This is a genomic window from Curvibacter sp. GW821-FHT01G03, assembly GCF_059422285.1.
The window spans coordinates 1-99,920 of sequence record NZ_JBWKWP010000021.1 but is presented as its reverse complement, the minus strand read 5'-3'; the positions used below and the strand labels follow the sequence as shown (position 1 = coordinate 99,920).

Annotated in this window: 88 protein-coding genes and 3 pseudogenes; 63 read left to right on the top strand and 28 right to left on the bottom strand. The window is 63.7% G+C overall.

Annotated elements, in window-relative coordinates:
- Nucleotides 1-482 precede the first annotated feature (482 nt).
- On the bottom strand, nucleotides 483-1,058 hold the full coding sequence (locus AC07VS_RS24815; RefSeq protein WP_019575970.1) for a 5-formyltetrahydrofolate cyclo-ligase: 576 nt from the start codon (nucleotides 1,056-1,058) through the stop codon (nucleotides 483-485).
- A gap of 9 nt (nucleotides 1,059-1,067) precedes the next feature.
- On the opposite strand from AC07VS_RS24815, the gene AC07VS_RS24810 reads away from it, so the two are divergent.
- Nucleotides 1,068-3,086 (top strand): lytic transglycosylase domain-containing protein, encoded by a 2,019-nt coding sequence (locus AC07VS_RS24810; protein ID WP_494752309.1) that lies wholly within the window; start codon nucleotides 1,068-1,070, stop codon nucleotides 3,084-3,086.
- A gap of 123 nt (nucleotides 3,087-3,209) precedes the next feature.
- A complete protein-coding gene (locus AC07VS_RS24805) occupies nucleotides 3,210-4,982 on the top strand; it encodes an alkaline phosphatase D family protein (protein WP_494752308.1) in 1,773 nt (590 codons plus the stop codon).
- A 10-nt stretch (nucleotides 4,983-4,992) separates the two neighbouring features.
- Here the strand turns inward: AC07VS_RS24805 and AC07VS_RS24800 are convergent, their stop codons facing one another.
- Together AC07VS_RS24800 and AC07VS_RS24795 are read right to left on the bottom strand one after the other, a co-directional pair.
- Nucleotides 4,993-5,910: an MBL fold metallo-hydrolase gene (locus AC07VS_RS24800; protein ID WP_494752307.1), complete on the bottom strand. Its 918-nt coding sequence runs from the start codon at nucleotides 5,908-5,910 to the stop codon at nucleotides 4,993-4,995.
- Nucleotides 5,911-5,924: 14 nt separating this feature from the next.
- On the bottom strand, nucleotides 5,925-7,619 hold the full coding sequence (locus AC07VS_RS24795) for an AMP-binding protein (protein ID WP_494752311.1): 1,695 nt from the start codon (nucleotides 7,617-7,619) through the stop codon (nucleotides 5,925-5,927).
- Between the two features lie 177 nt (nucleotides 7,620-7,796).
- Here AC07VS_RS24795 and AC07VS_RS24790 point away from each other — a divergent pair, with 177 nt between their 5' ends.
- Entirely contained in the window at nucleotides 7,797-8,708 is a 912-nt protein-coding gene (locus AC07VS_RS24790) for an esterase/lipase family protein (protein ID WP_494752306.1), read from the top strand.
- A gap of 152 nt (nucleotides 8,709-8,860) precedes the next feature.
- Here AC07VS_RS24790 and hppD read toward each other — a convergent pair whose 3' ends face one another.
- The gene (gene hppD / locus AC07VS_RS24785; RefSeq protein WP_492348849.1) at nucleotides 8,861-9,997 is read right to left on the bottom strand and encodes a 4-hydroxyphenylpyruvate dioxygenase; all 1,137 of its coding nucleotides are present in this window, start codon (nucleotides 9,995-9,997) and stop codon (nucleotides 8,861-8,863) included.
- 125 nt (nucleotides 9,998-10,122) lie between these two features.
- Between hppD and AC07VS_RS24780 the strand changes: the two genes are divergently transcribed.
- The 4 genes from AC07VS_RS24780 to lnt all read left to right on the top strand — a co-directional run bounded on the left by AC07VS_RS24780 (nucleotide 10,123) and on the right by lnt (nucleotide 13,999).
- Nucleotides 10,123-10,596 carry an Lrp/AsnC family transcriptional regulator gene (locus tag AC07VS_RS24780; protein ID WP_492348850.1) on the top strand — a complete coding sequence of 158 codons (474 nt, stop codon included), beginning with the start codon at nucleotides 10,123-10,125 and terminating at the stop codon, nucleotides 10,594-10,596.
- A gap of 93 nt (nucleotides 10,597-10,689) precedes the next feature.
- The gene (locus AC07VS_RS24775; protein ID WP_494658555.1) at nucleotides 10,690-11,421 is read left to right on the top strand and encodes a GNAT family N-acetyltransferase; all 732 of its coding nucleotides are present in this window, start codon (nucleotides 10,690-10,692) and stop codon (nucleotides 11,419-11,421) included.
- 104 nt (nucleotides 11,422-11,525) lie between these two features.
- Complete coding sequence (locus tag AC07VS_RS24770; RefSeq protein WP_492348852.1) at nucleotides 11,526-12,401, top strand: CorC family transporter; 876 nt, start codon at nucleotides 11,526-11,528, stop codon at nucleotides 12,399-12,401.
- A gap of 17 nt (nucleotides 12,402-12,418) precedes the next feature.
- Complete coding sequence (lnt, locus tag AC07VS_RS24765) at nucleotides 12,419-13,999, top strand: apolipoprotein N-acyltransferase (RefSeq protein WP_494752305.1); 1,581 nt, start codon at nucleotides 12,419-12,421, stop codon at nucleotides 13,997-13,999.
- Between the two features lie 31 nt (nucleotides 14,000-14,030).
- Here lnt and AC07VS_RS24760 read toward each other — a convergent pair whose 3' ends face one another.
- Complete coding sequence (locus AC07VS_RS24760; protein WP_494752304.1) at nucleotides 14,031-15,977, bottom strand: serine protease; 1,947 nt, start codon at nucleotides 15,975-15,977, stop codon at nucleotides 14,031-14,033.
- A 297-nt stretch (nucleotides 15,978-16,274) separates the two neighbouring features.
- Between AC07VS_RS24760 and glyQ the strand changes: the two genes are divergently transcribed.
- The 8 genes from glyQ to AC07VS_RS24720 all read left to right on the top strand — a co-directional run bounded on the left by glyQ (nucleotide 16,275) and on the right by AC07VS_RS24720 (nucleotide 23,821).
- A complete protein-coding gene (gene glyQ / locus AC07VS_RS24755; RefSeq protein ID WP_492348855.1) occupies nucleotides 16,275-17,180 on the top strand; it encodes a glycine--tRNA ligase subunit alpha in 906 nt (301 codons plus the stop codon).
- An 18-nt stretch (nucleotides 17,181-17,198) separates the two neighbouring features.
- Nucleotides 17,199-19,319: a glycine--tRNA ligase subunit beta gene (gene glyS, locus AC07VS_RS24750; protein WP_492348856.1), complete on the top strand. Its 2,121-nt coding sequence runs from the start codon at nucleotides 17,199-17,201 to the stop codon at nucleotides 19,317-19,319.
- A gap of 40 nt (nucleotides 19,320-19,359) precedes the next feature.
- Entirely contained in the window at nucleotides 19,360-19,932 is a 573-nt protein-coding gene (gene gmhB / locus AC07VS_RS24745) for a D-glycero-beta-D-manno-heptose 1,7-bisphosphate 7-phosphatase (protein WP_492348857.1), read from the top strand.
- Between the two features lie 30 nt (nucleotides 19,933-19,962).
- Nucleotides 19,963-20,709, top strand: a complete 747-nt coding sequence (locus tag AC07VS_RS24740) for a lysophospholipid acyltransferase family protein (RefSeq protein ID WP_494752303.1) — start codon at nucleotides 19,963-19,965, stop codon at nucleotides 20,707-20,709.
- 20 nt (nucleotides 20,710-20,729) lie between these two features.
- Nucleotides 20,730-21,710 carry a M48 family metallopeptidase gene (locus tag AC07VS_RS24735; protein WP_494658560.1) on the top strand — a complete coding sequence of 327 codons (981 nt, stop codon included), beginning with the start codon at nucleotides 20,730-20,732 and terminating at the stop codon, nucleotides 21,708-21,710.
- An 88-nt stretch (nucleotides 21,711-21,798) separates the two neighbouring features.
- Nucleotides 21,799-22,170 carry a CidA/LrgA family protein gene (locus tag AC07VS_RS24730; protein ID WP_494752302.1) on the top strand — a complete coding sequence of 124 codons (372 nt, stop codon included), beginning with the start codon at nucleotides 21,799-21,801 and terminating at the stop codon, nucleotides 22,168-22,170.
- Nucleotides 22,167-22,904, top strand: coding sequence for an LrgB family protein (locus tag AC07VS_RS24725; RefSeq protein ID WP_494752301.1), 738 nt, complete (start codon nucleotides 22,167-22,169; stop codon nucleotides 22,902-22,904). The genes AC07VS_RS24730 and AC07VS_RS24725 overlap by 4 nt, the downstream gene beginning before the upstream one ends.
- Nucleotides 22,865-23,821 (top strand): class I SAM-dependent methyltransferase, encoded by a 957-nt coding sequence (locus tag AC07VS_RS24720; protein ID WP_494752300.1) that lies wholly within the window; start codon nucleotides 22,865-22,867, stop codon nucleotides 23,819-23,821. Before AC07VS_RS24725 ends, AC07VS_RS24720 begins: the two co-directional genes overlap by 40 nt.
- Nucleotides 23,822-23,852: 31 nt before the next feature.
- Here the strand turns inward: AC07VS_RS24720 and AC07VS_RS24715 are convergent, their stop codons facing one another.
- The 4 genes from AC07VS_RS24715 to AC07VS_RS24700 form a co-directional block, all read right to left on the bottom strand.
- Entirely contained in the window at nucleotides 23,853-24,626 is a 774-nt protein-coding gene (locus AC07VS_RS24715) for an SDR family oxidoreductase (RefSeq protein ID WP_494752299.1), read from the bottom strand.
- A gap of 45 nt (nucleotides 24,627-24,671) precedes the next feature.
- Nucleotides 24,672-25,631 (bottom strand): NAD(P)H-dependent flavin oxidoreductase, encoded by a 960-nt coding sequence (locus tag AC07VS_RS24710; protein ID WP_494752298.1) that lies wholly within the window; start codon nucleotides 25,629-25,631, stop codon nucleotides 24,672-24,674.
- A 115-nt stretch (nucleotides 25,632-25,746) separates the two neighbouring features.
- Nucleotides 25,747-26,241: a DUF6691 family protein gene (locus tag AC07VS_RS24705; RefSeq protein ID WP_494752297.1), complete on the bottom strand. Its 495-nt coding sequence runs from the start codon at nucleotides 26,239-26,241 to the stop codon at nucleotides 25,747-25,749.
- A gap of 28 nt (nucleotides 26,242-26,269) precedes the next feature.
- Nucleotides 26,270-26,695: a YeeE/YedE family protein gene (locus AC07VS_RS24700; RefSeq protein ID WP_494658566.1), complete on the bottom strand. Its 426-nt coding sequence runs from the start codon at nucleotides 26,693-26,695 to the stop codon at nucleotides 26,270-26,272.
- A gap of 92 nt (nucleotides 26,696-26,787) precedes the next feature.
- Here AC07VS_RS24700 and AC07VS_RS24695 point away from each other — a divergent pair, with 92 nt between their 5' ends.
- Together AC07VS_RS24695 and AC07VS_RS24690 are read left to right on the top strand one after the other, a co-directional pair.
- Entirely contained in the window at nucleotides 26,788-27,042 is a 255-nt protein-coding gene (locus AC07VS_RS24695; protein WP_494752296.1) for a metal-sensing transcriptional repressor, read from the top strand.
- Between the two features lie 111 nt (nucleotides 27,043-27,153).
- Nucleotides 27,154-28,263, top strand: coding sequence for an MBL fold metallo-hydrolase (locus AC07VS_RS24690; RefSeq protein WP_494658568.1), 1,110 nt, complete (start codon nucleotides 27,154-27,156; stop codon nucleotides 28,261-28,263).
- A 27-nt stretch (nucleotides 28,264-28,290) separates the two neighbouring features.
- Here AC07VS_RS24690 and AC07VS_RS24685 read toward each other — a convergent pair whose 3' ends face one another.
- The 3 genes from AC07VS_RS24685 to AC07VS_RS24675 form a co-directional block, all read right to left on the bottom strand.
- On the bottom strand, nucleotides 28,291-29,094 hold the full coding sequence (locus AC07VS_RS24685; protein ID WP_494752295.1) for a galactosyltransferase-related protein: 804 nt from the start codon (nucleotides 29,092-29,094) through the stop codon (nucleotides 28,291-28,293).
- Between the two features lie 118 nt (nucleotides 29,095-29,212).
- Entirely contained in the window at nucleotides 29,213-31,105 is a 1,893-nt protein-coding gene (locus tag AC07VS_RS24680; RefSeq protein WP_494752294.1) for a hypothetical protein, read from the bottom strand.
- A 56-nt stretch (nucleotides 31,106-31,161) separates the two neighbouring features.
- A complete protein-coding gene (locus AC07VS_RS24675; protein WP_494752293.1) occupies nucleotides 31,162-32,514 on the bottom strand; it encodes an acyltransferase family protein in 1,353 nt (450 codons plus the stop codon).
- A gap of 179 nt (nucleotides 32,515-32,693) precedes the next feature.
- On the opposite strand from AC07VS_RS24675, the gene AC07VS_RS24670 reads away from it, so the two are divergent.
- From AC07VS_RS24670 to AC07VS_RS24620, 11 genes and pseudogenes are all read left to right on the top strand, one after another.
- The gene (locus AC07VS_RS24670) at nucleotides 32,694-34,418 is read left to right on the top strand and encodes a GspE/PulE family protein (protein ID WP_494752292.1); all 1,725 of its coding nucleotides are present in this window, start codon (nucleotides 32,694-32,696) and stop codon (nucleotides 34,416-34,418) included.
- A complete protein-coding gene (locus tag AC07VS_RS24665) occupies nucleotides 34,411-35,649 on the top strand; it encodes a type II secretion system F family protein (protein WP_494752291.1) in 1,239 nt (412 codons plus the stop codon). The genes AC07VS_RS24670 and AC07VS_RS24665 overlap by 8 nt, the downstream gene beginning before the upstream one ends.
- Before the next feature lie 23 nt (nucleotides 35,650-35,672).
- A complete protein-coding gene (gspG, locus tag AC07VS_RS24660) occupies nucleotides 35,673-36,104 on the top strand; it encodes a type II secretion system major pseudopilin GspG (protein ID WP_494752290.1) in 432 nt (143 codons plus the stop codon).
- A gap of 7 nt (nucleotides 36,105-36,111) precedes the next feature.
- Entirely contained in the window at nucleotides 36,112-36,588 is a 477-nt protein-coding gene (locus AC07VS_RS24655) for a pilus assembly FimT family protein (protein WP_494752289.1), read from the top strand.
- Entirely contained in the window at nucleotides 36,585-37,004 is a 420-nt protein-coding gene (locus AC07VS_RS24650) for a type II secretion system protein (RefSeq protein WP_494752288.1), read from the top strand. Before AC07VS_RS24655 ends, AC07VS_RS24650 begins: the two co-directional genes overlap by 4 nt.
- Nucleotides 36,928-37,110 (top strand): annotated as a pseudogene (locus tag AC07VS_RS24645) (prepilin-type N-terminal cleavage/methylation domain-containing protein); the annotation flags it as partial. The gene AC07VS_RS24650 and the pseudogene AC07VS_RS24645, both read left to right, overlap by 77 nt.
- 123 nt (nucleotides 37,111-37,233) lie before the next feature.
- Nucleotides 37,234-37,728 carry a hypothetical protein gene (locus tag AC07VS_RS24640; RefSeq protein WP_494752312.1) on the top strand — a complete coding sequence of 165 codons (495 nt, stop codon included), beginning with the start codon at nucleotides 37,234-37,236 and terminating at the stop codon, nucleotides 37,726-37,728.
- 62 nt (nucleotides 37,729-37,790) lie between these two features.
- Nucleotides 37,791-38,588, top strand: coding sequence for a type II secretion system protein GspK (locus AC07VS_RS24635; RefSeq protein ID WP_494752287.1), 798 nt, complete (start codon nucleotides 37,791-37,793; stop codon nucleotides 38,586-38,588).
- A gap of 40 nt (nucleotides 38,589-38,628) precedes the next feature.
- On the top strand, nucleotides 38,629-40,080 hold the full coding sequence (locus tag AC07VS_RS24630) for a PilN domain-containing protein (protein ID WP_494752286.1): 1,452 nt from the start codon (nucleotides 38,629-38,631) through the stop codon (nucleotides 40,078-40,080).
- Nucleotides 40,077-40,634, top strand: coding sequence for a type II secretion system protein GspM (gspM, locus tag AC07VS_RS24625; protein WP_494752285.1), 558 nt, complete (start codon nucleotides 40,077-40,079; stop codon nucleotides 40,632-40,634). The genes AC07VS_RS24630 and gspM overlap by 4 nt, the downstream gene beginning before the upstream one ends.
- Complete coding sequence (locus AC07VS_RS24620) at nucleotides 40,631-41,140, top strand: hypothetical protein (RefSeq protein ID WP_494752284.1); 510 nt, start codon at nucleotides 40,631-40,633, stop codon at nucleotides 41,138-41,140. Before gspM ends, AC07VS_RS24620 begins: the two co-directional genes overlap by 4 nt.
- A gap of 221 nt (nucleotides 41,141-41,361) precedes the next feature.
- Here AC07VS_RS24620 and AC07VS_RS24615 read toward each other — a convergent pair whose 3' ends face one another.
- On the bottom strand, nucleotides 41,362-41,640 hold the full coding sequence (locus AC07VS_RS24615; protein WP_494752283.1) for a hypothetical protein: 279 nt from the start codon (nucleotides 41,638-41,640) through the stop codon (nucleotides 41,362-41,364).
- A gap of 17 nt (nucleotides 41,641-41,657) precedes the next feature.
- On the opposite strand from AC07VS_RS24615, the gene gspD reads away from it, so the two are divergent.
- From gspD to AC07VS_RS24575, 8 genes are all read left to right on the top strand, one after another.
- On the top strand, nucleotides 41,658-43,946 hold the full coding sequence (gene gspD / locus AC07VS_RS24610; RefSeq protein ID WP_494752282.1) for a type II secretion system secretin GspD: 2,289 nt from the start codon (nucleotides 41,658-41,660) through the stop codon (nucleotides 43,944-43,946).
- Between the two features lie 35 nt (nucleotides 43,947-43,981).
- Nucleotides 43,982-44,422: a hypothetical protein gene (locus AC07VS_RS24605; RefSeq protein ID WP_494752281.1), complete on the top strand. Its 441-nt coding sequence runs from the start codon at nucleotides 43,982-43,984 to the stop codon at nucleotides 44,420-44,422.
- A 200-nt stretch (nucleotides 44,423-44,622) separates the two neighbouring features.
- Complete coding sequence (locus AC07VS_RS24600; protein ID WP_494752280.1) at nucleotides 44,623-46,497, top strand: cell surface protein; 1,875 nt, start codon at nucleotides 44,623-44,625, stop codon at nucleotides 46,495-46,497.
- A 152-nt stretch (nucleotides 46,498-46,649) separates the two neighbouring features.
- Complete coding sequence (locus AC07VS_RS24595) at nucleotides 46,650-47,558, top strand: peptidylprolyl isomerase (RefSeq protein WP_494752279.1); 909 nt, start codon at nucleotides 46,650-46,652, stop codon at nucleotides 47,556-47,558.
- A 56-nt stretch (nucleotides 47,559-47,614) separates the two neighbouring features.
- Nucleotides 47,615-48,433 carry an ABC transporter permease gene (locus AC07VS_RS24590; protein WP_494752278.1) on the top strand — a complete coding sequence of 273 codons (819 nt, stop codon included), beginning with the start codon at nucleotides 47,615-47,617 and terminating at the stop codon, nucleotides 48,431-48,433.
- A 95-nt stretch (nucleotides 48,434-48,528) separates the two neighbouring features.
- Complete coding sequence (locus tag AC07VS_RS24585; RefSeq protein WP_494752277.1) at nucleotides 48,529-49,734, top strand: ABC transporter ATP-binding protein; 1,206 nt, start codon at nucleotides 48,529-48,531, stop codon at nucleotides 49,732-49,734.
- A complete protein-coding gene (locus AC07VS_RS24580; protein WP_494752276.1) occupies nucleotides 49,731-50,633 on the top strand; it encodes a lysophospholipid acyltransferase family protein in 903 nt (300 codons plus the stop codon). The genes AC07VS_RS24585 and AC07VS_RS24580 overlap by 4 nt, the downstream gene beginning before the upstream one ends.
- A 51-nt stretch (nucleotides 50,634-50,684) precedes the next feature.
- Nucleotides 50,685-51,761, top strand: coding sequence for an acyltransferase family protein (locus AC07VS_RS24575; protein WP_494752275.1), 1,077 nt, complete (start codon nucleotides 50,685-50,687; stop codon nucleotides 51,759-51,761).
- A 4-nt stretch (nucleotides 51,762-51,765) separates the two neighbouring features.
- Here AC07VS_RS24575 and AC07VS_RS24570 read toward each other — a convergent pair whose 3' ends face one another.
- Nucleotides 51,766-55,521 carry a methyltransferase domain-containing protein gene (locus tag AC07VS_RS24570; RefSeq protein WP_494752274.1) on the bottom strand — a complete coding sequence of 1,252 codons (3,756 nt, stop codon included), beginning with the start codon at nucleotides 55,519-55,521 and terminating at the stop codon, nucleotides 51,766-51,768.
- A 335-nt stretch (nucleotides 55,522-55,856) separates the two neighbouring features.
- On the opposite strand from AC07VS_RS24570, the gene AC07VS_RS24565 reads away from it, so the two are divergent.
- The 7 genes from AC07VS_RS24565 (at nucleotide 55,857) to AC07VS_RS24535 (ending at nucleotide 62,363) form a co-directional block, all read left to right on the top strand.
- Nucleotides 55,857-56,576: a SapC family protein gene (locus AC07VS_RS24565; protein WP_494752273.1), complete on the top strand. Its 720-nt coding sequence runs from the start codon at nucleotides 55,857-55,859 to the stop codon at nucleotides 56,574-56,576.
- Nucleotides 56,577-56,646: 70 nt separating this feature from the next.
- Nucleotides 56,647-57,750: an MraY family glycosyltransferase gene (locus tag AC07VS_RS24560; RefSeq protein ID WP_494752272.1), complete on the top strand. Its 1,104-nt coding sequence runs from the start codon at nucleotides 56,647-56,649 to the stop codon at nucleotides 57,748-57,750.
- A gap of 121 nt (nucleotides 57,751-57,871) precedes the next feature.
- A complete protein-coding gene (gene argB / locus AC07VS_RS24555) occupies nucleotides 57,872-58,762 on the top strand; it encodes an acetylglutamate kinase (RefSeq protein WP_492348890.1) in 891 nt (296 codons plus the stop codon).
- A 37-nt stretch (nucleotides 58,763-58,799) separates the two neighbouring features.
- Nucleotides 58,800-59,504 carry a response regulator transcription factor gene (locus AC07VS_RS24550; RefSeq protein WP_492348891.1) on the top strand — a complete coding sequence of 235 codons (705 nt, stop codon included), beginning with the start codon at nucleotides 58,800-58,802 and terminating at the stop codon, nucleotides 59,502-59,504.
- A 5-nt stretch (nucleotides 59,505-59,509) separates the two neighbouring features.
- On the top strand, nucleotides 59,510-60,937 hold the full coding sequence (locus tag AC07VS_RS24545) for a sensor histidine kinase (RefSeq protein WP_494752271.1): 1,428 nt from the start codon (nucleotides 59,510-59,512) through the stop codon (nucleotides 60,935-60,937).
- 52 nt (nucleotides 60,938-60,989) lie between these two features.
- The gene (gene slmA, locus AC07VS_RS24540) at nucleotides 60,990-61,685 is read left to right on the top strand and encodes a nucleoid occlusion factor SlmA (protein ID WP_494752310.1); all 696 of its coding nucleotides are present in this window, start codon (nucleotides 60,990-60,992) and stop codon (nucleotides 61,683-61,685) included.
- 84 nt (nucleotides 61,686-61,769) lie between these two features.
- Nucleotides 61,770-62,363, top strand: a complete 594-nt coding sequence (locus AC07VS_RS24535; protein ID WP_494752270.1) for a hypothetical protein — start codon at nucleotides 61,770-61,772, stop codon at nucleotides 62,361-62,363.
- Between the two features lie 119 nt (nucleotides 62,364-62,482).
- On the opposite strand, the gene AC07VS_RS24530 is transcribed toward AC07VS_RS24535, so the two are convergent.
- Nucleotides 62,483-62,752, bottom strand: coding sequence for a hypothetical protein (locus AC07VS_RS24530; protein ID WP_494752269.1), 270 nt, complete (start codon nucleotides 62,750-62,752; stop codon nucleotides 62,483-62,485).
- Nucleotides 62,753-63,143: 391 nt separating this feature from the next.
- On the opposite strand from AC07VS_RS24530, the gene AC07VS_RS24525 reads away from it, so the two are divergent.
- Nucleotides 63,144-64,007, top strand: a complete 864-nt coding sequence (locus tag AC07VS_RS24525; protein WP_492348894.1) for a fumarylacetoacetate hydrolase family protein — start codon at nucleotides 63,144-63,146, stop codon at nucleotides 64,005-64,007.
- A 61-nt stretch (nucleotides 64,008-64,068) separates the two neighbouring features.
- On the opposite strand, the gene AC07VS_RS24520 is transcribed toward AC07VS_RS24525, so the two are convergent.
- From AC07VS_RS24520 to AC07VS_RS24510, 3 genes are read right to left on the bottom strand one after another with little or no spacing between them, the layout of a single operon-like run.
- Entirely contained in the window at nucleotides 64,069-65,064 is a 996-nt protein-coding gene (locus tag AC07VS_RS24520; RefSeq protein ID WP_494752268.1) for a Bug family tripartite tricarboxylate transporter substrate binding protein, read from the bottom strand.
- Between the two features lie 33 nt (nucleotides 65,065-65,097).
- Nucleotides 65,098-65,916, bottom strand: coding sequence for a beta-keto acid cleavage family enzyme (locus AC07VS_RS24515; protein WP_494752267.1), 819 nt, complete (start codon nucleotides 65,914-65,916; stop codon nucleotides 65,098-65,100).
- Nucleotides 65,917-65,955: 39 nt separating this feature from the next.
- Nucleotides 65,956-66,921, bottom strand: a complete 966-nt coding sequence (locus AC07VS_RS24510) for a 3-hydroxyacyl-CoA dehydrogenase family protein (RefSeq protein WP_494752266.1) — start codon at nucleotides 66,919-66,921, stop codon at nucleotides 65,956-65,958.
- A 104-nt stretch (nucleotides 66,922-67,025) separates the two neighbouring features.
- Here AC07VS_RS24510 and AC07VS_RS24505 point away from each other — a divergent pair, with 104 nt between their 5' ends.
- Complete coding sequence (locus tag AC07VS_RS24505) at nucleotides 67,026-67,964, top strand: LysR family transcriptional regulator (protein WP_494752265.1); 939 nt, start codon at nucleotides 67,026-67,028, stop codon at nucleotides 67,962-67,964.
- Between the two features lie 4 nt (nucleotides 67,965-67,968).
- Here the strand turns inward: AC07VS_RS24505 and AC07VS_RS24500 are convergent, their stop codons facing one another.
- A complete protein-coding gene (locus tag AC07VS_RS24500; RefSeq protein WP_494752264.1) occupies nucleotides 67,969-68,478 on the bottom strand; it encodes a CreA family protein in 510 nt (169 codons plus the stop codon).
- 80 nt (nucleotides 68,479-68,558) lie between these two features.
- On the opposite strand from AC07VS_RS24500, the gene AC07VS_RS24495 reads away from it, so the two are divergent.
- A complete protein-coding gene (locus AC07VS_RS24495; RefSeq protein WP_494752263.1) occupies nucleotides 68,559-69,347 on the top strand; it encodes an SDR family oxidoreductase in 789 nt (262 codons plus the stop codon).
- 3 nt (nucleotides 69,348-69,350) lie between these two features.
- Nucleotides 69,351-69,626 carry a 2Fe-2S iron-sulfur cluster-binding protein gene (locus tag AC07VS_RS24490; RefSeq protein WP_494752262.1) on the top strand — a complete coding sequence of 92 codons (276 nt, stop codon included), beginning with the start codon at nucleotides 69,351-69,353 and terminating at the stop codon, nucleotides 69,624-69,626.
- Nucleotides 69,627-69,679: 53 nt separating this feature from the next.
- Here AC07VS_RS24490 and cphA read toward each other — a convergent pair whose 3' ends face one another.
- Entirely contained in the window at nucleotides 69,680-72,247 is a 2,568-nt protein-coding gene (gene cphA / locus AC07VS_RS24485; protein WP_492348903.1) for a cyanophycin synthetase, read from the bottom strand.
- A gap of 41 nt (nucleotides 72,248-72,288) precedes the next feature.
- Nucleotides 72,289-74,508 (bottom strand): cyanophycin synthetase, encoded by a 2,220-nt coding sequence (locus AC07VS_RS24480; RefSeq protein ID WP_494752261.1) that lies wholly within the window; start codon nucleotides 74,506-74,508, stop codon nucleotides 72,289-72,291.
- A 183-nt stretch (nucleotides 74,509-74,691) separates the two neighbouring features.
- Between AC07VS_RS24480 and AC07VS_RS24475 the strand changes: the two genes are divergently transcribed.
- The 10 genes from AC07VS_RS24475 (at nucleotide 74,692) to mdtD (ending at nucleotide 83,105) form a co-directional block, all read left to right on the top strand.
- Nucleotides 74,692-76,995: a cyanophycin metabolism-associated ABC transporter gene (locus tag AC07VS_RS24475; protein WP_494752260.1), complete on the top strand. Its 2,304-nt coding sequence runs from the start codon at nucleotides 74,692-74,694 to the stop codon at nucleotides 76,993-76,995.
- A gap of 9 nt (nucleotides 76,996-77,004) precedes the next feature.
- The gene (locus tag AC07VS_RS24470; RefSeq protein WP_494752259.1) at nucleotides 77,005-77,478 is read left to right on the top strand and encodes a cyanophycin metabolism-associated DUF1854 family protein; all 474 of its coding nucleotides are present in this window, start codon (nucleotides 77,005-77,007) and stop codon (nucleotides 77,476-77,478) included.
- 35 nt (nucleotides 77,479-77,513) lie between these two features.
- Complete coding sequence (queC, locus tag AC07VS_RS24465; RefSeq protein WP_492348907.1) at nucleotides 77,514-78,218, top strand: 7-cyano-7-deazaguanine synthase QueC; 705 nt, start codon at nucleotides 77,514-77,516, stop codon at nucleotides 78,216-78,218.
- A 148-nt stretch (nucleotides 78,219-78,366) separates the two neighbouring features.
- The gene (locus AC07VS_RS24460) at nucleotides 78,367-78,822 is read left to right on the top strand and encodes a hypothetical protein (RefSeq protein WP_494752258.1); all 456 of its coding nucleotides are present in this window, start codon (nucleotides 78,367-78,369) and stop codon (nucleotides 78,820-78,822) included.
- A gap of 260 nt (nucleotides 78,823-79,082) precedes the next feature.
- Nucleotides 79,083-79,511: a 50S ribosomal protein L13 gene (rplM, locus tag AC07VS_RS24455; RefSeq protein ID WP_019575878.1), complete on the top strand. Its 429-nt coding sequence runs from the start codon at nucleotides 79,083-79,085 to the stop codon at nucleotides 79,509-79,511.
- A gap of 9 nt (nucleotides 79,512-79,520) precedes the next feature.
- Nucleotides 79,521-79,913: a 30S ribosomal protein S9 gene (rpsI, locus tag AC07VS_RS24450; RefSeq protein ID WP_492348909.1), complete on the top strand. Its 393-nt coding sequence runs from the start codon at nucleotides 79,521-79,523 to the stop codon at nucleotides 79,911-79,913.
- 93 nt (nucleotides 79,914-80,006) lie between these two features.
- Nucleotides 80,007-80,714 (top strand): DUF6776 family protein, encoded by a 708-nt coding sequence (locus tag AC07VS_RS24445; protein WP_492348910.1) that lies wholly within the window; start codon nucleotides 80,007-80,009, stop codon nucleotides 80,712-80,714.
- Nucleotides 80,715-80,753: 39 nt separating this feature from the next.
- Nucleotides 80,754-81,149 (top strand): bactofilin family protein, encoded by a 396-nt coding sequence (locus tag AC07VS_RS24440; protein WP_492348911.1) that lies wholly within the window; start codon nucleotides 80,754-80,756, stop codon nucleotides 81,147-81,149.
- Between the two features lie 59 nt (nucleotides 81,150-81,208).
- Nucleotides 81,209-81,574: an iron-sulfur cluster insertion protein ErpA gene (gene erpA / locus AC07VS_RS24435; RefSeq protein WP_027476533.1), complete on the top strand. Its 366-nt coding sequence runs from the start codon at nucleotides 81,209-81,211 to the stop codon at nucleotides 81,572-81,574.
- A gap of 79 nt (nucleotides 81,575-81,653) precedes the next feature.
- Nucleotides 81,654-83,105, top strand: coding sequence for a multidrug transporter subunit MdtD (gene mdtD / locus AC07VS_RS24430; protein WP_492348912.1), 1,452 nt, complete (start codon nucleotides 81,654-81,656; stop codon nucleotides 83,103-83,105).
- Nucleotides 83,106-83,185: 80 nt separating this feature from the next.
- Here mdtD and AC07VS_RS24425 read toward each other — a convergent pair whose 3' ends face one another.
- Both AC07VS_RS24425 and AC07VS_RS24420 read right to left on the bottom strand, forming a co-directional pair.
- Nucleotides 83,186-84,316, bottom strand: a complete 1,131-nt coding sequence (locus AC07VS_RS24425) for an anhydro-N-acetylmuramic acid kinase (RefSeq protein ID WP_494752257.1) — start codon at nucleotides 84,314-84,316, stop codon at nucleotides 83,186-83,188.
- Nucleotides 84,317-84,372: 56 nt separating this feature from the next.
- A complete protein-coding gene (locus tag AC07VS_RS24420) occupies nucleotides 84,373-85,728 on the bottom strand; it encodes a peptidoglycan DD-metalloendopeptidase family protein (RefSeq protein WP_494752256.1) in 1,356 nt (451 codons plus the stop codon).
- A gap of 202 nt (nucleotides 85,729-85,930) precedes the next feature.
- Here AC07VS_RS24420 and tyrS point away from each other — a divergent pair, with 202 nt between their 5' ends.
- The gene (tyrS, locus tag AC07VS_RS24415; protein WP_494752255.1) at nucleotides 85,931-87,166 is read left to right on the top strand and encodes a tyrosine--tRNA ligase; all 1,236 of its coding nucleotides are present in this window, start codon (nucleotides 85,931-85,933) and stop codon (nucleotides 87,164-87,166) included.
- Nucleotides 87,167-87,227: 61 nt separating this feature from the next.
- Here the strand turns inward: tyrS and AC07VS_RS24410 are convergent, their stop codons facing one another.
- On the bottom strand, nucleotides 87,228-88,223 hold the full coding sequence (locus AC07VS_RS24410; protein WP_494658874.1) for a LysR substrate-binding domain-containing protein: 996 nt from the start codon (nucleotides 88,221-88,223) through the stop codon (nucleotides 87,228-87,230).
- A 128-nt stretch (nucleotides 88,224-88,351) separates the two neighbouring features.
- Here AC07VS_RS24410 and AC07VS_RS24405 point away from each other — a divergent pair, with 128 nt between their 5' ends.
- Nucleotides 88,352-88,897, top strand: a complete 546-nt coding sequence (locus AC07VS_RS24405) for a DUF2917 domain-containing protein (RefSeq protein ID WP_494658875.1) — start codon at nucleotides 88,352-88,354, stop codon at nucleotides 88,895-88,897.
- A 30-nt stretch (nucleotides 88,898-88,927) separates the two neighbouring features.
- Here the strand turns inward: AC07VS_RS24405 and AC07VS_RS24400 are convergent, their stop codons facing one another.
- The gene (locus AC07VS_RS24400; RefSeq protein ID WP_494752254.1) at nucleotides 88,928-89,848 is read right to left on the bottom strand and encodes a DUF6279 family lipoprotein; all 921 of its coding nucleotides are present in this window, start codon (nucleotides 89,846-89,848) and stop codon (nucleotides 88,928-88,930) included.
- Here AC07VS_RS24400 and glmU point away from each other — a divergent pair.
- Nucleotides 89,847-91,256, top strand: a complete 1,410-nt coding sequence (gene glmU, locus AC07VS_RS24395; protein WP_494752253.1) for a bifunctional UDP-N-acetylglucosamine diphosphorylase/glucosamine-1-phosphate N-acetyltransferase GlmU — start codon at nucleotides 89,847-89,849, stop codon at nucleotides 91,254-91,256. The genes AC07VS_RS24400 and glmU overlap by 2 nt on opposite strands.
- Nucleotides 91,256-92,020, top strand: a complete 765-nt coding sequence (locus AC07VS_RS24390) for a sensor histidine kinase (RefSeq protein ID WP_492348920.1) — start codon at nucleotides 91,256-91,258, stop codon at nucleotides 92,018-92,020. Before glmU ends, AC07VS_RS24390 begins: the two co-directional genes overlap by 1 nt.
- A 31-nt stretch (nucleotides 92,021-92,051) precedes the next feature.
- Here AC07VS_RS24390 and AC07VS_RS24385 read toward each other — a convergent pair whose 3' ends face one another.
- On the bottom strand, nucleotides 92,052-92,546 hold the full coding sequence (locus tag AC07VS_RS24385; RefSeq protein ID WP_492348921.1) for an Lrp/AsnC family transcriptional regulator: 495 nt from the start codon (nucleotides 92,544-92,546) through the stop codon (nucleotides 92,052-92,054).
- 158 nt (nucleotides 92,547-92,704) lie between these two features.
- Here AC07VS_RS24385 and glmS point away from each other — a divergent pair, with 158 nt between their 5' ends.
- Together glmS and AC07VS_RS24375 are read left to right on the top strand one after the other, a co-directional pair.
- The gene (gene glmS / locus AC07VS_RS24380) at nucleotides 92,705-94,606 is read left to right on the top strand and encodes a glutamine--fructose-6-phosphate transaminase (isomerizing) (RefSeq protein ID WP_492348922.1); all 1,902 of its coding nucleotides are present in this window, start codon (nucleotides 92,705-92,707) and stop codon (nucleotides 94,604-94,606) included.
- A 397-nt stretch (nucleotides 94,607-95,003) separates the two neighbouring features.
- Nucleotides 95,004-98,645, top strand: coding sequence for an IPTL-CTERM sorting domain-containing protein (locus tag AC07VS_RS24375; protein WP_494752252.1), 3,642 nt, complete (start codon nucleotides 95,004-95,006; stop codon nucleotides 98,643-98,645).
- A gap of 431 nt (nucleotides 98,646-99,076) precedes the next feature.
- Here AC07VS_RS24375 and AC07VS_RS24370 read toward each other — a convergent pair.
- Nucleotides 99,077-99,301 (bottom strand): annotated as a pseudogene (locus tag AC07VS_RS24370) (acetyl-CoA C-acyltransferase); the annotation flags it as partial.
- Between the two features lie 322 nt (nucleotides 99,302-99,623).
- Nucleotides 99,624-99,920, bottom strand: a pseudogene (locus tag AC07VS_RS24365) (MBL fold metallo-hydrolase); the annotation flags it as partial.

Below are 99,920 nucleotides of genomic sequence, written 5' to 3'. Positions count from 1 at the left end.
AAAGGCGGGTGCGGGCGGGCTTGCGAAGGCACTGGCGAAATCAGTGAACCTTGTGCATCCAGCGGCGCTGGTGAGTCGGTGTTGGTTGTGTCGGGCAGAGCGTCTGTGCGGCCCCGCGCTGCGAAGCAGCCGCGCCCTCCGAGTGAAACGAACAGGCGCCGCTGCGCAGCAGCAGCCGTCGGTTCCCGACCCCCACCTCCCGTTGGGCACGGCGAGCAGCGCAGACTTGGGCGGAAAAAGGGCTCGCGTCTGTTTGAGCGTAGCGAGTTTAGCGAGACCCCGCCCAAGTTGAGCAGCGCAGCGGACCCTGCGCAGCAGGGCGTGCACGTCGGGTCGCCTTTCTTTGCTTACTTTCTTTGGCGAGACAAAGAAAGTGAGGCGCCCGCCGGGGCGCAATCCCGGCCTCCGACCTTCAACAAAGAGCAGAAGGAACAGAGCGCAGCGGCACCACAAGATCCCTCACGGCGCCTGCAGCAAACCCCTTACCCCACCGGCCAAACCACCCCGTTGTCATTCAAGATCGCATCCAGCGGCTGGTCATGCGCCTCGGGCTCGAAGTCGGGCAGAAAGCCCTGGGTGTAGCCCAGGCCCACCGTCACCGGGCGGGGCTCCAGGGCGGCCAGGGTGCGGTCGTAGAAGCCGCCGCCGTAGCCCAGGCGGTAGCCGCCAGGGCCGTAGCCCACGCAGGGCACGAACAGCAGGGTGGGCACGATCAGCTCGGTGTCCTTCGGCTTGGGAATGCCGTAGGCGTCTTCTTCCATGGGGCAGCCCGGGTACCAGGCGTGGAAGGTCAGCGTCTTGTGCACCTTGTCCACCACCGGCAGGCCGATGCGGCGCAGCTGGGGCTCGCCCTGCAGTTCGCCGTCTTCCTTCCAGCGGTGCAAGGCGGGCAGGGGGTCGAATTCGCCCTTGATGGGCCAGTAGGCCCCAATGACCTGATCGGTGCGACCAACCAGCCAGATGCGCATCACGCGCTGCAGCAACTCGGCGCGCTGTAGCCTGTCTGGCAGGTTCAGTCGTTGCTCAATGAGTGCCTTGCGAACCGCTAACTTGTCCATAATTCCCTCATGTATCTAAAGAAGATTTTGACACCGCTTCTGGTGTCTCTGGTTTTGAGCTGTTCAGCCGCTGGGGTCTGGGCGCAAACCGGGGGCCTGGCAGGGGCCTCGATGGCGGGCCAGAACCGGGCCGATGACGTGCTGGTCGACATGAGTCAGGCCTTTCGCAAAGGGGATCGCAAGAAGCTGGCCCAGTTGCTGCCGTTGGCACGCGGCCACGCGCTGGAACCCTGGGCCGCCTACTGGGAGCTGCGTGCCCGTCTGAACGAGGCCAGCGCCGATGAAGTTGAGGCCTTCATGGCGCGTTATGTCGGCACTTACCAGGAAGACCGCATGCGGGCCGACTGGTTGCAATTGCTGGGCCAACGGCGCGACTGGGAGGGCTTTGCGGCGCAATACCCGCTGTACCGCATGGGTGACGACCGCGAACTGCGCTGCTATGCGTTGGCGGTGGACTACCTCAAGGGCGTGGCGGCACCCGGTGCGGCCGAAGAGGTGCGGCGCCTGTGGCACGGCCTGCGCGAGGCCGAAGATGGCTGCACCCTGGCAGCGGACCGCTTCTATGCCGGCAAGCGTTTGACTGCGCTCGATATTTGGCGCAAGGCACGCCTGGCCACCGAGGCCAACCGGCCTCGCGCCGCCCGCAACGCGGTGGGCGTGGTGGCGCCCGAGGTCTTGCCCGAACTGGGCCTGATCAACGACAGCCCGGTGAAGTTTTTGGCCAAGCGTGCCGCGGCCCCGAGCCGGGTACGGCAAGAGCTGGTGGTGCTGGCCCTGATCAAGATCGCGCTCAGCGACCCCGACGCCGCCGCCACCCTGTTGGAAACCCGTTGGGCCGTGCAGCTGTTGCCCGAAGAAGAGCACTGGGTGCTGGGCGTGATCGGCAAGCAGGCTGCGCTCAAGCTCGATCCGTCGGCCGCGCGCTACTTTGGCAAGGTGAACCGCGACACCGACCTCAACGATGATCTGCTGGGCTGGAAGGTGCGCGCCGCGCTGCGGGCCGGCCAGTGGCGCCAGGCCCTGGGCGCTTTGCGGGCCATGAGCGAAGAGGCGCGCCAGGAAAGCATCTGGGTCTACTGGCGGGCGCGGGCCCAACTGGCCCTGGCGCGCAACGAGGCCGAGCGCCGCGAGGCCTTGCAGCCCCTGCAGGCCATTGCCGGCCCCCGTGGCTTCTACGAGCAACTGGCGCTCGATGAGCTGGGCCAGAAGCTGGTGCTGCCACCGGCACCTGTGCCCTTGTCGCCCGAAGAGAAAGAGGCGGCGCGCAACAACGCCGGCTTGAACCGGGCCCTGTACGCCATCGCCATTGGCCTGCGCTCCGAGGGCAACCGCGAATGGAACTACAGCACCAACCTGCACAGCCCGGGGGGCATGGCCGAGCGTGACCTGCTGGCCGCTGCCGACCTGGCCTGCCAGCGCGAGGTGTGGGACCGCTGCATCAACACCAGCGAACGCACCCGCAGCGTGTTCGATGCCAGCCAGCGCTACCCCATGCCTTTCCGGGACCAGGTGCTGCGGCGCGGGCGCGAGATCAACCTCGACCCCGCCTATGTGTATGGCCTGATCCGCCAGGAAAGCCGCTTCATCATGGACGCCCGCTCGGGCGTGGGCGCCTCGGGATTGATGCAGGTCATGCCGGCCACCGCACGTTGGACGGCCAAGAAGATCGGCCTGGCGGGCTTCACCCCCGACCAGCTCTCTGACCGTGACACCAACATTGCCATCGGCACGGCCTATCTGAAGCTGGCGCTGGACGACTTTGGTGGCTCGATGCCCATGGCTGCCGCGGCCTACAACGCCGGGCCGGGCCGGCCGCGCAACTGGCGCAACGGCCCCATGCTGGAGGCCGCGATCTGGGCCGAGAACATCCCCTTCACCGAAACCCGCGACTACGTGAAGAAGGTTCTGGCCAATACCACGGTGTACGCCGCCTTGATCACCGGGCAGCCCCAATCGTTGAAAGGTCGGCTGGGCCTGGTGGGCCCGCGTGACCAAGGCGTGCCCGACCCCAGTACTGATCTGCCCTGAGCGCGGGCCTGCGCGCCCGTGCCCTGGCGGGGGGCGGAACCTCCGTCCATCTGTCTGGTTTCACGCACCTGTCATCGCAGGCATCCATGCTGCGTGCTCATTCCATCTTCAAGAGCACCTCCCATGGATCGCCGCCAATTCCTGTCCCGTTCTGCCTTCTTCACCGTGGCTGCCGCCTCCCTGACCGCCTGTGGCGGGGGCGGTGGGAGTGAAGGGGTTGGCACTTACCAGTTTCCCCAGGGGGTGGCCAGCGGCGACCCGCGTGAAAGCAGCCTGGTGTTCTGGAGCCGCTGCGTGCGCGCCACGGGGGCTGGCGCTGACATCAACGTGCGTCTGCAGGTGTCTACGTCGGCCCAGTTCATCAACTTGCTGGCCGATCTGCCCCTGGTGGCCAGCGCCACCTACGACAACACGGTGCGCGCCAAGGTCACCGGCCTGCCAGCGGCCACGCCGCTGTACTACCGGTTCCTGGCCGGCAATGACGTCAGCGCCGTGGGCGTGGGCAAGACCGCCCCGGCCAGCACGGCCACGCTGGCGCAATTGCGCTTTGCCTGGTTCACCTGTCAGGACTGGAGCGTGAACCACTGGGCTGCCATGAGCCTGTTGGCGGCCGAGGACCTGGACTTTGTGGTGCACCTGGGTGACTACATCTACGAGACCGTGGGGGCCGCCTTCCAGAGTGGCGCGGCCGAACCCGCGCACGCCCGCATCAGCCTGCCCGACGGCACCAAGCTGAGCGACGGCACGGTGTATGCCACCACGTTGGCCGACTACCGCACCCTCTACAAGACCTACCGCGGTGATGCACGCCTGCAGGCCATCCATGCCAAGTTTCCCATGATCGCCACCTGGGACGACCACGAGTTCAGTGACGACTGCTGGCAGGACCACCAGACCTACACCAACGCCAACCTGCAGCAGACGGCCCGCCGCCGTGCTGCCAACCAGGCTTGGGTGGAGTACCTGCCGGTCGACTTCGGCGATGTGTCTTTCGACAGCGCCAATGCGGCTTTCAACAACCTGCGCATCTACCGTGACTTCCGCTTTGGCACGCTGATGCACCTGGTGATGACCGATGAGCGCCTGTACCGGGACGACCATGTGGTGGACGAGGCCACCATTGCCGCGGCCCAGGGGCACGACCCCATCAATGGCAGCGACTCGATCGGGGCCCGTTACTTTGTGCAGGTGCCGGTGCTGCAGCAATTCGAGGCGCTCAAGACCCAGGCGATGGGGCGCGTGCCGTCCATCCTCGGCACCCCCCAGACCGCGTGGTGGAAGCAGACCCTGTCGAGTTCCAGTGCCACCTGGAAGGTGTGGGGCAACGAAGTGATGCTGAGCCGGCTTTGGCTGGATCTGCGGGCCAGCGCGCCGGCCCCGTACAACGCCCAGTACGTGGTGAACTGTGACGGCTGGGATGGCTACCCCAGCCACAAGGCCGATCTGCTGGGCCACATCACCAGCAACAACATCCAGAACGTGGTGGCCATCACCGGTGACCTGCACGCCTTCCAGTGCGGTGTGGTGCGCGACAAGCCCGACACCAGCACCGGTACGCCTGCCGTGGTCGATTTTGTGAGCGCCGGCATCAGCAGTTCCAGCTTCTACAGCTATGTGAAAGCCGGTGCGGGAACCACCCCTTTGGCGGCCCTGGTCACCTCGCCCGCCGTGTTTGACGCCGTGCTCAAAGGCAACAACCCCGACTTCGCCTATGTGGATCACGACGCCCAGGGCTATGCCTCGGCCACCCTCACGGCCAGCAGCCTGCAAGTGATCTACACCAAGATGAAACCCCTCACCAGCAGCGGCACGGTGCCCGACAGCCCAGTGCTCAAGCGCACCCGCATCACCCTGGCCGCGGGCAGCAAGACGCCGGTGGTGACGGACAACATCTGAGCGCGCTGGCTCAGGCGTTGAGCAGTTGCTGCCCTTGCAGTCGGGCGGCCCCCGAGGCCACCAGTTGGTCGACCAGGTCGGACAGCCAGGCCTGCGCGGAGGTGCCCCCACCGTGCCTGGCGGCTTCGGCCATGTAGGGGGTGTGCTCCATCCATTGGCGCAACTCGGTGAGGCTGATCTCCTGCCACTCGAGCAGCTTGAACTTCAGCAGCACCTTGGTGGCGTATTGCTGGTGGCGCTCAGGGGTGCGCACAAAGCCGTCCAGCCGTCGGCGTGCCGTGGCCAGTGCGCTCGTCACGTCGTGGAAGACGGCCCCATGCCCCGGTATCACGGTGCGGGGAGTCAGGCGCTCGATCAGGTCCAGGGTGGCGGCCACTTCGTCAAAGGCGGGCACGCCGTCGAGTTCGGGGAAGACCACGCCAAAGCCGTTTTCCCAGAGCGCATCCGCCGAGATCAGGGTGGCGCTGGCGGGCTCGAACAGGATCACCGAGTGCGGGTCATGCCCTGGCGCCGCATGCACCTGCCAGGTCTGCAGGCCCAGCACCCGTTCGGTATCGGGTTGCAGCAGGCCGTCAAAGCCGAAGCGCGGGCATTGCTGGCCGGTGTGCTGGTAGCTCAGTCGGTTTTCGTCCCAGCTGCGCACGGCCTCGGCTTCGCCGGGTGGGATCCAGGTCTGCAAACCCGGGTATCGGGCCTGCAGCGCTGCATTGCCGCCGCAGTGGTCGCTGTGCAGGTGCGTGTTGAGCAACTGCACCAAGGGGCGCGGGCCCAGCGTCGATTCGACTAGGGCCACCGTCTGGTCGCTGTGGCTGGCGTAGCCCGTGTCGACCAAGGTGGCCCCATCGGGCCCGTCAAGCAGGATGTTGTTGGCCGACAGCCAGCCGCGCTCGAATACGCTGACGCCCGGGGGCAGGGTGGGGCCCTCCATGGGATGCCTCGGGCTCAATGGGCCGCAGCGCTGCTGCGCAGCTCGCGTCGCAGGATCTTGCCCACATTGGTCTTGGGCAGCTCGGTTCGGAACTCGATGTACTTGGGGTGCTTGTAGCCGGTGAGGTTCTCGCGGCAGTAGCGGGCCACATCGTCTTCGGTCAGCGCCGGGTCGCTGCGCACCACGAAGACCTTGATCGATTCGCCCTGCTTGGCGTCGGGCACGCCGATGGCGGCACATTCAAGCACGCCGGGGCACATCGAGATCACTTGCTCCAGTTCGTTGGGGAACACATTGAAGCCGCTGACCAGGATCATGTCCTTCTTGCGGTCGATGATGCGGGTGTAGCCCTTGTCGTCCATCACGCCCACATCGCCGGTGCGCATGAAGCCGTCGCTGGTGAAGGTTTTGGCGTTCTCGGCGGGCTGCTGGTAGTAGCCCGTCATCACATTGGGCCCCTTGATGCAGATCTCGCCCGATTCACCTTGCGGCACGGTGTTGCCGGCGTCGTCCTTGATGGCAATGTCGATGCTGGGCAGGGGCAGGCCGATCGAGCCTGAAAACACGGTGCTGTTGACTGGGTTGTTGGTGCCGATGGCGCAGGTCTCGCTCATGCCCCAACCTTCGATCATGGCCGAGCCCGTGGCTTGCTGCCAGGCCTTGGCCGTGCCCTCGGCCGCGGCCATGCCGCCGGCCTGCGAGATGCACAGGTGCGAAAAATCAAGGGTCTTGAACTCGGGGTGTTGCAGCAGGGCGTTGAACAGCGTGTTCACCGCCGGCAGCATGTGGAAGGGGCGCTTCTTCAGCTCCTTGATGAATTTGCCGATGTCGCGCGGGTTGGGAATCAGCGTCAGGTGCGAGCCTTGGCGGATGGCCAGCAGGCACAGGGTCAGCGCGAAGATGTGGTACAGCGGCAGGGCGGCAATGCCGTTGATCTGGGTCGGGTCGCCAATGCGGGCCAGCGCCGGTTTGAACCAGGCATCGGCCTGCAGGGTGGCGGCCACAATGTTGCGGTGGGTCAGGGTGGCGCCTTTGGACAGGCCGGTGGTGCCGCCGGTGTACTGCAGAAAGGCGATCGAGTCGAGGTTGCTGTTGGCAGGTTGCAGCTTCAAGCCGCGTCCCTCGGCCAGGGCTTGGCTGAAAGCCACCACGCTGCGGCCGGGCGTCAGCGGGATCTGATAAGGCGGCACCATCTTGGCCAGGTGGCGCACGGCAAAGGTGATCCAAGCGCCCTTGAGGCCGCCCAGCAGGTCACCCATCGAGGTCATCACCACCTGCTTGATCGGCGTCTTGTCGATCACTGCCTGCAGGGTGTGGGCAAAGTTCTCCAGGATGATGATGGCACTGGCCCCTGAATCCTTGAGCTGGTGCTCCAGCTCGCGTGCGGTGTAGAGCGGATTGACGTTGACGCAGGTGTAGCCGGCGCGCAGCACCGCCGCCATGGTGACCGCGAATTGCGGGATGTTGGGCAGCATGATGGCCACCCGAGCCCCGGGTTCGAGGCCGCGCGATTGCAGCCAGGCGCCCAATGCCGCCGACAGGGTGTCAAGCTCGCCATAGCTCATCCACACGTCCATGCAAACCGAAAACGGCTTGTCGGCAAATTTGCGGAACGATTCCTCCAGCAGGTGGGGGACCGAACGGTATTGCTCGGGGTCAATCGTTTGGGGCACGCCGGCCGGGTAGTGCTGCAACCAGATTCTGTCCATCATGTCTCTCCTTGGCGCCCGATTTTGGCTGCACCGCAGCAAGCGTGGCTACGGGGCTTGTCCTAGGGGCGGGGCTTCAGTCGTCGCTGAGGCGACAGCTACAGACCGTTGTGCCCCCCAATGCACTGCGTGCCATCATTGGTGAATGAAATCAGATCCATCCGGGGTGATCCGCCCATGATCGCCAGATTGCAAAGAATGATGTTGTGCTGGGGCGCCCTGCTGGTGGCTTGTGCTGTTGGGTGGTGGTGGCCTCAATCGCCGTGGGCGATCGCCGCCACCCTGCTGGGGCTGCTGGCGCTGAATCCGTTGGCCCTGGGCCTGGAGTTCATGATCATGGTGCAGGTCAACCGCAGCGACCCGGCGCCCAGGGCCTCCTGGTGGCAGGTGCTGCAGGCCTGGGTGACCGAGGTGCGGGCCTCCAGCCGCGTGTTCGGGCTCTGGCAGCCTTTTCAGGCCGAGGCCTTGAGCGATCGGCTTCCGCCCGCTTGCCAGCCCGGGCCGCGCGGTGTGCTGCTGATCCATGGCTATTTCTGCAACCGGGGTGTCTGGACCCCGTGGATGCAGCATTGCACGGCGGTGGGGCGGCCTTTCGTGGCACTCAGCCTGGAGCCCCCCTTCGGCTCGATCGATGTTTATGCCGCGCAGGTGGAGCGCGCCGTGACGGCCCTCACCGAGGCCACAGGCCGTGCCCCCGTCATCGTGGCCCACAGCATGGGCGGCCTGGTGGCCCGCGCCTGGTGGCGGGCCAGCGCAGGGCCCGGCGAAGCCGCCCGTGTGCACCATGTGATCACCCTGGGTACCCCGCACCAGGGCACCTGGCTGGCCCGCTGGGCCCACACGGCCAACGGCCGCCAGATGCGCCGGGCCAGCCCTTGGCTGCAAGCCCTGGCCGCCCAAGAGCCGCCCGAACGCGCCGCCGCCTTCAGTTGTTTCTATTCGAACTGCGACAACATCGTCTTCCCGGCCCACACCGCCACCCTGTCCGGCGCCCAGGCCCACTTCGTGCCCGGCATCCCCCACGTCGCCCTCGCCACCGACCCCGGCGTGCGCACCCAGGTGATGGCCTTGATCAAAGCGATGGATTGAGGCGTGGCGGCATTCCCAAGGGGCCGTCAGGCCCCCTTCTGAATTCAGCGAGCTTTAAACGAAGCTGTCAGGCCGGCGTCTGGCAGCCCCAAGGCGGCCTGCGGCCCCCCAGGGGGGTAGGAAGTGACACGCAGTGCACGCCCGTGGGGGCCTCAGATCACCCCGCGCCGCATCTGATCGAGTTCGATGGATTCGAACAAGGCCTTGAAATTGCCATTGCCGAAGCCGTCATCGCCCTTGCGCTGGATGAACTCGAAAAAGATCGGGCCCAGTTGGTTTTCGCTGAAGATCTGCAGCAGCAGGGCGTCCTTCTTGCCATCGATCAAGATCTTGCGCTGATGCAGCTCTGCCAAGTCTTCGCCGTGGCCCGGGATGCGCTTGTCCACCAGTTCGTAGTACGTGTCGATGGTGTCGAGCAGCCGCACCTGGTTGGCCTGCAGGCCATCGACGGTGGCGTAGAGGTTGTCTGAGCCCATGGCGATGTGCTGGATGCCTTCGCCGCGGTACATGTCCAGGTATTCCTGGATCTGGCCAGGCTTGTCCTTGCCCTCTTCGTTGATCGGGATGCGGATCTTGCCGCAGGGGCTGGTCATGGCCTTGCTCTTCACGCCGGTCACCTGGCCTTCGATGTCGAAGTACTTGACCTCGCGGAAGTTGAACAGGCGCTCATAGAAGTCGGCCCATTCATGCATGCGCCCCCGGTGCACGTTGTGCGTCAGGTGGTCGATGTAGGTCAGGCCCACGCCGTGGGGGGCCAGGGCTTCTTCGGTGCTCAGGCCGGGCAGGGGCTCGAAGTCGACGTCAAAGAAGCCGATGTTGCCGATGGCGCCTGGCTGGGCGCCGTTCTTGCCGCGCCAACGGTCCACCAGGTAGATCAGGCTGTCGCCAATGCCCTTGATGGCGGGGATGTTCAGCTCGCCCGGGCCTGCCACGCCGGCATAGCCCCAGGCACCCAGGCCGACGGCGCGTTCGTAGGCGGCCTTGGCGTCCTGCACCCGGAAGGCAATCGCACACACGCTGGGGCCGTGCAGCCGCGCAAAGCGCTGGGCAAACGAATCCGGTTCGGCGTTGATGATGAAGTTGATCTCCCCCTGACGGTACAGGGTCACGTTCTTGTGGCGGTGCCGAGCCACCGGGCGAAAGCCCATGCGTTCAAACACCAGGCCCATGGCCACCGGATCGGGGGCCGCGTATTCAATGAACTCAAAGCCGTCGGTGCCCATGGGGTTGTCCCAAGGGGTGAAGGGGGCCACGGTGGACGTGGCGCTGGCGGGCAGGGGGGCATTCATCGGTCTGTCTCCATCCATGAGTGAGGTCTTGAAGCGATTGACTGTAGGGGGCGGGCCCAGCAGTTTTTCTGCATTCTTTGGCCGTGACATCCGTCAATTTGCAAGAATCCTGCAAAATAAAAGCCATGGAAGCATTGGATAAGCTGGATCGGCAGATTTTGCGCAGTCTGCAGGCGGATGGTCGCGCCACTTACGATCAGATCGCCGAGGCCGTGGGCTTGTCGGCCAGCGCGGTGTTGCGCCGGGTCAGGCGGCTGGAAGACAGCGGTGTGATCGACCGCTATGTGGCGCTGGTGCAGCCCGAGGCGGTGGGGCTGGGGCTGACGGCCTACCTCAATGTTCGGCTTGAGAAGCACACGGAAAGCCACAAACGCAACCCCATGGACCTGTTCCGGGCCAGTGTGCAGACTTGGCCTGAGGTGGTCGAGTGCGCGGCGCTCACGGGCGAGATGGATTTTCTGTTGCGGGTGGTGGTGGCCGACATGGCGCACTACCGTCGCTTTGTGCTCGAAAGCTTGCTCAAGCACCCCAGCGTGCAGGATTGCAAGACCAGCTTCGTGCTGGACCGCGTCAAGGCGACCACGGCCTTGCCTGTCTGACGAACGGTGCTGGATGAGGGATAACCTTCATCCCCGCAGGGCTTGAATGGGGTGGATTTTGGGTTATAGGGGAAAACCCTTATAGTTTGGCCCATGTTAGCCCCTTCCAACTGGATCCGGTCTTCGCTGCAAGCGGGGCGTGATCTGTTTCATTTCACCCTGGCCCAACCTTCGGGCCCCGAAGCCTCGGGCCCGTCGCCCGTGCTGGTGCCCATTCGTTCACTGGGCCCCAGCTACCGCTCCCGCATTGCGGCCCACTTGCTGGCCCTGGAGCCGCAAGACCGTTACCTGCGCTTTGGCTACGCCGCCAGCGACGAGCAGGTGCAGCGCTACGTGGATCAGCTTGATTTCGAGCGTGATGAGATCTTTGGCATTTACAACCGTCGGCTTGAGTTGATCGCCATGGCGCATCTGGCCTTCTCGACCGATCCCAAGTCGGCCAGCTGTGCCGAATTTGGGGTGTCGGTGCTCAAGCAAGCCCGTGGCCGCGGTTTCGGTGCGCGTTTGTTTGACCGGGCCGTGATGCATGCACGCAACGAAGGCGTGAGCCTGATGTTCATCCACGCCCTGAGCGAGAACACAGCCATGTTGAAGATCGCCCGCAATGCCGGCGCGACGGTGGTGCGTGATGGCTCCGAGTCCGAGGCCCACCTCAAGCTGCCACCTGCCAGCCTGGATTCCAGGGTGGCCGAGATTGTTGAGCAGCAGTTTGCTGAACTGGATTACCGGCTCAAGGTCCAGGCCAAACAGTTCCGTGAAACGCTGGCCAGTGTGCAGGAAATCCGCCGCGGCGTGCGCCAGGGGCGGCACCAGTCCGCCCAGTGAGGTTCACCCAGTGACGGGTTGGCGGCCGGTCCTGTTGGCCGGCTGTCACATCAATCCGCTATCCTTGAGGCTTACTCACTACCGCACGTTTTGCGCACCAGGCTGTGTCCGACCCTCACCCAGCGCGCGCTTCCGAGAAGGAAGACAAGCGCTCTTTTCTGCAAAAAGTTGCCGAATTCATCCGTCCCGGGCCCGACTCGCGTGACGAATTGCTGGATGCCCTCACCGATGCCGAGGACAACCAGGTCATAGGCGCCGAGTCGCGCGTGATGCTCGAAGGCGTGATCCGCATGGCCGACTTGACGGCCGGCGATGTCATGCTCGCCACGCCGCGCATGGACCGGCTCAGCATCGATTCTCCCTACGAGGAACTGCTGCACCAGGTGATTGAAACGGCGCATTCCCGTTTCCCGGTGTACAGCGGCGAGCCCGACAACATCATCGGCATCCTGATGGCCAAAGACCTGCTCAAGCTGCAGCGGGCCCCTGAACTCAACCTCCGGGCGCTGCTCAGGCCGGCCGTTTTTGTGCCTGAAAGCAAAGGTCTCAATGACTTGTTGCGCGAGTTTCGCGGCAATCGCAACCATCTGGCCATCGTCATCGACGAGTTCGGCCGGGTGGCCGGTCTGATCACCATCGAAGATGTGCTGGAGCAGATCGTGGGCGAGATCGAGGATGAATTTGACATCGCCGAAGACGAAGGTGACATCTTCGGCCTGGCCGATCGCAGCTACCGTGTGAGCGGCGACACGCCGATCGAGCGTGTGGCCGAGGCCTTTGGCGTGCAGATCGAAAGCCGCGATGCCGACGAGCACTTTGACACCATCGGCGGCCTGATCGCCCATGAGCTGGGCCATGTGCCCCGGCGTGGCGAGCACTTCGAGCTGGCCGGCCTGAAGTTCGTGGTGCAACACACCAAGGGCGGCGCTGTGCGCTGGTTCAAGGTCACGCCCCAGGCGGACGGCGCCAGCCCCGCATGAAGGGCTTGAGCGGTCGCATGCGGCCGACCTGGGCCGCCTGGGTCTGTGCGGGCCTGGCCGGGCTGATGCAAGCCCTGTCGCTGGCCTGGCCCTGGGGGGGGCAGGCCTCGGGCACCTTGCAGGCCCTGTCGTTGGCGGCCCTGGTCGGTCTGCTCAACCGGGCGCCCAGCGCCCGGCACGGCGCCTGGCTTGGCGGGGTGTTTGCCCTGTGCTGGCTGGCCGGCACCTTTTGGTGGTTGTACATCTCGATGGCGGTCTATGGCGGGCTGGATGCGCCGTTGGCCGTGCTGGCCGTGTTGGGGCTGGCCGCTTTTCTGGGCAGCTACTACACCGTCGCGGCAGGTCTTTATGTGCGTTGGCACCGTCGCCTCGCACTGGGCCCGCTGGCGTCGGCGGGCCTGTTTGCCGCCTTGTGGACCCTGGCCGAACTCCTGCGCGGGCATTGGTTCACGGGCTTTCCCTGGGGCGCCGGGGGCTATGCCCAGGTAGACGGTGCTGCCCGCTGGCTGGCCCCTTGGGTGGGGGTGTATGGCACCGGGGCGGTGGTGACGGCCTGGGCGGCCGGGCTGGCCAGCCTGCCTCGGCGGAAATGGCCGGTGCAGATGCTGCTGCTGGGGCTTGGGGCGCTGCTCTGCTGGGCGCCTGCGCCTGAGCAGGCGGCCTCGTCGGCCCCATTGGAAGTCAGTCTGTTGCAGGGCAACATTCCGCAGGACGAGAAATTTCAGGCCGGCTCAGGGGTGCCCATGGCCCTGGCCTGGTACCGTGCGCAGTTGATGGCCAATCAGGCCTCGCTGGTCGTGGCCCCGGAGACCGCGCTGCCCCTGCTGCCCGAGCAACTGCCCGCGGGCTATTGGGAGGGCCTGCTGGAGCGGTATGGCGTGGGGCCTCAGAGGCCTGGGCCTGCAGAGAACGGGCCGCCCCAGGCGGCCCTGATCGGTGTGCCCCTGGGCAACCAGCGCGAGGGGTATACCAACTCGGTGCTGGGCCTGAGGCCTGGTGAGTCCCGGTTGTACGCCTACGACAAGCACCATCTGGTGCCGTTTGGCGAGTTCATCCCGCCGATGTTCCACTGGTTTGTGGCCCTGATGGACATGCCCTTGGGCGATTTCAACGCCGGGACCGTGGGGCAGCCCTCCATGTCCTGGCAGGGGCAGCGCCTGGCCCCGAACATCTGCTACGAGGACTTGTTTGGCGAAGAGCTGGGCCTGCGTTTTCGCGACCCCACCCAGGCGCCCACGGTCTTTGTCAACGTGAGCAACATCGGCTGGTTTGGCGACAGCGTGGCGATTGACCAGCACCTGAACATCTCCCGCCTGCGGGCACTGGAGTTCGCCCGCCCCATGGTGCGGGCCACCAACACCGGCGCCACCGCCATCATCGACCACCGCGGCCGGGTGACGGCCCAGTTGCCCCCGGTGAGCCGGGGCGTGCTGCAAGGCGTGGTGCAGGGCAGGGGCGTGAGTGCCGACCAGGGTGGTTGGGGCATCACGCCCTATGCCTGGTGGGTGTCACGCCTGGGGCTGGCGCCGCTGTGGTTGATTTGCCTGGGGGCGCTGGCCTGGGCCCGTTGGCGCGAGCGCCGCGCGCCGCCCGGGTAGGCCCTCAAACGGGCGCGGTTGCCGAGCCCGTTTACTGAGTGGCCCAGGGGTAGTAGGCAATGCCTTCGTACGCAAATTTGGGCTGGGAGCTGATCACGTAATCGCGTTCAGCGCTGCTCATGGTGTAGAAATGCGCGCCTGTGGTGCTGTTGTAGAAGCGATACAGGGCGCTGTTGCTGCCATCCGATGACGTCTTGGCGTACCAGAAGGTACCTTCATCGCGGTAGGCTGGCAGCGATTGGTCTACATAGGCGCGTTCGACGGCGCTGATGGTATAGAAATGCACGCCCAGCGAGGCATTGTAGAAACGGAACACCGGGCTCAAGCCTGCTGCACTGTTCATGTAGGCATAAAAAGAGGTGCCCTCGTAGCTGTACTGCGGGTAGGTGGCAATCACATAGTCGCGTTCGCTGGCGCTGGCTGTGTAGAAGTGGGCCTGGGTCTGTGTGTTGTAGAAGCGGAAGACAGGTGTGCGGCTGGTCGTGCTGCTGTTGTCCAGCCATTGGAAGATGCTGGTGGTGTAAGGGATGTCAAAGCGGCCATACACATCGTTGGCCGTGGGGTTGGCGCAGGTGGAGGCGCCGCCGGACAACTGGCCCACCAGGTACTTCGAACTGCCGCTGGTGATGAACAGTCCTGAGCCGCTGCTGCCGCCCTCGGTTACGCCACTGGTCCAGCCAACCCGGACGTGGGTGGTGGCGCTGCTGGAGCTCGTTGTATAGGTGCAAGAGAAGGTCTCAGAGCCCGCGGCCCGGGTGCAGGTGGCATACCCGGTGGTGCTTCCCAGGCTGACCTTCTGCAGGTCGCCCGCGGGGTGGTGCACGCCGCCGACGCTGGTGCCCACGGCGGGCAGGCTCGGCGACCAGCCCGAATAGGTCACGCCCGCGGGCGGGCTGTTGTTCAGGCGCAGGAAGGTGGCGTCACTGCTGTTGTCGGTGTAGAGCAGGGCGGCGCCGCCGGTCACGGTCTTGCTGCCGCTGTAAAGCGTGCCGCTGCCACAGGCCGAGGCGCGGTAGAACCAGAAGGTTTGCAGGGTGCTGGCCACGGTCTGGGTCGAGATGCAATGGTTGGCGGTGAGCAGGTAGGGGGTGGTGCTGCTGGCCCGGTCGTTCAGCAGGGTGCCGGAGCACAGGTAGCTGCTGCCAGTGCTGGCATCGGAGAACAGCAGCCGTGCCACGCTGTTACCGGTGCTGCTCCAGTCGCTGTTGCAGGCCACGTCGACTTCACAACTGCCCGAGTTGTTGATCTTCAGCGTGAGTTTGGCGGCCGTGGGTGACTGGAACAGGTGCGACAGCTGCGGCACATTGATTTGCAGTGTCGAAGTGGCCACACCAGCGGGCAGCTCGATCTGCATCGTCAGGTCTTCGCCTTCCACATAGGGGGCAAAGTAGAGGTGGTTGCCGCTGGCGCCGGCCTGGCTGAGCTCGTTGACGGCCAAGGCGTCGATCACCTGGGTGCCGGTGACTTCAGTGGCGGTGCTGGCGCCTTGCGCATAAAAGCGCAGTTTGGTGCGAGCGTCGATGTGGCCCACCTCCAGCATCAGCCGGGTGCCGGCGGCGCCGCTGGAGACAAAACGGATGGCGGCGCGCTGGCTGCCGTCGCTGTTCGGCGTCCATTGCAGGCGGCTGGCAAAGGTGCTGGCGGAATCCAGTTCGGCAATCTTGCGGCCCAGACCGATCTGGGGCGCTTGTCCGATGCTGCGGATGTCAACAGTGGTTTGCAGTTTGGCGACCTCGGTGCCGGCACTGCCCAGGCTCACCTTGTAGCTGGGGGCCGGGTCGTTGGTGCTCAGGGTGTAGTCGCTGTTCAGCTCTGCAGATTTGGCCGCGGCGGGGGTGAAGCTGTCCACCGGGGTGCCCAGGGCGGTGGTGGGCAATTGGCGTTCTGCCACTGCGCCGCTGCCATTGCCGCCACCGCAGGCACTCAGCAAGGCGGCGACGCCCAGGGCCAGGCCCCATCGAACGAGGTTAGCTTTCATCTTGTCGGATTCCATGTGTTGTTGAGGTGTCCGACGGCCCTCGGGGCATGTGTGCATCGGCTTTGCTCACTTCTGGGGGGTATTTTGCATGGGCTTGGTGTCAATTCGTACCCCTTTTACATTGGAGGGCTCGTCCTGCGGCGCTGTGTCGCGGCCTGCACCGTGGTCGCACCAGGCATGCAGGCCCGGTGGGCCGTAAAATCACGGGTTTGCTGCGCAAGTGCCTGCTTCCCATGCAGCCACGCCGGCCCCATCCACCCCTTTTGTCCAGACCCCGGCCCACCGGGGCCCAACGTCATGTTGACCTTTCAGCAAATCATTCTGAAGCTGCAGTCCTACTGGGACGCCCAGGGCTGCGCGCTGTTGCAGCCCTACGACATGGAAGTGGGCGCAGGCACCTCGCACACCGCCACCTTCCTGCGCGCCCTGGGCCCCGAGCCCTGGAAGGCGGCCTACGTGCAGCCCAGCCGCCGCCCCAAGGACGGCCGTTATGGCGAGAACCCCAACCGCCTGCAGCACTACTATCAATACCAGGTGGTGCTCAAGCCGGCCCCGAGCAACATCCTCGAGTTGTACCTGGGCAGCCTGGAGGCACTGGGCTTCGACCTCAAGAAGAACGACATCCGCTTTGTCGAAGACGACTGGGAAAACCCTACGCTGGGCGCCTGGGGCCTGGGCTGGGAGGTCTGGCTCAACGGCATGGAAGTGACCCAGTTCACCTATTTCCAGCAAGTCGGCGGCATTGATTGCAAGCCCATCACCGGTGAGATCACCTACGGCCTGGAGCGCCTGGCCATGTACCTGCAGGGCGTGGACAATGTCTACAACCTCAAGTGGACCGACACCTTGAGCTATGGGGATGTGTACCACCAGAACGAGGTGGAGCAGTCCACCTACAACTTCGAGCACAGCGATGCCGAGTTTCTGTTCACGGCCTTCGGCGCCCACGAAAAGCAGGCCAAGTACCTGATGGAGCAGCAACTGGCGCTGCCGGCCTATGAGCAGGTGCTCAAAGCCGCCCACACCTTCAACCTGCTGGATGCCCGGGGTGCGATCTCGGTCACCGAGCGTGCTGCCTACATCGGCCGCATCCGCAACCTGGCCCGCGCTGTGGCCCAGGCTTATTACGAGAGCCGCGAGCGCCTGGGTTTCCCCATGGCCCCGCGCGAGTGGGTTGAACAGATGGCCAAGAAGGCCGCCTGAGCGGGAGTACAAGACATCATGAGCCAACAAAATCTTCTGGTAGAACTGTTTGTCGAAGAGTTGCCCCCGAAGGCACTTAAGAAGCTGGGCGAGGCCTTTGCCGGCGTGCTGGCCGAGCAACTCAAGGCCCAGGGCCTGGCCGCTGCCGACAGCGTGACCACCGCCTTTGCCTCGCCACGTCGCCTGGCGGCGCACATCACCCACGTGGCCGCCAAAGCGGCCGACCGGGCCGTGCAGCAAAAGCTGATGCCGGTCAGCGTGGGGCTGGATGCCGCTGGCAACCCCACCCCGGCCCTGCTCAAGAAGCTGGCCGCCCTGGGCGCCGATGCCTCGGCCGTGGCCGGCCTCAAGCGCGCCCCGGACGGCAAGGCCGAAGCCCTGTTCTATGACAGCGTGGTCAATGGCGCCACGCTCGATGTGGGTTTGCAAAAGGCGCTGGAAGAATCGCTGGCCAAGCTGCCGATTCCGAAGGTCATGACCTACCAGCTGGAGACCGATTGCGAACTGCCCGGCTGGAGCAGCGTGCATTTTGTGCGCCCGGCGCATGGGGTGATCGCCCTGCACGGCAGCAGCGTGGTGCCGCTCAAGGTGCTGGGCCTGAAGTCGGGCAACACCACCCTGGGCCACCGTTTCGAGGCCGCCAAGCCCGTGGTCACCATCGAACACGCCGACGCCTACGCCGACACCCTGCGTCGCGATGGCGCGGTGATCGCCAGCTTTGCCGAGCGCCGTGCCGAGATCGTGAGCCAACTGGCAGCGGCAGCGGCCCAGGTGGGCAACGGCGTGCGCCCCATCGAAGACGACGCGCTGCTCGACGAGGTGACTGCCCTGGTCGAACGCCCCAATGTGCTGGTCTGCGCCTTCGAAACCCAGTTCCTGGGGGTTCCGCAAGAATGTCTGATCCTGACCATGAAGGCCAATCAGAAGTACTTCCCGCTGCTGGACGCCGCCGGCAAGCTGACGCACCAGTTCCTGGTGGTCAGCAACATCAGCCCGGCCGATGCCAGCGCCGTGATCGGCGGCAACGAGCGCGTGGTGCGCCCGCGCCTGGCCGATGCCAAGTTCTTCTTTGACCAGGACCGCAAGAAGACCCTGGCCTCGCGGGTCGAGGGTCTGGGCAAGGTGGTCTACCACAACAAGCTGGGCACCCAGGGCGAGCGCGTGGAGCGTGTGCGCGCGATTGCTCAGGCGATTGCCGCCCAGTTGGGTGACGCCACCCTGGTGGCGCAGGCCGATCTGGCTGCCCAACTGGCCAAGACCGATCTGGTGACCGACATGGTGGGCGAGTTCCCTGAGCTGCAGGGCACCATGGGCCGTTACTACGCCCTCAACGACGGTCTGCCCGAAGCCGTGGCCGACGCCATCGAAGACCACTACAAGCCCCGCTTCGCGGGCGACACCTTGCCGCGCGGCACCGTGGGCGTGGTGGTGGCCTTGGCCGACAAGCTGGAAACCTTGACCGGCATGTTCGGCATCGGCAACCTGCCCACCGGCGACAAAGACCCGTTTGCGCTGCGCCGCCATGCCCTGGGCGTGGTGCGCCTGTTGATCGAGAACCAGTTGCCGCTGGCCCTGGGCACCCTGCTGCAAAGCGCTGTGCCCGCCTTTGGCGACAAGATCAGTGATGCCAGCGCCGCTCTGGCCGACTTCATCTACGACCGCTTGGCCGGCAGCCTGCGTGAGCAAGGCTTCAGTGCCCAGGAGGTGGATGCCGTGCTGGCGCTGCGCCCTGAGCGCCTGTCCGATGTGGCCCAGCGCCTGGAGGCCGTGCGTGCCTTTGCCAAGCTGCCCGAGGCGGCCGCCCTGGCTGCGGCCAACAAGCGCGTCAGCAACATCCTCAAAAAGGCGGGCGAGGTGGATGCCCACGTCAGCCCGGTGCTGCTCAAGGAAGCCGCTGAGCAGGCTTTGTACGCGGCCCTGCAAGCCACTGCACCGCAGGCCAAGGCCCAGTTCGATGCCGGCGACTACACGGCCTCTCTGCAGACCCTGGCGGCCTTGCGCACCCCGGTCGATGCCTTCTTCGAAGGCGTGATGGTGAATGCCGAAGAGCTGGACTTGCGCCTGAACCGCCTGGGCCTGCTCAAGACCTTGCACGACGCCATGAACCGCGTGGCCGACCTGTCCCGTCTGGCCAGCTGAGCCCCCACGCCAAACCCACGCCACCCCCAGGATGCTCCCCATGAAACTCGTCATTCTCGACCGCGATGGCACCATCAACGAAAGCAGCGACGACTTCGTGAAGAGCCCGGAGGAGTGGTTGCCTCTGCCCGGGGTGCTGGAGGCGATTGCTCGGCTCAACCACGCTGGCTTTCAGGTGGTGGTGGTGTCCAACCAGGCCGGCCTGGGACGCGGCCTGTTCGACATGGCCCAGGTCAATGCCATGCACGCCAAGATGCACAAGCTGTTGGCCGCTGCTGGCGGCCGTGTCGAGGCGGTGTTCTTCTGCCCCCATGCGCCCGACGAGGAGTGCCGGTGCCGCATGCCTTCTCCCGGGCTGTTCGAGCAGATTGCCGATCGCTATGGCATCAGCCTGCAGGGCGTGCCCATGGCCGGTGACAGCCTGCGCGATCTGCAGGCCGGGTATGCGGCGGGTTGCGAACCGCACCTGGTGCTCACCGGCCTGGGCGCCGAATGGCGCGACCGGTCCCTGCCCGACACTTTTCCGCCAGGCACCCGCGTGCACGCCGACGTGGGCGTCTTTGCCGATCACCTGATCGCGCGCGATGCCGAGCGCCAGCGCGTGGCGGCCTGAGCCGCCCTCTGTTTTCAACAAGGCCCTACCATGCACCTGCTGCGCTCCCTTTTGCACACCCTGTGGATGATGGTCACCGTGATGCCCTGGGCCCTGATCATGTTGGTGGCCTCGCTGTGGCGCCGCGGCACCCCGCTGTGGTGGATGGCGGTGCGCTGGCTGGGCTGGGCCGTGGCGGGGGCCCGCGTGCTGATGGGCATTGAGGTGCGGGTGAGCGGGCGTGAGAACCTGCCGCAGGGCGAGACCAGCCCGGCCATTTTGCTGGTCAAGCACCAGTCGACCTTCGAGACCTTTCTGATGCCCACACTGATGCCGCACCCGCTGGCCTATGTGTTCAAGAAAGAGCTGCTGTATGTGCCTTTCTTCGGCTGGGCCATGGGCCGGCTCGACATGATCCACATCGACCGCAGCCAGCGCGCCCAGGCCTTCAACAAGGTGGTGGCGCAGGGCAAGCGCCTGCTCGCGCAGGGCATCTGGATCATCATGTTCCCCGAGGGCACGCGCACGCCCCGCGGCCAGAAAGGCCAGTACAAGAGCGGTGGCACCCGTCTGGCCATCGAGACGGGCGCGCCGGTGATCCCGATTGCCGTGACCTCGGCCAAGTGCTGGCCGCGCAAGGCCTTCATCAAGCACCCGGGTGTGGTGGATGTGTCGATTGGCAAACCCATCCCTTCGGCAGGGCGCCAGCCCGACGAATTGATGCGCGAGGTCGAAGCCTGGATCGAGGCTGAAATGCGACGCCTGGACCCCGAGGCCTACCCGCCCGCCCAGGGCTGAGCACACGCGTGCCGGGGGCCATGAACCGACTGCTGCAATTCACGCTCGACCTGTTCGAGCGTGAGCCGACGCCGGCGGCCCCCTCTGCGCCGCCCAAGCGCAGGGCCGCGCCACCCCGACGGCCCAAGCCGACGCCGAAGCCGGATCCTCAGCTGTTCGAGCCAGCGCGCCCCATCCCGTCGGCCCCTGGTCCAGTCGGCCCGCCTGCGGCCCCGCTGACCGAGGTGATCGCACCCATGAGCTTTCGCCATCCGCAGGCCAACCGCGAGTTGCAACTGCAAGGCAGCTGGGTGGCCTACCGCTTTGAGCGGGCACGTCGGCGCAGCATCGGTTTTGTCGTCGGGCCCGAGGGCCTGGTGGTGCGGGCGCCGCGCTGGGTGTCTCAGGCCGAGGTGGATGCTGCTCTGCGTACCAAAAGCGCCTGGATCGTGCGCAAGCTCGACGAGGCGCGCGAACGCCAATCCCGCCAGGCCTCTGCCAGCGTGGCCTGGGCCGATGGGGCCGAGCTGCCGTTTCTGGGCGAACCTCTGCGCGTGCGCCTGCAGCCGGGGGCGCTGGCGGGTGGCATGTTGCACCGCCTGGCCCCTGAGGCCGCAGCCGAGCAGGGCGTGCGCCACCTGCTGAGCCTGGGCCTGCCGCCTCAGGCGGAAGCCAGCCAGATCAAGGATGCCGTTCAGGCCTGCCTGATGCGAGAGGCCAAGGCCTTGTTCGCGCAGCGGCTCGACCATTACGCGCCCCAACTGGGCGTGCAGTGGAACAAGCTGGCCCTGAGCAATGCCAGCACCCGTTGGGGCAGCGCCCGCATTGACGGCAGCATTCGCCTCAACTGGCGCCTGATCCATTTCAGCCTGCCCGTGATCGATTACGTGGTGGTGCACGAGCTGGCCCACCTGCGCGTGATGGACCACAGCCCCCGCTTCTGGGACACGGTGGCCGCAGTGGTGCCTGACCACGCCGAACGCCGTCAGCAGCTGCGCCTGGGCGCCTTGCCCCGCTGGTGAGGGTGGGCGCAGCGCCCGCGCCTGCACCCAAAGCGGCCTTGCGTGACAATGGCGGCCCCCAGCTTGAACCCACAGGAGACACCCGACCATGATTCAAGGACTGACGCTTTTGTTTCTGATGCAGTTGCTGGGCGAAGGCCTGGTGTTCTGGCTGCACCTGCCCTTGCCGGGGCCCTTGATGGGCATGCTGATCCTGGCCGGCTGGCTGGTGTGGCGCGGCGCCGTGCCCGAAGGGCTGCGCCAGGCCTCTGGCGGGCTGTTGCAGCACCTGATGCTGTTGTTCATCCCTGCGGTGGCCGGCGTGATGATGCACTTTGGCCGAGTCGCCCACGAGTGGTTGCCGTTTCTGGCGGCGGGTGTTGGCGGCGCGGCCGTGACGCTGGTGGTGACAGCCTTGACCTTGCGTTGGATGTTTCGTCTGACCGGGCAGGCCTCTCCCGATGAAGGGGATGGGTCATGAGTCGCGGTAGTCCTTTTGAGATCTGGGTGTTTCTGGGGCAGTCGCCTTTGCTGTGGCTGACCTTGACACTGTTGGCCTACCTTGGCGCTGTTCAGCTCTATCGGCGCCTGGGCAACCATCCCTTTGTGCTGCCTGTCCTGACCTCGGTGGCCTTCATCATCGGGGTTCTGACCCTGACAGGAACACCCTACGCCACCTATTTCGAGGGGGCCAAGTTTGTTCATTTCATGGTCGGCCCCGCGACAGTGGCCCTCGCAGTTCCACTGTTTGCGCAGCTCCCAAGGCTGCGTCGCATGTGGCGTGAGTTGTCGGTCGCATTGCTGGTAGGATCCGCCACCGCCATGGTTTCGGCTGTCGGTATCGCCTGGGCCCTGGGCGGCACCCGGGAGACCTTGCTGTCGCTTCTCCCCAAATCAGCCACGATGCCCATCGCCATGGCCACTGCAGAGCAGATCGGGGGGCTCCCGTCGTTGGCTGCGGTGGCGGTGGCAGTGACCGGCATCAGCGGCGCCATCATGGCCAGGCCGTTGTTGAACCTGATCGGAGCCCATGACCCGGCCGTGCGTGGTTTCTCCATCGGCATCACGGCGCATGCCATCGGCACGGCTCGCGCCTTGCAGGTGCATGAGACGATCGGTGCCTTCTCCGCCTTGGCCATGGGCCTTAACGGCGTGGTGACGGCGTTGCTGGCACCGTGGATCGTTCGTCTGTTGATGTCTTTCGTCAGCGCGTGAACTTTATTTCTGTGCTGTGTTCTATGTCAATTTTTGCTTTGGAGGTCTTTCTCATGATGTTGACTGTTCGGCGTGTTTCCCTGGGACTTCTGCTACCCGTTGCCCTGGCTCTGGTGGCCTGCGCCTCGACAGGGCCTGCACAACCGACGAGAACCGCCTTGAATGGCCCGGCGATCGAGCGCCTCATCGCCATGCCCGACCGCAGTTTGGATGACCGCAAGTTGGATGCGCAGCGCAAGCCTGCCCAGCTCCTGGCCTTTTCAGGCGTGAGCACCGGGATGTGGGTGCTTGACCTGAGTGCTGGCCAGGGCTATTCGACCGACCTGCTTGCTCGCGGTACCGGCCCGACCGGTAAGGTGTTCGGGCAAAGTGCGCCTGGGGTTCCTGCTGCGGTGGCGCCAGTGAAGGAGGCGGCTCCGGCTAGCAAGGCGGGCGCCATTGGTTTCGTGACTGGGCCCAATCCAGGCGGTCGGCTGCCCTCCCCTGAGGCCCTGGCCCTGCGTGCACAGCGGCGAAATACTGCGCACATTGTTTCTGTGGTGCAGCCTTTCGAGGCACCTGTGCCCGAAGAGGCGGTGGGCAAACTGGATCTGGTGACCCTGATCTACAACTACCACGACCTGGTGCACCGCGGTGTTGACCGCGAGCGCATGAATCGGGCTGTGTTCGATGCACTCAAGCCCGGTGGTGTGTTTGTCATCATCGATTATGCCGGCCGTGAGGGGTCTGGCACGACTGAAACGGCGACGCTCCATCGCATCGAAGAGGCCGCATTGCGCCAGGAGTTGGAGCGTGCAGGCTTCAAGTTGCAGGCCCAGAGCGATGCCTGGCGCAACCCCGCCGATCCGCGCGACCACAACGTGCCGCTCGATGGACAAGCCAAGGACAGCTTCGCGCTGAAGTTCGTCAAGCCCTGAACAGGGGGCGCCGGTCCGGCGCCCTTCCATCTCACCCCCGGGCGATCGTCACCCCGCCGTCCACCGTGAGGGTGTGCCCCACCACATAGTCGCCCGCCCGTGAGGCCAGGTAGATGGCAGCGGCGGCCATGTCCTCGTCGCTGCCGATGCGGTGTGCAGGGATGCGGGCCGACACGGCCTCGCCATTGTCACGGGCATCGCGGTTCATCTCCGAGGCAAAAGCGCCCGGGGCGATGGCGTTGACCACGATGTTGTCCTCGATCAGGCGCAGGGCCATGCGGCGGGTCAGGTGGATCAGGCCTGACTTGCTGGCGGCGTAGGAGTAGGTCTCCAGCGGGTTGACCGAGATGCCGTCGATCGAGGCGATGTTGATCACCTTGGCCGCGTGCTGCTGAGCCGCCTGGCGCAGCAAGGGGGCCAGCGCCTGGGTCAGGAAGAAGGGGGCCTTCAAGTTCAGGTCGACCACCTTGTCCCAGCCGCTTTCGGGAAACTCATCAAACGGGGCTCCCCAGGCGGCGCCGGCGTTGTTGACCAGGATGTCGAGCGAGCCCTCGTGCTGCCCGTAGGCGGCGGCCAGGGCCTTGGCGCCTTCCACGCTGGACACATCGGCCGGCAGTGACACGCAATGCCCGCCCTGGGCCAGTTCGGCGGCCGTAGCGTCGCAGGCCGTCGCCTTGCGCGCCGAGATGTAGACGCGTGCGCCCTGGGCAATGAAGCCCGCCGCGATCATGCGGCCGATGCCGCGGGAGCCACCGGTGATGAGGGCGGTGCGGCCCTTGAGCGAGAAGAGTTCGCTGGTGTTCATGGTCTTGTCTCCTGTGAATGGGGTTTCTGAAAGTCTCAGCCCGCTTCAGCCGAAGTGGCGTTGCTGGCTCATGGCGCCCAGTCGGGCGGTGATCTCTTCGAAGCCGCGCAGGGTCTCATCGATGATCTCCTGCGCCGTCTTGACGCCGTCGATCAGGCCCACGCTCTGGCCGGCCAGGGCCGGGGCGGCTTCCATGTCGCCCCCAAAATAGACCTGCTGCAGGCCCTTGAAGGTGTCGGCGGGCATCAATCCCTCCTCGTGGATCACCCGGGTGCGTTCGGACTTGAGTGCGCGGATGCAAGGCGAGGCCTTTTTGTTGAGCACCCAGGTGCCGGTCTCGCGGGACTCCACGATGGCGTTCTTGTAATTGGCATGCACCGGGCTTTCGGTGCAGCACACAAAGCGCGTCCCCATCTGGATGGCCTCGGCCCCCAGGGCGAAGGCGGCAGCCATGCCGCGCCCGTCCACGATGCCGCCCGCGGCAACCAGTGGCACATCGACCCGGGCCCGGATGGCCTGCAGCAGCACCAGGGTCGACACCTCTTCAGGGTTCTTGAAGCCGCCGCCTTCGGCGCCCTCGACCACCAGGCCGTCGATGCCGGCGTCCACGCACTTGAGTGCGGTGTCCAGCGTGGGCACGGCGTGGTAGACCGTGATGCCCGCGCTCTTCAAGGGGGCGATGAACTTGGCCGGGCTGCCGGCCGAGGTGGTGACAAAGCGCACCCCGCTGTCGCACACGAAGCGCAGCATGGCGTCGTCTTGCAGAAAGCGGATCGGCAGGTTGACGCCGAAGGGCAGGCCCAGAGCCAGCATCTGCCGGATCTCCTGCTGGCAGTTGGCGGTTTCGCCGGACGAGGTCTCGATCACCCCCAAGCCGCCGGCGCGCGACACGGCCGAGGCCAGCGGGGTGCGGGCGATCCAGCCCATGGGGGCCTGGATGATGGGGACGCGGGCGCCGGTGTGGGCCAGCACGCGGTTGCGACCGGGCGTGAATGCGGTGCTCATGGGGTGGGTAAGTGCAGATGGAACATGGGCTTGCAGCGTAGCGGCGCTGCTGCGGCCTGTCGGTCACCTGCGGGTCAGCCCCAGCGGCCGACCTCCGTCACCCCCGGGGGGGGCGTCAGCGCAGCCAGCGGCGTGCCACGGCCATCCCGGCCAGCATGGCGGCCACGAAGACCGCGGTGTCCAGCCCTCCGCTCAGCAGGGTGCTCAAGGCGGGGCCCGGGCAGTACCCCGCCAGCCCCCAACCGATGCCAAACAGGGTCGACCCCAGCAGCAGCGGGGTGTCGATGTCCTGCCTCGTGGGCAATTGAAAGCGGTCGGCGAACCAGGGGCGGCGCGCTGGCCGGATCGACTTGGGGGGCGTGACGGCAAAGGCGATCAGGGTGACGATCAGCGCCCCGCTCATCACGAAGGCCAGGCTGGGGTCCCATTGGCCGTTGGCGATACCGCCCAGGTTCAGAAATCCGATCACCTTGGCGGGTTGGGTCATGCCAGATAGGGCGAGGCCCGCTGCAAACAGCAGGCCGGCAGCGGCGGCCGTCAGCAGGGCTGGCAGACGCGACAGTTCGGGGTCTGTGGTGGATGGGGTCGCGGGTGTGGGTTGCGTGTTCATGTCGGGCACCGGGGTGATGGGCAAAGCCTCAGGCTTGGAACAGCTTCAAAATGGCCACCGTGGCCATACCCGATCCCATGAAGGTGGCGGTGGCCGCCAGCGAGCGCACGGAGCGTCGGCCCAGTCCGCAAACGCCGTGCCCGCTGGTGCAGCCCGAGGCCATCACCGTGCCCAGTCCGACCAGAAACCCGGCTATCAGCAGCAGCGGCAGGGGGCGCAGGGCTGTGGTGGGGGTAGGCATCAACCGGGCCCAGAGCGCACCACCCAGCACCAGGCCTGCGATGAATGCAGCCTGCCAAGCTCGTTCCGGCTGGGCGTCGCGTCCGGGCAATAGCGCGGCGGCGATGCCGCTGATGCCAGCAATGCGGCCCAATGAAGCCAGCAGCCACCAACTGGCCAGTCCGATCATCAGGCCGCCCAGAGCCGACTGAAGGTAGGGGTGCAGTGCAATCATCGTGGGGTTCCTGGCAATGAAATCTTGTTCCTATATACCTGCCGGAGTATATTGGTAGGCTACTACTTTTGCCCGAATGCGGCGTTCTGACCATGCCCCCTTCATCGCCCCTGGCCGATGCGGCCCACAAAAAGGCACTCAAAACCCGCCTGGCTCGCGTGGAAGGCCAGTTGCGTGGCGTGCAGCGCCTGATCGACGAAGACGTGGATTGCGAACAGATTGCTCAGCAACTGGCCGCTGCCCGCAAGGCGCTCGACAAGTCGTTCTTCCACATGGTGGCCTGCATGATCGAGCAGGGGCGTGTGCCCCCTGATCAGATTGGCCGCCTGTTGGCCAAGTTTGCATGACCTCACTTCGTGAGCTCGCACGTGCGACCGCTGGGCTGAGCCGCGCAGGGGTGCCGTTCGACTCGTTCTCTGTTTTTTCCACTTTCCGTCTGTTTGCCGCAAGGAACCGACATGCAACCCATTCAGTTGTTTGATACCGCCTCCAGCACCTACACCTACCTGCTGGCCGATCCTGTCACCCGCGACGCCGTGATCATCGACCCGGTCGAAGAGCAGTTGGAGCGTGACCTGCAGGTCTTGCGCGACCAGGGCCTGAGCCTGCGCTGGATCATCGAAACCCATGCCCATGCCGACCACATCACCAGTGCCGCCGCACTGGCCGAGCACACCGGCGCCCACACCGTGGCACCCCAGGGCTGTGGCGTCGGCACGGCGGCCACCCAACTCAGCGATGGCCAGAGCCTGGCTTTTGGGGGCGAAAGTCTGCTGGCCCTGCACACCCCGGGGCACACCGCGGGCAGCATGAGCTATGTGTGGCGTGACCATGTCTTCACGGGGGACACGTTGTTGATCAATGGCTGTGGCCGCACCGATTTCCAGTCGGGCAGTGCCGAAGCGCTGTACCACAGCCTGACCGAGGTGTTGTTTCGCCTGCCCGACGCCACCACCGTGTGGCCGGGGCACGATTACCAGGGCCGCACGCGGTCGAGCATCGGTGCTGAAAAAGCCAGCAACGCCCGCGTGGCCGGTCGCAGCCTGGCCGAGTTCGTGGCGGTGATGGAGGGCCTGCAACTGCCCAAGCCGCGCCGCATCGACGAGGCCGTGCCGGCCAACCTCAGCTCTGGCTTGCGGCACGATGCCGCAGGGGCCCCGGTGGGCGAGGTGCGTGCGGCACACGGCTATGCGGGCGATGTCTCGCCCCTGCTGGCCTGGCAGTGGGTGCAGTCGGGCGAGGCGGTGTTGGTGGATGTGCGCACCGATGCCGAGCGCGAATGGGTCGGTTTTGTGCCGGGGGCCACAGGGCTGGCCTGGAAGCAGTGGCCCGGCATGGCCATGAACCCCGGCTTTGACGAGGGCGTGCTCGCCGCGGCGGCCGGGCGCAAGGTGGTGTTGCTGTGCCGCAGCGGCGTGCGTTCGGTGGCGGCGGCCAAACGTGCGACCGAGTTGGGGCTGCAGGCCTACAACATCCTGGAAGGCTTTGAAGGCGATCCGGATCAACACGGCCAGCGCGGTCGCAAGGGTGGCTGGCGCTTCCGTGGCCTGCCCTGGCGCCAGGGTTGAAACCGTTCGATCGGTGGTGGTGGGGCTTCAGCGCCCCATGTCCGGCAGGCGCACCGGACCGGTCTTGCGGAGTCGCCACAGGTAGCGGTAAAGCGTGGGGGTGGTCCACAACCGCCACAGGCTGCGCAGGTGCAGGCTCACGTAGCGCCACTGGCGGTGGCTGGTGCGCTGGGCGTGGTGCGTCATGCGAACATCGGCGCGCCTCAACTCGAGCCCGGCCAGCTGCACGCGCAGACAGAAGTCCACGTCTTCGCAGTACAGAAAATACCCCTCGTCAAAGCCACCCAACTGCTGCCACACCTCGCGGCGCAGTACCCAACAGGCCGCATTGGCCCAGTCGCGCCGCGGCACGGGCGGGCGATGGGTGTAGCGCTTGAGCAGGGCCAGTGGCGTAGGCACCTCGCGTTCGCTGTCTTGTACCGAGCCGTCTAGGTTGAGCAGCACGGGGTAGGCCAGGCCGGTTTGCGCGCGCTGGGCCTGCTCCATCAAAGTAGGCCATAGTTCTGCCGGTAGCCCCTCAAGGTCGGGGTTGAGGATACCGAACAACACAGTGTCGCAGCGCTTGAATGCCTCGTTGTGGTTGGCGCCAAAGCCTTTCGGGCCGGGGTTGTGGATTTCGGTGATGCGAAACGGCCAGCCCTGCGCAGGCTGGGGTAGCGGGGCGCCGGGCACGTTGTGGGTGATGATGAGGTGGCTCAGGCCGCTCGCTGACGTGGCGCACAGTTGATTCAACAGGGTGTGCAGGCAGGCGTCGTGTTGGTGACTGATGATGGAGAGGGTGAGGGTGAGCCCTTCGACGGTGGGGCTGCCGGCGTTCAACTCACTGCTCATGGATACCTGCTTGCATGGGGGTGCGATGTTACCTGCTGCCGGGTCATGTTCGGAACCCATAACAGTTCGCATGAGGCCATGAATCTGCACTGACGAGCACACCTCGCTGCCCCGCGTCTCATCGGCGTCGATCCCGCGATGGTTGGGCGACGTCGATCAACCCATGGGGACTGGCAATCACGTCTTTCAATGATTGGTACAGTTTGTCTGAGCCGTAGGCCTTGTTGTCAGGGTCGATGCCGAACAAGTAAGGTGTTTCCACGATCTGTCGATCGGCAGTCCGTATTTCCATGAACATGGAAATAAATCGTGCACCCCCAGAAAAATGCTGGGATAGAGCGTGGCTGAGTGCTGGCGCATCCATGGCCTTCAACGGGTGGAATTCGGTGATCCCGTAGGTGCTTTGGGGGTGGCGTTTCAGCCAGTCTAAGAAACTGCGTCCATAGCTAGCTTCACCGTAAAGGCTGATGCCCAGGTGCAAATCTTTGGAGGGTTGAAGACTATCGTCGACGCTGAATCTGTTGGGGTCCCAACTCGGGTTGCTATATGGAAACAATTGATGGGTGTAGAGGGGGCGGTGCGCGAGGCACGTGGTCTGAACCAAATGCTTGAAATGTGCGATATACGCCGTGACCTGCTGGTTGCGGAATTCATGCCAAAGTGCCGCCAGTGGGTTGTAGAAAAGCCGCTGATCGTTCTGCGGAGAGTCCATGTAGTGCTTAAGCGAGCTTTCGGCCTCCGTGGCCGCGGGCAGTTGAAAGCCTGGTGGTGACACCTCAGGCAAGCCCGACTGTGACACGATCTTGAAATGTCGGGAACCTATGTGAATAAGCTTATCGTTCCGGTCCTTCACGTAGGCATCGACCTGATGGGCTCCGGGTTGCATTTTTGAGAATATCAGGTCGTAGCGCCATCCGACATTGGCTGTGCCCAGTTCGGGTAAGGCCTCGGCAACATCCTGACGTCCCAGCCCTGTTTGGGCATCTCCTTGGTATCGGCCATCCACATAGATGGATATTTTTGTCGGCCATCGCTCATCTGTTTCGACGGGCATTATCCAGCCCGAGATTGGCACAATGCCGTGTGCATAAGGATCTAGGTAATGATCGGCTTGTTCATCTCGCGCGTGTTGATCATCCGAGCCTGGAGGGGTAATTTCGGTCCAGTCCTGAAATTCGGAGTGAATTGCCTTGTTTAGATTTGTGATATGGATGAATCTGGTTTTGAGAAATGCCTGGAATGATTTGACTGATTCCGGGCGATAGTCTGTGATCTGATATTTCGACTCGTACCCCATTCCACTTTGAAATTTAGGGTACATCTGGTGGGTTTCTCCCAGTAAGGTGATGCCACGGATTTTGTTGAGCACCTGATGCGGTTGTTGACACAATGTCTGACTCAATGCCTGTATCACCAGTTCACGCATGTGGGTGATCGGCGTATCAGTGCTGCCGATGGACCAAGGATACAGAGGGGCCCCGTAGTAGTCGTCGGTTGGCAGCGTACCCTGCTGGGTTGTGGCCATGTTTCGGCTGTCTGCGGCCAATTCCGTTTCAATGGCTGCCGGAGTCGTGAAATGATTGGAGTAGAGGTAGACGATGGCGGGGTATCTGGACATTTCCACGGTTCGGACCACTCTTTGCACCGCTGCCTGGTTGACCTCCCACCCTTTCGTAGTTTTCTGCAACAGGGCCAGCAACGGCACTTTCAGCGTATAGCCCAGTTCCAGGTCCGGATTTTTCAGAGGCCCCAAGGCCTCGAGGGTCGATGCGATCAGCGGAGCTGCCGATCCTCGGTCGCCAAGGCACGTGGCGGGCACCGGCGGCTGCTTGGGGTGCGTGTTGATGCCCAACAGGCACGGATCTAGATCTCCGATCATGGGCGCAATCATCAAGGCCGGCTTTTGCAGGCTCGGCCAGGCTTTTCGCACCATTCCGGCACTGGTGACACTCAGAAAGGCGGCCGCCATGATCGGCAAGAAGATGTTGATTGAGAGTTTATGGGGATTCATGAGTGCATTGGTGCTGTGCGATCGGGCGTCAACTTTTTATGGGGCTGGAGGACCGTCTATTTTCTGAGGAGATTGGGGGTGTCAACCACAGGGCCGCCTGGTGTGTCGGAGGCGAGGGATGGGCCTGGCGGGCTTGGATGAGGTTTCAGCCGCAGTGCCGGGCGTTCAATGAAATGCCAGGAGAGGCAGGACAGCACCAGCGTGACGGCATATGACAAGGTGAGCTGGGACGCAAAGCCCATAGCGTTGCCTAGAAAGTGAGCGACTGTCTGCTGAATGGGAAAGGCATAGATGTAGATCCCGTATGAGAAGTCACCATATTTTCCAGCATTTCTGATCCAGGGGGTGCTGCTTGTTCCAATCAGGATAACCAGGTAAGGGAGGGTCATCCAGATGGTGAGCGGGTACAAGCCAAAATAATAATAAGCTGATGAAGTAATGAGGCATGCTGCCAAGATGGATTTTGGTGCATTTTTCCAATATCTTGATCCGGTTGAAAGACATACCCCATAGAAGAAAAACAAACCCAGATCGACGAGGTTGAAGTAGTCTTGTGTAACGAGGTGTAGATTGAAGGAGAGAAAGCCAATGAAAATATTGAGAAATATGAAGAGCGTGCTTATCTTCGTGATTCTGCATGCGCCGAATGCGAGCAGAATGAGGTAGCAAATGACCTCGATTGGAATGGTCCATAGTGAGCCATTGACGGATTTTGGGTAGATGCTTTTCTCGAAAACGCCTGGTAGAAAAAAAGAAATTTCCAGTCTCAGGGTATTGAAGTATCGAAAGAATAGAGGATCTGTGAAATAGTCCTTGAGGCTGAGTTGGGTCACCCAGGGGCCGATGATGAAGGTGGCCAGAAAAGTGGTGGCGATCAGGCCAGGCCATATTCTCAAAATTCTTTTCAGGACAAACCTGATAAGGTGTGGGTCGCGGGTCCAGCTTTCAGTGACTAAGTATCCACTGATGGTGAAAAAGATATAGACGCCCATCTTTCCGCCGGTCAACCCTGGAAGAAGGGTTGTCTCAGTTCCTCCGGTGAAACTGAACTCGTGACTGAATAAGACCAAGGAGGCCGCCACAAGCCTCAAGAAGTCGAAGTTGTTTCTGTGTGTCGCTTCCATTCTGCTGAGTCCTCCCCGGGCGTGGCGCAAAGTCATTTTTTCTGGGGATGGTACACCTGCCTGTGTTCGATATGCTGTAACTTGTGGCGCCTGTATGAGGCTGGTTTGAATGCTGGAAAAACGGTCAATGCAGTATTCCGCGGCTGCCAGGCTTCGAGGTGGCGCTTGTGGGTTTTCTTGAAGGGACCAGTTCGTCCTCGCCTTGATCCGCATATCTTTCGGGTCACCAGTGTTACAAGGAATTGCCGAGGCGGATGAGCACAGGCTGTGTTGGGTTGCGTCCATTCGGCCGGTCGAGAGCCTCTGTGGCCGGGCTCCTTTCCGTGTACCTCGCGGGCGACACTGCGCTTATGGTGCAGAATTGCGCGTCTGGAATGGCTCGTCGTGCCATGGCTTGTTCATTGTCCGCTTGGCTCTTGCCTCTGACGCGTCGGTCTTCTCACCCTTACTCCATCTGATTCCGAATGCACGTCGATCCCAACTTCTCTGACTCCGTCGCAGACACCGACAGTGTGCCCGCGCGGCCTCTGCTGGGTGCTTTGCTGGTCGATGCAGGCAAGTTGACCGCCCGTGACCTGGAGCGTGCGCTGTCTGCCCAGCAAGAGTTGGGCGATTTGTTGGGGCGGGTGGTGGTTCGCCTCGGGCTGGTGTCCGAATCAGACGTCGTCCAGGCGCTGGCGCGCCAGTTGGGTTTGCCGGTGGCACTGGCTCATGACTTTCCCGACGTGCCGCTCGAAATCGAGGGCCTGCTGCCCGAGTTCCTCGTCACTCATCAAGTCTATCCCCTCCGGCATGAGGGCGAGCATTTGGACGTGGCCATGGCAGTGCCACAAGACGCGTTCATCTTGAAGGCCTTGCGTTTGGCCACGGGTTTGACCATCCGGCCCTTTCTCAGCCTGGAGAGTGACATCGAGAAAACGCTGACGCAGCCGGAAGCGCCTCCAGAAGACGCCGATGGCTTTGAGGACGAGGGCTTGGGCGGTGATTTTGTCGAACACCTGAAAGACCTGGCCAGCGAGGCTCCTGTCATTCGCTTGGTCAACAGCATTGTGGGGCGGGTGATCGACCTGCGCGCCTCGGACATTCACCTGGAGCCTTTTGACGACGGGTTGCATGTGCGCTACCGCGTGGATGGCGTGATCCATTCCGGGGACACTGTGCCTCCTAAGCTGAGTGCGGCGGTGAATTCGCGCGTCAAGCTCTTGGCCCATTTGGACATCGCTGAGCGTCGTTTGCCGCAGGATGGTCGGATCAAGACCCGTGTCAAAGGTCGTGAACTCGATTTGCGCGTGTCGACCGTGCCCACCGTGCACGGCGAGAGCGTGGTGATGCGGGTACTGGACCGCGCCAGTGTGCGCTTCAGCCTGGAGAGCATGGGCTTTGCTGGCGATACCCTGGCACGTTTCAATGCACTGCTGGCCAAACCGCATGGGATCCTGCTTGTGACCGGCCCGACCGGTTCCGGTAAGACCACCACGCTCTATGCTGCACTGTCCAAACTGGACTCGGAAACCCAAAAGATCATCACGGTTGAAGACCCAGTGGAGTACCAACTGGAGGGCATCAACCAGATTCAGGTTCACCCCCAGATCAACCTGACTTTCGCCAGCGCTTTGCGTTCCATTCTTCGGCAAGACCCGGACATCATCATGATCGGTGAAATGCGAGATGGCGAAACCGCGCAGATCGCTGTGCAGTCGGCCCTCACGGGGCACCTGGTGCTGTCAACGCTGCACACCAATACCGCCGCTGGTGCGGTGATTCGCCTCAAGGACATGGGAGTTGAAGGCTATCTGATCACCTCCTCGGTCAATGGCGTGTTGGCCCAGCGACTGGTCAGAACCCTGTGCCAGCATTGCAAGCAGCCCGAAACCCCTTCGCCCGAAGTGCTGGCCAGCTCTGGTCTGGGCCGCTTCTGCCAGCCGGGCCAGCCGATCTACAAGGCCGTGGGCTGTGAACACTGCCGCGGTTCTGGCTATCAGGGCCGCACTGGCATTCACGAACTGCTGGTGCTTGATGAACTTATGCGTCGGGCCATTGTGGCAGGGCAGGATGCCAGTCAGTTGCATGCATTGGCCATCCAGTCAGGTATGTTGACCTTGCATGATGACGGTCTGCGCAAAGTGGCCGCTGGCGTGACCAGTCTGGACGAATTGTTGCGCGTGACGGAGGACCAGGGCGATGCCTGAGTTCGTCTGGCGTGCCGCCGATGCGGGCGGCAAGATGCAGGACGGGCGCCTTGAAGCTGCCAGCGTCGCTGCCGTGCAAAAGGCACTTCGCTTGCGCCAACTCACACCGCTCAGCATCCGCGAGGCTGGGGTAGGGGATGCCGATGCAGGCCAGGGCGGCTTGGTGGCTCAGGCGCCTCAGCGCATGGGCCGAGGGCCGGTGAATCAATCGGACGTGCTGCTTTTGACATCAGAGTTGTCCATCATGTTGCGTGCTGGATTGGCTTTGGACAATGCCTTGCGTGTGCTGATCGGCATGAGCCACAAGCCTTCGGTGGCCGCGTTGACCCAGGGGCTGCTCGAAGATGTCAAGGGTGGAACCGCCTTCAGCAAGGCCCTGGCCAAGAATCGCCAGCTGTTTGGTGACTTCTACATCAACATGATCCGGTCAGGCGAGGTCAGTGGCCAGATGTCGGCCGTGTTGGAGCGTTTGGTCGAGCACATGGAGCGCTTGCGGGCCCTGCGTGAAAACGTGGTGTCTGCCACCATTTACCCGGCCATCCTGCTGGGTGTGGCGGTGTTGTCCTTGATCGCCATGCTGGGTTTTGTGGTGCCCCAATTTGAAAAGTTGTTCAACGACATGGGTGATGCCTTGCCCTTACCGACGCGAATCGTGATGAATGTCGGCAAAGGCTTTACCGACTATGGCGTGTTTTTGGCTGGGGGGGCAGCCTTGCTGGCTTGGTTGGTGTCGCGCTGGATTCGTTCTCCTGCAGGGCGCCAGTGGTGGCAGAGCCGGCTTTTGCGAGCCCCTTTGATCGGGCGCCTGATGCTCAAGTATGAGCTGACCCTGTTTGCCCGTTCCTTGGGTACCCTGCTGGGCAATGGTGTGCCCATGTTGACGGCCCTGCACATCGCGACCGAAACGGTCACCAACGGGGTGTTGCGGCAAGCCCTCTCCAGGGTCGGGCCCATGGTCAAAGAGGGTGGCAAGATGGTTGATGCCATTTCAGCCTCCGGAATCTTTGAACCTCTGGCCATCAATCTGATCCGAGTTGGTGAAGAGACCGGTCGCGTCGGACCCATGATGCTGGAGCTGGCCAATATCCTGAATCGGGAGGTCGAGGTCGGCATCAAGCGCGCTCTGACCCTGGTCGAGCCGCTGCTCATTGTGGTGCTGGGCCTGATGATCGCGTCGATCATCGTCTCCATCTTGCTGGGCATTCTGTCGATCAACGACCTGGCTGTTTAATCGTTTCTGCTTGAGGAATTCATATGTTGTTCAATCGTCGTCAGCCCTCGATTCGTCGTGCCAAGGGCTTTACCCTCATCGAATTGCTGGTGGTGCTGGCCATCCTGACCCTGCTGGCCGGTCTGGTCGGGCCCAAGGTGCTGAATCAACTGGGCGGCGCCAAGTCCAAAACGGCAGGGGTGCAGATCGCCGATCTGGAGAAGTCGCTGGAGTTGTTCAAGCTGGATGTCGGCCGTTTCCCCACCACAGAAGAAGGTCTTGACGCCCTGGTGACCAAGCCGGCCTCTGCCAACGGCTGGAATGGCCCCTACTTGAAGGGCGGCGTGCCCAATGACCCCTGGGGCAAGCCTTACAAGTACGCTTTGAGCGGAGGCAACGTCGATTTACTGTCCTATGGCGCCGATGGTGCTGCGGGCGGTGAGGGTGAGAACGCCGACATCAAGAACGCCAAGTGATTCGGCCATGGGGCGGCGTCGGCATGGCACGGGTTGTGGGCCTCAGCAGGGGTTCACGCTGATCGAATTGCTGGTGGTGTTTGCCATCATGGCCTTGATCGTGTCGGTGGTGCCGTTTGCTTTTGGCAAGATGCGTGATGGTGCTCAGTACCGGGATGTCCTGCGTTCGATGGTTTCAGACATGCGCGCGGCTCGCAATGAAGCCCAGTTGACCGGCGTCGGTACCCGCTTTCGTGTGGATCTGCAAAAACGCATGTACGGCACCGACGGGCATCCTGCCCGGTCCATACCGGACTCTATCCAGATCCAAGCCACGGTGGCGGGTAGCGAGCTTATCCCGGGCCAGGTCGCAGCCATCCTGTTTCTTCCGGATGGCGGCGCTACCGGCGGCAGCATTGATGTCCTGCGCTCGCCGGGCGTAGGGACGCGCCTGCGGGTGGACTGGATGTCGGGTCGTGTCCATGCCGAAGCGCTGAACCCATGAGCGACCGTCGCAATCGCTTGCGGCGGCGGCACAGCAGAGGCTTCTCTCTGCTTGAGCTGTTGGTCGCTTTGGCCATCATGGGCATGTCGATGGGGTTGTTGTACCGCGCCAGCGGCGGGGCGGCTCGCGGCAGTGCTGATGTCGAGTTGCAGCAGCGTGCCGTGGTGGTGATGGAGTCCCTGCTGGCTTGGCGGGATGCCGTGCCCCCCGAGGGGTGGCATGAGGCGGGTGTCAGCGGTGGCTTCAATTGGCGTGTGGATTCTCAACCCTGGCCTGAGTCTCTGAACGACACCCGTGTGGCGCCCTTGCACCAGGTGTTCTTGACGGTGAGTTGGGCCGATGGCGATCGGAGCCGCAGCCTTGAAACAGTCACCCTCCTGCCTCAGCTCAAGCCGACTCTTCCGGGAGGTGGCTGACATGGGCATGTCTGCCGGGTTCTCTGGGCCTTCATCCAGGTCGTCGCGCGGCTTCACCTTGGTGGAGTTGTTGGTGGCCATGTCTTTGCTGTCACTGGTGATGCTGGCCATGAGTTCGGCTTTGCGCACCATGGCACAAACTGAAAATCGGATCGATGCCCGATCAAGCCGCTTGGACGATTTCCGGTCGGCGACCTCATTTTTGCGGTCGTCGCTGGGGCGTGTCGTGATGCGTAAGCGACCCCCGGGCGGCGCTGCTGATCAAAGCCCCTATTACTTCGTCGGTACCGCGGACGCCATGGCATGGATCGGCATCATGCCGGCCCGCTTTGGAATTGGCGGACGTTATTTTTTTCGCCTTGCCGTTGAAGGCGGTGGGAACGAGGGCGCCGCTTTGACCCTGCGTTACACGCCCTGGGTGCCTGGACAGGATTTTCCGGATTGGTCTCAGGCCGAAGGCCGGGTGCTGGTGGATCATCTGCAGGCATTCTCGATCGAATACGAAGACCTGCGCCTGGCCCCGGGCGCCTGGCAGTCGGCCTGGTTGATGAGCAGTCCGAATGCCGTGTTGAACCGCCAGAACCAGCTGCCGGCTCGGGTGCGTCTGCGTGTCCAGACCAGTGAGTTGTATTGGCCTGATCTGATCATCCCGATGCGCGCCGTGCCGAGTACGGCGGTTGGCGGTGGGGGTGGCTTTGCCATCGGTGGCGGGGTTGACGAATGACGGTGCTTGCGAACCGCCGCGCCGGCGCTGTGCAGGCATCGCTCCGATCGCATGGAATTGCCTTGATCGCGGTGCTGTGGCTGGTTGCGGCCCTGAGCCTGATCGTGGCTGGCCTGGTCAAGGTCACCCGGCAGGACGCACGCATGGTCGGTATGAGCAAGCAATCCGTTCAGGCCCAGGCCTTGGGTGCCGCGGCCATTCAGATCGTGCTGCAAAAGATGCAGGTTCAAAAAGAATCTTTCAATCGGTACATGGTGTTGCCGGTCGTCTTCCAGGGCTTGCCCATGGAGGTGGCCGTCATGCCCATGACGGGTTTGGTCAATGTGAATGGGGCGCCGGCTGCTCTGTTGAGTCAGGTGTTTTCTGTGGCAGGTCGTGTGCCTCCAGGTGTGGCCGACGAATTGGCGCAAAGGGCGGTTGAAAAACGCGACAAACCCGACCCCTCCGGGCAGATCGTGGGTTTTGACGCCCCCGAAGACCTGCTACAGGTGCCGGGGATCGGCTTTGACCTCTATGCTAATATTTCTGGCCTATTGATGGCTGACAAGCGCGGGTCGGGTCGGGTCAATGCGCTGGCCGCACCGCCGGAAGTGCTGGCTGTATTGAGCGGCGGTGATCTTTTGGCCGCCCGTCAGATGGCCCAGGCCCGTGATGTGCAGGGCGCGACCGCCGACATGACCCGCTTGAATTCCGCGTTTCTAGACACGGCGTTGAGCAATCGCTTTCGTCTACAGGTGAGCATTTCTGTGGACGGGGGGCGGCAGTGGCTGGTGACGCGTGATGTTGCCCTAACACCCACCTCCCGCGATGGCCTGCCCTGGCGGATCTACAGTGCTGATGCACGGATCGTGCCGCGATAGTGCTGTGCCGCCTTCTTATTGATTTCCTACGAATGTCTTCATGGCGTTGACCAACACTGATTTAAGCCTTTTCGGGCTCGATTTGCGCAAGCTGGGCCAGGCCATGGTCGAGCCCCTGCGCGGCGTGTTCGACTGGCCTGCCCTGGGCTGGCTGACCCCGCCGGTACCGGTACGCCTGCTGCGTACCGATGGGCGCGAGTACTTGGTGCCGGATTCGCATGCCCGGCAGATTGAATTGATCCCTGCTGCAGGGCTAACGTCGGGTTCGCACCTGGCGCTCGAGATCCCGGCCGATCTGTGCCTGACGCGTGAACTGCACCTGCCCCTGGTGGGCGAGTCTGAGATGCACGAGGCCCTGGCTCTGGAGGCCAGCACGTCCAGCCCTTTTTCGGCGTCCGACCTGGTGTTCGGCTACCGGCTGCGCGGCGAGTTGGGCGGCCAGCGCCATGTGGTGCTGGCCCTGAGTTCGCGTCGGCAAATCACCCGATACCTGGCGTCGCAGGCCTCCTGTGAATCGCTGGCAGCGTTGCCGGAGGGGCGGTTGCCTGAGATATGGGTACCCCTGGAGCCTGCTTCGGGGGCGGCTGCCGAGCCCCCCGAGTTCGTTCTGTTGAATGGCTTTGGCGAAGCCGTACGCCAGCGCCAGCGCCAGCGTGGTCGATGGGCACGGGTGGCATTGTTCGGGCTTGCGCTGTTCTGGCTGATTCCGATCGCCGTCACGCCCACCGTCCAACTTCGATCGCGTGCGCTGGCCGCTTTGGACCAGTATCAGCAACTGGGCAAGCGGGCGGCGCCCTATGTGGCTGAGCGGGAAAGTCTGGTCAAGTACACCGATACCTTGCGCGACCTCAGTGGCATCCTGCAAGACAGGGTCGAGCCCTTGCGCGTCATCGCCTTGTTGACTGACGCGCTGCCCGACGACACTTGGCTGCAATCTTTGCAGGTGCAAGGAACCAAGGTCACGATTCTGGGACTGACGCCGAATGCTGCGAGTTTGATGCAAAAGCTGAGTTCTGAAGCCTTGTTCAAAGACGTCAAGGCCCCATCGGCAGCTGTGCGCCAGCCTGGCTCCACCAAAGAGGCATTCAATATCGAGTTCACGCTGGACACCAAGGCCATGCGCGCTGACGACCCGGTGCCTCCGCCACCGGCGCCACGCCCGCGTGAAAGCCGGCCTGTGACAGCGCCCCCGGCTGCCGTCGGGGCCGGGGGCACTGCCAAGGCGCCGGCCCTCACCGCGCCCATCGCCGCCACGCCTGCGCCGAGCGTGCCACCCTCCACGGGTGCCGCCGCGTCGGTCGGGGCCTTCGGGATCTTGATGGGCCCCAAGAGCAACGTGTCGGCCGCACCGCTGGCACCCCCACCGCCGCTGCCCGCGGTCTTGCCGACACCACCCGCGGCGCCTGCTGCGGTTTCGGCGCCCCCGCCTGCGCCTGCACCGGCCCCGGCGTCTGGTGCCAAAGACCCGTTCTCGATCGGAGGTGGTCGATGAAGCTCGACCCGCGCGCCTACCGGGTGGCCGGCCTGTTGGCCTGGTTGCTCCTCATCCTGCTGCCTTTGGGGGCGTGTGCCGCCTTTGTGGCGTTCAAGCACCAATGGGGGCAGGCCCAGTTGTCACAACTTGAGCCTCGTTATGCCCGCCTGCTGGGGCTGGAAAAACAGCACGAGCAACTCGAAGATGCCGTGGACCAGTCCGAGCAACTGGTCAATATGTACGTCTACCCTGCCAGCCAGGATGCCTCCCAGGTAGGCAACGATGCGCAGCGCCGCATCCGCGACTTTTTCAGCAAATCCGGCCTGGATGTGGTCAGCAGCCAGGTGCTGCCTGCCAAGCAGGACAAGCAGTTCGACCGCATACCGATCACCGTGCGCTTTGAAGGCGAGATGGTGCCCTTGCAGACGGTCATGGTGGCCATCAGCTCACAGGTTGCCCCCGCTTTGCTGCTGGATGGCATGACCGTGCAGGTGCTCAGCTACGCCAAGCCCGACGCGCCGGTGCGATTGACGGGCCAACTCAACTTTTTTGTGCTGAGGGCCAATCCATGAAGCCCGGTTTCCTGTTGAAACGCTACGCCGGTTATGGGCTGGCGGGCGTCAACCTGCTGCTGCTGGGGGCACTAGGCTACCTGTGGGTGGACGCGGACGGCCGCTTGCGCGACATGGTCTGGGCGCCACCCGCTGCGCAGGCTCTGGCCCTCGATCCGGTCAGCCTGCAGCGTGGCGCTGCCGGTGGCGATGCCGATGTGGGCCGCTTTGTCGTGATTGTGGATCGCCCCCTGTTCTCGTCCACCCGCCGGCCGCCGCCGCCGCCGCCGCCCCCGCCGCCGCCCAAACCCGTCGACCCCTTGGCCGATCTCAAGATCGTGGGCGTTTACAAAGAGGGCGAGAGCGGGGGCATTCTGGCCAACCTCAACGGCAAGGTGCGAAGGTTGCGAGTGGGTGAACCAATTGGCGAATGGAAGATCCAGGAAGTGCGGGGCCGTGACGTCGTTTTTGTGCGCGGCACTGAATTCCGAACCCTTAGCCTCACCGTGGCACCAAGGCGTTACTGATGTCCATGCGCCCGTCCTGCTGCCCAACCCGGGGTCGATCTTCGGCCGCTGTGCTTCGGCTGGATGCGGGGTGTACCCCTTTTGGCTTGCCCGGCCTGCAAAGCTGGTGCAACTGCTTTTGCGAGATTGCGATTTACTGACTATGAACAACAAACACTTCGTCATCACGGCGGTTGCCCTGGCTATCAGCCAACTGGCCTGCAGCGCAACCAGTGACGTGATCATCGCCGCCGCAGACCCCTTCGCCATTGGTGGCGGGGCGTCTCCGGCCGCTGCTCCGGCGCCCGCACCTGCCAAAACGCCCGCACCGGCCAAGGCTGCAGCACCTGCAGCTGCCAAGGCATCGGCAGGCGCTGCCGATCCTTTTGCAATTGGCGGTGCAGGGCCTGCCAAGGCGGCACCAGCACCAGCACCAGCACCAGCACCAGCACCAGCACCAGCACCAGCACCTGCTCCTGCTCCTGCTCCTGCTCCTGCTCCTGCTCCTGAGGCCGCAGCACCGGCGGCCTCTACACCCGTGGCTGCCCCTGCGCCTACGCCCGCGCCGGCCAAAGCCCAGCCCACTGCGTCGCCGTCAGGCACCGCCATCAAAGCGGAGGCGCCTCCAGACGCCGAACCCACGCTCACGCGGGGCACGGACATCGTGGTGGCGCCGCCACGCCTGCAAGGCCTGCCTGACACGGCGCCCACCTCGTTCAATTTTGAAGACGCGCCGGTGCAAGACGTGGTGAATGTGCTCATGCGCGACATGCTGCACGCCGACTTCGTCATCCACCCCCCCATTTCGGGCACGGTCACCCTGGCCACGCGCACCGATGTCTCGGGCGATCAGGCGGTGTTTCTGCTGGAAAGCGCGCTGCAGGCCAATGGTCTGCAGATGGTGCGCGACCCGCGTGGTGTTTACCACGTGGGCAAGCCCGAGGTGCTCAAGGGCATCGGGCCTGCTGTGCGCCAGATGGAGCCCGGCAAGGTCTTGCCCCCGGGCACCGGCGCGATTGTGGTGCCTTTGCAGTACATCGGCGCCAACGAAATGGCGGCGATCCTCAAGCCCATGCTGCCGCCAGATGCCCTGTTGCGGGTGGATAGTGTGCGCAACCTGCTGGTCTTGGGCGGCTCGCGTTCGCAGGCCGAAGGTTGGCTGGACCTGGTTCGCACCTTCGACGTCAACCTGCTCAAGGGCATGTCGGTGGGCATCTTTCCTCTTAAATATGTCACGACCAAAGAGGTCGAGGCCGCGCTGAAGCTGCTCTCGGCGGGTACTGGTGGCAGCGCCGGCGCATCTGGTGCCCCTGCGCCTGCTGCGCCCGGCAGTGTGGCCACGGCGCTGGCATCGGGCGGGCTCGGGGCCAGCAGCAATGCAACGGCTGCCGCCTCCAGTGGCGTGAATGAGTCGCTGCCGCTGTTCGGTGCCATTCGCATCCTCACGGTGGAGCGGCTCAATGCCGTGATGGTGGTCACCCCTCGGGCGGCCTACCTTGAAGAGGCCAAGAACTGGATCGACACCCTTGACAAGCCCAGCAACAACAGCGGCGAAGCACAGTTGTTTGTCTATCCGGTGCAGAACGGCAACGCCAAGCACCTGGCCTCGGTCATTGGGGGGCTGTTCGGCGCTAGCGGTGGCGGCAGCACCGCCAACACAGGTGTCGCGCCGGGCTTGACCAGCGGTTCAGCAGGGACCACCTTGGGGGGCAGTTCTGCTTTCGGCAACAGCTCGGGCTATGGCAGCTCCAGCAGCCTCGGTGGCTCAAGTTCGGGTGGCCTGGGCAGCAGCGCCCTGGGGGGAAACCGATCGACCACGGCCACGGCGGCAAGCAACAATGCCGCCAACGTCACGGGCTACAACCTGGGGCCCAGCGTGCGCATGATTGCCGACAGCGCCAACAACGCCATCCTGGTCTACGCCAACCGGGCTGATTTCAACAAGATCGAGGCCGCCCTCAAGCGGCTGGATGTGCCCGCCACCCAGGTGCTGATCGAAGCCACCATTGTCGAGGTGTCGCTCACGGGCAGCCTGTCGTATGGTTTGCAGTGGGCATTCAACAACGGCCTGTCCAATGGCCGCACGGGCGCCGGGGTTTTGACGACCAACTCGACGGGCGTCATCTCCAGTGTGGCGCAGGGCTTTACCTACACCCTCAAGAACTCGGCCGGCAGCATTCAGGCGGTATTGAACGCCCTGGCGTCTGAAACCAGCATCAACGTGTTGTCCAGCCCCTCGCTGATGGTGGTTGACAATTACACCGCCAACATCACGGTGGGCACACAACAGCCGATTTCGGGTGGCAGCTCGGTCACCAGCACCGGGGTGGTCACCAGCAACGTGCAATACAAGGACACGGGTGTCAACCTCATGGTCACCCCCTCGGTCAATGCCGGCAACATGGTCACCATGGAACTCAACCAGAACGTGACCGATGTGGCCGCCGTGCCCGACGCGGTCACGGGGCAATACCCCTTCACCCAGCGCCAAGTCTCCAGCAAGGTGGCGGTGCGCTCGGGCGAAACCATTGTGCTGGGTGGCATGATCCGCGAAAACAAGTCCAACAGCAGCGCTGGTTTGCCGATTTTGAGTTCGATTCCGGTGGTGGGGGCCTTGTTCGGTGCCAAGAACGTGGGCAGCAACCGAACGGAACTCTTGGTGGTGATCACGCCCAAAGTGGTGCGCTCGGATCAAGAGATCCGTGACGTGAGCGACGAGCTGCGTGACAAAATGCGCGGCCTGACACTCAGCAATATCCAATTTGGGACCGGGTCTATGTCGCCCAACCGGGTGCCAACGCCCCCCAGTGTTTCTACCTTGAAGTGATTGAAATGCGCCGATTTGCGTTTAAACAGAAAGTCATGATGAAGGCATTTGAATTCCCCAGCCGTTTCTCCGTCAAAACCTCGTGTGCAGCCTTGGCCGCGCTGGCCGTGGCCACCCTGGCCTTGGCAGGCTGCGCCAGTCAACCCAAGCTCACGCCTGAAGAGATCGTCAAGCAGCGGGCCGACGAGCGCTGGCAGCTGCTGGTCAAGGGCGACCTCGAGAAAGCCTATGCCATGCTGACCGAAGGGTATCGAAGCATCACTCCGTACGACACCTACCGCAGCCGCATCGCCAATGGTCTGTGGATCAAAGGTGAGGCTATCGAGGTGACGTGCATTCCTGAAAAGTGTGATGCCCGCATACATCTTGAATCCAAACCCCCGCTGGGTAGCCGTTTTGGCGGTAATATCAGCACGTACTTCAATGAGACTTGGCTGCTGGAAGAGGGGCAATGGCGCCACTTCATACAGAAATAAACCGGGCTCACAGAGGTCATAACAAGGACTGCAAAGGAGGCGCACCCACGAACTGACCCAACTTGTTGCTTTTACTCAACAGTGCGGGTTTGCTTAGGTTCTACAGGTGCAACCCGTTTTATGCATGTGCTAGGATGGCGAGGCGTAATCAATTTTGGTAGTTGCGCTTACCAACATTTCTTCTCTTAACTGGAGTTTTCATGAATAAAAGGATTCTTTCCCTGAGCATCGCTGCCATCATTGGTGGCGTGGGTGTTGCTGGCGGCGCTTCTGCTGCTGTGTTCACTCCCTCTGCCGGTGGTGCTACTTCCCTGAAGCAAAGCACAGACGGCACAGGTCACATCCTGTTGGTGCCTTATTTCACCACCCAGAATGGCAATGCCACTCTGCTGAACATCGTCAACACCGACCAAAAGAACGGCAAGGCTGTGAAGGTTCGCTTCCGCGGCGCTTCCAACTCTGACGACGTGTTTGACTTCCAGATCTACATGTCGCCCGGCGACGTCTGGACCGCCAACGTGAGCCAAGGTGCTGACGGCCGTTCGGTGCTGACCACCAACGACAAGTCGTGCACCCGCCCCGCCGTCGTGTCGGGCACCGCCTTCCCCACCGGCCGTCTGCCGGCTTCGTACACCGCTGCTCAGTTGGCCAATGAAACCCGCGAAGGTTACATTGAAATCCTGAACATGGCCGACGTGCCGAAGGGTTCTACCTCTGACCAGATCGCCGGCCCGGGCAACCTGGCTCTGACCACCAACCCGCTGTTCGCCGCGATCAAGCACTCCTCTGGCGTGCCGACCTGCGCTGAATCCGCTCTGGGTCTTCTGGCTACCGATCCGTCGGGCTATGCAACCAACGCCGCTGGCTCCGCCATCGTTGGCGGTGGCACTGGCTCTGCTGCAGGTACCGGCGTGACTGGTCCTGCTGATGCCGCCACCCTGGCTAGCTCGGCTCAAACTTTGGGTCTGACCTACCCTTCGGGCGGTCTGTTCGCTGACTGGACCATTATCAATGTGCCTAACACCACGACCTATAGCGGTACCGCTACGGCTCTGGTTGCTTCGGGTGGTGTTGGTAACCTGGTGTTCTTCCCCCAGACTGCTAACCCCCTGACCACCAGCAAGGTGACTTCGTTGGCTGCAGCCACTGCAACCGCTGCCGTGGGTGTGGACGCTCTGACCGCTGATCCTCTGCTGCGTACGTCGCTGGCTGCTGATTCCACTGGTTTGAAGAATGTTGTTGGCGCTCCGCTGATCGCTGCTGCCTACTATGACCAGCCTGATCTGTCGACTCCTTACACTGGCCTGGCTAACGTTGCTGACGGCGCTGGCAACCTGATCTCTCCTCTGGTTCAAGCTGTTGGCCTGACTGGTGCTCTGTCGGTTTCGTCGGTTTCTAACGAATACCTGACCAACCCGCTGATCAACGCAGCTACCGACTGGGTGTTCTCGTCGCCGACCCGCCGTTACAACACCGCCTTCAACTACGCCTACGCTGCTGCGACTGGTGATGGCCGCGTGTTCACTAACTACGCTAGCGCTTCCACAGCCGTTGCTACCACCTTCATCTCGAGCAGCACCGGTGCTGCCGTGACTGTTGTGGCTGGCACCGACTACCCGTTCTTCAGCCCGAAGAACACCGTGGTTTCTGGCAAGCAAATCTGCGTGCTGGCTGATACCGTGAACCCGCTGACTGCTTACGGTCAAGAAGAGCAAGCTGCTACTGGTGGCTTCGTGGTGTCGCCTGGCACCCCGACCGTGGTTCAGTTCTGCGGCGAAACCTCTGTTGTGACCTTCAACAACACTGGCTCCAGCGTGCTGGGTGCTTCGGTTGCTCGTAACAACATCGCTTCGCTGCCGGCTACCGACGGCTGGATGCGCATCGGCACCGCTGGTGCTATCGCTACGGCTGCTGGCGGTACCTTCGCTCTGCAAACTGCTACCTCGCTGACTGCTGGTGCTGGTTTTGGTCTGCCGGTCATTGGCTACAGCGCTGAAAAGGCTGTGAACGGTGCCGTGTCTGCTGGCGTGTCCGGCAACTTCGGTCTGCTGTTCGGTCACCGCGTGAACAAGTAATCACTTGTTTCAAACACCTTCGCAGGTGTTTGATGACCAAACAAAGCGGGGGCTTCAACCCCCGCTTTTTTTTTGAAATTCAAAGAATGAGTGGGAACAGAAGCGTTTCTTTCGCTTCCAATCCTCTTTGTCATTTTTTAAGTTTGAATCCCATGAAGAAGACTTTTGTTCAGCATTCGATCTCTGTTTGGGCCTTGAGCCTGTCGGCAGCCCTGTTGTGCAGCGTTTCTGCCCTGGCTGAAGATCACAAGCCCGTGGTGTTGCTGGAAGGGGGTGGTGTGCAGGTGACCGATCAAGACGTCTTGGTTGAAACCATGACGGCACCGCCTGAGCAACGCAAAACGGCCTTGTCCAAGCCCGAGACGGTTGGGCAGATCGCCTTGAACATCTTCACTCGCAAGGTGTTGGCCGCCGATGCCATCAAGGCCGGGGCTGAAAAAGATGAAGACACCCGAAAGGCATTGGCCTTGGGGCGCGAAAAGACCTTCATGGATTACGCCATCGTCCACCTGGACCGCCACAATGCCTTGCCCGCCGCCGAGGCTGAAAAGCAGGCCCTGGCCTCGTACAAGGCCAACAGCAAGAAATACGAAGTGGCTGAGTTGGTCAAGGCCAGCCACATTCTGGTGAAGTTTGGCGACGACCACGCAGCCGACAAGGCCAAGGCCGAGGCCATCCTGGCCGAACTCAAGGGCGGTGCCAACTTTGCCGACCTGGCCAAGGCCAAGTCTGATGACCCGGGCAGCGCAGCCCGCGGCGGTGACCTGGGCCTGTTTGGCCGTGGCAAGATGGTCAAGCCTTTTGAGGATGCTGCTTTTGCCCTCAAGAACCCGGGTGACCTCAGCGATGTTGTTGAGTCGCAGTTCGGCTACCACATCCTGATGCTGACCGAACACAAGCCCGCTGGCGTCAAGCCCTTTGAAGAGGTCAAGGACGATCTGATCGCCGAAGTTCAAAAAGGCGTGATCGACGAAGGCCGCAAGAAGGAAGCCAAGCGCATCGGCGATCTGGGCAAGATCAAGCTGCCCAATGTCGAAGCCTTTGCCAACTCTCAAAAATAAGCCCGTGCTCTTTGCCCGTGCAAGTCTAGACCGGCCTGCACGGGCTTTGTCATGCCTTGGGTTCCAATAACGTGATTTCTACCTTGCTTGACGATGTGCGCGAGTTGATTCGGGCTCGCGCCTTGCTTTGGACCTTGACGCGCCGGGAGGTGTCCGCGCGCTACGCCGGCACCGCTGCGGGTGCCTTGTGGTCGTTTGCGCAGCCGCTTCTGACCGTTGCTGCGTACTACCTGGTGTTTGACGTGGTGTTTGCCGCCCGTTTGGGCGAGAAGGCCCCGGTGCGGGCCGTGGGGGCCTATCTGATCGTGGGCGCTTTGCCCTGGATGGCCTTTTGCGATACCTTGGGGCGGGGCATGAACAGCCTGCTCGATGCCGGGGGCTTGTTGCAGAAGAACGCCTTGCCGCTGGTGTTGTTTCCGGCGCGTTCGGTACTGGCCAGCACCCTGACCTACGGGCCGTTGCTGCTGTTGCTCACCGTAGCTTACATTCCATATCATCATGGCAGCCCAGCCTTGTTGGCGATGCTGCCTTTGTTGGCCTTGCAATTGCTGTTGTCGTTTGTGCTGGCCTACCTGTTTGCCGTGTTTGCGGCCGCCTTGCGCGACACCACGCAGATTGTGGGTTTCACGCTGTCGCTGGGCATTTTTCTGTCGCCGGTTTTGTTTCCGGTCTCGCAGTTTCCCGAAAACTGGCAATGGGTGCTGTGGATCAACCCCATGACGGCCTTCGTGCTGGGCTACCAGGCCATTCTGCTGCAGGGCCATTGGCCGGATCTGGCCGTGTGGTGCGCTGCGCTGGCCTGGGTGGCGGGGGTTTCCCTGTTGTTGGGCCTGTCTTTGCAGCGCTGTCGTGATCAACTGGTGGATTGGCTATGACAGATTCCAGACCCATTCAGACCCGCGGAGGACTCGTTCGCCCTGTCAGCCCGTCTTGGCCGACGAGCCATGAGCCGGTTCTGAGTCTGCAAGCCGTGGGCAAAGAATACCGCTTGTATGACAGCCCCAGAGCACGCCTCAAGTCGCTCGTGCTGGGCGGGCGTCATTACCGCAGCCATTGGGTGCTGCGAGATGTGAATTTCAGCCTGCAGCGTGGCCAATGCATGGGCGTGGTAGGCAACAACGGGGCTGGTAAAAGCTCATTGCTCAAGCTGATTGCCGGTACGCTTCGCCCATCGGAAGGGCGCTTGCAGCGTCAAGGGCGCGTCACCGCGATCCTGGAGTTGGGCGCCGGCTTTCACCCCGATTTCACAGGCCGAGAGAATCTGTTTTTTGGTGGCCGCCTGATCGGTATTTCAGAGGCTGAGCTGGCTGCGCTGGCCGACAGCATCATCGAGTTTTCGGAGCTGGGCGAGGCGATAGACCGGCCTGTCAAATCGTACTCGTCGGGCATGGTGGTGCGCTTGGCGTTTGCGCTGATCACGGCGGTTGAGCCCGATGTGCTGATCATTGACGAGGCACTGGCCGTGGGTGACCAGAACTTCCAGAAGAAGTGCATTGAACGCATCGAGGCCTTCAGGCAAAACGGCTGCACCATTCTGTTCTGTTCGCACAGCATGTATCACATACGGCGGCTGTGCGATAAGGCCTTGTGGTTGGACAAGGGCCAAGTGGTCGCGTTCGGCGACACCGAATCGGTGTTGAGCGCGTATGAAAGCGAATTGCGTCGGCAGGAAGATCAGGCCAAGCCGGCCAGCAACAAAGGCGCGTTGTCCGATCATGGTGCAGTCGAGGGCGGCGCGTCAGCGTTGCCGCGGCAGCGGGCCGATGGCATTCGTGCCGAAATCCTATCGCTTGAGGTGGCTCATCTCGATGCTTCAACGCCGCCCCTGTTGACGCACCCCGATCTGGTGGTCACCGTACGAGCAAGGGTGGCCCCAGGTGAACGGCCCCATATCGGCGTGATGCTGGAGCAAGCCCGTGGCACGGGCATCACCTCGGTCACCACCCAGACCGACGGTGTCGAGCCTGTGTCTGAGGGTGAGGGGCTGTGGCGCGCGACCGTCACTTTTCCAGACCTGCCCCTGCATTCGGGCGAGTATGTGTTGAGTGCTTACCTGTTCGATGAGGCGGGTTTGGTGGTGTACGAGCAGTGGTACCAGCACCTGTACTTCAGGTTGGTGTATCCCAGCGTCGTTCCTGGTCTGGTGCGTCTGCCACACCATTGGGCCACATCGTGAGATCCAGGCTGGATTGGTGGCGTCTGCAGGCCCGAGACCTGCTGGAGTTGGTGTTGGTGCCCGGTTTGGCAGCTGTGCTGCCCTGGCCACTGTGTTTCCGGATCTTCCAGCGCCTGGTGCGCTGGGATTGGTTTTATCGCGAGGCCGCCACGGCCGCCTTGCACCAGGCGCGCGAGCGTGGCTGGGCCGGGGCCGACGAGCCAGCCCAGCGGCAGTGGGTGCGTGCCCGCAGGTTGGTCACCCTGATCGACCATGCCGACTTCTACCTGGCCCGCAGCCGCAGCCGCCGCTGGATGCAGCGCCACCTGCGTGTGCAAGGGGCTTGGCCAGAGGCCGGGCGGGCAGGGGTGTTGTGCACCTTCCATTGGGGGGCGGGCATGTGGGCTTTGCGTCATGCCGCCGCGAACGGCATGCAGGCGCACATGCTGGTTGCTTCATTGCAGAGTGCACACTTTGCTGGTCGACCCATCATGCATGCCTATGCGAAGGCACGCACGGCCCAGATCGCGCGCGAATTGCGGGGCCCCACGATTGATACGGCCGCCAGCTTGCGACCGGTGCTTGATGCGCTGGCCGATCAGCGCCAGATCATGGCCGTGGTTGACGTGCCCGCCGATGCCGTGGATGGCTCCCTGGAGGTGCAGTTGCTGGGGGCCAAGGCCTCGGTTCCCAAAGGTTTACTTCGTTTGGCGGTACAGAAGAAGCTGCCTGTCACGCTGTTCATCACGGGCATTGACCTGAACAACGGTCAGCGCTTTCTGCATTTCAAAGCGATGGGGGTGCCGACGGATCTTCAGTCCTTGAGTCAGGATGTCTTTGCTTGGCTCGACGGCTATATCCGCGAGCAGCCGCCCGCATGGCATTTCTGGAGCGAGGCGCCTCGCTTCTTCCGTGGCTGACACGCGGGCCAGCCAATCAGGCGGAGCGGTGCACTTGCGCAAGAGTTGTCCATGAGATCGAGTTCGGGTGCGCACTATGTCGGGCTGGACCATTTGCGGGCCTTGGCCGCCTACCTGGTGTTCATCTGGCACTTTGCGCATGGCCGCCAAGGCATTCCGATCCCGTTTGAGGGGGCTCCTGCGTTCTATCCCCTGGCCTTGCTCGACGAGGGCCACACCGGGGTGGCCTTGTTCATGGTGCTCAGCGGTTATCTGTTTGCCCGTCTGCTGGCAGGGCGGTCGATCCGCCTGAGCCTGTTTTTCTACAACCGCTGCCTGCGCCTGTTGCCCCTGCTGGTCTTCGTGGTGTTGCTGGCCGGTGGCTTACTGGTCCTGCAGGGCGCAGACCCGCAGGCTCAGCATCAGTTCGTACAACAGGTGCTTTGGGGGTGGTGGCGCCCCAGCCTGCCCAATGGAGGGTGGTCTATCACGGTGGAGTTCCACTTCTATCTGTTGCTGCCTTTGTTGCTGTTGTTGATGCGGCGATCCGTCTGGAGCCTGCCCATGCTGATCTTGGCGGCCTTGATGTTCCGGGCCGTCTGGTTCTGGCACGAGGGCGAGGTTCAGTCTTTGGCCTACCTGACGCTGGTCGGCCGCATGGATCAGTTTCTGGCGGGCATGGTGTTTGCGGGTATCGCGCCCTGGTTCAAGGGGCGGCATGCCCTGGCCTTGGGGGCCATGGCAGTGTTCACCGCGTTCTATGCATGGTTTGACCGGGCCGGCGGCTTCTATGGCTTTGGCGGCTACCCTGCCAAAACGGTGGTCTGGGTGTTCCTGCCCACCCTTGAGGCTCTGGCCTATGCCCTTCTGATTGCCTGGTACGACCAATCCTTCAGTTTCAAGGACCAGGGCTGGTCAGGTGGCCTGGCCAAGGTGGGCAGCTACTCTTATTCCATCTACCTGCTGCATCCGTTCTGGGTATTTGCCGCGGCCGAATGGGTTCATCAGCGGGTGATGCCCATGCAAAGCTTCGGGGCCGCCTGGGCCTGGGGAACGGCTTTCTTTTTGCTGGCCATCCCCATGGGGGCTTTGAGCATGGCCCTCATCGAAAAGCCGTTTTTGCGTCTGCGCCGCCGCTACACCGCCTGAGGCTTCAACCGAGCCAACGTTTGATGACACGGCGCACCCGGCCGGGCACCCTGTGGGCCACCCAACGCACACCGGGCACCGACTGGATGCGGGCAAGGCGGGAGCCCGGCAGGGTGGTTTCCGGCCGGGGTGCCGAGGCCGGGTCTGCCTGGGTTTGCAAAGGCGCTTCTGGCGGGGGGGCCGTTTGCACGTGCGAATCAGGCACCTCCTCGACGGGCTTGATCTTGGGGGCTCCGCCAGGGCTCGAAAACCCCAGCAGTTCGTCCACCGCCATGACAGCGCCACCCACCGGGGCCTTCACACCGCGCAGATAGTCGGAGGCGTAATGCCAAGCGCGGGTCTGCATATCGAAGACGGATGGGGCTTCAGCGTTGTCGGCCGGAGGCGGTGGCCGCAAGGTGTTGAAGTGCTGGATGCGGATCGAGTCGAAAAACAGCATCCAGTCTATTGCAACAGTTTGCCAGGGGCGCAACCAGGTCCATGCTCGACCTGCGAGTCGTTCAGTGAACGCTCCCAGCGTTGGGGCGACGACGGGCAGGCCAGCGTCCAGGCAGGCGCTGAGGGTGTAGCTGTAGGTTTCGGGCCAGCGGGCGGTGAACCATGCGAGCTCGGGTTGCAGCCATTCAAGCAACTCCGGCAACTCTTGTTCATCGTAGGGGCCATGGATCGTGAGCTTGCTTCGCGGTTGGGTCTTCAGGGCGCGATAGGCGTAGCCAACCAGGTGAAACTCCAAAGGCACCTGCGCCTGTGCCGCGGCCAGGGCCACGGCTTCAAGCAGATCGGCGCCCTTGATGGCACTGAGCGCGCCAATGACCACGATGCGCAAGGGTTGTTCTGGGTCCCTTGCTAGCGGGGCAGGCACCGGTAGTGCATGGGGATGCTGGATATCGGTGTGCGGTGCAAAGCGGACATTGGCATTGGGTGCAAAACGCACAAGGCGTCGGCTGGCGTCTTGGCTTGGGGTCAGCACATAGCGGGCGCGAGCCAGCATGTCGCCGTGGTACATGTGCCAGAGCTCGATAGTCGGATTGCCCGGGGCGGGTGTCTGGCGCAGACACTCGTGGCATTGGCTCAAACCCTTTTCGCCGCAATAGTTGTGGCTTGCGTCCGTGAGCGAAATCTGTGGACACATCGCGTAGTAGTCGTGCGCCGTGAAATCGAAAGCGGTGCCCAATGCTTCAGGCAGTTGCCAGACTTCGGGTCGTTGGCCCAGCAGGTGGTGGAAATGCACGTGGCCCACGTTGAGGCTGCGCAGTGCCCGGTGCAGTTCGGGTGTCTGATCCGGCAGCCGAAACCAAAGCGTCAACGATTCTGCCGGGTAGCTCACGGACAGCTTCACCTGATCATCAGCGGCTGGTGTCAGCAGATGGAACATGGCTTGGTCCGCCATGTGGTCAGCGAGTTCCCTGATGTGGCGCAGGGTGCCACCGCCGCGGTCGTGTGAGACCAGCAGCACACTGGTCTTGTCGCCAGCGTGCAGCCGCCGCAGTTCTACCGCAACGCGGGCGGCACGCGCCGGATCGCGCTGGATGAACTCCTGTACCACACTTTCATAATCGGGGTGGATGCGGCGCATGGTTTCCATAGCGGCCAGTTCGCGGGCATTCTTGGAGGCGCCAAAACTCACGCCACCAGCGTGCAGCACAAAGGTGTCCAGCGCGTGCAGATTGCGCCAACCTGCCGCATGGGCTCGGCGGCAGAAATCGTTTTCTTCGCCATAACCTTTGCCAAACGACGCCACATCGAACAGGCCCACCTGATCCAGGCAGTCTCGGCGGATGTACATGCAAAAGCCGACGCCGGTGGGAATATCCACCACTTGCCGCGCATTGGACTGGGCAAAAAGTGCATCCAGGCTTCCGGTGCTGTGGCCGGATGGCAGCGCATTGGCCTGGCAAAAAGCAGGGTAGCTGCAGATCGTGGCGTTGTTTGAAAAGGGCGTCACCGTGCCAACCCGGCCGTTGTGATGGGCCGCATGCACCAATCGATCCAGCCAGTCGTTGGCCACCTCGGTGTCGCTGTTGAGCAGCACCACATCGTGGCGGTCACTCAGGGCCATGCCTCGGTTGACCGTGGCCACAAAGCCCAGGTTGAGCTCGTTTTCCAGGAGGGTCACACGTGGTTCATGCTGGCTCAGCTCGCGCAGCCAATGGGTCACCTCGGGCTCCGGGCTGCAATCGTTGATCACCACGAGACGCCAGTCCTGTTGCTGGGCGCTGTTGAGTACCGAGCTGATACAGCGCTGGGTGTCGAACAGGCCGCGGTAGACCGGAACAATGATGTCCACCGTGCTTGGCGGTGCAGACACTGCGGGAGTGGGGCCGGTCTGCGGGCTGACAGGTTCCTGGGGCTGTGCCGCGGGCAGAGGAGAGGCTACCTCTTCGGCACCTGCTGGATCGGGCGCGGGCGTGGCGCCGCGCAAGGATTGCAGTTCGCGCTGCAATTGTTCTTTCAACCCCAGTAGTGAGTCCACCCGATCTTGCAGTTGTTTGACGTTCTCGTGCAGCGTCGCCACCGTTGCGGTGGTCTGCGCCCAGGTCTGGGCCTGATTGAAACGAAGCTCCAGCTCTCGAACGCTGTCTGCCAGGGCCAGGTAGTCTGGCGACATGGGCCAGCCCAGATCAACTTCCAGCCATCCACCTGCGGCATGTGGCAGCATTGGGCTCACCGGAAGCTCCAGCCAGGGATCATCCCCACACAGCAGCACCATGGCACCGGGCGAGCCCAGGCCTGGGCCGCGCAGCAGCATTTGTTGCGATGGCATTCCTTGCAGCGGAAGCAGACCGTCCCGTTCGATGGCCCAATCCCAGAGCAACTGGCCTTGCGACGACAGCAGCCGTGCCGCGAACAGGTGCAAGAAGCCAGGCCGGTCCGCAGGGTCCAAGCGCAGGCGCTCTGCCGCAATGGCCGGAGGCAGGGCAAAGCGCAGGGTTTGCCGGGCTTGCCCAATCGATCCACGGGACATGACTTTGCATGATTCGCTGTAGTGGCCTAGTTCTGCCCAGTAGGCATAGGCTGTGAAACTGGCGGTGCCAAGCTGGTTAAGCGCCGGAATGAACTCTGCCCTCACTCCAGGGCGGGCCCGGGCGATGAATTGATAGCTCAGGGCGTCAGGAGTCGAAAGCAGGAAGCGGGCGACGTTGGGGGGCAGGTCGTCAAAACGGGTGACGAACTCCGACTCGGCCAGTGGGCGTTCTACGGTTTCAAGGCTCAGAAGGCCCCAATTTGCATGGCTCAGGAAGTCGAACAGCGATTGGCGGGTGAAGAACCTCAGGTGGGTCCGGTCCAACAGGCCTTCGTCCCGGTATTTGAACTGGCCCTGCAGCAAATCGGCCACCAAACCGACATAGCCGACGTTGGGGACGGAGACCAGCAGTTCTCCCTGGACGCCCAGCAAGCGCCGGCACGCGGCAAGCACACGTTCTGGGTGCTTCAGATGTTCCAGCACGTCCGCGCAGATGACGTAGTCGTAGGTTTGCCCATTGAAGAGGGTCAACAGGTCGCAATCATCCAGGTCGGCAACTTCCACTCGGCGGTAAAACGGCCGAGCCAGATCAGCTTCCCGAGGGTTGAAGGTCACACCATCCACTTGGCAGTTCTGTCGTTCGCTCAGGTGACGCCCGAGTGCGCCGCCACCACAACCCAGGTCCAGTACGCTGGCCCCCGTCGCAACCAACTGACAAAGAACGGTCAATGAATCGCGTTCGTTCTGAGGCAGTTCTCTGGCATAAACATGAAGGTTGGGGCGGGGTTGAGGCATCGCCCAATTATCACTGTTGTGCACGGAGTTGACGGCAGTTGCCGGGCATGGGCAGCCTGGCCCGCCATCCATGCTGGATGGGTCTGAGTGCATGCTGTCCGTGCACCTGGCAAGTGGGCTCGGGTGAGCCGCACAACCGTCATTGCCCATGCCGGCGCGGTGTCCGAGGAAGGGGTAATGCACAACCCGGTCCCCCGGATGCAGGCGTGGTGCGTGTTCTGGGGGGCAGGTGGTCTGCCAGTTAGAATGCCTGATTCGAGTTCTGGTCGGGTTCTTAACCCTGTTCTCTCCAAAAAGAGCCTGCCAGGCCCCATGCTGACATATAAGGTTAATTCATGCAGGCACTTCAAGCCGTCTCTCCCGAAGACTACGCAGGCAAATACTGGAAGCATCCAGGAAACTACTTGTATGCTGCAGACCTTCACTTTGTGCCTGTCGTGGCTGGTGAACTGCTCAAGGCTGCTGCGCACCTTCCCCTGGTGTTTGCCAAGGTGACCGACTCGTTTCAACTGATGGCCGTGATGTCGCTGCAGCCCGGCACCAACCTGCTGGTGGGCCCTCAGGGCCAATGGCTGGGAGGTTACATTCCGGCCTTGCTGCGGGGCTATCCTTTCACCCTGCTGCAGTCTGACAAGGGGGAGTACACCCTGTACTCCACCACCGAGGGCGAGCACATTGTGACGTCCATGGATGGGGCGCCTTACTTCGACGCTCAAGGCAAGCTCAGTCCTGAGACCCAGAAGGCTGTGGACTACCTCACCGAGGTGATGCGCAGCCGGGCCCAGACCCAACGTGCCATCAACGCCTTGGTCGCTGCCGGTTTGATCGTGCCCTGGCAACTGGCGACCAACCACAACGGTGAAACGCAGGTGGTGGAAGGTCTGTACCGATTGGACGAGGCCAAACTGTCGACCCTGAAGCCTCAGCAGTTGGTCAAATTGCGCGATGAGGGCGCTTTGCCCATTGCCTATGCTCAGTTGTTTGCCCGCGAACATTTCGGTCAATTGCAGCGAGCCGCACAGGAGCAGGAGCGCCTTCGCTCGTCCGTCGCATGATGGGTGACTGCTGAGGTGGTCTGGGGCGTCACGTGATTCGGACGACCTGTCGGATCACATTGCTTGACACATGATCATCCTCACTTCGATTGCCTTTGTACTCGCCCTGGTGGTTGGAGTCTTGCTTGTGCGTTCGCGAGCGCAACTGGGCGTGAGCTATGCGTCCGACAAGCCTCAGCGGTTCCATACGGGGCAAGTGCCACGACTCGGTGGTTTGGCGATTTCTGCGGGATTGGTGGGGGCTTGGTTGATATGCGCCGCGGTCGATGGCGTCGTGATCAATCTGAATCTACGTATCAGTTTGCCTTGGGTGCTAGGGTGGGTCGTTGCCTTGATGCCGGCATTGTGGGTGGGCTTGCTTGAAGATGTGACGCAACGTCTTTCGGTGGGTTGGCGCTTGTTGGCAACACTGGTATCGGCAGCCTTGGCCTGTGGTTTGCTGGATCTGTCCATCACACGGCTTGACATCGCATGGTTCGATCTTGCCTTGAGTCAATGGCCCTGGCTGGGTATTGCATTGGCATTGGTCGCTGTTGCGGGCCTGCCCCATGCCTTCAACATCATCGATGGCTACAACGGTCTGGCGGGCACGGTGGCCATGCTGATCTGCCTTGCCATGGCGCATGTGGCACTGCAGGTGGGGGACCGCACCATGTGTGCACTGATGATGGCCTTGGTTGGTGCCACGGCAGGATTCCTGTTCTGGAATTACCCCCGAGGGCTGATCTTTGCAGGGGATGCCGGTGCCTATCTCTGGGGAGGGGTGGTCGCCGTGGGGGCAATTTTGCTGGTGCAGCGCAATCCCTCGATATCGCCCTGGTTTCCCCTCTTGTTGCTCATCTACCCCGTTGGCGAAACTCTATTTTCGATATACCGAAAGTCAGCCCGAGGTGTTTCTCCTGGGATGGCCGACGCCTTGCATTTTCATCAGCTGATTTTTCGCCGCCTGGTGCGCAAGGTCTTTCATGATGACCAGGCCCGTCAACTGTTGATTCGCAACAACCGCACTTCACCCTATCTCTGGGGTTTCACCGCCCTGACCGTGTTCCCGGCAGTGCTGTTCTGGCAGAACACCCTCGTGCTGATGTTCTTCTGCGGTCTCTTCGTCGTGACCTACGTCCTGGCTTATCTGGCCATTGTTCGTTTCAAGGTGCCGGGCTGGTTGCGGCGCTGAGCTGCGCGCCATATGCGGCACAATTCGCCTGTGTCGCTGGGGTGCTTGTGCGCCAGCGTCTATCGCCAACCTGCAGGCCTGCCCCGGCCGCCAGCGTTTTCACCTTCATCCTGTTCAGACCATGACCGAACTCCAATCCATTGCCCCGCGCGACAAGGCCGAGATCCTGGCCCAGGCGCTGCCCTACATCCGCAAGTTCCACGGCAAGACGCTGGTCATCAAGTACGGTGGCAATGCCATGACCGACCCGGCCCTGCAGGCTGACTTTGCCGAAGACGTGGTGCTGCTCAAGTTGGTCGGCATGAACCCGGTGGTGGTGCATGGCGGCGGCCCGCAGATCGAGACGGCCCTGAACCGCCTGGGCAAGAAGGGCGAGTTCATCCAGGGCATGCGGGTGACCGATGCCGAGACCATGGAGGTGGTCGAGTGGGTGCTGGCCGGCGAGGTGCAGCAGGACATCGTGGGGCTGATCAACCAGGCCGGCGGCAAGGCCGTGGGCCTGACCGGCCGGGATGGCGGCATGATCCGCGCCCAGAAACTCAAGATGCTCGACAACCAAGACCCCAGCAAAGAGTACGACGTGGGCCAGGTGGGCGACATCGTTTCGATCGACCCCAGCGTGGTCAAGGCCTTGCAGGACGATGCCTTCATCCCCGTCATCAGCCCGATCGGGTTTGGCGAGGACAACGAAAGCTACAACATCAATGCCGACGTGGTGGCCAGCAAGCTGGCCACGGTGCTCAAGGCCGAAAAGCTGGTGCTGCTGACCAACACGCCCGGCGTGCTCGACAAGTCGGGTCAACTGCTGACCGATCTGACGGCCAAGCGCATCGATGAGTTGTTTGCCGACGGCACCATCTCGGGTGGCATGCTGCCCAAGATCGCGGGGGCCCTGGATGCTGCCAAAAGCGGCGTCAATGCCGTGCACATCATCGATGGCCGCGTGCCGCACGCCATGCTGCTTGAAATCCTGACCGATCAGGCCTACGGCACCATGATCCGCTCGCATTGAGCGGCGCATCCCCCCTTGTGTTGAGGATGGCATCGCCATGAGACTGTTGCTGGTCGAAGACGATGTGATGGTGGCCAGCGGCATCAAGCTGGGCCTGACGGACGCTGGCTATGCCGTCGACTGGGTGGGCAGTGGTGAGCGGGCCGAAGAAGTGCTGCGCGACGAAACCTTTGACGCCGCCATCATCGACATCGGTTTGCCGGGCATGAGCGGCCTGGACCTGACTCGGCGTCTGCGCCTGTCGGACGTGGCCAGCCGGACCATGCCCGTGTTGATCCTGACCGCCCGCGACGCGCTGCAAGACCGGGTACAGGGCCTGGACCTGGGGGCCGACGACTACATGGTCAAGCCCTTTGAACTGCCAGAGTTGCTGGCTCGGTTGCGCGCATTGCTGCGCCGCTCGCAGGCCGCGACCTCGGCGGTGCTGAGCTTCGGCCCGCTTGAAATGGACACGGCCAGTCGCCGAGCCACGGTGCGCAGCGTGGTGGAAGGCCAGGTCAGGCAGCAAGTGATCGAACTGGGCCCGCGTGAGTGGACGGTGATGGAGTACTTGCTCATCAACGCCCCCAAGCCCGCCAGCAAAGACAAGCTGCTGGCAGCGTTGACCGGGTGGGACAAGGAAATCACGCCCAATGCCGTCGAGGTCTACATTTCGCGCCTGCGCAGCAAGCTGGAGCCGCATGGTCTGGCGCTGCGCTCGATCCGGGGCTTTGGCTACCGGCTTGAACAGCAGGAAGTCTGAGCCCCATGGCCTCAGGCTTGCGCAACCGGTTGCTGGTGCTGCTGCTGGGGCCATTGTTTGTCCTGGGCCTGGTCAACGTCTGGGTGGATTACCGCTCGGCCGACAGCGCGGCAGTGCAGCACGACCGGCAATTGCTGCGCTACGTGCCTTTGCTGGCTGACTCGGTGTTGGCGCCGGGGGTGCAAACGGGCGACCCGCCGGTGCTGCTGCTGGCGCCGCCGGTGGAGGATTTCCTCAAGAGCCGTGGCGGCTTGGCCGGTTACAGCATCAATGACCTGGAAGGCCACCTGCTGCATGGCGACCTGTGGCTGCCCAGTGCCGTTGTGGCCACTGCCGAACCCGAGTTTCACAGCACCGAGTACGACGGCGTCACCTACCGTATTGTTTCGCAGCGGATGCACACCCGCGCAGGCGATCTGATGGTGCAATTGGCCGATGGCTCAGATCCCCGCCAGCAGTGGCTCAGTGCCTTGTTGCGTGTGCTGCTGCCCAATGGCGTGCTGATGGTGGCGGCCGCCCTGGCCGTGAGCTGGGCCGTGGGCCGCGCCTTGCGGCCCCTGACGGAACTCACAGAGGCGGTCAGCAAGCGATCGCCCCAAGATTTGAGTGCCATTGACGTCGAAGCTTCTCCGGCCGAGGTCCGGCCGCTGGTGGCCTCGCTCAACCGGCTGTTTGATCTGGTGAATGCGCAGTCGGCCAGTCAGCGGCGCTTCATTGCCGATGCCGCTCACCAATTGCGCACCCCGCTGGCGGGCCTGCAGGCTCAAGTGGAGGCCTGGGCCCAGGTGCTGCAAACGAAGCAGCGCTTGCGGCTCAGCGGGGCTGCAGCCGATTCGACTCCCGCCAGCATCACCCTGAATGCCGAGCAGCTCGACAAGCTGCGCCAGGCCACGCGGCGCACCTCCCAGTTGGCCAACCAGTTGTTGGCCCTGTCGCGTGCCGATGCGCGCGCCATGGAGGCTCAACCCATGCAGCGGGTGGACCTGCTGGCCCTGTGTGAGTCGTTGCTGGAAGCCCATCTGGACACCGCCACGGCGCGCGGCCTGGACCTGGGGCTGGCAGCCCAGCCGGCTCACACGACAGGGCATGAGTGGCTGCTGCGCGAGTTGCTGGGCAATCTGATCGACAACGCCATCCGCTACACCCCGCGCGGTGGCAGTGTGACCATCCGCTGCGGCCTGCTGGAGGTGGGGGACTCATCGTTGCCCTATCTGGCCGTGGAGGACGATGGGCCGGGCATTGCGCCGGCTGAACGCCACCGGGTCACCGAGCGCTTTTACCGCGTGCCCGGCACCCAGGGCGAGGGCAGTGGGCTGGGGCTGGCCATCGCCCATGAAATCGCCCGCGTGCACCACAGCAGCCTGGAGCTGTTGAGCGGCCCGGGGCAGTGTGGTCTGCTGGTCAGGCTGGTGCTGCCGGCCCAGACGGCCTAGCGGTCGCGTTGGGCCGGTGTGCGAGAATCGTTCGAGCCCATCTTCCATGCCGATGACTGAACCGCACGAACTCCCTGCCGCACCCGAAACCGACGCCCCTCCGGTCGGCAGCGAGCCCGATGTCCCGGCCACCCGCAAACGACCGCGCCCCGGCGAGCGCCGGGTGCAGATCCTGCAGACCCTGGCCAGCATGCTGGAGCAGCCCGGTGCCGAGCGCATCACCACGGCGGCGCTGGCGGCCCGCATCGGGGTCAGCGAGGCGGCCCTGTACCGCCACTTTGCCAGCAAGGCCCAGATGTTCGAAGGCCTGATCGACTTCATCGAGCAGACCGTGTTTTCGCTCTCCAAGCAGATGATCGAACGCGAAGCCAGCGCCAACCCCGATCCAGCCACCCTGGGACGCCGCCAGGCCACCCGGGTGATGTACCTGCTGGTGCAGTTTGCCGAAAAGAACCCGGGCATGGTGCGCGTGATGTGCGGAGATGCCTTGGTGCTGGAGCACGAGCGCTTGCAGCAGCGCATGAACCAGTTTTTTGAGCGGCTGGAGCTGACCTTTCGCCAATGCCTGCGCCCGCAGGCCGAGGCAGTGGGCTCGTCCAAGCCTTCGGTGCGCTCACAAGCCCAGGCCGCGATGCTGACGGCTTTCGTCCAAGGGCGTCTGCAGCGCTATGCGCGCACGGGCTTCAAGCGATTGCCGTCGGAGCAGTTGGAAGGCGCTTTGGACCTCTTGTTGCCACTCGGACCCTGACCCAGGGCCGTACGATTTAGACCAAGCGAGTTTTGCGGTATGGCCTCAGGTCCATACCGCTTGTATTTTTGGATGATTTTTATCATGACTTTTTTCAACCGCACGCTTTTTTCACTGGCCTTCCTGCTCACCAGCCAGGCCGTTTTGGCGCAGATTCAACCCTGTGTGGCAGGGGCCTCAGGAACTCGCGAAACGGTGTCGATCAAGAATGCTTCATTTGATGAAGTGGGTCCTCCCTCTGGTATCCGGGATTGGCAGCCCATTGAGCATGTGCATCCGGGTCACTATGTTTTCGAGAGGGATACCCAGGAGCCGTATTCCCCGCCCGTCAGCGCCAAGATGAAGCGGGTGGGTGATGAGGACTTTGGATCCTTGCAACAGACCATCGTCATCAAGTCTTGTTGGGTGGGGAAGAAGGCGGTGCTCAGTGGCTTCCTGCGCAGTCAGGATGCCACCGAAGTCGGTGGTGCCTTGATTCTTCAGGCCAATGGAGGCGGCGGTGACATCTTGGCCTGGAATCACATGAATGAAAGCAAGGTTCGAGGGACTGCCCCATGGGCTAAGCATTCCATCGAGATTTCCATCCCGCCGAATACCTATGTGCTGCGATTTGGTTACATGCTTGAGGGGCCGGGTGCCTTGTGGGCGGATGACTTGAAGTTGGAGATAGTCTATTGATTGATTGCGTCTACTTCAATCAACGATCGTGAGCCCTCTGAACTCGCCTCAGGGGTGCCCAGGGCTCGGCACCTAACGACTGCAGAGGCTGACCCGGACGATCTCCCGATTTTTTCCAATCACCAGGGGCTCTTGCCTTGTTCTGCCATAGCGAGCATGTCCTGTTGAAAATCCGGGACGCCGTAGCAGAGCAAGCGGCCTGGCTTTTTGATCATGTGAGGTTCGCCATTCGATTGGCTGTGCTGACGCATTCGCTCCATCAAGGCCTCGTCGGGATCGCGTCCGGCCGGCACCAGAATCCAAGCTCTCTGGCCTCGCCAGAGTATGGGCACGATGATGACCCCCAATTTGTCAGGGCGATCATCCTCGCCAAAGGGACTGTCGTGCATCAACCAGCCACACTCGAATTGTCGGCATGGATGCTCGGGGCGGTCCGAGTAGATGCTGCATTGCTTTTCGCACAGGAAGTGGCAAGGTGTTCCTGGTTGCATCGCATGGCCCTGGATGCTTCCCGTCAACCAACCTTCACAGCAACTGGTGCAGGATCCGCATTGCCGTTGAGATGAGTGAATCATGTCTTCTTGGATCGCCTGAACAGATGGGAATGAATGGGGTGTGCATTCTCTTGCATGTGCAGGATGCGCACCTTGTCGGGGCCTTGTGCGTGAAATCACTTGGCGCTCGAGTCAAGCATATTGCGGTCATTGCTTGGTATAAACGGCTCGCTTGTAATTTTGCGTGCTCACTGGGCTTGTATTCCGTCCAAACTGAAAGAATTTCATGAAACTCGTACGCTACGGCAACCCCGGCAAAGAAAAACCCGGCCTGATTGACGCCGACGGCAAACTACGCGACCTGAGCGGCGTGCTCAAGGACCTGGGGCCCGATCAACTCAGCGACGCCGCCCTGGCCAAGCTGGCCAAGGTCAAGGCTGACAAGTTGCCGTTGGTGCGTGGCAAGCCGCGTTTTGGCACGCCGGTGGCCGGCGTGCGCAAGTTCATTGCGATTGGCTTGAACTACGCCGACCATGCGGCCGAAGCTGGCCTGCCGGTGCCCAAGGAGCCCGTGGTGTTCACCAAGGCCATCAGCTGCCTGCAAGGCCCCAATGACCCTGTGATGTTGCCCAAGGGCTCCAAGAAGACCGATTGGGAGGTGGAGCTGGGTGTGGTGATCGGCAAGCAGGCGCGCCATGTGTCGCAAAAAGAGGCCCTGAACCATGTGGCCGGCTACGTGTTGGTCAACGATGTGAGCGAGCGCGAGTTCCAGATCGAGCGTGGCGGTACCTGGGACAAGGGCAAGGGCTGCGACACCTTTGGCCCCGTCGGCCCCTGGCTGGTGACCCGCGACGAAGTGCCCAATCCGCAGCGCCTGGATCTTTGGCTGGACCTGAACGGCCAGCGCATGCAAAGCGGCAGCACCAAGACCATGATCTTCAGCGTGGCCAAGATCATCAGCTACCTGAGCCAGTTCGTGACCCTGGAGCCGGGCGACATCGTCACCACCGGCACCCCGCCCGGCGTGGGCATGGGTGTCAAGAAGGACGGCCAGCCGGCACCGGTGTTCCTGAAGAAGGGCGATGTCATGACCCTGGGCATCAGCGGCCTGGGCGAGCAACGCCAAGAGGTGGTGGCCTTCAAGCTCTGAAGCGGCTCCTCAGAGAAAAGCCCCGGCGCGCAGGCCCCGGGGCTTTTTTGTGGGCCAAGCCTCAGTCCACCGTCGCCCCCGAATCTTTCACCAGCTTGCCCAGGCGCACCGACTCCTTCTTGATCAGTTCGCCAAACTGTGCGGCGCTGCCGGCCACGACCGGCGTACCGATGGCCTCCCACTTCTTGCGGAACTCGGGCTGGTTGAAGATCGCGTTCAGGGTGCTGTTGAGCTTGTCGATCACGGCAGGCGGCGTGCCGGCCCGCACCGCGATGCCGTGCCAGCCCGTCATTTCGTAGCCGGGCATGCCGGCTTCGGCCATGGTGGGCACATCGGGCAGGGTGGGCACGCGCTTGGGGGTGGTGACGGCCAGCGCGGTGAGTTTGCCCGATTGGATGTAGGGCAGTGAGCTGCCCAGGATGTCGAACATCACGTTCACCTGGCCGCCCAACAGGTCGTTCAAGGCCGGGCCCGCGCCGCGGTAGGGGATGTGCGGCATCTTGGTGTCGATCTGGGTGTTGAACAATTCGCCGGCCAGGTGCTGGGGCGTGCCGTTGCCGGCCGAGGCAAAGGCCAGCTCGGTGGCGCGTTTGCTTTTGAGCGCGGCGATCAATTCCTTGACCGATTTGATGCCCGTCTTGGGGTTGACCTCCAACACCAGCGGGAAGGCCGACAGCTGGATCACCGGCGCCAGGTCGGCCAGCGGGTTGAATGGCATGTTGCGGTACAGCGTCGGGTTGACCGCCATGGGGCCGCTGGCCGCCAGCAGCAGGGTGTAGCCGTCGGCGGGCGCTTGCTTGGCCACTTCAGCGCTGCCCAGGTTGCCGCCGGCGCCGCTCTTGTTGTCGACGATCACCGACACACCCAGGCGGGTTTGCATCTCGCCTTGCAGCAGGCGCGCCATCAGATCGGTGGGGCCGCCGGGCGGGTAGGGCACCACAAAGCGGATGGTCTTGTTGGGCCAGGGCTCCTGGGCCTGGGTGCCTGTGCTGAACAGCGTGGCCAGGGCGGCCAGGGCCAGGCCGCCGAGGGCCCGAGTGAATTGTTGGCGTTGCATGTTGTTTGTCTCCGGTCTTGGTCTTGTGGGGGCTCAGCCTGCGAACAGTTCGCGAATGTGGCGTGCCGTGGCCAGCGGGCGGCCCAGGCTGGCGGCCGCTTCGGCCGCCTGGGCCACCAGGGCCGCGTTGTGCGGGGCCCGGCTGCCATCCTTGAGCTGCAGGTTGTTCTCGAAGCCCACTCGAACATGCCCGCCCAGGGCGGCGGCGGCGGTCACGCAGGCGTGTTCGGTGGCCCCAAAGGCGCACACGGCCCAGGGCTCGGGCCCGGTGTGGGCGTGCACAAAAGGCACCAGGTCGCGTGGGCTGGAGGTTTGCCCTGCGGTGTAGCGCCCCAGCACAAACAGCAGGAACCAGGGCGCCTCGGGCACCACACCGCGTTCGCGCAGCGATTGCCAGCGCAACAGGTCGGCATTGTCATAAAGAATCACCTGCGTCATCACACGCTCGCTGGCCAGCCAGCTGAAGAAGTCGGCCAGGCCTTGCTCACCGATCTCGGGCTGATCGACCTCGCGCAAGCCTACGGACACGGCCTCGGGCCGCAGCTCGCGCACCATGGCGATCTGGGCCGGGGCGTGGTAGACCCGGGCGGCCTCGCTGGTGACCTGCAGCACCATCTGGTCGCCCACGGCGGCGCGCACGGCGCTCAGGGCATCGCGGTAGCCTTCCACGTCCAGGCTGTGGTGACCCTGGGCGTCGCGGATGTGCAGGTGCAGCATGGCCGCACCGGCATCCAGGCACTGGCGTGCGGTGACCGCCAGGGCGGAGGGGGTCAGCGGCACGGCGGGGTGGTCGCTGTGCAGTTTGTAGGCCCCGTTGGGGGCCGAGGTGATGATCAGTGGCGTGCTGGGCATGGGGTTCTCCGGTCAGGGCTGGGAGTGCGTGGTGTGGGCTCAGTCGCGCTCGATAGGCGGCAATTCGGACGCCAGCAGGGCGAGGCCTTGCTGCAGCAAGGTGTCATAGCGCTGGCGTTCGGCCAGTCGCCGCTCTTCGGGCCATTCGTAGAAGCCAGCCCCGGCTTTCATGCCCAGGCGGCCGGCGGCCACCTGCTCGCGCAGCACCCGGGCTGGCTCGGTGTTGGCGGTCAGCGAGGGGTACATGGTGGCCGCGGCGGCGCAGTGCACGTCCAGCCCGGCATGGTCGCGTTGCAGCACCGGGCCGGCCGCCAGGTAGCGAAAGCCGAAGCCAAAGCGCACGGCGGCGTCCACGTCCTCCGGCGTGGCCACGCCCTCGTCGATCATGGCAAAGGCCTCGCGGGCCAGCGCGTGCTGCAGGCGGTTGGCCAGAAAGCCCGGCTTGTCCTTGCGCACCCGCACCGGCACGCTGCCACAGCCACGCATGAACTGGCACAGACGGGTGGCCTGGGCCTCGTCGGTGGTCGGGCCATGCACCACCTCGACCAAGGGCACCAGGTGGGCTGGCATGAAGAAATGCAGGCCCAGCATGCGCTCGGCCGTGGGCAGCCCTGCCGCAATGGCGCTGATGGGGAAGCTGGAGCTGTTGCTGGTCAGCACCGCGTGGGCGGGGGCGCGCTGCACCAGTTCGGCGAACAGGGCCTGTTTCAGGTCCAGCTTTTCGGGAATGCATTCGATGACCAGCACCACGTCATGCCAATCCACGTCCTGCAGGCTGGCCACGGCCTGCACGCGTTCGACGCGGTGGCCCAGCTCCAGGGCCTGCAGGCCTTGTCGCACCCGTTGGGCCAGGGCCTGCCGCTGGACGAGGTTGGGGTCGCTCACGGTGACGCGGCAGCCGCCCCGGGCCAGCACGGTGGCCACATCGGCGCCCATGGTGCCGGCGCCGACCACCACGGCATGGGTGTGGCGGGGGTGGGCAGGTAAAAGCAAGTCAGGGTTCATGGTGTCTAGGGGCTGAGGTTGCGCCGCTGAATTGAGAAAGTCAGCGCAGTCTAGGAAGAGGGCATTGCACCGTCCAGACGATTTTTTCAATAAACTGATCGGCTATGCAGATCAATTGGTCCACCCGTGAGCTCGACGTCTTTCTCGCCCTGGGACAAACCCTGAGCTTTCGGCGCACCGCCGATCAGGTGCACCTGTCGCAGTCGGCGGTGTCGGGCGTGCTGACCCGGCTGGAAGAGTCTCTGGGCACGCGGCTGTTCGATCGCACCACGCGCAGCGTGCAGCTCACCCTGGCCGGGCAGGTGTTTTTTGAGCAGGTGAAGGTGCTGCGCGCCCAGACTGATGAGGCCGTGCGGGCGGTGCGCAGCGTGGCCGAATTGCAGGTGGGGCAAGTCACGCTGGCGGCCTTGCCCTCGCTGGCGGCCACGGTGGTGCCCGCCGCCATGGCCCGGCTGGCAGCCCAGTACCCGGGCATCCGGCTGTCGGTGATCGATACCTTGTCGGGCCCGGCCTTTGATCTGGTGCGTCGCGGCGAGGTGGACTTTGCGCTCACGGCCGCCAACCCGGCCTACGCCGATCTGGATGACCAGCCCTTGGCCTCGGACGGCTTTGTGCTGCTGTTGCCCGCGCAGCATGCCTTGGCCAACAGTCGGCAGGCCTTGGGTTGGGCCGAGGTGGCCGACCTGGTGCACATCTCCATGCCCCAGCCCACCAGCGTGCGCCAATATGCTGACGCCGCCCTGTTGGAGCACCGCCTGCGTTTTGCGCCGCGCTACGAGGTGGAGCACCTGGCCACCATCCAGGCCATGGTGGCGGCCGGTCTGGGCGTGGCGGCCCTGCCCGAATGGGCGGCGGCCGTGGCCCCCTTGCCCGGGGTGGTGAAGCGGCGCCTGTGTCGGCCCGATATCCGCCGCCCCATCGGCTTGGTCACGCGCCGCGGCCGGGCCCTGAGCCCCGCCGCCACCGAGATGGTGGCGCTGCTGCGCGAAGAGATGCTGCGCCTGGTGCCGGCGCGCCGGCACCGCGCTGCAATGAAGGCTTGATGGCTTACTTCAGCGGAATGGCTTGGGCCCGATCCACCGGCACCGCCGTCAGGCTGTTCTGGGGCGAGCCTTCGACCAGGCGATCCGAGTAGGTCAGGTAGACCAGGGTGTTGCGTTTGATGTCCACCATGCGCACCACGCGCAGGCGCTTGAACAGAATGGACATGCGCTCCGAGAACACCTCGTCTTCTCGCGGCAAGGGCTTCTTGAACGTGATCGGACCCACCTGCCGGCAGGCGATCGAGGCCTCGGCCTTGTCTTCGGCCAGGCCAAAAGCCCCCGACAGGCCGCCGGTGCGGGCGCGAGACACAAAGCAAGTCACGCCCTCCACCTGGGGGTCGTCATAGGCTTCAACCACGATCTTGTGGTTGGGGCCGATCAGCTTGAAGGCCGTGCTGACGTCGCCGACCAGATCGGGGCTGGCGTGGGTGCTCAGGGCGAGCAGGGCAAGCCCCAGCCCGGCGCTCAGGCGTTGAAGGGCCGTCCGGATGGCGGGGGGGGCGGAATCGGGCATGGGGTTTTCTCCTGAGGTTGCGCCCAAGGGCGGCGATTGCGTTAGTCTGCCCGCATTTCTTGACAACTCTGGAGATGAGCATGGAACTCGGCTTGGACGCGCAACATGTGTTGGTCACCGGTGGCAGCAAAGGCATTGGCCTGGCCTGCGCCAAGGGTTTTCTGGCCGAAGGGGCCCGTGTGACGCTGGTCGCTCGCAACCCGCAGACGCTGGCGCAGGCTTTGGAGGCCTTGGGCGGCGATGCGCAGCGTGTGGCCACGGTGGCGGCCGATCTGTGCGATGCCGCCGCCGCCTTGGGGGCCCTGGACGCTGCTGAGGCAGGCTTTGGCCCGGTCGATGTGCTGGTCAATTCAGCCGGCGCCGCCCGCCGCACCCCACCCGATGAGCTGACCCCCCAGGCCTGGCACGACGCCATGCAGGCCAAGTACTTCAGCTATCTGCACATGATTGACCCCACCATCAAGCGCATGGGCCAGCGCGGGCGGGGCGTGATCGTCAACGTGGTGGGCGCGGGCGGCAAGGTGGCCAGCCCCATCCACCTGCCCGGCGGTGCGGCCAATGCCGCGCTGATGCTGGTCAGCGCCGGACTGGCAGCCGCCTATGGCCCGCGGGGCGTGCGAGTGAACGCGGTCAACCCCGGCGCCACCCTGACCGAACGCCTGCGTGAAGGCCTGAATGCCGAGGCCCGTCTGCAAGGCATCAGCCCGGAAGAGGCCCTGGAACGCTCCCGCGCCAAGCTGCCCCTGGGGCGACTGGCCACCCCGGACGAAATTGCCAACGCCGTGGTGTTTCTGGCCTCGCCCAAGGCCAGTTACGTCACCGGCGCCATCCTGGCCATGGATGGCGCAGTGACACCGATGGTGGTCTGAGCCATGACCGAGTGGCGCATCCGCTGTCCTGATCTGGATGCGGAGTGGACGGCGGCTGAGGGTGAATCACTGCTTGAATCGGCCGAGCGCGCCGGCATCGAGTTGCTCAGTTCATGCCGCAACGGCACATGCCGCACCTGCATGTGCCGGCTGGTGGCGGGTGAGGTGCGTTACCGCATTGAATGGCCGGGCCTCAGCCGGGAGGAGAAGGCTGAGGGATGGGTGCTGCCATGTGTGGCGGAGGCGGCGCAGGATTGCGTCCTGGCCCTCTGGGCTTGATCCGAGGGCTGGCCCTGCCACGCCGTGACCGGCAACCGCTATGAGGGGCCAGATCACCCCTCCGCCACTCGCTTCGCCAGGTGCGCCAGCGCCTCTTCCACCTGATCCACCAGAACCAGGCACAGGTCGCCGGGTTGCAGGCGGTCCAGGGCCACGTCGATGGCCTTGAACTCGCCCTGGATCTCTTCGACATGGCGGGTGCGGGTGGCGCCGGCCAGGCCTTGACGCAGCAGGGCCATCACCTCGCCGTCGGCGCGGCCGCGCTGGCAGGCGTCTTCGTACAGCACCACGTCATCAAAGGCCTGGCCCAGGATGGCGGTCTGTTCGGTGATGTCTTCGTCGCGCCGGTCACCGGCACCGCTGATGACCACGGCGCGGCGTTGGGCCGGCATGGCCTCGACGGCCGAGACCAGGGCGCGCATGGCGTCGGGGTTGTGGCCGTAGTCGGCAATCACGGTGGCGCCGCGGAAGTCCATCACATTGAAGCGGCCGGGGGCGTTGTCGCTGTCGTTGACAAAGCTGGCCACGCCGCTGCGGATGGTGTCCCAGCTCAGGCCCACGCCCCAGGCGGCGGCCACGGCGGCCATCACGTTGTCGACCTGGAAGCCGATGGTGCCGTTGCGGGTGATGGGCACGTCGCGCAGCAGGATGTGCTCGCGCCAGGTGCCTTCGGCCACCACGATGGCGTCGCCGTCCACATAGACGGTGCGCTTGCCCTGGGCCCGGTGGGTGGCCATGACGGGGTGGTTGCGGTCTCGGGCAAAGTAGATCACCTGGCCTGGGCAGCTTTCGGCCATGGCGGCGACCATGGGATCGACGGCATTGAGCACGGCGTAACCCTGGGGGGCCACGTTCTGCACGATCACGCGCTTGACCACGGCCAGGTCTTCCACCGTGTCGATGTAGTTCATGCCCAGGTGGTCGCCGGCGCCCACATTGGTGACCACAGCCACCTGGCAGCGGTCAAAGCCCAGGCCTTCGCGCAGGATGCCGCCGCGCGCGGTCTCGAACACGGCCGCATCCACATCGGGGTGCAGCAGCACGTTGCGGGCGCTCTTGGGGCCGCTGCAGTCGCCGCTGTCGATCTGGCGGCCGTTCACGTACACGCCGTCGGTGTTGGTCATGCCGACGCGCAGGCCGCTGGCGCTGAACAGGTGCGTGATCAGGCGGGCGGTGGTGGTCTTGCCATTGGTGCCGGTGACGGCCACCACCGGGATGCGGCCGTTTTCTCCGCTGTTGTACAGGTGCGAGACCATGGCCTCGCCCACCTGGCGGCCCTTGCCAAAGGAGGGCATCAGGTGCATGCGCAGGCCGGGGGCGGCGTTGACTTCGACGATGCCGCCGTGCTGCTCTTCGAGCGGACGCAGCACGCTTTCGCAGACCACGTCGACGCCGCAGATGTGCATGCCCACCATCTGGGCTGCGGCCACCGCACGGGCGGCCACTTCAGGGTGCACGTCGTCGGTCACGTCGGTGGCGGTGCCGCCGGTGCTCAGGTTGGCGTTGTTGCGCAGGATCACGCGCTGGCCCTTGGGCGGCACGGATTCAGGCTTCAGGTCTTGCAGGGCCAGCCGGGCGATGGCAATGTCGTCAAAGCGGATCTTGGTCAGCGAGGTGGCGTGGCCCACGCCGCGGCGCGGGTCGGCGTTCACGATGTCGACCAGTTGGCGCACGGTGTGCACGCCGTCGCCGATCACCTGGGGCGGGTCGCGGCGGGCCGCAGCGACCAGGCGATCGCCCACCACCAGCAGGCGGAAGTCATTGCCGGGCAGGTATTTCTCGACCAGCACTTCGCCGATGTCGGCGGCGGCCTTGTAGGCCAGGTCCAGGTGGGCGCGGTCGACGATGTTGACGGTGACGCCCTTGCCCTGGTTGCCATCCTGCGGCTTGAGCACCACGGGCAGGCCGATCTCCAGCGCTGCGGCCCAGGCATCGTCGGGGCTGGTCGCGGGGCGGCCCAGCGGCACGGGCACGCCGGCGGCGCGCAGCAGCATCTTGGTCAGGTCTTTGTCTTGCGCGATGGATTCGGCCACAGCGCTGGTGGTGTCCACTTCGGCGGCCTGGATGCGGCGCTGGCGCGAGCCCCAGCCAAACTGCACCAGGCTGCCCGAGGTCAGGCGGCGGTAGGGGATGCCCCGTTTGACGGCGGCTTCGACGATCGAGCCTGTGCTGGGGCCCAGGCGCTCGTCTTCATCGGTTTCACGCAGCTTGGCGATGGCCTCATCGATGTCGAAGGCCGCGTTGTTCTGCGCTGCCTGGATCAGGGCCAGCGACAAGTCGAAGGCCTGGCGGCCGACGGCTTCTTCGCTGTACTCGATCACCACCTGGTAGATGCCGGCTTCGGAGGTCGTGCTGGTGCGGCTGTAGGTGACCGGGCAGCCGGCCTGTGATTGCAGGGCCAGGCCGGCGGCTTCGAGCACGTGGGCCAGCGAGACCGGGCCTTCGTTGCTGTCATGGCGCAGCGGCCCCAGGCCCGGGAAGAGGGCTCGGATACGGGCTTCGAAGCCTTCCAGGGCGGCAATCGAGCGCTCGGCGGGGGCACATTCCACCACAGCCTCAATGGCGGTGTGGCGGCTCCAGATGTTGGGGCCGCGCAGGGCCCGGATGCGTGAGACTTCCATCTGTTTCTCTTGGGTGTTCAGGGGCGCAGGGGGGCCGTTGTTCAGCGGAAAAAGGCGGTGCTGCCGGCCGGGCGGACCGGTTGCGGATCGGGATCGAAGGTCTCGATGCCGGCGGCGATCAGGTCGGGCGAGATCTCCAGGGCCCAGGCTGTGGCCACGGCGGCCAGCAGGGCCTCTTCGGTCATGGGGAAAGCGGTGTTCTGGCGCTCGCGGATGTCGCCCAGGTCGGACAGCACCTTTTCGTGGCTGCCTTCGGCCAGTACCACGTAACCTTGCTTCAGGTAGACGGCGCGGCCCTGGCTTGCGCGGTGGGCTTCGATGGCAGGGATGCCGGCCTGCAGGCCGTACAGCACCACCGAACCATCGCACAGCGAGGCCATGTCGCTGACGCGGGAGTCGGCGGTGTTGAGCACGGCCACGCCGTCGGGCAGTACCACGTCCACCTGGGTGCGCATCACGCGCACCATCTGGTCGGGCTCGTGCACGTCGTAGTGGCTGAGGGCCTCAAAGCCTTCGAGGTCGGTCACCACGCCCACCTGGCAGCGGTCGTAGGGCAGGCCATCACGCAGGATGGTTTCAGCACCGTTTTCGATCACGGTGGCTTGCACCGAGTGGTTCATCAGCAGGCGGTGGCCGGCCTCCCAGTGGGCGCAATTCACCGATTCGACACGGCGGCGGTCCAGGAACAGGCCGTCTCTGCAGGCCAGACCGGTCTGGCGGCCGCTCAAATGGGCCAGCCAGGCCACCATGCGGGCGATCTTGTGGGTGTCGCGGGTGCCTGCCACGCCCACCACCGGGATGCGGCCGGGGGCGTTGTCGCCCTCGGTTTCGGGGAACAGGTGGTCGACGATGGCGCGGCCCACCGGGCGGGGCGAGCCCTCGGCGGGCTTCAGGTGCATCAACAGGCCGGGGCCGGCGTTGACCTCGACGATGGCGCCGCCCTGGTCGTTCAGAGGGCGCGAGATGTCCTGCGCCACCATGTCGATGCCGGCGATGTCCAGGCCCACGACCCGGGCGGCCAGGGTGGCGGCATGAGCCACTTCGGGGTGCACGCTGTCGGTGCAGTCGATGGCCACGTTGCCGTTGCGCTCGATCACCACAAAGCGGCCGGCAGCCGGCACGGCTTCAGGCGTCAGGCCTTGGCGCTGGATTTCAAGCTGCACCTTGTTGTTGGTTTCGATGACGATGGTCTCCAGCGGAAACTCTTCTTCGATGCCGCGGCGCGGGTCGGAGTTGAGCTGGCTGTCGATCAGCTGGCGCACCGTGCTGCGACCATCACCGGTGATGCCGATGATCTCGCCGCGGGCCGCGGCCACCACCCGGTCGCCCACCACCAGCAGTCGGTGTTCGTGACCGGGGATGAAGCGTTCCACCATCACGTCGCTGCCCTCGGGGTAGGCCACGTGGTAGGCGGCTTCGATGTCGGCTTGTTCGTGCAGGTCCAGGGTCACGCCACGGCCGTGGTTGGCGTCCGAGGGTTTGACCACCACCGGCAGGCCGATGTCCTGGGCGGCTTCCCAGGCTTCCTCGGGGCTGTTGACGATCTGCCCCTCGGGCACCGGAACGCCGCACGATTTAAGCAGTGATTTGGTCAGGTCTTTGTCGCCCGCAATGCCTTCTGCGATGGCGCTGGTGAATTCGGTCTCGGCTGTCCAGATGCGGCGCTGGCTGGCGCCGTAGCCCAGTTGCACCAGGTTGCCGTCGTTCAGTCGGATGTGGGGAATACGGCGGTCGGTGGCTGCGTCAACGATGCAGGCGGTGCTGGGGCCCAGGTAACAGTTGTCGACCTCGGTGCGCACGCGGTTCACGGCGGTCTTCACGTCGAAGGACTCGCCCTGGATGGTGGCGATCAGCAGTTTGTGGCCTTCGTCCAGGGCGGCCCGGGCCACGCGCTCTTCGCGGGCACGGAACACCATGCGGTACACGCCGTGGCGTGAGGTGCTGCGCGTCTGGCCAAAGCCGGTCGGCATGCCGGCCAGGTTCAGCAGCTCGATGACGATGTGCTCCAGGATGTGCCCGGCCCAGGTGCCTTCCTCCAGCCGCTGCAGAAAGCCACCACGCTCACCGACACCGCAGTGGTGCTCGATCAAGGCAGGCAGCAGGGCGACCAGCCGGTCTTTGAAGCCGGGGATCTTGTTGGAGGGGTAGTCTTCCAGTTCCCCGAGGTCCAGCCAGACTTCCAGCACGGAGCGGTAAGTCCAGATGTTGGGGCCGCGCAGGTAATTGATGCGCAAGAGCTTGAGATCGTCGGCTTTGATCATGTTCGAGTCGGGTTCGGTGCCTGGCGCCATACCGGCAGTCAGGCGAGATTGTGCGCTCAGTTTGGGGGCTTGGCCGTGGCTGCATTCTCCTGCAGCCTGCCGCATGGCCTCGGTTTCGGCGAAAATCGACTTTTCCTGCTTGAGCGCGGGAGGTCGAACGGTGCCGCGCGGTACGGAATCAAAATGCAACATTCACATCCTGTAGGTTCATCTGGCGAAGCGGCGGATCCCGGAAGAATCAACCCCCAAACTCAGCTTGCACGTGGTGAAAACGTGCTCGCTTCCCTGCCGGTTGACCTGGACGAGCGTCTTTGTTTTGCAAACGGGCTGCTGGTGGTCACCGAGCAGCGCCTGCTCAGTTGGGCGCCGGGCGCCGGGCAGTGGCAGTCCTGGCCCTTGCAAGAAGGCCTGATGCTGCGCCACAGCGACCACGCCGGCGTGGGCCAACTGGAGCTGCTGGGCCCGGGGGCGCGGCTGGCCAGCTGGCGCTTCACGATGGCGCTGGACGTGCACGCGATGCGCGTGATCAAGGTGTTCGAGCAACGGCTGGCCGTGCTGGCCGGGGCCGCCCCGGAAGAGGCCGAGGAGGCTGCTGCCTGCCCATCGTGCGGGGCCCCCTTGCCCGCCGACAGCGACGAATGCCCGGCCTGTTCGCGCGAAGCGAGTGCCACCACCTCCACCTGGGTGCTGCTGCGCCTGTGGCGGTTTGCCCGGCCTTACCGCAAGCAACTGTTCACCGGTTTTGCGCTGACGTTGGCCTCCACGGCGGCCACCCTGATCCCGCCTTACCTGACCATTCCGCTGATGGATGACATCCTGATCCCGTTCCAGAACGGCAAGCAGATCGACCCCATGCTGGTGCTGCTGTACCTGAGCGGGCTGTTGTTGTCGGCGCTGGCGGCCTGGGGCCTGAGTTGGGCACGCACTTACATATTGGCGCTGGTGTCCGAGCGCATCGGGGCCGACCTGCGCACCACCACTTATGAGCATTTGCTGCGCTTGTCGCTCGATTATTTTGGCGGCAAGCGCACGGGCGACCTGATGAACCGCATCGGGTCAGAAACCGACCGGATCAACGTCTTCCTGTCCTTGCACGCCCTGGATTTCGTCACCGATGTGCTGATGATCGCCATGACCGCGGTGATTCTGTTCTCGATCAACCCCTGGCTGGCCTTGGTCACCCTGGTGCCGTTGCCCTTCATCGCCTGGCTGATCCACACCGTGCGGGATCGCCTGCGTACCGGCTTCGAGAAAATCGACCGGGTCTGGTCGCAGGTCACCAACGTGCTGGCCGATACCATTCCGGGCATCCGGGTGGTGAAGGCCTTTGCCCAGGAGCAGCGCGAGGCCGACCGCTTCAAGCAGGCCAATCGCCATAACCTGGAGGTCAACGACAAGCTCAACCGCACCTGGTCGCTGTTCTCGCCCACGGTGTCGTTGCTGACCGAGATCGGCCTGCTGGTGGTGTGGGGCTGTGGCATCTGGCTGGTGTCCAGGAGCCAGATCACGGTGGGCGTGCTGACCGCCTTCATTGCCTACATCGGGCGCTTCTACACCCGGCTCGATTCGATGAGCCGCATCGTGTCGGTGACGCAAAAGGCCGCCGCGGGTGCCAAGCGCATTTTTGACATTCTGGATCACATCTCGAACGTGCCCGAACCCAGCCAGCCGGCGCCCCTGCCGCGGGTCTTGGGCCGCATTGAAATGAGTGGCATCGGCTTCCGTTATGGCACGCGCACGGTGATCCGTGGCGTGGATCTGGACATCCAGCCCGGCGAAATGATCGGTCTGGTGGGGCACAGCGGCTCAGGCAAAAGCACCTTGGTCAACCTGATCTGCCGCTTTTACGACGTGACCGATGGGGCGATCAAGCTCGACGGAACCGACGTGCGCCGTTTCAAGGTGTCGGATTACCGCAGCAACATCGGCCTGGTGCTGCAAGAGCCCTTTTTGTTCTTTGGCACGATTGCCGAGAACATCGCCTACGGCAAACCGGGTGCCACCCGCGAAGAGATCGTGGCGGCCGCACGGGCCGCGCACGCACACGACTTCATCCTGCGCCTGCCCCAGGGCTATGACTCGCTGGTGGGTGAGCGCGGCCAGGGGCTGTCGGGGGGCGAACGCCAGCGCATCTCGATTGCACGCGCCTTGCTGATCGATCCACGCATCCTCATCCTGGACGAGGCCACCTCGGCGGTGGACACCGAAACCGAGAAGGAAATCCAGCGCGCCCTCGACAACCTGGTGCAGGGGCGCACCACCATCGCCATCGCCCACCGGCTTTCCACCCTGCGCAAGGCCGACAGGCTGGTGGTGATGGACCGCGGCCAGGTGGTCGAAGTGGGCCCGCACGACGAGCTGATGGCCAAGCAAGGCGCCTACTGGCGTCTGTACGAGGCCCAGGCCCGGCGTGTGGACGGCTCGGACGACGATGGCGCCACCCTGACCCCCAGCGCCCATTCGGCCCACCCGGCCGGCCAACCCTGAGCTGCCTCCATGACCCCCCAAGCTGATTTCAAGTTGAGCCGCCACCCGCTGGGCCGGCTGGTGCTGACCGATGCCGAAGGCCTCGATCACCTGGGCGTGACCCCCGTGCGCGCCTTTCCGATTGCGGCACCTGATGAAGGGTTGTCGCTGGTGGGCCCCGAGGGCCATGAACTGGCCTGGGTGCCTCGCCTGTCGGCCCTGGCGCCCGAGTTGCGCCAACTGATCGAGGAAGAGCTGGCCAGTCGCGAGTTCAGCCCCGAGTTGCGCCGGCTCGTGGCCGTGTCTTCTTTCTCCACCCCCTGTACCTGGACGGTGGAGACCGATCGCGGGCGCACCGATTTTGTGCTCAAGACCGAAGACGACATCCGCCGTCTGGACCGTGGGCGCCTGCTCATCACCGGCAGCCAGGGCATCGTCTATCAGATCCGTGACCTTCAAGCCCTCGATCGGGGATCGCGCCGGCTGTTGGAGCGCTTTCTCTGAATCGGACTCTTTCAACCTCCTTCCATTCGATTGCCATGCACAAATCCGCACTGGTTCTTTTCTCAGGGGGGCAAGACTCGACCACTTGTCTGGCCCACGCCCTGTCGCGCTATGAGCGGGTTGAAACAGTGGCTTTTGATTACCGCCAACGCCACAGCGTTGAGCTGGACGCGCGCCTGGCGGTGCTGGGGGCCCTGCGCCAGCAGTACCCCGCCTGGGCCGCCAAGCTGGGTGAGGACCACCTGCTCGACCTGGCGGTGTTGGGTCAGGTCAGTGAGACCTCACTGACGCGCGACATGGCTTTCAAGATGGAGCAGGGGGGCTTGCCCAACACCTTTGTGCCCGGGCGCAACCTGCTGTTTCTGACCTTGGCCGCCGCGCTGGCCTACCGGCGTGGTCTGGAGGTCATCGTGACCGGGGTGTGCGAAACGGATTACTCCGGTTACCCCGACTGCCGGGATGACACCATGAAGGCCATGCAACTGGCCTTGTCGCTGGGCATGGACCGGCGCCTGTTGATCGAAACCCCGCTGATGTGGATCGACAAGGCCGACACCTGGGCTTTGGCCGAGCAACTGGGGGGGCAGGCCCTGGTCGACTTGATTGTGGAACATTCCCACACCTGCTACCTGGGCGACCGTGAGCACCGCCATGCCTGGGGTTGGGGTTGCGGCAGTTGTCCGGCATGCGAACTTCGTGCACGTGGTTACGAGCGTTACCGCGCTGCTTTGGTCGGCTGATCAAGGTTTTTCGGAGCGGCACTCAAAAAAACTGAAAATTTTTTGAAACGGGCCTCAACTTTTCCTGCGCAATGCCGTTACACCGTACGAGGACGCCTAAAAACCTTTCCCGTCATGATGTAAATAAACTGTATCCGCCGGAACTGCCATGCAACTCCCTCCTGTTGACCGATCGATGAACTGGGCCTATTCAGGCGCCGGCCAGTCGTTGGCAGGCGCGGACAAGGCCATCAGTACCAAGCCGGCGGCCACGACCGTGACGAATGCGCCCACCGAGTCGACCATCGTGACCGTCTCGGGGCAGAAAGCGGCAAGCCCCGATAAACCTTCTGCTTCCAACGATCAGCCCAACAAGGATTGGACGGCCGTCAAGAAAAAGGCCACGACCGAGGAGCCCAAGACCCCGCCACCAGAGCCCATCTCCAAGAAGTTGATCGACTTCCTGAATTCGATGTGGAAGGCCAGTGGCTCGGTGGTCGAATTGGCGGCCGAACAAGCCAGTGCAGAGGCGAATCGGCTTGAAAAGGAAAAGCAGAAGCAGGGTCTATCGACCAATCTGCTGGTCTACACCGACCCCAAGGTCAAGCGCAGCGGCGGTTTGTGAGCACACCGCTCGCACGGCCATTGCGAGGCATGTAGACGACCAACTGCACTTTTTGTAGAATGGAAGGCTTCGCAGCGTTTTAGGCCCCGCGGCGAAGTTCGTTGGAGGCTTGCGGCAGGCTGTTTTTTCAGCTTGGCAGCGAAGCCCCCGACACCCCCCACCTAAGAGGTTTCCAGCAGAGAAACACCGACCGTGGAAAAGGGCCTTTTGTAGCCAGCCCGCGATTTCGCAACGGCTGGCAACCAACTCGAAAGCAATACATGTCTACGTTCAGCGCTAAGCCCGCAGACGTGAAGCACGAGTGGTTTGTGATTGACGCCACCGACAAGGTGCTCGGCCGGGTAGCCAGCGAAGTTGCCCTCCGTCTGCGCGGCAAACACAAAGCCATTTACACGCCTCACGTCGATACTGGCGATTTCATCGTCATCATCAACGCCGCCAAATTGAAGGTCACCGGCACCAAGTCCCTGGACAAGGTGTACTACCGTCACTCCGGCTTCCCCGGTGGCATCACTGCTACCAACTTCCGCGACCTGCAAGCCAAGCATCCTGGCCGTGCACTCGAGAAGGCCGTCAAGGGCATGCTGCCCAAGGGTCCTCTGGGTTACGCCATGATCAAGAAGCTCAAGGTGTACGGTGGTGCTGAGCACCCCCACACCGCGCAGCAACCCAAAGTGCTGGAACTGTAAGGAGCCGAGATGATTGGTGAATGGAACAATGGCACCGGCCGTCGCAAATCCAGCGTCGCCCGTGTGTTTCTGAAAAAAGGCACCGGCAAGATCACGATCAACGGTAAGGACATCCAGGCCTACTTCGGCCGCGAGACCTCCATCATGATCGCGAAGCAGCCGCTGGTTCTGACCAGCCATGTCGAAACCTTCGACATCCAGGTCAATGTGCACGGTGGTGGTGAATCCGGTCAAGCCGGTGCAACCCGTCACGGCATCACCCGCGCTTTGATCGATTACGACGCGACGCTGAAGCCCGCACTGAGCCAAGCCGGCTTCGTGACCCGCGACGCTCGTGAAGTCGAACGTAAGAAGGTCGGTCTGCACTCTGCTCGCCGCGCCAAGCAGTTCAGCAAGCGTTAATCCGCTTTCTTCTCTGCAAAAAGCCGCAACAAGTTCTGCTTGTTGCGGCTTTTTTGTTTTACGCTCGCGGTTTTTCCAGTTTCAAGCCTGTTCATGCGTCTTCGCCTGCTTCGCCGCCGCCTCACCATCAGCACGCCCCGCATGGCGGTGCGCAGTGCCATGCCCTGGCCTTTGCGCTGGGTGCTGCTGGCCCTGGTGTTCGGCTTTTGCGCGGCCGTGGCGCTGTGGGCGTTCGAGACCGGCAAGAACATCGCCGGGCTGGACCGCCACTCGCGCGAAGAACTGGCGGCCTTGCGTCAGCAGGTGGCCCAGATGCAGGACGAGCGGGACAAGGCGCAATCCATTGCCAACACCTCGGGCAGCTTGCTGACGGCCGAACGTGCCACCCAGGAGCGCCTGTTGGCGCAGATCCACCAATTGGAGCTCGACAACCGCAGCCTGCGCGACGACCTGGGCTTTTTTGAAAAGCTGATCCCGGCTAACAGCGTCGAGGACGTGGCGATTCGCGGTCTGCAGGCCGAAATCGTGGCCAGCCAGCAGTTGCGCTGGCAGGTGCTGGTGATCCAGCCCGTCAAGAGCGGCCCCGAGTTCAAGGGCCGGCTGGAACTGGTGTTGACAGGCACGCTGGCCGGCAAGCCCTGGGAGCAGCCCTTGCCGCAAGGCCCGGTGCCCTTGCAATTCAGGCAATATCGGCGACTCGAGGGCCTGGTGGATCTGCCGCCGCAGGTGTCGGTCAAGCAGGTCACGGCACGCATTTTTGATGGCAGCAGTTCGCGTGCCGTCCAGACACTCAAGCTCTGAGTTTTCCCCCATCTGGCACACTTCCTGAAAGGACGGCCCATGTTCGCGAAAAAGAAGCAACCGCCCATCAAAAGCCTGATCGCGCAAGGCAGCCGCATCGACGGCAACATCACGTTTGCCGAGGGCCTGCGGGTGGATGGTGACGTGGTGGGCGACATTCGGGTCGATGAGTCGCAACCCAGCCTGCTTGTGATCTCTGAAACGGCCACCGTGATGGGCGCGGTGTACGCCGATCACCTGATCATCAACGGGCGCATCAAGGGGCCTGTGCATGCCCGCGAGTTGCTGGAACTGCAGCCCCATGCCCGCATTGAGGGGGATGTGTATTACAAGGCACTTGAGATGCACCAGGGTGCGGTGATTGCCGGCATGCTGTGCCCGGCGGCTCCGATCGAAGAAAAGCCCCTGTTGACACTAGCGGCAAATAGCCGTTGATCTGAATTCCCGAGCGAATTCTTGTACTATTCGCCCCAAACCCGTTTCCGGAGAACCCCATGAGTGCTGTTGTCGAGTCGCTGCCGACCGAAATGCCCGCCCCCATTCTTTTCACAGACAGCGCTGCCGCCAAGGTGGCCGATCTGATCGCTGAAGAGGGCAACCCCGACCTGAAGCTGCGCGTGTTCGTGCAGGGCGGCGGCTGCTCGGGCTTTCAGTATGGTTTCACCTTTGATGAAATCACCAACGAAGACGACACCACCATGACCAAAAATGGTGTTTCGCTGCTGATCGACGCCATGAGCTACCAGTACCTGCTGGGGGCCGAAATCGACTACAAAGAAGACCTGCAAGGCGCCCAGTTCGTGATCAAAAACCCGAACGCCACCACCACTTGCGGCTGCGGCTCCAGCTTCTCAGTTTGATGGCGCGCCTGCCGCCCTCCTGGAGAACCGCCCTTGAGGCGGTTTTTTCTTGTCCAGCCAACCTTCAATCATTCAAAGCATGACGGTCGTCGATCCCGAAAGTCGTTCCCAGCAACGCCTGCTGTGGCTGGTGGCCCTGGGCTTTTTCATGCAGACGCTGGACGCCACCATCGTCAACACGGCCCTGCCGGCCATGGCGCAAAGCCTGCACGAAAGCCCGCTGCGCATGCAGTCGGTGATCGTGGCGTACTCGCTGGCCATGGCCATGTTGATCCCTGCCTCCGGCTGGGTGGCCGACCGCTTCGGAACCCGGCGGGTCTACGTGGCGGCGATCACCCTGTTTGCCCTGGGCTCCCTGCTGTGCGCGCTGTCGACGTCCCTGCCACTGCTGGTGGCCTCACGGGTGGTGCAGGGCCTGGGCGGTGCCCTGCTGTTGCCGGTGGGGCGACTGGCTGTGCTGCGCACCTTTCCGAAGGAGCGCTTTCTGCAGGCCATGAGCTTCATCGCCATCCCGGGCCTGATCGGACCCCTGATCGGACCCACCCTCGGGGGCTGGCTGGTGGAGGTGGCCTCCTGGCATTGGATCTTTCTGATCAACCTGCCGGTCGGGGTGATTGGCGCGGTGGCGGCTTATTTCTTCATGCGCAGCGGTCCTGCAGTCACCGTGGCCAGGTTCGACTGGTCGGGCTACCTGTGGCTGGCCACGGGCATGGTGACCCTGTCGCTGGCGCTGGATGGGCTGTCGGGCCTGGGCCTGGGGCAGGCCGGGGTGTTGGTGCTGCTGGTGTTCGGGCTGGCCAGCCTGGTGGCATATTGGCTGCACGCCATGCGAAGCCCGGCGCCCCTGTTTTCGCCCCAGCTGTTCAGCGTGGCGTCGCTGGCGATTGGTTTGCTGGGCAACCTGTTTTCGCGCCTGGGCAGTTCGTGCATGCCTTTTCTGGTGCCCCTGCTGCTCCAGGTCAGCCTCGGCTACTCGCCTTTCGAGGCCGGTCTGATGATGCTGCCGGTGGCCATGGCCGGCATGGCCGTCAAACGCATCACCACCCCCCTGATCACCCGGCTGGGCTACCGCAAGGTGCTGGTGGGCAACACGGCACTGGTAGGCCTGGCCATGATGAGTTTTGCCCTGATCAGTCCGGGCCAGCCCCTGGGCTTGCGACTGCTGCAACTGGCTGTGTTTGGTGCGGTCAATTCAATCCAGTTCACGGCCATGAACACCCTCACGCTGAAAGACCTGGAGGGCTCCCAGGCCAGCAGCGGCAACAGCTTGTTGTCGATGGTGCAGATGCTGGCCATGGGCATGGGGGTGGCCGTGGCGGGCGCCGTGCTGGCGGGCTTTGCGGCCTTGCTGGGCCCTGGCGGCAATGCAAGTGCGGCGCACCTGGACACCCTGTCCTCGTTTCACGCTACTTTTGTCACCATGGGCTTCATCACCTTGGCGTCCGCCGCCATCTTCTGGCAATTGCCTTCGGGTCTGGAGCCAGGGCTGGTGCGGGGCGATGCCTCTGCGGCCGGTCCGCACGAACCCTGAGCAGCAGGGGGGGGCAGCGGGCCTGGGACTCTGCGCCGGAATTCAGCGCAGGGGTTTGGCGCCGGCGTGTAGGCCCGGATTCAGGCCGGATAAAGCGCGCCCAGAATGCGCGGCCCCTGGGCACCGGTCACGCTGGGCAGGTTGCCGGGCTGGCGCTGCAGGGCCTGGCGTGCCAGCCAGGCGAAGGCGACAGCCTCGACCTGCAGCGGAGGCAGGCCGGCCAGACCGCTGGATTCGACATTCACCTCGGGCAGGTGATGTTGCAGGCGACTGATCAAATGCCCATTCAATGCCCCGCCGCCACACACCAGCAGGCGACGGCTGTCCGGTGCGTGCATTTGCACAGCCTGGGCGCAGGAGAGGGCGGTGAACTCCGTGAGAGTGGCCTGCACCTGGGTGGCACTCAGGTGCGGGTGGGCTTTCAGGTGAAGCTCCAGCCAGGCCGGGTTGAACAGATCACGCCCGGTGCTTTTGGGGGGCGCTTGCTGCAGAAAGGGCTCTTGCATCAGGTCGGCCAGCAAGGCTGCATGGATCTGGCCTTGAGCGGCCCATTGGCCATCCCGGTCGAAGGGCTGGCCGGTGTGCTGCAGGCACCAATGGTCCATCAAGGCATTGCCGGGCCCGCTGTCAAAGCCGAGCACGGGCGCCGCAGGCTGGCTTTGCGGCGGGATCACGGTCAGATTGGCAATGCCGCCAATGTTCAGCACCGCCTGGGTCTGGTCAGGCTGTCCGAACACCCGTGCATGAAACGCGGGCACCAGCGGCGCACCTTGCCCGCCGGCCACCACATCGCGGATGCGAAAGTCGGCTACCACATCAATGCCGGTGTGCTCGGCCAACAGGGCCGGGTTGTTGAGTTGCAAGGTGTAGCCGGTGCCGTCGTACTGGCCGGGCTGGTGTCGCACGGTCTGCCCGTGGGCGCCAATGGCCGCCACATGCCAGGTCGGCAGCACGGCCTCGGCCAGCAGGCGCGACACCACCACCACATAGGTGCGGGCGAGGGCATTGGCCGCGATGGCCGCACGATGCAGCTCGTCGGGGCCGGGGCTGTTGAGTTCCAGCAGCGATCGCTTGAGTTCGGCCGTGAAGGGCAGGGCCACATGCGCCAGGACCTGGGGCTGATCGCCCTCAAAACGGCACAGAACGCCATCCACCCCATCGAGTGAGGTGCCGGACATCAGTCCGATGTAGTGGTCTGCCTTGCCTTGCATGGGCCGATGATAGCGGGCTGTGCGCTTCGCTCAGCGTGGCGCCTGCACTCCCGCCGTCAATCGGCGCTGGCCTGTTGCACCGACGCCGCAGCCGAGAGCTGGATGCGCATGGCCGAAGCCAGGCGGTTGAAGGCGGGGCGGGCTGCCGGGGAGACCGGAACCGCTTGGGCCTGGTGGGCGATGGTCATCGGGTCTTGGTGCACGCCATTGACGCGGAATTCAAAATGCAGGTGCGGCCCGGTCGCCCAGCCGGTGGCGCCCACGGCCCCCACGGTCTGGCCCTGGCTCACGGTCTGGCCCCGGGTCACGCCGATGCGGCTCAGGTGGGCATACACCGTCATCTGGTTGTTGCGGTGCTTCAGCATCACCACATTGCCGTAGCCGTTCTGTACCCCTGCAAAATCGACCACACCATCACCCACGGCACGCACGGCGGTGCCGGTGGGGGCCGCGTAATCGGTGCCCAGATGGGCGCGCCAGGTTTGCAGAATGGGGTGGAAGCGCATCTTGAAGCCGCTGGTCACGCGCGAGAACTCGACGGGCGAGGTCAGGAAGGCGCGGCGCATGCTGTTGCCGTCCAGCGTGTAGTAACTGCCCTTTTGACCGGGTTCCTGGAACCACATGGCCTGGTAGGCCTTGCCATCGTTGATGAACTCGGCGCTCAGCACACGGCCAGCGCGCAGGGGTTCGCCGTCGGCCTCCAGGGTTTCGTAGACGACCGAGAAGCGGTCGCCCTTGCGCAGGCTGCGGTGAAAATCGACGTCGCCTGAGAAAATTTCTGCCAGTTGCGTGGCCACCGTGTCGGGGATGCCAGCCTCATCAGTGGCCGCAAAAAGCGAGCTGCGGATGGTGCCGCCGGCCAACTTGCTGCTGGCGCTCAGTGGGGCTGTTTCGATGTGCGAGCTGTAGCTGCCGCGCGGGGTCTTTTCAAATACCAGGCGTTGAAAGGTGTTGCTGTCGTCAGGCGTCCAGCGTGCGACCAGGCGCACCAATTGGTGGTCTTCGCTGGCCTCGGCCGTCACCTGGCGACCATTGCGACCGAGCAGGCTGATGCGCACCAGCGCATCATTGCGCAAAAAGGCGGCAGCCACCGGGTCGCTGATGCCCAGGCGTTGCAGCAGGGTGTCCACGCTGTCGGTGGGGCGCACCATGTCGGAGCGAAACAGGTTGAACCGGTGGATGTCCAGTGCCTCAGCCTGCTCGGTCACCGAGATCGGCTGGACGGTTTCGGTGATCTGGCGCACTGGCAGGTCGGCCGCGTCGGGGGCCATGGAGGCCACGGCGAAGGCGCCTCCGCCACCGCCCAGCAAGAGGGCGGCCACCAAGGTGGTGATGCGTTTGGGGTGGTGTTCGACCTGGTGGGCCAGTCGTGTCAGCAAAAGCTCGCCGGCGGCGAAGAAACCGTTTTTCAAGAATCTATCCCCAGGATCGTTCCGCCTCTTTTCAAGGCAGTGGGTCGGGCACGATGGGATGCTATTCCTGACGATTCCCGACGGTGGCAGGTGTTCGGCCTGTGCCTGAACCTGTTCGCAAAAAGCGGGCCAATTAAAATCCACTTTTGCGAGCCGAACGAGTATAGCTGCCCGCCCCGCCCCGACATCTGAAAAAACCCTTATGAATCAAGCTGCTGCTGTTACAAATCACCCCGTCACCGACCGTGTGCGGGAGGCGCTGGCCGTGACCCTGCGGGGCTGCGACGAACTCATCCCACAAGACGCCTGGGTGCAAAAACTGGCCCGTTCCGAAGCCACCGGCGTGCCTTTGCGCATCAAACTGGGGCTGGACCCGACTGCGCCTGACATCCACATCGGCCACACCGTGGTGCTCAACAAAATGCGCCAGCTGCAGGACCTGGGGCATACCGTCATCTTTTTGATCGGTGATTTCACCAGCATGATCGGTGACCCGTCGGGCCGCAACAGCACCCGCCCGCCCCTCACAGCGGAGCAGATCAAGGCCAATGCCGAGACCTATTACAAGCAGGCCAGCCTGGTGCTCGACCCGGCCAAGACCGAGATCCGCTACAACAGCGAATGGAGCGATCCCCTGGGCGCACGGGGCATGATCCAGTTGGCGGCCAAGTACACCGTGGCCCGCATGATGGAGCGCGACGACTTTCACAAGCGCTTCACCACCAACCAGTCGATCAGCGTGCACGAGTTCCTGTACCCCCTGATGCAGGGCTACGACTCGGTGGCCCTGAAAAGCGACCTCGAACTGGGCGGAACCGACCAGAAATTCAACCTGCTGATGGGCCGTCACCTGCAGCAGGAGTACGGGCAAGAGCCCCAGTGCATCCTGACCATGCCCTTGCTCGAAGGCCTGGACGGCGTGGACAAGATGTCCAAGAGCAAGAACAACTACATCGGCATCAGCGAAGACCCGAACACCATGTTTGCCAAGGTGCTGTCGATCTCCGACACCCTGATGTGGCGCTGGTACACCCTGTTGTCGTTCAAGAGCGAAGCCGAGATTGCCGCCCTCAAGGCCGAAGTGGAGGGTGGTCGCAACCCCAAAGACGCCAAGGTGGCCCTGGCCAAGGAGATCACGGCCCGCTTCCACAGCGCGGCTGCTGCCGACGCGGCCGAGCAGGACTTCAACAACCGCAGCAAGGGCGGTGTGCCCGATGAGATCCCGGAAGTCAGCCTGTCGGGCGCCCCCATGGGCATCGGTGCCCTGCTCAAGGCGGCGGGCCTGGCCCCCTCGGGCAGCGAGGCCAACCGCCTGATCGATGGCGGTGGGGTGCGTGTGGATTCCAGCGTGGTCAGCGACAAGGGCCTGAAGCTGGCCGCCGGCACCTACGTGGTGCAGGTGGGCAAGCGCAAGTTCGCCCGGGTGACGCTGAGCTGAGCGCAGGCCTGAAGGGCCGTCGTGCGGCGGCCTTGCGGTGGTGGCCGTGCGGCCGCCGGGCTCAGCCCAGGTCGTCGCACAGATCGGTGTCCGGCACTTCTCCCACGGTGTGGCGGGTGCGTGAGGCCTCGTCCACCAGCCAGTCGCTGAAGGCCTTGACCTCGGGGCGGTGGGCCGTCCGCGGGCCCACCAGCAGCCAATACACCAGTGGCGAATCGAGGCGGAAGCCTGGCAACACCTCGACCAGATCGCCCGAGGCCAGGCTGTCGGCAATCAAGGGCATGCGTGCCAGGGCCACACCCTGGCCGGTCAGGGCAGCCTGCACGATCTGGTGGGCGTAGTTGAAATACAGCCAGCGCTTGGGCTCGACATTGCTCAGGCCCTGGGTCTCGAACCAGCGCCGCCAGGACAGCCACTCCATGTGCTGGGTGCGATGGGCGTCACCCGCCTCGATCAGCGTGAACTTGGCCACGTCAGCGGGTTTGCGGATGGGCTGTCCGCTTTTCAGCAACCAGGGGCTGGCCACCACGGCCAGTTGTTCGCCAAACAGGCGTTGTGCCCCGCGCACGGAAGCCCCGGGCAGGCTGTAGCGCAAGGCCAGGTCGATGTCGGCCGTTTCCAGGTCGACCGCGGTGTCGGTGGCGTCGATGCGGATGTCGATGTCGGGGTGGCTGCGCTGAAAGGCCTCCAGCCGCGGGATCAGCCACATCGACGCGAAAGAGGCCCAGGTGGTGATGGCCACGCTCTTGCGTCCTGCACTCTGGCGGATCTGGCGCACCGTGCTGTCCAGTCGCTCCAGCGTGGGCAGCAGGGTGCGCAGCAACTGCGAGCCGGCACTGGTCAGCTCCACCGCCCGGGTGTGGCGCAGGAACAGGGGCACGCCGATCTCATCTTCCAGCGACTGGATCTGGCGGCTGACGGCCGACTGCGTCAGCGCCAGCTCTTCGGAGGCGGCGCGGAAGTTCAGGTGTCGGGCCACGGCTTCGAAGGCGCGCAGGTGGCCCACGGCCACGGGGCGGGTGCGCAGATGGGTGATGGAAGGGCTGGCTTTGCTCATGCGGCAGGCATCGTCTCATTCATGCGAAAGAGGTATCAATCGCGGGTGTGCAATTCATTGGACCATCTGCATTCTGCCGCCGATCATGAAGGCTCCTCAACGGTTTTTTCTCACTCAAGGAGTTCATCATGCTGTCCCGCCCTGTTCTGGAATCGCAACAATCCGCCGCCTTTGCACCGGCTGGCCGCGCGTTCCCCGGCGGTTGGAACATCTTGCCCGGGCGCGCACTGACCCTGTGCCCGCGCGAGCGCAGCGTGATCGAAATGAACCAGGGCCGCCTGTGGCTTACCTTCACTGGGCCGCACCGCGGCCACGCCAACGACCTGGGCGACCGCTTTCTGATGCCGGGCGACTGGCTGGTGATTGAACCCGGCCAGACCGTGGTGCTGGAGGCCTTTGTGTTGGCGCAGGAGTTGACCCAGGCGGCGCCGGTCGACGTGGTCTTCCGCTGGGACCGTGCACTGCCTCTGGTGGCGCAGGCTCCAGGCCGTTTGCAGGCGGCCAGCGCCTTGCCCACCGACCTCGCCTTGCCCCTGGCCGACCTGAGCCGGGGCTTGTGGCAGGGTTGGCAGGCCGGTGGCGCCGTGGTGGGGGCGCTGGGGCGCCTGGCCGTGGGCAGCGCACGCTGGAGCTGGCTGTTGCTGCAGGGCGGCCGGCAACGGCACCCGGCCTGAGAACGTCAACACGTTCTGAGACCGCGGGCCTCAAGGCTGCTGCGACAAGGCCTGCACATCGCCGGCCCAGCCACGCAGGCGTTTGGCCGCCTTGTCGCGTTGTTCGGGCGTGGCCTGGCGCTGCAATTGCGCGTAGATCTGGCAGCCCTCTTCGATCGAGTGCTCCTGCTGCAGGCGGTGGGCTGGCACCGGCGGGCTCAAGGCCCGGGCCAGCCAGCCCAGCCAGGCCTGTTCGGCCTGGGCTTGGCTGGCGCCGTTGCTGCGCAGGCGGCGCAGGGTGTCCAGCATGTCCTGATGGCGCCGCTGCTGCTCGGCCAGGCGAATGCGCGGGTCAAACGGCGACGCTTGCAAGGCCTCGCGCAGGCTTTGGCGCTGCGGCAGGCTCAGCCGCCCGTACAGCGCCTCGGCCCGGTCTGTGTACTGCTCGACGCGCTTGTCCAGCAACTCGCCGGGCGACAGGTCGACCCACTCGCTGCGCAGCTTGGCCTCGTTCTTGGCGAATTTCTTGGCCATGTGCTCCAGTTGGGCCGGGCTCAGGCTCAAGGCCTGGCGGGCGATCATGGGGGCGCTTTGTTCAGCCAGGGCCTGCAGGCGCTCGCGCGCCGGGGGCAGCAGGCTGCACAACTGGGTGGCGTCGGGCTCGGTGCCGGTCAGGCGTTCCAGGTTTTGCAGCAGTTCGCGGTAGCGCGGCAGCTCCCGCGAGCGGTGCCAGGCCTGCAGATCGGCCAGGTCCTGTTTCAGGCGCAGCGATTGTTCACCATTGAAATCCCCGTACGCATCGGCCCACCAGTACGTCACCTCGGGCAGGGCGTTGTAGCTCAGCTTCACGGCGCTGCAGGCACTCAGCCACAAAACCGCCATGAGCAGCGTTGCCAGCGAGATAATCCGGCGCAATGACAGGATGGCCGGCGTTGTTGTGACCGGGCCGCCAAAAGCAAGAGGACGTTTCATGTCGGGATTTGGATCTGCGCTGGATGTGGTGGTGATGGCTGCGGGCAAGGGCACGCGAATGAAGAGCAGTTTGCCCAAAGTGTTGCACCGTGTCGCGGGCAAGGCCATGGTGCGCCATGTTCTTGACACTGTCGAGTCGCTGTCGCCCCGCCGCGTGGTGTTGATCACCGGGCACGGCGCCGAAGCCGTCGAGGCCCACCTGGCCGGGCATCCGCTGCGCCAGGGTGGCCAGTTGCAGTTTGCCCGCCAGATGCCCCAACTGGGCACCGGCCATGCGGTGCAACAGGCCGTGCCCTTGCTGCCCGACGACGGTGTGGTGCTGATCCTCAATGGCGATGTGCCCCTGATTGCCGCCGACACGGTGCAGGCCCTGGTGCAGGCCTGCGACGGCCAGCACTTGGCCCTGCTCACCGTGGTGCTGGACGATCCCACCGGCTATGGGCGCATCCTGCGCGAGGGGGATGCCGTGCGCGGCATCGTCGAGCACAAGGACGCCACCGAAGCCCAGCGGGCCATTGCCGAGACCTACACCGGCATCATGGCCGTGCCGGCGGCCCATCTGAAGGCCTGGCTGGGCCGTCTGCGCAATGACAACAGCCAGCACGAGTACTACCTGACCGACATCGTGGCCATGGCCGTGGCTGACGGCGTGGGCGTGCTGGGCCTGCCCACCACCGACGAGGTGCAGGTGGCCGGCGTGAACAGCCCCCAGCAACTGGCCGCCCTGGAGCGCGCCTGCCAGGCCCGCCGTGCCGACGCCCTGATGGCCGACGGGGTGCGCCTGGCCGACCCGGCCCGCCTGGATGTGCGCGGCACCCTGCAATGCGGTAGCGACGTCGAGATCGACGTCAACTGCGTGTTCGAAGGCCAGGTGGTGCTCGGCGATGGCGTGCGCATCGGCGCCCACTGCGTGATCGCCAATGCCCGGATTGCCGCGGGCGCGGTGATCCACCCCTTCACCCACATCGAAGGCGAGAAGGCCGGGGTTCAGGTGGGCCCGGGTTCGCTGATCGGGCCGTTTGCCCGCCTGCGTCCTGGCGCCGTGCTGGGGGCCGAGGTGCACATCGGCAATTTTGTCGAGGTCAAGAACTCCACCCTCGCCGCGGGCGCCAAGGCCAACCACCTGGCCTACCTGGGCGACGCCACCGTGGGTGAGCGCGTCAACTATGGTGCCGGCAGCATCACCGCCAACTACGACGGCGCCAACAAGCACCGCACCGTGATCGAGGCCGACGTGCACGTGGGCAGCAACTGCGTGCTGGTGGCGCCCATCACCCTGGGCGCTGGTGGCACGGTGGGCGGCGGCTCCACCCTCACCAAAGACACCCCGGCCGGCGCCCTGAGCGTGAGCCGGGCCCGCCAGGTCAGCATTGCCAACTGGCAACGCCCTGCCAAGGGTGGCCAGTGATGGGGGCGGCAAGCGACACGGATCGTGATGGGGATCTGGGGGCCGAACTGGCCCGGCTGCGCGCCGAGCTGGCCGAGCAACGCGAACAGCAGCAGGCCTTCTTGCGCGCTATCTCACACGACCTGCGTTCCCCGGTGCGCCACATCGTGTCGTATGGCCAACTGGTGCGTGAGCTGGTGCAGGACAGCAATGCCGACCCTTCGGCGGTGCAGTACCTCGACACCATCACCCAGTCGGCGCGCCACCTGGGTCAGATGATCGATGGCCTGATCGCGCTGGCCCGCATCGGCGCGGCCGAACTCCATGTCCAGCCTGTGCCGCTGGCCGATGTGCTCAGCGAGGTCGTGAGCCAGGCCAAGGCCGCCTGTGGCGAGCGCGCCGTGCAATGGCAGTGGCCCGAGGCCCAGGACCTGCCCCGGGTGCAGGCCGACCTGGCCCAGTTGCGCGACCTGCTGCGCCTGCTGTTGGACAACGCCGTCAAGTTCACCCGCCGTCAGCCCGAGGCCCGCATCGCCATTGATGTGCAGAGCCAGGGCCCGCAGGTTCAACTCACCTTGCAAGACAACGGCGCCGGCTTTCGGCCTGAGCACGCCGACCAGTTGTTTGGCGTGTTCCAGCGCCTGCACACCGTGCGCGACTTCGAGGGCCTGGGCCTGGGGCTGGCCATGGCGCGCCGCATGGTGGACCGCCTGGGCGGCGAGTTGGCCCTGCAGGGCCAGCACGGCCAGGGCTGCACCGTGACCTTGCGCCTGCCGGCAGCCTGAGCTTAGGGCCTGTGAACGGGCCCAACAGGCCCTAGCCCCTGGTCAGCGGCACCGGCAGGCGGGGCTCGAACTTGCTGCGCTTGACGCTGAAGAAGGTCTTCACATTGCGCACGTGAGTGTCGCTGTTGAACAGGCGCTGGGTCAGCGCCAGGTAGGCCGGCATGTCGGCCACCCCCACCACCAGCACAAAATCCGGGCCCGGCGACACCCGGTAGCACTGCTGCACCGCCTCATCCGCCCCAACTCGGGCCTCGAAGGCCGCCAGGGGCTCGGCGTCCTGGCGGTCCAGCGTCACCTCCACGATGGCGGTCAGACCATGCCCCAGCGCCAGGGCCAGGCGCTCGGGCTGCAGCAGCGCCACCTGTCGCTCGATCAGGCCAGCTTCGTGCAGGCGTTTCACCCGGCGCAGGCAGGTGGGTGGCGAAATCCGCAACCGCTCGGCCAAGGCCTGGTTGCTGGCGCTTGCATCGCGTTGCAAGGCATCCAGCAGTTGCAGATCGAGGTCGTCGAGTTCGATTGATTCCATATTTGTTTGTTATTTGAATGAAAATTTCAATAACGAATTTGAGTGAATTTTAATTTCATATTCTGTTGAGAAATTCGCTGAATATTTTTCGTTGTCCTCCCTAAGATTCGATCCAATCTTTTCTGCAACCCGTTTTCAACCCTTCCGGGAGCTTGCTCATGTGTGGCATCGTTGGCGCCGTCTCAACCCGAAACATTGTTCCTGTGCTGGTGCAAGGCCTGCAGCGCCTGGAGTACCGCGGCTATGACTCCTGCGGTGTCGCGGTGTGGGCCGACGGCCTCAAGCGGGCCCGCAGCACCTCGCGCGTGGCCGAGCTGATCGCCCAGGTGCAGGCCGAGCAGGTGCAGGGCGTGACCGGCATCGCCCACACCCGCTGGGCCACCCACGGCGCTCCCGTGGTGCACAACGCCCACCCCCATTTCAGCCAGGGGCAGGGGGCCGAGGAGGGGCGGGCCCCGCGCGTGGCCCTGGTGCACAACGGCATCATCGAGAACCACGACGAGCTGCGGGCGCAACTGCAGGGCCGCGGCTATGTGTTTGCCAGCCAGACCGACACCGAAGTCATCGCCCACTTGATCGACAGCCTGTACGACGGCGACCTGTTCGAAGCCGTGCAGGCCGCCCTGGTCCAGTTGCACGGTGCCTACGCGATTGCCGTGCTGCACAAGGACGAGCCGCACCGCGTGGTGGGCGCCCGGGCCGGTTCGCCCCTGATCCTGGGGGTGGGCCGCAGCGAGGGCGAGGGCGCGGGTGAGAACTTCCTGGCCAGCGACGCCATGGCCCTGGCCGGCGTCACCGACCAGATCGTGTACCTCGAAGAGGGCGATGTGGTTGACGTGCAGTTGGGTCGCTACTGGGTGCTGGGGCGTGATGCCCAAGGCGCCCTCAAGCCGGTGACCCGCCCGGTGCGCACGGTGCACGCCCACAGCGGCGCAGCCGACCTGGGCCCTTACCGGCACTACATGCAAAAAGAGATCTTCGAACAGCCCCGCGCCATTGCCGACACCCTGGAAGGGGTGGAAGGCATCGTGCCCGAGTTGTTCGACGGCGTGCCAGCCCAACCCGGCGAAACCGGCGCCGCGGCCTGGCGCGTGTTCAAGCAGATCGACTCGGTGCTGATCCTGGCCTGCGGCACCAGCTACTACAGCGCCTGCACCGCCAAGTACTGGCTCGAATCCATCGCCAAGATCCCCACCCAGGTCGAGATCGCCAGCGAGTACCGCTACCGTGAATCGGTGCCCAACCCCAAGACCCTGGTCGTCACCGTCAGCCAGTCGGGCGAAACTGCCGACACCCTGGCCGCCCTGCGCCACGCCCAAAGCCTGGGCATGGCGCACACCCTGACCATCTGCAACGTGGCCACCAGTGCCATGGTGCGCGAGTGCAAACTGGCCTACATCACCCGGGCTGGCGTCGAGATCGGCGTGGCTTCCACCAAAGCCTTCACCACCCAGTTGGCCGGCCTGTTCCTGCTCACCCTGGCGCTGGCGCAAAGCCGCGGCATGCTCAGCCCCGAGCAGGAGGCCGAGCACCTCAAGGCCATGCGCCACCTGCCGGCCGCCCTGCAGGCCGTGCTGGCGCTCGAGCCCCAGGTCATCAGCTGGGCCGAAGACTTCGCCCGCAAAGAGAACGCCCTGTTCCTGGGCCGGGGCCTGCACTACCCCATCGCTCTTGAAGGGGCCTTGAAGCTCAAGGAGATCACCTACATCCACGCCGAGGCCTACGCCGCCGGCGAACTCAAGCACGGCCCGCTGGCCCTGGTCACCAGCGAAATGCCGGTGGTCACCGTGGCGCCCAACGACGCCCTGCTCGAAAAGCTCAAGAGCAACCTGCAGGAGGTGCGTGCCCGCGGCGGCGTGCTGTACGTGCTGGCCGATGCCGACACCCGCATCGAAACCGGCGAAGGCCTGCACGTGATCCGCATGCCCGAGCACTACGGCGCCCTGTCACCGCTGTTGCACGTGGTGCCCTTGCAACTGCTGGCCTACCACACCGCCTGTGCGCGAGGCACCGACGTGGACAAGCCGCGCAACCTGGCCAAGAGCGTGACGGTGGAGTGAGGGCGGATCGTTCGGCATCAAGCTGACTGTTCGTCAATGAATCTGCGCATTTTTTTTATATCCGTCGCTCACCAATGGGTTGACGGACTTCGCTGACATCAGGTCGCTAGGGCAGTGACGGGGCAGGTCAGTGAAGGTTGGAGACGTTGTGTCTGTCAAAGTTTTTTTGATGAACTGCGCAGCGCTTGAGGCCGGTTCTCCTGCACCCGCGGAAATGTTCCCGTCAGCGTGTGTTGGTAAGAGGTCATGAGTTCGCCTCCCAGCTCTTTCAGCGGCAGCGCATTTCCGCAGTTGCCTCCACCGACTCAAGGCGCGAAACGATCCAATGTTCGAGCTACGATCATTTTTGACTCTTTGGATTAAGATGTGTTACCAATAATTTACAAAGAGGTGGGGTATGGAGACCGGACGGAGACAATTTGGGCTGCTTGCCAGATGGTTGATCTGGCTGGTGCTTTTGGGGGCGGCAAGCTTGGCGCAAGCGACGGGAACTTTGGTGCTGGCGAACGGCGGCCCGCCGGCCACCGCTCAGGTTTTGCCCGCTGGCTTGGCGGCCTTGTCGAACGGCAACAAGGTCATTGGGTACCAGGTTCAGTCCAAAGGGGACTACACCACATACGCACCTGGACCGGGCTTTACAGGGGTCCTGAAGGTCGTTGACTCTTCAAACAACCTGAAGACCACGATCAATATCAACGAATCCGTTTCGACCAACCACATCACCGATCTGAGTTTGGCTGCCTTGGTCAATGGTGGCTTTGTTGCCGCGTGGACTGAGTACGATGATGCGGCGGGCTCGACCGCAAGCAATTTTTACGCCATATATGACAACAATGGCGGCGTCATTCGCTCGCCCGGCACATTGGGTTTCAGCAATCCCAATGGGGGCGTCCAGGTGCTGGGTTTGACAGGTGGCGGTTTTGCCGCTGTTACGATGAGTCCCCAACAAAAAGCCCAGATCCTGACTTTCAATTACGCTGGTGGAAGCTACACGGCCAATGCAGAGACGACGGCAGGTGATAACAGCTCCGCAGCCCCAAACCCGAGTAGCAATTCCGACATCGGCCGACTTTACTTCAACAATCCACCGAGCTTGGCCGCATTGTCTGACGGCACCTTTGTCTTCGGTACTGCGACGTACGATTGGGTGAACAGCAACTACACGCCGCTTGGGGACTTCGTATTCAAATTCAATGCCAACGGGACAGCTGCCAACTTCGCCAGCGGTGTGAATTACCTTCGCGTCAACTGGAGCCAGGGACAAGGCGGTGACATCACCGTGGTTCGTGGGTTCTCTGGTGGCTTTGCGTCGTTGAACGGAAACGCTAGCTATGGCAACTCTGCCGAACTCACTGTCTTCAACAATGACGGGTCTCTGGTGACCACCACCGCTCAAACTATTGCGGTCTACAACGGTGGTAACAAAACATACTACGCCGAGCGCTTCATGACCCTGCCGAGCAACTTTGGGACGGCATACGGCAATGTCAACCCAACCCTCGGGGGAACAGGTTCCTTTCTCGCAACATTGGGTGTTAACGGTGGCAACCTAGTGGCCTTTGTACTCAACAGCTCTGGAGGGTTCAGCACGACAACGCTTTCCCAAACCACCGGGGCTGTCACGGTCGCTGCGGCAGATTCGGGCATCACTTTGCCGACATTGGCCGGGGTTGGCTCCCCAGCTTTGGCTGTGCCAACTTACTTGGCCGATGGGGCTGGTTACTCGCTGCTGTATGCAGTGGCTGGCAACGATGGCAACTACCTCAGGTCCGATCTGTACCAGGTAGGCTTGACGGCCACACCTCCGTCAACAGACGCCTCTCTTTCTAACTTGACCCTGTCTCAGGGGGCGCTGAGTCCGACCTTTGCCGGCGGCACCAGCACTTACACCGCCAGTGTCGGCAATGCCACCACCTCGATCACGGTCACGCCGACAGCCAATGAGGCGCATGCGACGATCAAGGTCAATGGCACCACCGTCAGCTCTGGCGCGGCTTCCGGTGGTGTTTCTCTGAGCGTTGGCAGCAACACCATCACCGTTTTGGTGACAGCACAGGATGGCACGACAACAGGCACTTACACAGTGACGGTGACACGTGCCGCCCCCTCGAACAATGCGCTGTTGTCGCAACTGACGCTGTCCAGTGGAACACTGACGCCAAGTTTCGCCGGCGGGACCACAAGTTACACAGCTTCTGTATCGAATTCCACCTCGTCGATCACCGTGACACCGACCGTGGCGGATAGCACCGCAACTGTCAAAGTTAACGGCACAACGGTAACGTCGGGTACTGCATCGGGCAGCATCAATCTGGCTGTAGGCAGCAACACCATCACGGTGCTTGTGACTGCGCAAGACGGAACGACCACGGCCACCTACTCAATCACGGTGACCCGGGCGCAATCCAGCGTGGCAACCTTGAGCAGCCTGCTGTTGTCAAGCGGCACCTTGAGCCCCAGCTTCTCCAGTGGAACCACCAGCTATACGGCCTCGGTGACCAATGCCACCGCATCGATCACCGTGACTCCGACGGTGACTGACAGCACGGCAACGGTCAAGGTCAATGGCACCACCGCGACGTCGGGTGTGGCCTCTGGCAGCATCAGCTTGAATGTTGGAGCCAATACAGTCACTGTTTTGGTCACCGCTCAAGATGGTGCGACCACCCAGAGTTACACGGTCACGGTCACCCGTGCACCCTCCAATGTGGCCACGTTGAGCAGCTTGACGATTTCCAATGGCACTCTGAGCCCAAGTTTTGCATCCGGCACCACGACTTACACCGCTTCGGTCGCTAACGCGGTCACTACCCTCACCGTAACGCCAACGGTCACCAACTCAGGGGCGACGGTGAAGGTCAACGGTACCACTGTCACCTCGGGCAGTGCCTCAGGCAGTATCAACCTCAATGCAGGCACCAATACGATCACCGTGCTGGTCACTGCACAGGATGGAACGACGACTCAGAGCTACACCTTGACTGTGACTCGTGCCTTTTCCAGCGTAGCGACCTTGGCCAACCTGGTGCTGTCGAGTGGCACCCTGAACCCTGCTTTTGCGTCGGGCACCACGACTTACACGGCCAGCGTTCCCTATTCGGCAACAACCGTGACGGCAACCCCTACCACCGCGGATTCAACGGCCACGGTCACTGTCAATACAGTGGCAGTCACCTCTGGAAGCGCATCGGGCAACATCGCATTGGTTGTCGGCACCAACACGATCACGATCGTTGTCACTGCACAAGATGGGACGACAACCCAGAGTTACACAGTGACAGTGACCCGTGCCGACCTGCAGGGCCAATGCGGTACGGCACAAGGTCAGAGTACGCCGTTCAAACCCAGTGGCGGTGTACTTTGCGCCCTGGGCACTGCGACCTCGGTGTCTCAGAGTGGCAGTAACTGGGTATGGGCTTGCAACGGTGGGGCCGGCAATGCGAGTTGCTCCGCACCTTTGCAAAATACAGGCACGAGTACAGGTCAAGGCAGTGCTTCGGTGACTTCCGCCAATGGCTGGGTGATCGATACCAACAATTCGGCTGGCTTCATTCGCCTGAGTGGTGATCCCAAGTCGCCCAGCACCGCTCCACCGGCTGGATACACCTTCCCGCAGGGTCTGTTCGATGTTCAATTGATTACCGGCACGGCTGGCACCAGTGCGTCTGTGACCATCACCTACCCTTCAGCCATCCCGGCAAATGCTGAGTATTGGAAGTGGGGCAAGTCACCGGACGGTTTCAACTGTTCAGGAGCTGCATGCTCGATCAACCATTGGTACAAATTGCCGCAGGCCAACTACGTCATCAGTGGCAACACGATCACCCTGACATTGACTGACGGACAGGTCGGGGACAGCGATGTGACTGCGAACAGCGTGATCGTCGATCCTGGTGGCCCAGGCATTCCCCCGAGCAGTGACGCGCTCGGCGTACCAACACTGTCTGAGTGGGCGATCACGGCATTGACTGCTTTGATGGGTGTATTGGGCTTCGCCCAGATTCGACGGCGGTCTCATGCTACTGGCACTGCCCGTTGACCAGTCATAGGCGATCGGGCGGTCTGTAGCCAATGCGCAGATCGCCGATTCTTGAATGCCCCTTTCGGGGCATTTCTATTTTTTGCTTCGGAAGTATAAGCAGCCGACCCCTCGGTTGTTTGCCTTGCCCCCTACTCGCGAAACTGCGCAGCGCGCTCCAGCCCCCGCGTCACGTGCTGCCCTGCAATGCCGAAATGCAGGCGTTCAGCCTTGATCGGAGCGTGGCGCTCCGAGGCATAGGAATCCAATGCGGCCGAGGGTGTTGGAAATTCGAAGACACCGGCCTATGGAACGTGTGACTGGTCACCTTCAAACACTTCGGCGACAGGACCAAGGTGAAGGATGCGGCCACGGGCCTCCTCAAGCGCTGCGCGGAAGCGTGGGGCCAGCTCGCCTTGTCTGGCGGGGTATTTCGGCTGGCGGGTCAGGTTCTATGACAGCGCGCTCAAGAGAGTGGCGATGCCCTGTCCTCCCCCGATGCGCTGGGTCGCGAGCGCATAGCGGCCGCCGACGCGCTTGAGCAGGGCCGCAGCCCTGCCGGTGATCCGTGCGCCTGTGGCCCCCAAGGGATGGCCGAGAGCCAGGGCACCGCCATCGAGATTCACTCTTGCCGGGTCCAGGCCCAGTACGAGATGCTGATCTAGAAATTGCGAAGAGACAGACGCTTCGGATGACTGCGCCGCGCTTGGGCTTCAGTCTGAACGATTGCGCTAACGATTGAAGTCCATTGACAGCAATCCAGTCTTGGGTTCCTTGAGTCCAGCCTTGCAACTCGGTCGCAAGATTTGATGCCCTACTGCGAAGCTGGCAGTGCCTCGGCACCGGTGGGCCAGCGCGAAACCGTGCTGGTGGAGGGGCGTAGGCGCACCAACAGCAGTGAGGTGGTGCGGACGTCGGTGAACACCTGTCGGCCGAACCCGCGCGTTTCGACCCGGCCGGAGGGCCCGTGGACTGAGGCCATCCAAGCGATGGATCGCATCACGGCAACCGGTGCAAGCCGTCTTCGGCGAATGCCAATTCGCGCGCATAGTGGGCCCGGATCGAGGCCGTGACCTGCTCCCGCTGGGCCTCCACGGCAGGCGACAAATGACTCAGCAGCAAATGGCCAACCCCGCTGGCCGCAGCCAGCTCACCAATGGCTTGCGGTGGCGTGTGCAGGGAGTAGAGCACCGGGGGCGAGCCCGGTGGGTCCAGCACCACGCAGTTGAACACCAGCAGGTCGGTCCCCTCTGCAATGCGCTGCAAGTTGGGCAGGCCTTCTGCGTCGATGTCACC

Coding starts and splice junctions, on each gene's coding strand:
- AC07VS_RS24815 (WP_019575970.1), bottom strand. CDS start 1,058: ATGGACAAGTTAGCGGTTCGCAAGGCACTCATTGAGCAACGACTGAAC.
- AC07VS_RS24810 (WP_494752309.1), top strand. CDS start 1,068: ATGTATCTAAAGAAGATTTTGACACCGCTTCTGGTGTCTCTGGTTTTG.
- AC07VS_RS24805 (WP_494752308.1), top strand. CDS start 3,210: ATGGATCGCCGCCAATTCCTGTCCCGTTCTGCCTTCTTCACCGTGGCT.
- AC07VS_RS24800 (WP_494752307.1), bottom strand. CDS start 5,910: ATGGAGGGCCCCACCCTGCCCCCGGGCGTCAGCGTATTCGAGCGCGGC.
- AC07VS_RS24795 (WP_494752311.1), bottom strand. CDS start 7,619: ATGGACAGAATCTGGTTGCAGCACTACCCGGCCGGCGTGCCCCAAACG.
- AC07VS_RS24790 (WP_494752306.1), top strand. CDS start 7,797: ATGATCGCCAGATTGCAAAGAATGATGTTGTGCTGGGGCGCCCTGCTG.
- hppD (WP_492348849.1), bottom strand. CDS start 9,997: ATGAATGCCCCCCTGCCCGCCAGCGCCACGTCCACCGTGGCCCCCTTC.
- AC07VS_RS24780 (WP_492348850.1), top strand. CDS start 10,123: ATGGAAGCATTGGATAAGCTGGATCGGCAGATTTTGCGCAGTCTGCAG.
- AC07VS_RS24775 (WP_494658555.1), top strand. CDS start 10,690: ATGTTAGCCCCTTCCAACTGGATCCGGTCTTCGCTGCAAGCGGGGCGT.
- lnt (WP_494752305.1), top strand. CDS start 12,419: ATGCGGCCGACCTGGGCCGCCTGGGTCTGTGCGGGCCTGGCCGGGCTG.
- AC07VS_RS24760 (WP_494752304.1), bottom strand. CDS start 15,977: ATGAAAGCTAACCTCGTTCGATGGGGCCTGGCCCTGGGCGTCGCCGCC.
- glyQ (WP_492348855.1), top strand. CDS start 16,275: ATGTTGACCTTTCAGCAAATCATTCTGAAGCTGCAGTCCTACTGGGAC.
- glyS (WP_492348856.1), top strand. CDS start 17,199: ATGAGCCAACAAAATCTTCTGGTAGAACTGTTTGTCGAAGAGTTGCCC.
- gmhB (WP_492348857.1), top strand. CDS start 19,360: ATGAAACTCGTCATTCTCGACCGCGATGGCACCATCAACGAAAGCAGC.
- AC07VS_RS24740 (WP_494752303.1), top strand. CDS start 19,963: ATGCACCTGCTGCGCTCCCTTTTGCACACCCTGTGGATGATGGTCACC.
- AC07VS_RS24735 (WP_494658560.1), top strand. CDS start 20,730: ATGAACCGACTGCTGCAATTCACGCTCGACCTGTTCGAGCGTGAGCCG.
- AC07VS_RS24730 (WP_494752302.1), top strand. CDS start 21,799: ATGATTCAAGGACTGACGCTTTTGTTTCTGATGCAGTTGCTGGGCGAA.
- AC07VS_RS24725 (WP_494752301.1), top strand. CDS start 22,167: ATGAGTCGCGGTAGTCCTTTTGAGATCTGGGTGTTTCTGGGGCAGTCG.
- AC07VS_RS24715 (WP_494752299.1), bottom strand. CDS start 24,626: ATGAACACCAGCGAACTCTTCTCGCTCAAGGGCCGCACCGCCCTCATC.
- AC07VS_RS24710 (WP_494752298.1), bottom strand. CDS start 25,631: ATGAGCACCGCATTCACGCCCGGTCGCAACCGCGTGCTGGCCCACACC.
- AC07VS_RS24705 (WP_494752297.1), bottom strand. CDS start 26,241: ATGAACACGCAACCCACACCCGCGACCCCATCCACCACAGACCCCGAA.
- AC07VS_RS24700 (WP_494658566.1), bottom strand. CDS start 26,695: ATGATTGCACTGCACCCCTACCTTCAGTCGGCTCTGGGCGGCCTGATG.
- AC07VS_RS24695 (WP_494752296.1), top strand. CDS start 26,788: ATGCCCCCTTCATCGCCCCTGGCCGATGCGGCCCACAAAAAGGCACTC.
- AC07VS_RS24690 (WP_494658568.1), top strand. CDS start 27,154: ATGCAACCCATTCAGTTGTTTGATACCGCCTCCAGCACCTACACCTAC.
- AC07VS_RS24685 (WP_494752295.1), bottom strand. CDS start 29,094: ATGAGCAGTGAGTTGAACGCCGGCAGCCCCACCGTCGAAGGGCTCACC.
- AC07VS_RS24680 (WP_494752294.1), bottom strand. CDS start 31,105: ATGAATCCCCATAAACTCTCAATCAACATCTTCTTGCCGATCATGGCG.
- AC07VS_RS24675 (WP_494752293.1), bottom strand. CDS start 32,514: ATGGACGCAACCCAACACAGCCTGTGCTCATCCGCCTCGGCAATTCCT.
- AC07VS_RS24670 (WP_494752292.1), top strand. CDS start 32,694: ATGCACGTCGATCCCAACTTCTCTGACTCCGTCGCAGACACCGACAGT.
- AC07VS_RS24665 (WP_494752291.1), top strand. CDS start 34,411: ATGCCTGAGTTCGTCTGGCGTGCCGCCGATGCGGGCGGCAAGATGCAG.
- gspG (WP_494752290.1), top strand. CDS start 35,673: ATGTTGTTCAATCGTCGTCAGCCCTCGATTCGTCGTGCCAAGGGCTTT.
- AC07VS_RS24655 (WP_494752289.1), top strand. CDS start 36,112: ATGGGGCGGCGTCGGCATGGCACGGGTTGTGGGCCTCAGCAGGGGTTC.
- AC07VS_RS24650 (WP_494752288.1), top strand. CDS start 36,585: ATGAGCGACCGTCGCAATCGCTTGCGGCGGCGGCACAGCAGAGGCTTC.
- AC07VS_RS24640 (WP_494752312.1), top strand. CDS start 37,234: ATGCGTAAGCGACCCCCGGGCGGCGCTGCTGATCAAAGCCCCTATTAC.
- AC07VS_RS24630 (WP_494752286.1), top strand. CDS start 38,629: ATGGCGTTGACCAACACTGATTTAAGCCTTTTCGGGCTCGATTTGCGC.
- gspM (WP_494752285.1), top strand. CDS start 40,077: ATGAAGCTCGACCCGCGCGCCTACCGGGTGGCCGGCCTGTTGGCCTGG.
- AC07VS_RS24620 (WP_494752284.1), top strand. CDS start 40,631: ATGAAGCCCGGTTTCCTGTTGAAACGCTACGCCGGTTATGGGCTGGCG.
- AC07VS_RS24605 (WP_494752281.1), top strand. CDS start 43,982: ATGATGAAGGCATTTGAATTCCCCAGCCGTTTCTCCGTCAAAACCTCG.
- AC07VS_RS24600 (WP_494752280.1), top strand. CDS start 44,623: ATGAATAAAAGGATTCTTTCCCTGAGCATCGCTGCCATCATTGGTGGC.
- AC07VS_RS24595 (WP_494752279.1), top strand. CDS start 46,650: ATGAAGAAGACTTTTGTTCAGCATTCGATCTCTGTTTGGGCCTTGAGC.
- AC07VS_RS24575 (WP_494752275.1), top strand. CDS start 50,685: ATGAGATCGAGTTCGGGTGCGCACTATGTCGGGCTGGACCATTTGCGG.
- AC07VS_RS24570 (WP_494752274.1), bottom strand. CDS start 55,521: ATGCCTCAACCCCGCCCCAACCTTCATGTTTATGCCAGAGAACTGCCT.
- AC07VS_RS24565 (WP_494752273.1), top strand. CDS start 55,857: ATGCAGGCACTTCAAGCCGTCTCTCCCGAAGACTACGCAGGCAAATAC.
- AC07VS_RS24560 (WP_494752272.1), top strand. CDS start 56,647: ATGATCATCCTCACTTCGATTGCCTTTGTACTCGCCCTGGTGGTTGGA.
- argB (WP_492348890.1), top strand. CDS start 57,872: ATGACCGAACTCCAATCCATTGCCCCGCGCGACAAGGCCGAGATCCTG.
- AC07VS_RS24550 (WP_492348891.1), top strand. CDS start 58,800: ATGAGACTGTTGCTGGTCGAAGACGATGTGATGGTGGCCAGCGGCATC.
- AC07VS_RS24545 (WP_494752271.1), top strand. CDS start 59,510: ATGGCCTCAGGCTTGCGCAACCGGTTGCTGGTGCTGCTGCTGGGGCCA.
- slmA (WP_494752310.1), top strand. CDS start 60,990: ATGACTGAACCGCACGAACTCCCTGCCGCACCCGAAACCGACGCCCCT.
- AC07VS_RS24535 (WP_494752270.1), top strand. CDS start 61,770: ATGACTTTTTTCAACCGCACGCTTTTTTCACTGGCCTTCCTGCTCACC.
- AC07VS_RS24530 (WP_494752269.1), bottom strand. CDS start 62,752: ATGCACGACAGTCCCTTTGGCGAGGATGATCGCCCTGACAAATTGGGG.
- AC07VS_RS24525 (WP_492348894.1), top strand. CDS start 63,144: ATGAAACTCGTACGCTACGGCAACCCCGGCAAAGAAAAACCCGGCCTG.
- AC07VS_RS24520 (WP_494752268.1), bottom strand. CDS start 65,064: ATGCAACGCCAACAATTCACTCGGGCCCTCGGCGGCCTGGCCCTGGCC.
- AC07VS_RS24515 (WP_494752267.1), bottom strand. CDS start 65,916: ATGCCCAGCACGCCACTGATCATCACCTCGGCCCCCAACGGGGCCTAC.
- AC07VS_RS24510 (WP_494752266.1), bottom strand. CDS start 66,921: ATGAACCCTGACTTGCTTTTACCTGCCCACCCCCGCCACACCCATGCC.
- AC07VS_RS24505 (WP_494752265.1), top strand. CDS start 67,026: ATGCAGATCAATTGGTCCACCCGTGAGCTCGACGTCTTTCTCGCCCTG.
- AC07VS_RS24500 (WP_494752264.1), bottom strand. CDS start 68,478: ATGCCCGATTCCGCCCCCCCCGCCATCCGGACGGCCCTTCAACGCCTG.
- AC07VS_RS24495 (WP_494752263.1), top strand. CDS start 68,559: ATGGAACTCGGCTTGGACGCGCAACATGTGTTGGTCACCGGTGGCAGC.
- AC07VS_RS24490 (WP_494752262.1), top strand. CDS start 69,351: ATGACCGAGTGGCGCATCCGCTGTCCTGATCTGGATGCGGAGTGGACG.
- cphA (WP_492348903.1), bottom strand. CDS start 72,247: ATGGAAGTCTCACGCATCCGGGCCCTGCGCGGCCCCAACATCTGGAGC.
- AC07VS_RS24480 (WP_494752261.1), bottom strand. CDS start 74,508: ATGATCAAAGCCGACGATCTCAAGCTCTTGCGCATCAATTACCTGCGC.
- AC07VS_RS24475 (WP_494752260.1), top strand. CDS start 74,692: ATGCAACATTCACATCCTGTAGGTTCATCTGGCGAAGCGGCGGATCCC.
- AC07VS_RS24470 (WP_494752259.1), top strand. CDS start 77,005: ATGACCCCCCAAGCTGATTTCAAGTTGAGCCGCCACCCGCTGGGCCGG.
- queC (WP_492348907.1), top strand. CDS start 77,514: ATGCACAAATCCGCACTGGTTCTTTTCTCAGGGGGGCAAGACTCGACC.
- AC07VS_RS24460 (WP_494752258.1), top strand. CDS start 78,367: ATGCAACTCCCTCCTGTTGACCGATCGATGAACTGGGCCTATTCAGGC.
- rplM (WP_019575878.1), top strand. CDS start 79,083: ATGTCTACGTTCAGCGCTAAGCCCGCAGACGTGAAGCACGAGTGGTTT.
- rpsI (WP_492348909.1), top strand. CDS start 79,521: ATGATTGGTGAATGGAACAATGGCACCGGCCGTCGCAAATCCAGCGTC.
- AC07VS_RS24445 (WP_492348910.1), top strand. CDS start 80,007: ATGCGTCTTCGCCTGCTTCGCCGCCGCCTCACCATCAGCACGCCCCGC.
- AC07VS_RS24440 (WP_492348911.1), top strand. CDS start 80,754: ATGTTCGCGAAAAAGAAGCAACCGCCCATCAAAAGCCTGATCGCGCAA.
- erpA (WP_027476533.1), top strand. CDS start 81,209: ATGAGTGCTGTTGTCGAGTCGCTGCCGACCGAAATGCCCGCCCCCATT.
- mdtD (WP_492348912.1), top strand. CDS start 81,654: ATGACGGTCGTCGATCCCGAAAGTCGTTCCCAGCAACGCCTGCTGTGG.
- AC07VS_RS24425 (WP_494752257.1), bottom strand. CDS start 84,316: ATGCAAGGCAAGGCAGACCACTACATCGGACTGATGTCCGGCACCTCA.
- tyrS (WP_494752255.1), top strand. CDS start 85,931: ATGAATCAAGCTGCTGCTGTTACAAATCACCCCGTCACCGACCGTGTG.
- AC07VS_RS24410 (WP_494658874.1), bottom strand. CDS start 88,223: ATGAGCAAAGCCAGCCCTTCCATCACCCATCTGCGCACCCGCCCCGTG.
- AC07VS_RS24405 (WP_494658875.1), top strand. CDS start 88,352: ATGCTGTCCCGCCCTGTTCTGGAATCGCAACAATCCGCCGCCTTTGCA.
- glmU (WP_494752253.1), top strand. CDS start 89,847: ATGTCGGGATTTGGATCTGCGCTGGATGTGGTGGTGATGGCTGCGGGC.
- AC07VS_RS24400 (WP_494752254.1), bottom strand. CDS start 89,848: ATGAAACGTCCTCTTGCTTTTGGCGGCCCGGTCACAACAACGCCGGCC.
- AC07VS_RS24390 (WP_492348920.1), top strand. CDS start 91,256: ATGGGGGCGGCAAGCGACACGGATCGTGATGGGGATCTGGGGGCCGAA.
- AC07VS_RS24385 (WP_492348921.1), bottom strand. CDS start 92,546: ATGGAATCAATCGAACTCGACGACCTCGATCTGCAACTGCTGGATGCC.
- glmS (WP_492348922.1), top strand. CDS start 92,705: ATGTGTGGCATCGTTGGCGCCGTCTCAACCCGAAACATTGTTCCTGTG.
- AC07VS_RS24375 (WP_494752252.1), top strand. CDS start 95,004: ATGGAGACCGGACGGAGACAATTTGGGCTGCTTGCCAGATGGTTGATC.